Source organism: Azospirillum sp. TSO35-2 (assembly GCF_003116095.1).
GTDB lineage: Bacteria > Pseudomonadota > Alphaproteobacteria > Azospirillales > Azospirillaceae > Azospirillum.
In genome coordinates, this window is sequence record NZ_LGRA01000021.1 from 998,794 (window position 1) to 1,113,535 (window position 114,742).

The window sequence follows — 114,742 nt, forward strand, 5'->3', positions numbered from 1 at the left end:
ACGATTTGCGGCAAAAGGACATCCCCCATGAACCGCGCGACGCGCATTGCGGTGATCGTCGCCATGGCGATCGCCGTGCTGGCTCCGATCGGGCTGGTCGTGTACCAGAGCTTCCTCGACGGGCCGTTCTTCCAACCCAAGACCGCCTTCACCTGGTCGGCCTACGAGTTCGTGCTGGACGACGAGGACTTCTTCGACGCCCTCTACAACTCCTGCATCATCGCCTTCGGCATGACCGCCATCGCGGTGCCGGTCGGCGCGATGCTGGCCTTCCTGATGGCGCGCACCGACCTGCCGGGCCGCCGCTGGATCGAGCCGGTGATCCTGGTGCCGATGTTCGTCTCGTCGGTTGTGCTGGCCTTCGGCTTCGTCGTCAGCCTGGGGCCGGCCGGCTTCGTCACGCTGTGGTTCAAGGGCGTCTTCGGCTTCGTGCCGTGGAACCTCTACGGCAAGCCGATGCTGATCGTCATCGCCGGGCTGACCCACGTCCCGCACGTCTTCCTCTACACCTCCTCGGCGCTGCGCAGCCTGGGGTCGGACGTCGAGGAGGCGGCGCGGATGACCGGGGCCGGGCCGCTGCGCACCGCGCTGACCGTCAGCCTGCCGATGGTGATGCCGAACATCCTCTACGCCGCGGTGCTGGTGTTCTTCCTGGGCTTCGAGCTGTTCGGCCTGCCGCTGGTGCTGGGCGACCCCGAGGGCATCCTGGTGCTGGCGACCTACCTCTACAAGCTGACCAACAAGCTGGGCACGCCGTCCTACCAGCTGATGGCGGTGGTCGTGGTGGCGATCATCTGCATCGCCCTGCCGCTGGTCGCCATGCAGCGCTACCTGCTGCGCGCCGCCAACCGCTACGTCTCGGTCAAGGGCAAGGCGGCGGCGCAGAAGCCGGTGACCATCGGCTTCTGGCGCTGGCCGGCGGCGGCGCTGATCACCGCGTGGCTGCTGTTCACCGTCGTCGTGCCGCTGAGCGGCCTGATCCTGCGCGCCTTCGTGTCGAGCTGGGGCGAGGGCGTCAACATCCTCGACGTGCTGACGCTCGACCATTTCCGCGAGCTGATGGGCTTCCCCAACCTCGTCCGCGGCATCGTCAACACCGTGCTGATCGCGTCCGTCGGCGGGGCGCTGTCGGTCGGCGTCTACACCGTGCTCAACCTGGCGGCGCACCGCTGGCCGTCGGGCTGGACCCGACTGATGGATTACCTGGTGCTGCTGCCGCGCGCCATGCCGGGGCTGGTGGCCGGTCTGGCGATCTTCTGGGTGTTCCTGTTCACGCCCTTCCTGGCGCCGCTGCGCCAGACGATGATCGCCATCTGGGTCGCCTACACGCTGGTCTGGCTGGCCTACGGCATGCGGCTGGTCAGCGGCGCCCTGCTGCAGATCGGGCCGGAGCTGGAGGAGGCGGGCCGCATCGTCGGCGCCTCGCCGGGCCGGGTCGCCCGCGACCTGACCATCCCGCTGATCAAGGTCGGGCTGATCGCCAGCTGGCTGCTGATCTTCGTCACCTTCATGCGCGAATACTCGACCGGCGTCTATCTGCTCGCCCCCGGCACCGAGGTCATCGGCTCGCTGCTGGTGTCGCTGTGGGGCTCGGGCGCCGTCGACCTTGTGACCGCGCTGTCCACCGTCAACATCGCGATGATCGGCTGCGGCCTGCTGCTGATGTCGCTCTTCGGGAAACGCTCCCATGGCTAAGCTCATCGTCGACGACCTGCACCTGTCCTACGGCAGCAACCAGATCCTGAAGGGCATCACCGCGACCTTCGCCCAGGGCGAGATCGTGGCGCTGCTCGGCCGCTCCGGCAGCGGCAAGACCACGCTGCTGCGCTCCATCGCCGGGCTGGAGGAGCCGTCGCAGGGCGTCATCAGCATCGGCAACACCCCGATCTTCGACGCCGCCGCCGGCCTGAACGTGCCGTCGGAAAAGCGCGGGCTCGGGCTGGTCTTCCAGTCCTACGCGCTGTGGCCGCACAAGACGGTGTTCGAGAACGTCGCCTACGGCCTGCGCCTGCGCAACGTACCGAAGGCGGAGATCGGCCAGCGCGTCGCCGCCGTGCTGGACGGCGTCGGGCTCGGTCATCTCGGCGACCGTTACCCGCACCAGATGTCGGGCGGCCAGCAGCAGCGCGTCGCGCTCGCCCGCGCGCTGGTCTACAACCCGCCGGTCATCCTGCTCGACGAGCCGCTGTCCAACCTCGACGCCAAGCTGCGGGAGGAGGCGCGCATCTGGATCCGCGCGCTGATCAAGCGGATGAACCTGACCGCCGTCTTCGTCACCCACGACCAGGTGGAGGCGATGGCGATCGCCGACCGCATCATCCTGCTCGACGGCGGCCGCATCGTCCAGGCCGGCACGCCGGAACAGCTCTACACCGAGCCGGTCAGCCTGTTCGCCTCGGAGTTCATGGGCACCAACAACATGATGAAGAGCCGGGTGCAGGACAAGCGCGGCGGCTACGCCCGCATCGAGCTGGCCGGCTTCCCGCTGTGGGGCAAGGACCGCGGCGGCAAGGCGGTGTCGGAGGAAGCGACCGGCGTCATCCGCCTGGAGCAGGTCGCGGTCGCCGACGGCCCCGGCAGCGGCGACGGCGACAACCGCATCCCGGTCGAGCTGGAGACCTCGGTCTATCTCGGCAGCCAGTGGGAGCATGTCTTCCGCTGCGGCGACCAGACCCTGCGCGCCTTCGGCCGCCCGCTGGCGGCGGGCACCCACTGGCTGCACCTGCCGCCGGAACAGTTGTGGGTGTTCTGAAGGGGCTTTTGCCCCCTCCCTAACCCTCCCCCGCTCCGCGGGAGAGGGATGGGGAGGGGGCACCGCGGCCGGCGCTCAAACCTCGATCAACGCATACGGCCGCCCCGTCTCCTTCGGGATGGTCTGCGCCACGTTGTAGACCGGCGTCCCCCGCAGCGTCGTCCCCGCGTAAGTCCCGTGATGCGCATGCCCATGGGCAATCGCCCGGACGTTCGCGAAGCGGTCGATGGTCTCCGCCAGCCGCGACGAGCCCAGGAACGGGAAGATCTCCGTCGGTTCGCCCTCCACCGTCGCGGCGATCGGGGCGTAGTGCAGCACGACGAACACCCGCTCGGTCTCCAACTGGCGCAGCGCGCTTTCCAGCCGCATCGCCTCGTTCACCGCCTCGTGGACGAACTGCTTGATCGCCGGTTCGCCGAAGCTGTCCAGCATGCGGTTGCCGAACCCCCCGCCGAAGCCCTTGACCCCGGCGAACCCCACCCCGCGGATCTCCTGCGGCGCGCCGTCGAGGAAGCGGACGCCGGCCTGCTCCAGGATGTGCTGGATTTCCTCCAGATGGCCGCATTCGTAATCGTGGTTGCCGAACACGGCGACGACCGGGATGCCGATGGCGCGCAGATCCTCGGCCAGGATTTCCGCCTCGCGCGGCTTGCCGTGGTTGGTCAGGTCGCCGCACAGCGCCAGCACGTCGGCCTTGGCGGCGATCTCCTGGAACAGCTCGCGGAACGGGTGCTGCGAGGTCTCGCCGACATGGATGTCGCCGATGGCGGCGACGGTGAGGCGGCCGCCTCCGGCGGCGACGGTCAGGCTGGGCTCAGCCATGCTCGATCTCCTTTTGGCCCTCCTCGCCGACGACGTCGGCGAACCCCCAGTCGGTGACGTCGATCCGGTAATCCTCGCGCGAGAACAGCCGGCCGCGGCAAATCCGCGTCTGGGCGACCGGCAGCTTGGCGCGTTCCTGCATGCGCTCCAGCAGCTCCGCCACCAGCCAGTCGGGCACGCAGTCGCGTTCCGTCGGGTAGATGAAGCGGAAGTTCAGCAGGTGGATCAGCAGCACCTCCCAATATTGCTCCATGTGGGCGAGCAGCCGTTTCCAGTCGATCCGGTCATGCTGCTTGAGGATCAGGTGCGCGACGTCGGGGCCGTCGTATTTGTGGCGCATCTGGACGAAGGATTTGGAGAAGATCATTTCGGTCGGCGCCACCAGCCGGACGTCGGTGCCGCAGATCACCCCGCGATGCTCGTCCTTGAACCAGCGGTCGGTGACCGGGTTGATCGCCACCGCCGAGTTGAAGATGACGTCGAAGAACAGCTCGCCGTGCTTGACCTTGCCGATCCAGCGTTCGTCCTCGATCTCGGTTTCGAAGCCGTGGTCCTGGAAATGGGCCAGGATGCGCGGGAAGTCGCCGCCGCAACAGAAGACGTCGATGTCCTTGGTCGGCCGGTTGATGCCGGTGTAGGCGCTGACGGCGTAGGTCCCGCCCAGCAGGAACGGGATGCCGGACTGGGTCAGCAGCTTGAGGCTCTCGGTGTAGAAGGCCTCCGCCTCCGCGCTGACGGTGGCGCTGCCCTCGCGCAGCACGCTCATGGACCACTCCCCCTGGTGTGCCGATCACGGCACGTTGCCCCGGTACAACAGGGCAGGGTGGCAAGCGTTGCGGAGAGAGCAGAGCATTACCCTCTCCCGGGGCGGGAGAGGGATCTAGCAAAAAATCCCACAACCCAGAATTAAATCCTATATCCTGCCGACTCCCCACCCACTCAAGGAGCCGCGCCATGCCCCTCGACGCCCGCACCCTCGCCGCCGAATCGCTGAACGGCGACAGCTTCCCCTGCTGGGCCGAGGAGCCGCCCGTCCCGCCGGAGGGTTCGCTGGTCCCCGGATCGCAGTTCCATGAGGAGCAATGGATCATGGCCGCCGGCATGCTGGCGCGCGGCAACTCCTTCCTCCAGGTCGCCCGTGCCATGGGCTGCAGCCGCACCACGCTGTGGCGGGCCTATTACGGCTCGAAGGCGCTGCGGGTCCGCGTCTGGTGGGAGCGGCAGGCGCTGAACCGCGAAGCCGAGCTGCGGCTGTCCTCGCTGCGCGCCCTGGTCGCCGAGCAGATCGAGCGGCTGGTCTCGGCCGGCGATCCCTCGACGGTGCGCTGGCTGGCCGAGCGGCTCGGCCTGTTCGCCGGCCTCGACGCACCGGCCGCCTCTGATCGTCCGCAGCCGCCGGCCGGGGCAGCGCACGCCGCCCCGCCCCCTGACCTCGGCGCCGACACCCCGCTCGCCGTCACCGTGCCCGAACTCGACGACGACCGCCCCGGCGCCCTGCGCGAACGCACGCCACCCGACGCCGCCACCGTCGCCGCCATCCTCGCCCGGCCGGAGACCGACGGGCCGAAGGGCGTCTATCCCTGGACGCTCAACCCGGACGACCCCTTCCCCAACCTTGGCCCGGCGGTCGGCCGCCGCAGCGGGGCGCGCGTCTTCGCCCGCCGCCTGTAGGCCGGGCGCGGGCCGGGGAGCGGCGTGATGGAACACCGGCGGAAAAACGTTCCACACTGTTCCACCCAGCCCCGGCCAGGGCCGCCCAGCTCACCCCCCGAAGTCGGGCGTGCCGGCCAGGATGTTGCCGGTGACGGTGCGGATGTCGCGCAGGCCACACATCGCCATGGTGACGTCCATCTCCTTGCGGATGATCTCCAGGCACTGGGACACGCCGGCCTCGCCGCCGGCGCCCAGGCCGTAGAGGAAGGCGCGGCCGATGAAGGTGCCCTTGGCGCCCAGCGCCAGCGCCTTGACGACGTCCTGGCCGGAGCGGATGCCGCCGTCCATCAGCACCTCGATGCGGTCGCCCACCGCCTCGACGATCGCCGGCAACGCCGCGATGGAGGAGATGGCGCCGTCGAGCTGCCGGCCGCCGTGGTTCGACACGATCAGCGCGTCGGCGCCGGTTTCCGCCGCCATCACCGCGTCTTCCGGGTCGAGGATGCCCTTCAGGATCAGCTTGCCGCCCCAGCGGTCGCGGATGCGGCGGACGTCGTCCCAGTTCAGCGTCGGGTCGAACTGCTCCGCCGTCCAGGACGACAGCGAGGACAGGTTGCTGACCCCGGTCGCGTGGCCGACGATGTTGCGGAAGGTGCGCCGCTCGGTGCGCAGCATGTTCAGGCACCAGCGCGGCTTGGTCGCCATGTTGATGATGTTGCGCGGCGTCAGCTTCGGCGGGGTCGACAGGCCGTTCTTGATGTCCTTGTGCCGCTGGCCCAGGATCTGGAGGTCGAGCGTCAGCACCAGCGCCGAGCAGCCCGCCGCCTTCGCCCGGTCGATCAGCCGGTCGATGAAGCCGCGGTCGCGCATGACGTAGAGCTGAAACCAGAAGGGCTTGTCGGTGTTCTCCGCCACGTCCTCGATCGAGCAGATGCTCATCGTCGACAGGGTGAAGGGCACGCCGGCCTTGGCGGCGGCGCGGGCGGCCAGGATCTCGCCGTCGGCGTGCTGCATGCCGGTCAGGCCGGTCGGCGCCAGCGCCACCGGCATCGCCACCGGCAGGCCGACCATCGTGCTGGCCAGCGTCCGGTTCGTCATGTCCACCGCGACCCGCTGGCGCAGCTTGATCCGGCCGAAGTCCGACTCGTTGGCGCGGTAGGTCTGCTCGGTGTAGGAGCCGCTGTCGGCGTAATCGTAGAACATCCGCGGCACGCGCCATTCCGCCAGTTGCCGCAGATCCTCCACGCAGGTGACGGGCTGGTCGGTGAACAGGTTCGCCCAGCGCGACGGCGGCCGCGACGAGGGCATACGGACGGAAGTCATGGGATGTGTCTCAACGGTTGCGCGCGAAACGAATGGGGGTGGATTTGGCCACCATCCCCCGCGCAGCGTCAAGCGTGGCCTTGGGCAGAGCCGGCGGGCGGCGTCAGCGCGACGGCTTTTTCCGCCGCGAGGTCGCCGTGCCCTTGCCGGCGCCCCTGGTCTTCGGCGGCGTCAGCATCGCCTTCAGCGCCGCCGCCTGGTTGCGCTTGGCCGCCGTCATCGCGGCGGTGGTCCACATCGACGTCGCCTGGTTGGCCCAGGACAGCCAGACGCTCATCAAGGGGTTCTTCATCATCGGACGCCTTGCGGACGGAGGGGGATACCCCGGAGAACAGCGCCGGACGCGTTCCGTTGCTGCCGCGCTTTGGCCCAATTTTTCGGCAGTTTCGCCGAAATTCTGTGCATGTGCCGCATTCCTTTGCGGACCGCAGCGCGACTGTTCGGCCGGTCGAAGGTGATCTTTCGCTGGCATGTCAATTGCTTACTCCGGGGGCAGGGGCAAGCGGCGGTGTCGGGGGCAGGGGCGAGATGGCGGTTGAGCGTGACGTGACGGGCGTCGAGGTGAATGAGGACGCGGCGACGCGCTTCCTGCGGGCCGCCAAGCTGTGCCGCATCCGCGACGTCGAGCAGCTCCTGGCGGTCAGTGAACTGGTCAAGGACATGAGCGGGCTGATCCACGCGCTCCAGAAGGAACGCGGGGCGTCGTCGATCTATCTGGGGTCGAGCGGCAGCCGCTTCGCCGACGACCGCGCCCAGCGGGTGGCCGAGGCCCAGGCGCTGGAAGGCACTCTGCGCGGCCGGCTCGACCGGCTCGACGGGCGGCTGGAGCGCATGGGGTCGGGCGCCCAGTTCTACACCCGCGTCGCCATCGCGCTGCGCGCGCTCGACCGGCTGCCGGCGCTGCGCGAGCAGGTGGGGACACTGGCGCTGGTGCCGCAGGATTCGGTGAAGGCCTTCACCGACATCGTCAACCATCTGCTGGCCGTGGTGTTCGAGGCGGCGGACATCGCCGCCGACCCGGCGATCTCCCGCGCGCTGGTGGCGCTGTTCAACATCGTCCAGGGCAAGGAGTTCGCCGGGCAGGAGCGGGCGACCGCCGGCGCCGGCTTCACCCGTGGCCGATTCGACGCGGCGGAGCACGCCCGGCTCGCCCATCTGGTCGGCGTGCAGAACCGGGCCTTCCAGCTGTTCGCCGAGTTCGCCGACCCGGCCCAGGTCGCCCTGTTCCGCACCGCCCTGTCCTGCCCCGGGCTGGCGGAGGTCGAGCGGATGCGCGCGGTCGCGCTCAGCGACGACGGCCGCCACGGCGAGCTGGCCGGCATCACCGGCGAGGCGTGGTTCGAGCAGGCGACGCGGCGCATCGACGCGATCAAGACGGTCGAGGACCGGCTGGCCGAGGATCTGCGGCGGCTGTGCGAGGCCAAGCTGGCCGACGCGCGCGCCGACCTGGAACAGGCCGACCCGCGCGGCCCGGATGCCGTCATGCCGGTCGCCATGCTGCTGGTCGGCACCGATCCGGGCGTCGCCGGCACCGAGGATGTCGGCGCTGCTTATGGTGGCGGCGTCTACGCCCCCGACGGGCTGCGGCCGAAGCTGATGCGCTCGGTCCTCGACGTCGTGCAGGCGCAGTCGCAGCGCCTCCGCGACGTCAGCCTGGAGCTGGAGACGGCGCGGGCGGCGCTGAACGAGCGCAAGGTGATCGACCGCGCCAAGGGCCTGCTGATGTCGACCCGCAACCTGTCGGAGGACGAGGCCTACAAGCTGATCCGCAAGACGGCGATGAACCAGAACAAGCGGATCATCGAGGTCGCCGAGGCGATCCTCAGCATGTCGGACATCCTGCGCGGCCTGCCGGCCGGCGGCGCCGCCGCAACCTGAGCGGCCGGCGGCCTCCTGCCGGGCAACAAACGATCGATGGCCACGCACATTGTTGGCCGACTCAGCCATTGACCAATGAATTAGAAAAACCTAATTTAGAGAGAGGTGAAAAACAGGGCCGGCGACGACAGCCAGGGATGACCGTGGGGAATCGCGGGGGCGGCCCGGACGGGAAGAGGAAACGCACATGGCGCACATCGTCGTCCTCGGGGCGGGCATCGGCGGCATTCCGATGGCCTACGAGATGAAGGACCTGCTGGGGCCGGGCGACCGGATCACCGTGGTCTCCAACACCGACTATTTCCAGTTCGTGCCGTCGAACCCCTGGGTGGCGGTGGGCTGGCGGTCGCGCGCCGACATCACGGTGCCGCTGGCCGAACCCTTCGCCCGCAAGAACATCGCCTTCAAGCCGGTCGGCTGCCGCCGCGTCCTGCCGGAGGAGAACGCGCTGGAACTGGGGGACGGCTCCCGCCTCGACTACGACTGGCTGGTGGTCGCCACCGGGCCGGAACTGGCCTTCGACGAGATCGAGGGCTTCGGGCCGGACCGCAACACCATCTCGATCTGCCACGTCGACCACGCGCTGGAGGCCGCCGCCAAGTGGGAGGCGTTCTGCCGCGACCCCGGCCCGCTGGTGATCGGCGCGGTGCAGGGCGCCTCCTGCTACGGCCCGGCCTATGAGTTCGCGATGATCTGCGACGCCGACCTGCGCCGCCGCAAGATCCGGCACAAGGTGCCGATGACCTTCGTCACCTCCGAACCCTATGTCGGCCATCTCGGGCTGGGCGGCGTGGGCGACACCAAGGGGCTGCTGGAATCGGCGCTGCGCGAGCGGCACATCAAGTGGGTGACCAACGCCCGCACCGACCGCTTCGACCCCGACGCCGTCCACGTCACCGAGTTCGGCGAGGACGGGCAGGAAAAGGCGCAGCACCGCATCGACAGCCGGCTGACCATGATGTTGCCGGCCTTCCGCGGCATCGCGGCGCTGCGCGGGGTGGAGGGGCTGGTCAACCCGCGCGGCTTCGTGCTGACCGACAAGCACCAGCGCAACCCGACCCACCGCAACGTCTTCGGCGTCGGCGTCTGCATCGCCATCCCGCCGGTGGAAAAGACCCCCGTCCCGGTCGGCGTGCCCAAGACCGGCTACATGATCGAAACGATGGTCACCGCCACCGCGCGCAACATCCGCGCCCTGCTCGACGGCCGGGCGCCGGCCGACGAGCCGACCTGGAACGCGCTGTGCCTCGCCGATTTCGGCGACAGCGGGGTGGCCTTCGTCGCCATGCCGCAGATCCCGCCGCGCAACGTCAATTGGGCGGCGCAGGGGCGCTGGGTCCACCTCGCCAAGGTCGGATTCGAACGCTACTTCCTGCGCAAGGTCCGCAAGGGCCTGAGCGAGCCCGGGTACGAGCGCTACGTCCTCAAGCTGCTCGGCCTCAAGCGGGTGCAGGACGGCGTGCCGATGCCGGTGCCGTGACCGCCCGTCAGTGCATGGTGCGCACCGGCGAGAAGGGCAGACCGGCTTGGTCCAGCGCGCGGTCGATCACCTCGTCGGACTTCTGGTCGAACAGCTGCAGCAGCAGGTCGTCGACCATCCAGTCGTTGGTCGGGGTGCAGGCGGTGAACAGCTCGCTGATCACCTCCGCCTGGAAGTCCTCGCGTCCGGCGTCGGTACCCTCGTAATGCAGCCGCTTGACGACGCTGACCGCGACCTGGAAGGGCTGCAGCAGGCCGGGCGACACGCCGGCCTTCTTCAGCAGCGCCGCCATGCCCAGCTCGCCATCGTCCCAGGCGAGGCGGCGGGCGTTCTCCACCGGGACGGCGGCGCGGGCGGCCATGCCGGCGGCGAACAGCGCCACGTCGCCGGCGCACAGCGCGCGGAACAGCAGCGCCGGGGTCAGCCGACGGTTGGCGTGCAGCCACTGGATCACCGCGTCGACGTCCTCGGCCCCGCGCAGCACCGGGCGCAGCATCCGCATCGTCGCGGCCTCCCGCCCATGCTCGACCAGCCGTTCGACGAGGTCGCGCGACAGGCCGTGCGCCGTCATCAGCGTCGTCCGCATCGATTCGGAGACGAAGGCGATCACCCGTTCGACCATCGCCAGCGACAGGCCGGGGCGGGTCGCCGCCGCCTCGCTGACCATGCGGACGCGGCCGAAGCGGTCGAGCGCCCGGCTGACCGCGCTCTCCGGCACCACGGCGCCGTCGTTGCGCAGCAGCGCCGTCACCGCGACGACGTTGCCGCGCTCGGCGATGGCGCCCGACACCCGCGCCGACACGGTGGCGCGGCTGGCCACCGCGACATGCTTGCCGGCGTCGGGGTCGGACAGCACGTCGAGCAGCAGGTCGTCGGTCAGGCTGGCGGCGTCGCGCAGGATGGGGAAGGCCACCCGCCCGACGTCGCGCACCAGCCGTTCGGCCAGATCCTCGGTCAGCAGCGGGCTGTTGCGGAGCTGCCAGGCCACCGCCTCGCGCACCGCGGTCTGGGCGTCGCCGGCGAAGCAATGGACGACCTCGATCGCCAGCGAGCGTTCGGCCGGGCTGAGCGCGCCGGCCTCCAGATCCTGGAACAGCTTGCGCATCGTCTCGATCCGCGTTTCCGCGGTGGGGGAGGCGAGCAGCCGGTCCACATCCTGCGACGACAGCGCGCTGGGGAGAGGGGCGGGGGTGGGCAGGTCTGAGTTGGCCATCGTGTCACCCGGTTTGGGCATCAGTCGTAATCCAGGCAGGAGTAGCGGACCATGTCGCCCCACAGCCGGTCGAGCCGGCGCAGGGTGCGGTAGGCGGCCTTCAGGTCGCGGACCTCGGTGTCGTTGCGGACCAGCGCCTCGGCCTGAGCCTGCTCCATCCGGCGCAGGCCGTCCCACAGCTCCCGACCCTTGTCGGTCAGCTGCAGCCGGGCGGTGCGGCGGTCGCGCTGGTTGGCGGCGCGGTTGATGTAGCCGGCGTCGACCAGGATCTTCAGGCTGTAGGACGCGTTGGAGCCCAGGTAATAGCCGCGCTCCATCAGGTCGCGGACCGACAGCTCGTCCTCGCCGATCAGCATGACCATCAGGGCCTGGACCGGGCCGATGTCCTCGATGCCCTGCTTGGACAGCCCGACGCGCACGACGTCGAGATAGCGGCGGTGCATCCGCTCGATCAGGCGGGCCATGCCGTGGAAGTCGGCGAGATCCAGCTCCTCGCCGGCCTTGCCGCCGCTGCTCCCGGCCGCCACGCCGGTGTCCGCAGTCTCCGGCTCACTGCCGGGGGCCGTGTCATCGTCCCAGTTCAGATTGCTCATCGCCTTGCCAGTCCCGGCTGAACCATTGCCGCCATCCTCCTGCTGTTCCTCACTCCGCCGCGGCGGCCAGGCCGCGGAAACCCTGCGGGTGCGCCTGGCGCCAGGCCCAGGCGCTGCCGATGATGCTGTCCAGCCCGGGGAAGCGCGGCTGCCAACCCAGGTCGCGGCGGATGCGCTCCGACGAGGCGATCAGCGCCGGCAGGTCGCCGGGGCGGCGCGGGCCGATCTTCACCGGGATGCGGTGGCCGGTGATGCGCTCGGCCGCGTCAATCACCTCACGCACGCTGTAGCCGGTGCCGTTGCCCAGGTTGTAGCGGACCGACCGCCCGTCCAGCGCGTCGAGCACCCGCAGATGGGCGTCGGCAAGGTCGCAGACATGGATATAGTCACGCACACAGGTGCCGTCCGGCGTCTCGTAGTCGTCGCCGAAGATCTCGATGTGCGGGCGCTTGCCGGTCGCGGCGTCCAGCACCAGCGGGATCAGGTGGGTCTCCGGGCTGTGGTCCTCGCCCAGCTTGCCGTTGGGATGCGCGCCCGCCGCGTTGAAGTAGCGCAGGCAGGCGGAGCGCAGGCCGTGGCAGCGGTCGGCCCAGTGCAGCGCGCGTTCGATGATGAACTTCGATTCGCCGTAGGGGCTGCCGGGATCGACCGCCTCGTCCTCGTCGATCGGGATACGCTTGGGCGAGCCGAACAGGTTGGCGGTTGAGGAGAAGACCAGTTTGTTCACCCCGGCCTTTACCGCGGCGCGGATCAGGTTTAGTGAAGTGACGGTGTTGCCGTGCAGGTAGGCGTGCGGGTCGCGCATCGACTCTCCCACCACCGACAGGGCCGCGAAGTGGAACACCGCGTCGAAGCGCCACTGGCCGAAGACGCGGGCCAGCGCCGCCTCGTCGGCCAGATCGGCCTGGACGAAAGCCGCCTCGGGCGGAACGGCGGCGGCGTGGCCCTGGCGCAGATTGTCGAACACGACGACGCGGTGGCCGCGGTCGAGCAGTTCGGCCACGCAGTGGCTGCCGACGTAGCCGGCGCCGCCGGTGACCAGGATGGTCTTGGAATTGCTCATGGATTGGCTTCCTTGAACCGTCTCGTGGACCGCGCGCAGGCAGCGGTCGAATGGGTGGAAGGAATGGGGGCGGTTGCAGGCGCCGGTTGGGGGAACCGGGCCGCGGCAATGCATCGCGACGCAGCATGCCCGATAGTGGCGGTGTCTGACCAGATAGCCTCTATCACCACGCCGAACGGCCTAACGCCTTCGGCAAAGCGCAAAATTCCTGTTTCAGAACAACGGATTGATCAGGCTTTGACACCCCTTTCGGCGCTGCTGGAAAGGGGTAGCGGCCGAAACTTGTCACACGTACCTAAAATACCCTCGTTGTAAAGATTAGGGGCACGGAGTCCGCGGGCGTTTCCCCCAACGCCCACGTCCTGGCTTCCCATACGCGGCCTGTCCGCGCCCGGCCCTTCCCCCCAGGCCGGCTTCCTGTCCCGCGTCGCCCGTCGCCGGCAGCTTTTTCTGTTTCCCGAATCCTGCACCCCGACTCCCGAAGGCCGCCACGGCGGCTGAAGCCTCCAGCGCGAAGGATCGATGATGAGTTCCGTGGATCGGCCCCTGCTGACCCAAGCCTACCGGAAGATCGGCCGCGGCCTGCTGCTGGCCGGCGTGCTCAGCCTGTTCGTCAATGTCCTGATGCTGGTGGTGCCGCTGTTCACGATGCAGGTCTACGACCGCGTCATGAGCAGCCGCAGCCTCGAAACGCTGACGATGCTGGCGATCATCGCGGTTGGCGCGCTGGCGCTGTACGGCGCGCTGGACTTCATCCGCGCGCGCGCCTTCCTGGTGACCAGCGCCGTCGTGGCGCACCGCTTCAACGTGCCGGCGCTGGAGGCGGCGATCGTCGACGCGCTGGCCGGCGGCTCGCGCAACGCCGCCCAGACGATGCGCGACCTGAACGACCTGCGCGGCTTCATGACCAGCAGTGCGGTGACCGCGCCGTTGGAACTGGCCTGGGCGCCGATCTTCCTCGGCATCCTGTTCCTGCTGCACCCGGTCTACGGCGTGCTGGCCATCGGCGCGGCCTTCCTGCTGACGGTGATGGGCGTCCTGACCGATGCGCTGACCCGCCGCCCGATGGCGCAGGCGAACGAGGCGTCGGCCCGCGTCTTCACCGACATCGCCGGCGCCGTCCGCCACGCCGAGGCGATCGAGGCGATGGGCATGCTGCCGGCGCTGGCCCGGCGCTGGCAGGCGGCGCAGAGCGGCTCGGCGGGGATGATCGACCGCGGCGCCACCCTGTCGCGCGGCTTGGCCGCGGCCTCGCGCTCGCTGCGGCTGATGCTGCAGATCGGCGTGATCGCCGCCGGCGCCACGCTGGTGATCGACAATCTGGTGACGCCCGGCAGCATGATGGCCGCCGGTCTGATCACCGGCCGGCTGCTGCACCCGTTCGAACAGTTGGTCGACGGCTGGCGCCAATGGATCAAGGCGCTGGAGGCGCACCGCCGCATCCGCGACCTGCTGAACAACGGCACCACCGCGCGGTCGACCATGCCGCTGCCGCAGCCGCAGGGAACGCTGACCGTCGACCGCGTCAGCCATGTGCCCAACGGCCTCAACCGCCCGGTGCTGCGCAACGTCTCCTTCGCGGTGGAGGCGGGCGAGGTGCTGGGCATCATCGGTCCGTCGGGTGCCGGCAAGTCGACGCTGGCCCGCCTGCTGGTCGGCATCTGGCAACCGACCGCCGGCGGCATCTATCTGGACGGCAGCAGCACCTATCTGTGGGAGCGCGAGAGCTTCGGCAAATATGTCGGCTATGTGCCGCAATCGGTGGCGCTGCTCGACGGCACCATCGGCGAGAACATCGCGCGGATGGGCAACGCCGACCCGGCGGAGATCGTGCGGGCCGCGCGGCTGGCCGGCATCCACGAGATGATCGGCCGGCTGCCCTTCGGCTACGACACCGTCGTGGGCGAGAGCGCCTTTTCCCTGTCGGGCGGCCAGCGGCAGCGCATCGCGCTGGCCCGCGCGCTGTTCGGCCGTCCGCGCCTGCTGGTGCTGGACGAGCCGAACTCCAACCTCGACCACGAGGGCGAGCAGGCGCTGCTGGCCGCGGTCGCCAAGCTGCGGACGGAGGGCACCACCGTGGTGATGATCGCGCACCGCCCGTCCATCGTCTCGGTCGCCGACAAGCTGGTGGTGATGAAGGAGGGTGCCGTCGAGCATTTCGGCGCCCGCAGCGACGTCCTGAAACTGGTTCAGCCGGGCGCCGTGCCCGCCGGCGTCACCCGCCTCGTCCGCGCAGGAGAGCAACGATGACCAACACGCAGTCGCCGCCGGCCGTCTGGACCGCCACCATCGACGCCGTGCCGGCCGAACCGTCCTTGCGCAACACCGCGCTGGCCGGCGCGCTGGCGGTGCTGGCCGGGTTCGGCGGCTTCCTGGTCTGGGGATTCACCGCCAGTCTGGACAGCGCGGCGCTGGCCGCCGGCACGGTGATGGTGGAGAGCCACCGCAAGACCGTCTCTCACCTGGAAGGCGGCATTTTGCGCGACCTGCTGGTCAAGGACGGCGACTTGGTCCAGGCGGGTCAAGTGCTGCTGCGGATGGATTCGACGCAGAGCCGTGCCGTCGTATCGCAGTTGCAGGGGCAATATTGGACGGCGCTGGCCCGGCTGGGCCGGCTGCGCGCCGAACAGGCCGACGCGCCGAAGCCTCTGTTCGCCGCCGAGCTGCTGGCGGCGGTGCGCGACAACCCCGTCGCCGCCGAGGCGATGACGGTGGAGGAGCGGCTGTTCAACTCCCGCCGCGACAGCTACGAGGCGCAGCTCGGCATCCAGCGCAAGCAGATCTCCCAGTTGCGCAACGAGATCGTCGCGCTGGAGGCCCAGCGGGCCGCCACCGCCGACCGCCTGCGCTACACCGAGGATGAGCTGCGCGTCGTCCAGGAGCTGCTGGCCAAGGGGTACGAACGCAAGCCGCGGCTGCTGGAACTCCAGCGCAACGTCGCCGATTCGCGCGGGCGGCTCGGCGAGCTGATGGCCAACAAGTCCAAGGCTGAACAGGCCATCGCCGCCGCCGAGCTGGAGATGATCGACATCGGCAACACCCGCCGGTCGGAAGTCGGGACCGACCTCCAGACCGCGCAGGCCTCCGTTGCCGACCTGTCGGAACGACTGCGCAGCGCCGACGATGTGCTGCTGCGCCAGGGCGTCACCGCGCCGCAGGCGGGCCGGGTCACCGGCTTGCGCTTCTTCACGCCGGGCGGCGTCATTCCGGCGGGTGCCGGCATCCTCGACATCGTGCCGCAGGACGACGCCATGATCGTCGAGGCGCGGGTATCGACCAGCGACATCCAGAATGTCGAGATCGGCAGCCACGCCATGGTGAAGCTGACCGGCTACCGCCAGCGCACCGTGTTGCCGGTGCCGGGCGAGGTCGTCGCGCTGTCCGCCGACCAGCTGGTGGATGATCGCACCGGTGTGCCCTATTTCGCCGCCCGCATCGGTCTGGACGCCAAGGTTCTGGCGTCGATGGCGACGGTCGAGCTGCATCCGGGCATGCCGGCCGAGGTGATGATTCACGGCCACGCGCGGCGCGCCATCGACTATTTCCTGACGCCGCTGACCGACGGTCTTCAGAAAGCGTTCCGCGAGAAATAGAGCGCGGAAACGGTTCCGCATCGGCCCTCCCCCGTTCGGGCCGGTGCGGTTTGGGGCGTTCCGCGGCATTCGTGCCCCGCAACGCTCCACGGAAGGGCCGGCGTCCCCCACGCCGGCCCTTTTGTGTGTGAGAAGTTTTCAAATCGTTGAAATCGGCGTCCAGTTCCGTGACATTTTACGGATTAAAAGTCACGATTGTTTGGGCCCTCACCATTTTTTAAAACGGTAACTGCATAGAAATTCGTAGCAATTCAAAACAACTGTCTTTTTGAAAATAAAGACAATGCAATTCTCTGCGAGAATCTTCAGTCTAGACTCAATTTTTTCTTCCAGAGTTCCGTTTTTTATCACACTATCCAGCCGTTAGTTCTAGGTACACCGAAAGGGTAGCTCACCCTTTCGAGCAAGGCCGAAAATGACGGCCCAAAAATCCAATCACATCGCAAGGAGACACCTACGATGGCTACGGTTCCTGGGGGCAACTACGGCGACGACGTAATGGTCGGAACCCACAAATCCGATCTGCTCGACGGCGGGCATGGTGACGACCTGTTGCTGGGGGGCAATGGGAACGACACTCTGCTGGGCGGCGACGGACGCGATGCTCTGTTCGGGGGGAACGGGCATGACGAGGTCCATGGCGGCTCGGGTGCGGACATGCTGTTGGGGGGCAACGGCAGCGACATCCTGGACGGCGGCGACGGTGACGACATCATCCTGGGGGGGAATGGTGACGACATCCTGGTCGGCGGCCGCGGCCGGGACATCCTGGACGGCGGCAAGGGCGACGATCTGCTGTCCGGGGGTGACGGCGACGATGTCCTGAACGGCGGCAACGGCGACGACACCCTGTCGGGCGGCGGCCACAACGACATCCTGAACGGCGGCAAGGGCGACGACCTGCTGCATGGCGGGACCGGCGACGACGTGCTGAGCGGCGGCGACGGCGCGGACACCCTGTTCGGCGACGCCGGCAACGACCGCCTGGAAGGCGGCAAGGGCGACGACCTGCTGGTTGGCGGTGCCGGCCACGACGTCTTCATCTTCTCCGGCGGTGGCGGCCAGGACGTGGTCCTGGACTTCAAGGCCGGTGAGGACGTGTTGCAGATTGCCCGCAACATCAACGGCCTGAAGGTGACCGACGCTGCCGATCTGGCCGCCCGCGTCACCGACCAGCACGGCGACGCCGTGATCGACCTCGGCCATGGCGACAGCATCACGCTGAAGGGCGTCTCGGCCGCCGACGTTCACAACCACCCGAACGACTTCTTCGTCATTCACTGAGCGGTCCCCGCTCCGTGACCTGACGGGAAAAACCACTCCGCGGAGGAGGGGCCGGTGGTGCGAGAACCGCCGCCGGTCCCCCTTTGCCCGAATTTCCCCCGACGCTGCCGGAATCCTCAGCCCATGACCGTCATCGCCGTCCTGCCGAATTCGCTGTCGATCGCTCCCGCCCAACGTCTGGTGCTGGGCCGCCGCTTCCTGCTGGTGTCCTGGACGATGGATGGCTTTGATGCCGGGCGGGCGGAGCCGGTCGGGACGATCACGCCCAGTGTCGATGGCGAAGCGATGCGTCCGCCCTTCACTACCCTGTCGATCGGCACCGGCTGGGGCGGCCGGCGCGTGCTGGCGATCCTTCCGGCGCCGTCCGATCCGCGCACGCCCATCCATTTCGTTGCCAACAACCGCGTCATCGCGGAGTTGCGGACGGAGTCCGGCGCCGCCGACCTCGACCCGGCCGGGCTGCTCGGCAGCTTGGATGGCGCGGCGCGGCTGCGCGTGCTGCGCTTCCTCTTCGACTTCGCCTGCTCCACCCCGGCACTGCGCGGCGACGGCGCCTTCGCCGCGCTGTGCCGTCGGCTGGTGCTGGACCGTGCCGCCGAACCGGCGCCGCTGGCGGTCCGTGCTTCGGCCGGCGGCGATCTGCTGCTGTGCGCCGGGGCGTTGTCGCCGCGCTTCGGCGCCATCACCGGTCTGGTGGTCGTCTCGCCTGGCGCGGTCGTCCCGGCGCCTTTCGACGCCTGCGTCGGTAGTGACCCGGCCGGGCGTGGCCGCGTCGCCTTCGACCTGCTGATCGACCGGGCGCTGTGCGCACCGGGCAATCTGCTGGTGGTGATGGGGGCCAACGGACTGGCCTGCCGCCGTTTCCCCGAGACGCCGGCCGTCCTGCCGACGCTGACCGACCGGCTGAACGGCCGGCCGGACACCTCGGCGGATCTCCGCCACTACCTGCTGTCCTGTCTGGCCAAGCGGGGCCGGACCGACGCCTCGGCCGCTTCCGCCGTCAGCGAGCTCCAGGCGCTGGCACCGCTGCCGCGCCGGCAGGCGGCCGACGCCAAGCGCCCGATCGGCGCCTCGCTCGACCTCGCCATCCCCACGGCCGATGGTGGCCTGTTCCTGGCCGGCTGGCTGCATGACCCGCACAATCTGGCGGCCGGCCTGGTGGTGCGGACACCCTTCGGCGGCGAACGCCGGGTCGATGCCTTCGCCGACCGCTTCCCGCGCGAGGATGTCGCCAAGCTGTACGGCGCGACCGGGATCGACCGCAGCGGCTTTGTCCTGCATCTGCCGGGATCGCCCGGACCGGCGGCGGCGCTGCAGGTCAGTGCGGAGCTGCGGCTGGCATCGGGCGGCGCCCTGCGTCTGGTGCCGCCGCCACGCCCGCGCGCTGACGCCGACGCCCGCGCCGCGGTGCTGGGCAGCCTGCCGCCACGCTTCGCCACGCCGCAACTGCTGGAAACGGTGATCGCCCCGGCGGTGGCCCCGCTGCACGCTGCCCATCTGGCGACCCGCGCCGAACCGGAACTGGTCGTCTATGGCGAGCGGCCGACGCGGCCCGCCGTGTCGGTCATCATCCCGCTCTATCGGGCGCTGGAGTTCCTGCGCTTCCAGCTCGCCAGCTTCGCCACCGATCCGACGATGGCCGACGCCGAGCTGATCTTCGTGCTCGACAGCCCGGAGCAGCGCGACGAGGTCGTGCATCTGCTGCGCGGTTTCCACGCCCTGTACGGTCTGCCGATGCTGCTGCTGGTGCAGTCCGCCAACTTCGGCTATTCGGCGGCCAACAACGTCGGTGTCGCCGTCGCCCGGGCCGGCCGGCTGCTGTTCCTGAACTCCGACGTCGTGCCGGACCGGGCCGGCTGGCTGCCCGAGTTGGTCGCCGCGATGGAGGCCCGCCCCGGCATCGGCGCGGTGGGGCCGAAGCTGCTGTTCGACGACGACAGCCTTCAGCACGCTGGCCTCTATTTCGACCGCGATCTGCAGGGCGCTTGGTACAACCATCATTACTTCAAGGGACTGCCGCGCGACTTCGGACCGGCCTGCCGGCCGCGGTCGGTGCCGGGCGTCACCGGCGCCTGCCTGCTGACCACCAGCACCGCCTTCGCCACCGCCGGCGGCTTCTGTGAAGACTACATCATCGGCGACTTCGAGGATTCGGACCTCTGCCTGCGCATCCGCGACCAGGGGCTCGACATCCGCTACGTCCCGTCGGTGGAGCTGTACCACCTGGAGCGCCGGTCGATCGGCCGCCACCAGGGCTACACCCGTGGCGTCGCCTCCGAATACAACCGCTGGCTCCACGGCCGCCGCTGGGCCGGCCGCATGGACGCGCTGATGGCTCGCGACTGGAACGCCGCCGACGAGGCGACGGTGTTCCGTGCCGGCAAGACGACACAGGTGACCCGATGAACGCGATCGTGCCGACCCCGCAGCTTGCGGTCCTGCGCCGCCAGACCGACCCGCGCCTGGAATGGCTGTGCGCCCACATCGCCCGCAACCGCTTCCTGCCGGTGCCGCCGTCGGAGCTGCACTTCATCGGCGATGGCGATTTCCGCGCCATCGGGGCGGAGTTCCTGCGCCATTTCGTCCGGCTTGGCGGCCTGCGTCCCGACCACCGCGTGCTGGAGATCGGCTGTGGCGTCGGCCGCATGGCGCTGCCGCTGACCCAGTATCTCGACGGCGCCTACGACGGCATCGACATCGTGCTGGACGGCATCCGCTGGTGCGCCCAGACGATCACCCCGGCCTATCCGGAGTTCCGCTTCCATCACCTCGACGTCGCCAACGGGCTGTACAACCCGGACGGCCGGATCGCCGGCGGCGCGGCGTCGCTGCCCTTCACCGCCGGCGCCTATGACTTCGTCATCCTGACCTCGGTCATCACCCACCTGCGCACCGCCGACACCGAGCGTTACGCGGCGGAGATCGCCCGCATGTTGAAGCCGGGCGGGCGCTGCTTCCTCAGCCTGTTCCTGGCCGACACCACCGCGCGTGCCGGCATCGCTAGGGGGACCGCCCGCCCGGCCTTCCAGGAGGCGCCCGGGGGCGCCGCGGCGGTCGAACTGCTCGCCGACCCGGCCCACCCGAACGCCGCCATCGCCTATGACGAGGCGTTCCTGCTCGGCCGCTTCGCGGCGAACGGCCTGCACCCGGCCCGGCCCATCGCCTACGGCCACTGGAGCGGTCAGCGCGAGGCCGAGAATTTCCAGGATCTGCTGGTGCTGGAAAAGAGGACCGGCCGATGAGCCGCCGCCGTCTGCCCCTGGTTCCGGCCGGCCGGCCGGTCGTCAAGGCGCCGCCCAAGCCGCAAGGTGCCCGATTTGAGAAAGCCCGGCCGCCCCGCGTCCTGCTGATCGCCCACAACCACCCCAGCCTGCATCCCGGCGGCACCGAGATCTTCGCGCACGAGCTGTTCGGCGGCCTGAAGGCGGCGGGGGCGGAGTGCCTGTTCCTGGCCTGCACCAACGACACCCACCGCACGCCGCGGCCGGGGACCGGGTTCCAGACGCTGGGCCGCAGCGCCGACGAGGTGCTGCTGTGGGCCGGTCACTTCGACCATTTCCACCAGAGCCAGATCGACCTGCACGGGCTGGTGCCCGACCTGTCGAACCTGCTCCGCGCCTTCCGGCCGGACATCGTCCACATCCACCACACCCTGCTGCTGGGCGTGGAGATGCTGTTCCTGATCCGCCGCGTCTGCCCCGATGCGAAGATCGTCTACACGCTGCACGACTATTACCCGATCTGCGCCAACGATGGGCAGATGGTGACGACGGACAATCGGAAGGGGGCCGATCGGGAGGGGGGGAACCGCGCGCTCTGCGACCGCGCCACGCCGGACGCCTGCCACCGCTGTTTCCCCGACCGGCCGGCCGACCAGTTCCTGCTGCGCGAGAAGCACATCAAGGCGATGTTCGGTCTGGTCGACCGCTTCCTGTCGCCCAGCCGTTTCTTGCGCGACCGCTACGTCGCCTGGGGCCTGAACCCCGACCGGATCGAGGTGATGGCGAACAGCCGCCCGGCCGTCGCCGCAGCCCCGGTGCGGGAGATCGCCTCCGGCGGCCGGCGCGACGCCTTTGCTTATTTCGGCAACCTCAACCCGTTCAAGGGCGTCACCGTGGCGCTGGACGCGGTCGCCCGCATGGCCCGGCAGGGGCTGGACCCGGCGCTGTCCGTCCATGGCGGCAGCCTGTTCCAGTCGGCCGAGTTCCGCCAGCGGGTGTCCGAAGGCTTCGAGGCGGCACGCGGCTTCGCCACCGGCCACGGCCCCTACCGGTTTCAGGACATGCCGGCGCTGATGGCCGCCGCCGACTGGGTGCTGGTGCCGTCGGTCTGGTGGGAGAACGCGCCGCTGGTCATCCAGGAGGCCTTCCAGCATCGCCGTCCGGTGATCTGCAGCGGCATCGGCGGCATGGCGGAGGCGGTGCGCGACGGCGTCGACGGCCTGCACGTCCGCCCCGGCGACGCCGCCGACCTCGCCCGCGTGATGACCCGCGCGATGACCGAGCCCGGCCTGTGGGAGCGGCTGTCCGCCAACATCCCCGCCGTCCGCCCGACCGAGGACGCCGCCGCCCTGCACCTCGCCCTGTACGGCGAACTGCTGGCCGGTCCCACCCCCGTCCAGTCCGCATCCGCAATTTCCGCACCCGCATTTTCCATGGGGAACCGCACCCGATGAAGGACCGCAGCACCAAGGCCGACATCACCGCCGCCGTCCTGCTGGACGAGGACACGCTGATGCTGTTCGGCGCCATCGACCAGCCGGTGCCGGCCGACAGCCTGGTGCTGCTGGACGGCACCGCCGACGGGCGCTTCCGTGGCGGCTGCTGGATCGACGGCGCCGGCGAGCGCTGGTTCCTCGGGGTCATCCGGGTGGCCGGACTCGCCCACATGCGGCCGTCGCGCATCGAGATCCCCGACGAACGCGGCGCGCACCTGCTGCTGCCGCGCCTGTCCAACGTCCGCACCAATCCGGCCCATCTGGTCGCCACCCTGCGCGAGGTGCAGCCGCAATCGCTGGGCACCGCGCTGGACGTTGCCGTTGCGCTGCTGGCGGGGGAGCAGAACGCGGTTGATCCGACCGCCGAGGAGCCCGCCGCCGACCGCCGCATCCGCCTGTTGACCGGGCTGGCGCAGGAGGTCTCGCGCCCCGATGGCTTCGCCGAGGTGCTGGGCCGCTTCCGCGATGGCGCGTTGATGGTGCAGGGCTGGTCGCACGGCTTCCCCGCCGGCGAGCAGACCGTGCTGGTCGAGGCGGCGGACCTGCGCCGGCACAGCGCCGCCGCGGCCCCCTTCCACCGGCCTGACCTGCCGGCCGACGCCGCCGGCCTGCTGGCGGTGCTCACCGGCCCGGCGGCCTCGCCCGAGGGGATCCGCCGCATCCATTTCCGCGCCGCCGACGGCTGGCGCCATCTGGCGATCTTCGAACATCGTCAGATCCTGGCCGACGGCGTCGCCTCGGCCCACGCCCGTGACATGCTGGGTCCGTTGCAGGGCGACGCCGCCCGCCGCAGCGTCGCCGCCGCGCTCGCCGCCCGCTACAACGGGGTGGAAACGGTGTCGCAACTCGACGCCCCGGTGCGCATCGGGCTGGACATGGCGGTCCGCGTGCCGGGCGTCGGCCTGTTCGTCTGCGGCTGGCTGCTCGACCCCGGCCATGCCGTTCGCGGCGTGACGCTGAAGGGAGCCGGGCCGTCGGGGCCGGGGCTGTCGGCGCGGCTGGACGCCGACTGGTCGCGGCTGGCCCGCCGCGACGTCAGCGAGGCCTTCGCCCATGATGCAGCCTTCGCCGGCCGGCTGGTGCCGGGCAGCGACGCCCACGGCTTCACCGCTTTCGCGGCGGAGCCGGCCGGTCTGGCCGCTGATGCCGAGTTCCATCTGGAGCTGACGCTGGCCGACGGCGTCGCCTTCCTGCCACTGCCCTGTCAGCCGCCGGCACCCGACGCGCTGCGCCGCATGCTGGGGGCCGTCAACCCGGACAGCCCGTCGATCGACCGCATCGTCGCCACCCATCTGGGGCCGATGCTGCGCGCCGCCACCGCGGCGCGCGCGCCGTCCACCGCCGTCCTGCACCCGATGGGCCGCGCGCTGAAGAGCCCACGGGTGTCGGTGATCCTGCCGGTCTGCGACGGGCGCGAGGACGTCGACCTGAACCTCGCCCGCATGGCGATCGACCCGGATTTCGCCGACGCCGAGATCCTGGTCGCTGCCGGCGCCGGCACGCACGAGCGGTTGGCCGGCATGGTGCGGCAGGCGGCCGGCTTCTACCGGCTGGCGGTCGGCTTCGTCGCCGCGCCGGGGGCCGCCGACCCGTTCGAGGCGGTCGCCGCCGCCCTGCCGCACGCGCGGGCCGACCGGGTGCTGCTGTTGTCGCCGTCGGTGCTGCCGACCGAGCCCGGCTGGCTGTCGGCGCTGGAGCGGGCGATCCGCAAGCCCAACGCGGTCGGCTCCGCCGCGCTGGCGCCGGTGATGGCCAGCCCGACCCTGCTGTACGAGGATCACTCGATCCGCTTCGCCGGCATCGTCGCGGTCGAAGGGCCGGGCGGTGCCGTCACCTACGAACGCCGCTTCGCCGGCTACCCGCGCGACTGGCTGAAGGAGCGCGAGGCGTCGGCGGTCGACGCCGCCTCGGCCGACTGCGCGCTGCTGCCGCGCGACCTGCTGGTCCGGGCGATGGCGGAGTGCGGTCGCTATCTCGGGGCCGAACCCAAGGGGCTGGACCTCTGTCTGCGGGTGAACGCCGCCGGCGGTTCCTGCCTGTGGCTGCCGAAGGTCCGGCTGGTCGCGGTCGACGAGCAGGGCCGCGACGCCCACGACCCGCGCCTGCGCCGGATGAGCGCCCTGGTCGACCAGTGGAGCTTCACCGAGCGCTGGTCGGCCTCCATCGCCGCCTGACCGATGCCATTCCCCTCTCAACCGCCAGAACGGACCTGCGGCAGCCCCATGAGCCAGAGCAAGCGCGTGCTGATCATCAGCCATGGCCATCCCTCCTTCTCGCTGGGCGGGGGGGAGGTCGCCTCCTACAACCTCCACAACGGCATGCACGACCTGCCGGGCTGGAACAGCCACTATCTGGCCCGCGTCGCTCCGCCGATCGCCCAGCATGGCGGTTCCGCCCTGATGGCGCTGCGCCAGAAGGAGCGGGAGGTCCTGTACTACGCCAACGACTACGACCATTTCCGCCTGTCCAACCGTAACCTTCCGGGGCTCGAAAAGGACTTCGTCCGCTACGTCCGCGACCTTCAGCCCGACGTGGTGAACTTCCACCATTTCCTGGGACTGGGGATCGAGACGATCCAGGCGGTGCGGCAGGCGTTGCCACGCGTGCCGATCGTCGTGACCTTCCACGAATACCTGTCGATCTGCCACCACCACGGCCAGATGGTGAAGACCAGCCGCAACACGCTGTGCTACCGCGCCAGCCCGGCCGACTGCGCCGGCTGCTTCCCGCAGATCGGCGAGGCGGAGTTCTTCAAGCGCGAGCTGTTCCTGAAGACCTTCCTGGAGCAGGCCGACTTCTACATCAGCCCGTCCAACTTCCTGATCGACCGCTACGTCGATTGGGGGTTGCCGCGCGAGAAGTTCCGCATGATCGAGAACGGCCTGACCATCGAGGGCGTGGCGCCGCCGCGCCCCGTCGCCCGCGGCGGCAAGCGCAACCGCTTCGCCTTCTTCGGCCAGTTGACCGAGTTCAAGGGCGCCCATGTGCTGGTGGAGGCGGTGTCGCGCCTGTCCGAGAAGGTGTGGGGCGAGGACGGTGCGCTGATGATCTTCGGCGGCAACCTGGAACGCCAGCCCGAAGCCTACCAGAAGCGTTTCAACGACGCGGTCGAGAAGGCCGGCGACCGGGTGCGCTTCTACGGCAGCTACCGGTCGGCCGAGCTGCCGGGGCTGATGAAGGACGTCGACTGGATGATCATCCCGTCGATCTGGTGGGAGAACTCGCCCGTCGTCATCCAGGAGGCCTTCCTGCACGGCCGCCCGATCATCGCCAGCAACATCGGCGGCATGGCGGAGAAGGTGACGCACGGCGTCGACGGCCTGCATTTCCGCAGCGGCAGCGTCGAGGACCTCGTCGACCGGATGACCGAAGCGCTGACCAGCCCGGAGCTGTGGGACCGGCTGCGCCTGCGCATCCGCCGTCCGATCGACCGTGCCGAATGCGCCCGCCAGCACGCCGAGGTCTACGACGCGCTGCTGGCCGCCCGCAACGGCGGTGCGTCGGCGCTGCCCGACCGCGCCGTGGCGCAGCGGTCGTGAACCGGCAAACCGCCAATCCTTTATCGCCCATCCATTCAGGGAGAGCCGCCGTGGCCAACATCCTCGTCATGATTCCGTCGGGCGAAGTCTATGATCACGACTGCGTGCGCTGGTACAGCTACCAGGACATCCAGCGCAGCATCGACCACTACCACAACATCGGCGACGCCTTCGTCTTCGACTCCTCGCTGAAGCTGCTGACCTACGACAAGCTGGACGTGCTCGAAATCCGCGAGTTCCGGCAGGATGTCGTCGACCGCATCAACGCCGAGTATGATTATGTCTTCCTGCGCGGCAGCAACTACATCCACGACGCGATGGACTGGCCGGCGGCGACCGAGCAGGTGCTGGCCAAGCTGCGCATCCCCGTCATCGCCTTCGGCGTCGGCGCGCAAGCCCCGGCCACCGGCAAGCTGCAACTGTCGGAGGTGAGCAAGCGCCTGTGGCGGACCATCGCCGAGAAATCGACGACGCTGGGCGTGCGCGGCACCTACACCGCCGAGGTGCTGTGGGACCTGGGCATCAAGAACACCCGCATCGTCGGCTGCCCGACCGCCTTCCGCAACCGCGACCCGGAGCTGCGCATCGACCTGCCGGCGCTCGACCGCGTGCGCAAGGTCGGCATCACCATGCGCCGCGAGGTGTCGAAGCATTATTCGCCCGACGTCCGGAAGTATCTGGAGCGCCACCGCGACTTCGTGAAGGACATTTCGCGCCGCTTCGACACCGTCCTGATGATGCAGGGCGAGGTCGAGGAAAAGAAGCTGCTGTGGGGCACCGACGAGCAGAAGACCGAGGCCTGGAGCCAGTTGCACGACAGCGCCTGGCTGAAGCAGTGGTATTTCGACGACGAGATGGACGCGTTGTACCGCGAGCGCCTGTGGTACTCGGACGTCGTCGCCGACTACGAGAACCTGGTGCGGTCGAAGGATCTGGTGCTCGGCTACCGCCTGCACGGCAACCTGATGGCGCTGTCGAACGCCACGCCGTCGGTCTATTTCAGCTATGACAGCCGCACGGCGGAGTTCGCCGAAACCTTCGCGATCCCCTGCTACAACGTCTATTCCGACAAGCCCTTCGTCCTTGAGGAATACTGGGACCAGAGCCTGTTCGAGAAGTTCAACCGCACCTATTACCAGCGCTACCGCGACATGCGGGAGTTCCTGGACGAGAACTACGTCCCCCACCGCATGCCGAGCCACACCGCCCGCAAGGCCGTGGACCGCAAGGCGGCGTAACCCACCCCTCAACCAACCGGAGACGGAGCCATGTCCGCCACCGCCAAGATCGTCGAGCTTCGCGAGGCGATGCCGGAGCCCGAGCCGCCCGCGATTCCCGGCGCCGCGATCGAAGGCCACATCGACGCCGTGCAGGGTGGCCGAGTCTTCGGCTGGGCCTGGGACCGCAACCATCCGGGCGACCGGCTGGAGGTGACGCTGCGGCTGGAGCGTGACGGCGGTCCGGCGCTGGAACTGGCGCGGGTGTCGGCCGACCGGCCGCGCCCGGACCTCGCCGGCGGTGGCATCGGCGACGGGGCGCACGCGTTCGAGGCCGAACTGACGCTGCCCGACGGCGCCGATCCGTCGCGGGTGGTCGCCCTTGTCCGTGCCCCCACCACCGGCGAGACGGTGACCTTCGCCCAGCCGAACCCCGAGGAGCAGCGGCTCGACCGCCTGCTGGCGCCGCACCTGCACCGGATCGGCGAGCGAATCGACGCGCTGCGCCGCGACCAGCGCCAAGTCGCCGCCGCGCAACAGACGGTTGGTCGGCTGCTGCGCGACATCGGCGAGGGGGTTGCCGGGCTGCGCGCCGACGCCGCCCGCGTCGAGACGGCGCAGGCGGAGCAGCGGAACGCCCTGGGCGAGGCGGCGACCGAAAGCCTGCGCGACCTGACCGAGCGCGTCGGCGGGCTGGAGGTGTTCCTGATGCGGATGGACCAGACGCTGCGCGGCTTCGACGAGGCGATGGCGGGCAAGACCGCCAAGCCGGGTTGGCCGCCGCTGCTGACGGTGCTGGGCGCCGCGGTGGGCGCCTTCGTCGCGGTGCTGGTCGGTTTCGCCCTGTTCCGCTGAGCGCGAAGGTTCCGCTAGACTGAAGGGTAGGCAACCGGCGGGGGCCGCCGGTGTTGTTCCGGTGCGGCCCCCTCCGGCCGCGCGGCGCAAACGACCGGAGCCTGCCCATCATGCTCGACGGAGTTCCCGTCGCCGACCCGCCCGCGGAGCTTCCCGCGCCGGCGCCCCCCGCCACAACCCTGGTTGCCCGCAGCGAGGGCGAACTGGCGGTCCGGCTGACCGCCCTTGCCCGTGGCTCCGCCCATGGCGCGCTGGTGCTGGCCCGCAGCGACGGCCGCGCCACCCGGCTGGCCCGACTGGCGGCCGACCTCGCCCCCGACTTGGACGTCGTGCTGCTGCCGATCGACGAGACCGCCGCCGGCGACTGCGCGGCGCCGTCGCGCGCTGTGCTCGGCCGTCGCGCCGCTGGCCTGATGACTCTCGCCGAGCGACGGGAGATGCCGGGCGCGGATCCCGGCGGCCTGCTGGTCGTCGCCTCCGCCGACCTCGCGCTGCAACGCCTGCCCCCGCCCGAGGCGTGGCGCGACGGCCGCTTCCGCCTGACCCGCGGCATGGCCTACGACGAGGCGGCGTGGCGAGCCTATTTCGCCCGCGCCGGCTACGTGCTGGACGACCGGGTGGACGAACCCGGCGAGGTGGCGATCCGCGGTGCGGTGGTGGAGGTGTTTCCCGGCGACGGCGACCGCCCGGTCCGCTGTGACATCGCCGACGGTGTCGTCGGCGAGCTGCGCCTCTACGACCCGGTGTCCCAGCGCTCCATCGCCACCATCGACGGGATCACGCTGGGTCCGGTCACCGAAATCGTCACCGGCCCCGCCACGCTCGACCGGCTGATCGCCCGCCTGACGGCGCTCGGCTGCGCGCTGCCGCCCGACCTGCGGACGGCGCTGGAGGCGGGGCGGCGTCCCTACGGCTTCGACCTGCAACTGCCGAATGCCTTCGAGCGCTGTCCTTTGCTGCTCGACCTGCTGTCCGACGCGGCGGTGGTGTTGGACGCTGGCGCCCGCGACCGCATCGAGGCGCGGGCCGACGATCTGGCGGAGGCGAGCCAGGATCGCCGGCTGCGCCGCGCCGACGCCTCCGCCCTGCCGATCCCGGCGCTGGAACGCCGGCTGATCGACGTCGCGGCGCTGGACCGGGCGCTCGCCGCCCGCAACGTGGTGACGGTGGATATCGCCCCCGCTTCCCCGGTGGAGGTGGCGCGGACCGAACGCACCCTGCTGCGCCGCGCCGTCGCGCTGACCGAGACCGGCACCCCGATCCTGCTCGCCGCCACCGGCCGATCCGAGGCCGAACGGTTGGCCGGGCGGACGGGTGAGGCGCTGGGCCGCCCGGTGCCGCTGCTGGACCGCTGGCCTGATCCGCTGCCGTCGGCCGGTGCCTGTGCCGTGCTGCCGCTGCGGGCGGCCGACGGGTTCGTCTGTGATGGCGTCACCGTCCTGGTGGCGCCGCGCCATGCCGAGGAACACGGCGCGGCGGCCACCCGGCCGCCACTGGCGCCGTCGGAGCTGGCGACCGGCGATTTCGTCGTCCATCTCGACTATGGCATCGGCCGCCTGATCGGGCTGGAGACCATCGAACGGGACGACTCCACCGCCGATTTCCTGGTGCTGGAATACGCCCACGACGACCGGCTGCTGGTGCCGACCGCCGATTTCGACCGGCTGTGGCGCCACGGTTCGGCCGACACCGGCGCCCGGCCGGACAGCCTGAAGAACGCCCACTGGCTCGATCGCCGCGCGGTGCTGGAGGCGGAGATCGCCGAAACCGCCAAGGGGATCCTGCGCGCCGCCCGTGCCCGCGCGCGGGAGGCGGCAGCGGTCATCGACGCGCCGGCCGACCGCATGCGGCGCTTCGGCGCCCGCTTCGGCTTCGACCCGACGGAGGGGCAGAGCCGCGCCATCCACGCCGTGCTCGACGCCATGCGCCAGGGCCACCCGATGGATCATCTGGTCTGCGCCGATGTCGGCTACGGCAAGACCGAGGTGGCGTTGCGTGCCGCGGCGGCGGTGGTCTTCACCGGCCATCAGGTGGCGGTGATGGCGCCGACCTCGGTCCTCGCCCGCCAGCACCTCGACGTCTTCCGCCGCCGCTTCGCCGGCTTCGGCGTCCGGGTCGAGCCGTTGACCGGTGCGATGACCAGGGCGGAGGCGGAGCGGGTGCGGTCCGGCATGGCCGACGGGTCGGTCGACGTCGTCATCGGCACCCACGCCCTGCTGGGCAAGGACGTGAGTTTCCAGCGGCTTGGCCTGATGGTGGTCGACGAGGAGCAGCGTTTCGGCGCCGCGCAGAAGCAGGCGTTGCGCCGCCGGACCCGGGGCGTCCACAGTTTGGCGCTCAGCGCCACGCCAATCCCGCGCACCCTGCAGGGCGCGCTGGCGGGGCTGCGCGGCCTCAGCATCATCGACACGCCGCCGGCCCGCCGCCGTCCGGTGCGCACCGCGGTGACGCCGCGCGACCCGGCCACCGCCCGCGCCGCCCTGACGCGCGAGCTGGGGCGCGGCGGCCAAGCCTTCTGCGTCACCCCACGCATCGCCGATCTGAAGGACCTGGAGGACTGGGTGCGCGAGCTGGTGCCCGACGCCCGCATCGCCGTGGCGCATGGCCGGATGGCGGCGGCGGCGCTGGACGATGCGGTGATGGGCTTCGTCGACGGGCACAGCGACGTCCTGGTCGCCACGCCGATCATCGAATCCGGCATCGACATCCCGCGCGCCAACACGCTGCTGCTGCTCCGCCCCGACCTGTTCGGGCTGGGCCAACTGCACCAGCTGCGCGGCCGGGTCGGGCGCGGTGCGGTCCAGGGCTACGCCTATCTGCTGACCGACCCCAACCACCCGCTGGAGGAACGCGCCGCCCGCCGGCTCGGCTCGCTGGAGGTGATCGAGAGCCTGGGCGGCGGTTTCGTGCTGAGCATGCTCGACCTCGACCAGCGCGGCGCCGGCGATCTGCTGGGCGAGGACCAGAGCGGCCATCTGCGCGCGGTGGGGACGGAGCTGTACCAGCGCATCCTGGCCGACGCCCTGCGTCGCCTGCGCCGCCAACCCGATGAGCGCTGGGATCCGGAGGTGACGGTCGCCGTGCCGCAGTGCATTCCCAACGCCTACATCCCGGAGGAGGAACTGCGCATCGGCCTGCACCGCCGCATCGCCCGCATGCGCGACGGCGCCGAGCTGGACGCCCTGCGCGACGAGATGGAAGACCGCTTCGGCCCCCTGCCGGAGCCGGTGGAGCGGTTGCTCGCCACCGCCGCGTTGCGCTGCCGCTGCCGGGCGCTGGGCATTGCGACGCTCGGCGCCGGTCCGGCCGGCGTGGCGCTGAGTCTGCGCGGCGACCGCGCCGCCGCCCGGGCCGCGACGCTTGCCAAACGGTCATCCGGCCTGCTGCGCGCTCAGGACGACCGCCTGACCGCCACGCTGGAAGCCCCGGACGCCGATGCCCGTCTGGCCGCGGCCGCCCGCGTGCTGGATTGCATCGACGGCATCGTCCGCAAGGCGAAGCGGCGGAGGCGCGCGGTGCGGGCATCGTGACGTCGCCGAACATGGCAAATTTGAAAGCAAGCGGCGGAGTGCGGCGTCCCGTCCGCCGGTCCAGAGTGGTGTCTCGCCGTTACCGGCGAACCCTCGTATGGTTCGGAAGGAGAGAGAGCCATGGATGCCATCACGATGGACAACAGCCCCATCCCGGATGAGGCCGCGCGCTGGGACGCCCTGCGCCGCCGGGATGCCGCCGCCGATGGGCGCTTCGTCTACGCCGTCCGCAGCACCGGCGTTTATTGCCGCCCGAGTTGCGCCGCCCGTCCGGCCCGGCCCGAAAACGTCGTCTTTTACGCCACCAACGCCGAAGCGGAGCGGGCCGGCTTCCGCCCCTGCAAGCGCTGCCGCCCCGACGGCCCCAGTCAGGCCGACCGCCGCGCCGAGGCGGTTGCCCGTGCCTGCCGGCTGATCGACCAGACGGAGGAGACGCCGCCGCTCGACGATCTGGCGGCGGCGGCCGGGCTCAGCCCGCATCACTTCCACCGCGTCTTCAAGCAGGCGACCGGCGTCACGCCGCGCGCCTACGCCGAGGCCCGCCGCGCCGCCCGCGTTGCCGGCACCCTGCGCGAGGCGGCCAGCGTGACGGAGGCGATCTACGACGCCGGCTACGGTTCGGCCGGGCGCTTCTACGAGACGGCGGGCGCGCGGCTGGGGATGACGCCCGGCGCCTACCGCCGCGGCGGTGCCGGGGAGGCGATCCGCTTTGCGGTCGGTGCCTGCGCGCTGGGCTCGATCCTGGTGGCGGCGACGGACCGCGGGGTCTGCGCCATCCTGCTGGGCGACGACCCCGATGCGCTGGTCCGCGACCTGCAAGATCGCTTTCCGCATGCCGAGCTGACCGGCGGCGACCCCGCCTTCGACGCGACGGTCGCCCAGGTGGTCGGTTTCGTCGAGGCGCCGGGGACCGGGCTGTCGCTGCCGCTCGACATCGGCGGTACCGCCTTCCAGCAGCGGGTGTGGCAGGCGCTGCGGGCGATTCCCGCCGGCCGGACCGCCAGCTACGCCGAGATCGCGCGGGCCATCGGCGACCCGGCGGCGGTGCGGGCGGTGGCGCGGGCCTGCGGCGCCAACCCGCTGGCGGTGGCGATCCCCTGCCACCGGGTGGTGCGGTCGGACGGCGGCCTGTCCGGCTATCGCTGGGGCGTGGAGCGCAAGCGCGACCTGCTGGACCGCGAACGCAACGCAGACGGCAAGGGAGCGCCGCAATGACCGTGTCGCTCGCGCCATCCGCCTCCGCGGTCGAGGCGCTGGACTGGGGACGCATCGCCGCGGACCTGGACGCGGCCGGCCATGCCCTGACCGGGCCGCTGCTGGATGCGGAGGGCTGCGCGGCGCTGGCGGCGCTCTACCCGGTCGACGCACCCTTCCGCAGCCGGGTGGTGATGGAGCGGCACGGCTTCGGCAAGGGGGAGTACAAATACTTCGCCCACCCGCTGCCCGACGCCATCCGGGCTCTGCGGGCGCCGCTCTACCGCCGGCTGGCGCCGATCGCCAACCGCTGGAACGCGGCGATGGGGCTCGACGCCCGCTATCCGGCGGAGCATGACGCGTTCCTCGCCCGCTGCCACGCCGCCGGGCAGACGCGGCCGACGCCGCTGCTGCTGAAATACGGTCCCGGCGACTACAACTGCCTGCACCAGGACCTCTATGGCGAGACGGTGTTTCCGCTGCAGATCGCCATCCTGCTGTCGGCTCCGGTCGTCGACTTCACCGGCGGCGAGTTCGTGCTGACCGAACAGCGCCCGCGCATGCAGTCGCGCGCCACCGTCGTCCCGCTGATTCAAGGGGAGGGAGTGATCTTCGCCGTCGACCAGCGGCCGGTCCAGGGCAGCCGCGGCACCTACCGCGTCCGCCACCGCCACGGCGTCAGCCCGGTGCGGGCCGGCGAGCGCTTCACGCTCGGCATCATCTTCCACGACGCGGCGTGACACGCGGCAGGCTCACCCGGCGGAGGGGGCTCGCGAACCCATGCCGCGGGCGGGGGAGTAGCCACGCACCGCCAGCGCCGCGAACAGCAGCGTCGCCCCGGTCACCACAGCCAGCGCCTGTCCGTCCACTTGGCCGTAGAGCGCGAAGCGGATCAACTCCACCCCATGAGTGAAGGGGTTGAGGCTGCACAGCCACCACAGCAGTTCCCCCGCCTCCTCCATCCGGTAGAGCGGGTAGAGGGCGGAGGACAGGAAGAACAGCGGGAAGACGACGAAATTCATCACCCCGGCGAAGTTCTCCAACTGCCGGATGGTGGAAGCCAGCACCATGCCCAGCGCCCCCAGCATCAGCCCGTTCAGCAGCAGCGCCGGCAGCACGGTCAACGGCGCCCAGGCCGGCAGGTCGATGCCGTAGAGCCGGACAATCAGCAGGAAGGCCGCGACCTGCAACACCGACACCACCACCCCGCCCAGCAGCCGCGCCACCAGCAGGAAGCCGCGCGGCAGCGGGCTGGTCAGCAGCACGCGCATGCTGCCCATCTCGCGGTCGTAGACCATCGACAGCGAGCCCTGCATGCCGTTGAACAGCTGGATCATGCCGATCAACCCCGGCACGATGTAGACCTCGTAGGGGATGTAGGTTTCGTAGGGCGGGATGATGGCGATGCCCAGCGCGGCACGGAACCCCGCCGCGAAGACGAACAGCCAGACCAGCGGCCGGACCAGCGCGCCGAGGAAGCGCTCGCGCTGGTGGACGAAGCGCAGCACCTCGCGCGCGACGATGCCCTGGAAGGCCACCCACCAGCCCTTCGCTCCCAGGCCGTTCACGAGACTGTTCATGCCGCCGCCTCCACATCCGCCAGGGGTTTGGCCGTGGTCAGCCGGTCAAAGGTCTCCGCGACGGTGGCGCAGCCGGCCTGCTCGTTGACGGCGGCGACCGGGCCGCTGGCGCGCACCCGGCCGCGGTGCAGCAGGACGACATGGTCGGTGGCCGGGTCGATCTCGTCGATCAGGTGGGTCGCCCACAGCACGGCGATGCCGTCGTCGGCGCACAGCGCGTGGACGTGGCGGATCAGGGTGCGCCGGGCGGGGATGTCCAGCCCGACCGTCGGTTCGTCCAGCAGCAGCAAGGCCGGGCGGTGCAGCAGGGCGCGGGCGATCTCCACCCGGCGGCGGTGGCCGCCGTTCAGCGCCCGCACCTTCTCCGCCCGCCGTTCGAACAGCGACAGGCGGGTCAGCTCGGTCTCGATCCGCCGATCGGCCTCGCGCCGGCCGATGCCGTGCAGCGCCGCGAAGTAGCGCAGGTTCTGCGCCACCGTCAGGTCGAGGTCGAGGGTGGGCTGCTGGAACACCACGCCCATGCGGGCCAGCGCCTTGCCGGGTTCGTCGGCGATGTCGTGGCCATGGATGCGGACATGGCCGGCGGTCGGCCGCAGCAGCCCGGTGGCGAGCGCGAACAGCGTGCTCTTGCCGGCGCCGTTCGGGCCGAGCAGGCAGGTGAAGGCGCCGGGCATCACGCCGAAGCCGACATCCTCCAGCGCGAAGCGGTCGCCGCCATAGCTGTGGCGCAGCCCCTCGACCTCCAGTGCCGGCACCGTCATGGTTCAGCCCTTCCTCTTCCAGCCGCTGGCGGCTTTCAACCCTTGACGGCGACGCCCCAGGGGTAGCGGCCGACCTTGACCGACTTGGTGACCTTCAGGCTGTCGACATCGATCACCGACACGTCGCCGCTGACCCCGTTGGTGGTGTACAGCGTCTTCTGGTCCGGCGTCAGCGCCATCTGCCAGACGCGGCGACCGACCAGCAGGTAGTCCTTCACTTCGAAGCTCTTGGCGTCGACCACGGCGACGTGGTTCGCCGGCCCCAGCGCCACGAAGGCGTAGCGGCCGTCGTCGGTCAGCTTGACGCCGACCGGCTGGATGCGGTCCTTGGCGATGCCCTTGATGTGGAAGTCGACCACTTTCTGGACCTTGCGCGTCGCGCTGTCGATGACGCTGACGGTGCCGCCGATCTCCGACGACACCCACAGCTGCGAGCCGTCCTTGGTGAACTGGGCGTAGCGCGGGCGCGGGCCGACCAGGGTGTTGTCGACCACCGCGCGCTTTTCCATGTCGATCCAGTGGACCATGCTGGTGGTTTCCGAGGTGTTGACCCCCCAGCGGCCATCCGGGCTGACGTCCATCCCCTCCGGCTCCACACCGACGTCGACCTGGAAGGCGACCTTGCGCGACGGCACGTCGACCACGGTGACGATGTTGCTGTCCTCGTTGGCGATGAACAGGCTCTTGCCGTCGGGCGACAGGGCGAACTGTTCCGGATCCTCGCCGGAGGGCAGGTTGTGGACCAGCTTTTTCGTCGCCAGATCCAGCACCTGCACCGCGTGGTCGTCGCTGGCGCAGATGAACAGCTGTGTCCCGTCCTTGGACAGGGTGATGCCGCGCGGCCGCTTGCCGACCTTGATGGTGTCGGTCACCGCCATCGTCTTGCCGTCGATCACCGACAGCGTGTTGTCCTTCTCGTTGGACACGTAGATCGTCTGGGCGACGGCGCCGGAGGCGACGCAGAGCCCCATCAGGGCCGGCAGCAGGGTGGCGGCGAGGCGAATGGCAGGGGCGACATTGGCGACGTTCATGGCTTCTTTTGTCCTCGGTTCTTGCAGAGCGTTTCCGGTTGGTCGTAGCCCAGCGTGTCCAGTTCGGTCCTGGGGTGGAGGAAGCCTTCCTGCGGCGACACCGACACCAGGGAGCGGTCGGCGGCCAGCAGAACCGGCTGGCGCAACTGCCCATCCCACGACCGCAGGCTGAGCGGCGCGCCGCGGAAGGCGGACATGGAGAAGTCGGGCGACTGGATGAAGGCGATCAGCGCATCGGGATCGGCGCTGCGGCTGCGCGCCGCCGCCTCGCCCACCACGCGGATCGCGGTCCAGTCATTGTGGTCGCGCGCCGTCATCGGCCGCTTGGCCGCCGCCTTGAAACGCGACTGGAGCTGCGCGGCGCCCCATTGCTCGTGCGTGCGGTGCCAGACGGTGGGGACCAGCCCCTGGGTGCCGGCGACCGGCCGCGGGTCGGCGGTGCGGTAGGACAGATAATCGCCGAACTCCCCGACCTCGTCGGCGACGATCAGCACGTCGTAGCTCTTGGCCTGGGTGAAGACCGGGATCTCGGCCTCCGCCGTGCGGTTGACGTCGCTTTCGGCGGTCCAGGTCTTTTCCGCGACGATCTGGCCGCCGAAGCGCTTGGCGGCGCGGCGGACGGCATCGGCGAACAGCGCGTCCTCCGGCCGGCGGCCAGTGACCAGGAACCAGCGCGGCCAGCGCTTCTTCACCAGATATTGCGCCAGCGCGTCGGCCAGCATCGCCCGGCTCGGCGCGACGTGCAGCAGGTTGGCCGCGCAGGCCGCGCCGCGCAGCGAATCGTCCGGCGCGTTGGCGTTCAGCAGCAGCCGTCCGGCGGCTTCCGGCAGCTTGGTCAGCGCCGCCACCGTCGCCCCCGGCGCGTCGACGACGATGAAACGGTCGCCGCGCGCCGCCAGTTCGCGCAGGGCCGCCGCGGCGTCGCCGTCCGGCGCCACCTCCACCGGGTCGAGCACGAAGGACTGGTTGAGGAACTTGCCGGTGGTGTTGCTGTCGGCGACCGCCAGCACCGCTCCGGCCAGCCCGTCATCCGCCGCCGGCTCGTCCGGGCTGGACACCGACGGCGGCGGCTCCGGCGTCTGCGACAGGAAGCCGATGCGGATTTCCTCCGCCCCGGCGGGGGCGGCCAGCAGGGCGACGCCGAGCGCGAGGCCAAGCGGAAGGCATGACGCGGCGCGGAGCGGGGAGGGCAGGCGGGTCTTGGTCATCGTATTCGTCGGAACACCAACAGTTGGGATACCACCCTATCGGTCGCGCCGCCGGCCCGAAATGCGACTATGGGAGGATGGGGCGGTGCCGGCCGGATCGGCGCGTCCTGTACGAAAGTCCAATTATCCGTAGGGCTGAGCAAGTTTACCCTGGGCAGCCTTCCGTTCCGGCAACCGCAGCGCAGACCCCGATGCCCGATCTGACCCGCCGCCGCCTTCTCGCCGGCCTTGCCGCCGCCACCGCCATTCCGCTGGCGACGGGCGCCCGTCCGGCGTCGGCCCGCCCGCTGGATGAGGTGATGGAGCGTGGTCGGCTGCGCGTCGCGGTCTACCGTGATTTCCGCCCGTTCTCGTTCCGCCAGGACGGCGCCCTGGTCGGCATCGACGTCGATCTTGCCGGCGCGATTGCCGAAAAGCTGGGTGTCAAGCTCGATTGCTACGAGCAGCTCGCCGGCGAGACGGTGTCGGACGACCTGCGGGTCGCGGTGTGGCGCGGCAGCCTGTTCGGCGGCGAGCTGGCCGACATCATGATGCATGTGCCCTATGACAAGCGCTTCGGCATGATGAACCCGGAAGCGGTGCTGTTCGCCCCCTATCACCACGAGGTGTTCGCCCTGGCGCGCGACCCGTCGCGGGTGCGCTCCGCCATCCTGGCGACGCTGCCCGACGAGCCGATCGCGGTGGAGATCGACAGCGTGCCCGACTTCTTCCTGCTGGGCATGCAGGGCGGCCGGCTGCGCAGCCGCATCATCCACTGCCCGACGCCCGAAGCGGCCATCGACAAGCTGACCGCGGGGGAGGCGGCGGCGGTGCTGGCCCCGCTCAGCCAGATCCAGGCGGCGCTGGGGCCGCGCGTGGCGGAGTTCCCGATCACCACGCTGGCGCTGCCGGGCATGATGACGTCGGACTGGAACATCGGCATGGCGACCAAGGAAAACGCGCGCGACCTCACCTACGCCGTCGGCGACGCGGTGGCGGCGCTGACCGAGGACGGGACGATGGCGGCGATCTTTGCCCGCTACGGCGCCACCCACACCCCGCCGCCGCTGGTGGAGTGACGAGGACCGTCGGAAAAAAGAAATGCCGGAAAAAATCAAGGTCGGGGGGAGTTCGATGTCCAATTCCGTCATCCGGTTCCGGTCTGCCTTATGCCGGGGAGGCGTTCTGCTGCTCGCCACCGCAGCCCCCGCCGTCGCGGGCGACGGCCCGGCCGATCCGCTGGGGTCGGTGATGTGGGAGGCGCTGCGCGACCAGTATTTCGCCGGGGCGCCGGTGGTCTTCGACGGCCGGGTCAAGGTGATGGCGCCGACCTCGGCGGAGGACACCCGCGCGGTGCCGCTGTCGGTCGACGCGACCGCGCTCGACCGGGTGGTGGAACTGGTGGCGATCGCCGACCTCAACCCGTTTCCGCTGGTGCTGCGCTACCACCCCGGCACCGCGTCGCCCTACATCGCCACCCGCATCAAGATCCAGCAGGCCACCGCCGTGCGCGGCGCCGCCCGCACCGCCGACGGGGTCTGGCACGTCTCCGGTGTGCTGGTCGACGCGGCGGGGGGCGGCTGCAGCGCCCCGCCGGCCTCCTACGCGCAAAAGGACTGGGCCGACCATGTCGGCGAGGTGCAGGCCCGGCTGTGGCCGGCCGGGGACGAGGGCACCGCCCGGCTGCGGCTGCGCATCCGCCACCCCAACGACACCGGTCTGGTCGACGGCATCCCCGCCTATTTCATCGAGACGCTGAGCGTCAGCGCCCAGACCGCCGGCGGCTCCCCGGAGCTGGCGCGGATCGACAGCCTGGAGCCGGTGTCGGAGAACCCGGTCTTTTCGCTGGACGTCCGCCCGCCGCCGGACGCCACCGCGCTGATTCTGCGCGGCCGCGACAACCAGGGCGGCGAGATCCGCGCGACCATCCCGATGCCGCCGCCCGACGCCCGCCCGGCGATGTCGCTGAAAGCGATGGACCCGCTGCGGAGTGTCGGCCAATGAGAGCGTCGCTGCTGCGCCGGCTGGCGCTGGGCACCGCCCTGACCGTCGGCCTTCTGTCCGGCGCCGCGCTCGCCGCCGGACCGCTGACCTACGGCCTGAAGCCGACCCGGATCGCCCCAGACACCTATGTGTTCGAAGGCTCGACCAAGCATTTCACCCGGTCCAACGGCGGCAACATCCTGAACGCCGGCTTCATCGTCACCACGGACGGGGTGATCGTCATCCAGACCGGCCCGTCGCGCCGCTATGGCGAGGAGATGCGCGCCGCCATCCGCCGCGTCACCGATAAGCCGATCCGCAAGGTCTTCATCAGCAACCTGCACCCCGACTACTGGCTGGGCTCCCAGGCCTTCACCGACGTGGCGATCGCGGCGCTGCCCGGCACCATCGCCGGCATCGAGGAGGAGGGGCGCGGCATCGCCGACAACATGTACCGGCTGGTCGGCGACTGGATGCGCGGGACCGAGGTGGTGGTGCCGACCGAGCCGGTCCTGGGCTCCACCGTGAAATTCGGCGACCACACGCTGCGCCTGATCCCGCTGCATGGTCACACCGCCGCCGACCTGATGCTGCTGGACGAGACGACGGGCGTGCTGTTCACCGGCGGCGTCGTCTTCTGCGACCGCACGCCGACCACACCGCACGCCACCGTCGCCGACTGGCTGGCGGAGCTGGATGCGGTGGAGGCGCTCGACATTCGGCTGCTGGTGCCCAATCACGGCCACATCCGCCCCGACAAGGCCTGCGTCGCCCAAACGCGCGACTGGCTGACCTGGCTGGACGGCACGCTGCGCCGCGCGGTGGAGAACGGCCTCGACATGGCCGACGCGCTGGAGCTGCCGATTCCCGAACGCTTCGCCGTGCTGGACGTGCTGCGCGAGGAATACCGCCGGTCCGTCGCCCATCTCTGGCCGAAAATCGAACAGGACAGCCTGCCCCGAGTCAATTGACGTCGGTCCGAATTCGGGCTGACGCAAACGACTGCTACTATCCGACAATTTACCCCACCAACCGTCCGCCTACACTGCCGATATCTGAAGCGATGCGGCCCTCGCGGCCGCCAAAATCACAGCCGCCCCGATCCTGCCCGCCGCCGGACCCGCACATGTCCCGCGGCCACGGCCGGGTCCTGCCCGGGCGGTGCCGTCATCATCTGTCTTGGGAGGCAACCGCATCATGAAGCGTCTGGTTTCTACGCTCGCTCTCACCGCCTCGCTGGCCGCCTTCAGCGCCACCGGCGCCCTGGCCGCCGATGGGCCGACCAGCGACGACCTGCTGAAGAGCGCCACCAACACCGAAGCGGTGCTGACCTACGGCATGGGCCCGCAGGCCCAGCGCTTCAGCCCCCTGACCGACCTCAACGCCGACAGCGTGAAGAAGCTGGTGCCGGTCTGGTCCTTCTCCTTCGGCGGCGAGAAGCAGCGCGGGCAGGAAGCCCAGCCGATCGTCTATGACGGCACCATCTACGTCACCGGTTCCTACTCGCGCCTCTACGCGGTCGACGCCCGCACCGGCCACAAGAAGTGGGAGTACAACCACCGCCTGCCCGACGGCATCATGCCCTGCTGCGACGTCGTCAACCGGGGCGCGGCGATCTACAAGGACAAGATCTACTTCTCCACGCTGGACGCGCGTCTGGTCGCGCTGAACCGCGAAACCGGCAAGGTGGTCTGGAACAAGAAGCTGGCGGAATACAAGGAAGGCTATTCCAACACCGCGGCCCCGCTGATCGTCGACGGCAAGATCATCACCGGCAATTCGGGTGGCGAGTTCGGCGTTATCGGCATGGTCGAAGCCCGCGACGCCGAAACCGGCGAGCTGGTCTGGCAGCGCCCGACCATCGAAGGCAACATGGGCACGCTGAACGGCAAGGATTCGACCGTCACCGGCAAGACCAACGCCAGCTGGCCGGGCGACATGTACAAGACCGGTGGCGGCGCCACCTGGCTGGGCGGCACCTACGATCCGGAAACCAAGACGCTGTTCTTCGGCACCGGCAACCCGGCGCCGTGGAATTCGCACCTGCGCCCGGGCGACAACCTCTACACCTCCTCCACGCTCGCCATCAATCCGGACAACGGCGAGATCAAGTGGCACTACCAGACCACGCCGCACGACGGCTGGGATTTCGACGGCGTCAACGAGTTTGTCTCCTTCGACCTGAAGAAGGACGGCAAGGTGATCAAGGCCGGCGGCAAGGCCGACCGCAACGGCTTCTTCTACGTCATCGACCGCAACAACGGTAAGCTGATCAACGCCTCGCCCTTCGTCACCAAGATCACCTGGGCCAAGGGCATCGACATCGAGACCGGTCGTCCGATCTACAACGACGACAACCGCCCCGGCGCCCCGGCCACGGGCGAGGCGCACGACGCCAAGGGCAAGTCGGTCTTCTCCGCCCCGGCCTTCCTGGGTGCGAAGAACTGGATGCCGATGGCCTACAACCCGCAGACCGAGCTGTTCTACGTCCCGGCCAACGAGTGGGGCATGGACATCTGGAACGAGCCGATCACCTACAAGAAGGGTGCGGCCTATCTCGGCGCCGGCTTCACCATCAAGCCGCTGTACGACGACTACATCGGCGCGCTGCGCGCGGTCGATCCGAAGACCGGCAAGATCGTCTGGGAATACAAGAACCCGGCCCCGCTGTGGGGCGGCGTCCTGACCACCGCCGGCAATCTGGTCTTCACCGGCACGCCGGAAGGCTACCTGAAGGCGTTCGACGCCAAGAGCGGCCAGGAAGTCTGGAAGTTCCAGACCGGTTCGGGCGTGGTCGGCAGCCCGGTCACCTGGAAGATGGACGGCGAGCAGTATGTCGCGGTCGTCTCCGGCTGGGGCGGCGCGGTGCCGCTGTGGGGCGGCGACGTCGCCAAGCTGGTGAAGGACATCAACCAGGGCGGCTCGCTCTGGGTCTTCAAGCTGCCCAAGGCCTGAACGCACACACCGGGCATGAGGGACGGGTGGGCCGGAGCAATCCGGCCCGCCCATTCCCGCATCCACAGTCCGGACTATGCTGTGCTGTGCGAAAGCTTTCTGTCGACTGTCCTACCATAGTCCAATTATTCGCGGGTCCCACTGCTGATAACGTCTGCTCATGCGAAACAAACGCCGACCGGCGGTTAGAAACAGAGGGAACGTCTTACTCATGAATGCACGCATTCTTCGGCTTGCAGCCGCTGTTGGTCTGATCGGTGCCGTTGCGCTGCCCGGTCTGGTTTTCGCCCATGGTGACGTCGTCCCGCAGCCGGTCGACACGGCGGGGCTGGACAAGCTGGGCGACACGTGGCGCGACAGCAACCCCTACCGCGGCAACCCGCGCGCCATCGAGATCGGCGCCTCGGCTTTCAACCAGAACTGCGCCCGCTGCCATGGGCTGGGCGCGGTGTCGGGCGGGATCGCCCCCGACCTGCGTTACCTGGAGAAGGGCGACGCCGGCGACGAGTGGTTCAAGGAGCGCGTCGTCAACGGGTCGGTCCGCAACGGCGTGACCTACATGCCGCGATTCGGCGAGGCGCTGGGCCAGGAAGCGTTGTGGTCGATCCGCTCCTGGCTGGAGACGGTGCACGAGGAGTGACCGGCGCGTGGCCGACCCGATCCGGCCGGATGGGCTACCTCCGACGGGCTGCGACATGTTTGCGCACAAAACAATTGGTGGCATTCGCGTTGTTGCCGTCCACCGTTCCGGTCTGACACAATGATGAGGGGATCGTTTTTCATCCCGCAACATCGCGCTGAAACATTGTTGCCGCTCCGCAGGGAATCGCAGACCATGACCCGGATCCTGATCGCCGATGATCACCCGATGGTGCGCGACGCGCTGCGCAGCGCCGTGCTGTATTCCTGCCAGGCCACCGACGTGATGGAGGCCGACCGGCTCGACGCCGTCATGCAGGCGCTGGAGGAGCGCGGCGACCTCGACCTCGTCCTGCTGGACGTCAACATGCCGGGCATGAACGGTCTGGGCGGCCTGCGCACCCTGCGCCAGCGGTTTCCCGCCACGCCGGTCGTCGTCGTCTCCGCGCACGAGGAGCGGCGGATGGTGCGCGAGGCGATGGAGAGCGGCGCCGCCGGCTTCATCCCGAAATCCACCCCGCGCGACGCCATCGCCGCGGCGCTGCGGCAGGTGCTGAACGGCGAACTCTACATCCCGCCCCAGGTCGACGGCGACAGCGCGGCGGAGGAGGTCGAGGACGCCGAAACCGCGGAGATCGCGCGGCGCATCGCCACGCTGACGGCGCAACAGCTCCGCGTGCTGGAACTGTTGGGCACCGGCAAGCTGAACAAGGAAATCGCCTTCGACCTCAGCATCACCGAAACCACGGTGAAGGCCCACGTCTCGGCCATCCTGCAAAAGCTGAAGGTCTACAGCCGCACCCAGGCCGTGGTGATCGCCAACCGGGTGCTGGCGGGCGGTCGGCGGTGACCATGGTCCGGGGGTGTACCGACACGGCTGCCGGACGCAAGCCCTTCCTAACCCACCTGACCCTTGCTGTCGCCATCGCCCTGGTCGCCTCCACCCTCTCCGCCAGCGCCGCCCGGGCCTCCGGCGTGCCGCGGCCGGAGGGATTCCGGATGTCCGACTACCGCTCGCCGACGCCGGACGCGGTGAGCGGGGCGGAGACGGTGGACACCGCCGCCGTGCAGGCGCTGGTGGCGCAGGGACGGACGGTGCCCATCTTCGTGCAGCGGCTGGAGCGCAGCACCCTGCCCGGCGGCCCCTGGCTGCAATCGAAGCCCTACCGGCAGATCCCCGGCAGCGTCTGGCTGCCCAACGTCGGGGTCGGCGCGCCCGACGCGGCGACGCTGGCGTGGTTCGAGGAGCATCTGGCGCGGCTGACCCAGGGCGACCGCGGCCGGGACGTTCTGTTCTACTGCCTGTCCGATTGCTGGCTGTCGTGGAACGCCGCCAAGCGCGCGGTGTTGCTTGGCTATGCCCGGGTCCATTGGTACCCGACGGGCATCGACGGCTGGATGGAAGCCGGTCTGCCGACGGAGGAGGCACACCCCGTGCCGCCACCGGAAACCGGCTCCGCCCGCCCCGCGGCGGCGCACGCCACGCCCTGACGACCGGCACCCCCCTGCCGAAGGGGGGCGGGCCAAAGGGGTAGGGGATTGCACCATCGTAGCATGGCGGGCAGGCACCCCGGACCGGTACTCTTCTACTGGCCAACCATCATGGCCCACAACAGTCAGCAAGCAGGAGTATCACGCGATGAAGACCTGGCGCAAACCGAAGACCACCGAAATCGCCGTCGGCACCGAGATCAACGCCTACGCCTGCGCCGGCCTCTAAGCCGGTTCCACCAGCCGGACCCGGCTGTTCCGGCCGGATGCGGGCGCCGGGTGATCCCCTTCCCCGACGCCCGTTCTCCGGTTCCGCGCCATGCCCGGGCCCGCGGCCCGGAATGCGACGCCCCCACCCGCGACAGCGCGACGAGCCCAGACCATGGCCAGCATGACGATTCTCGTTCTCGGTTCGGCGGCCGGCGGTGGCTTCCCGCAGTGGAACTGCGCGTGCGAGGGCTGCCGCCGCGCCCGCTCCGGCGATCCGGCGGCGCGGCCGCGCACCCAGTCGTCGCTGGCGGTGACCGCCGACGGCGAACGCTGGCTGCTGCTGAACGCCTCGCCCGACCTGGGGGCACAGCTTCTGGCCTCCCCCGCCCTGCACCCGCGGACGGGCCCCCGCGGCAACCCGATCGCCGCCGCGCTGCTGACCAACGCCGACATCGACCATGTCGCCGGCCTGCTGACGCTGCGCGAATCCCATCCCTTCGCCGTCTACGCCACGCCGCGCGTGCATGGGGTGCTGGCGGCCAACCCGGTCTTCAACGTGCTGAACCCGGACCTCGTCGCCCGCCGCCCGGTGGCGCTGGGCACGCCGTTCCAGCCGGCCGACGCCGCCGGCCGTCCGCTGGGGCTGGAGGTCGAGGCCTTCGCGGTGCCCGGCAAGGTGGCGCTCTATCTGGAGGACGCCTCGGCCGGCCCCGGTTTCGGCTCGGTCGCGGAGGACACGGTGGCGCTGCGCATCCGGCCGACGGATGGCTCCAGCGACGGCTTCTTCTACATCCCCGGCTGCGCCGCGATGCCGGGCTGGCTGGCCGACCGGCTGTTCGGCGCCCCGCTGGTCTTCTTCGACGGCACCACCTGGACCGACGACGAGATGGTCCGCACCGGCACCGGCACCAAGACGGCGGCGCGCATGGGCCACATGGCGATGTCGGGTCCGGAGGGCAGCCTCGCCGCCTTCGCCGGGCTGGACGTCGCGCGCAAGGTCTACATCCACATCAACAACACCAACCCCGCCCTGCTGGAGGACTCGCCCGAACGGCGGGAAGCCGAGGCGGCCGGCTGGCGCATCGCCCATGACGGGATGGAGCTGACCCTATGACCGACCTGATGACCCGCGAGACCTTCCGCGACGCGCTCTACGCCATCGGTGAACGCCAGTATCACGACCTCCACCCGTTCCACCAACTGCTGCACGGCGGCGGGCTGAAGAAGGGGCAGATCCAGGCCTGGGCGCTCAACCGCTTCTATTATCAGGTGTCGATCCCGCGCAAGGATCTGACCATCATGTCCCGCATGGACGACCCGGCGCTGCGCCGCGCCTGGTTGCAGCGGGTGCTGGACCATGACGGCCTGACCCAGACCGGCGAGGTGAACGAAACCAAGGTCGGCGGCATCGAACGCTGGCTGCGGCTGACCGACGGGCTCGGCCTCGACCGCGACTATGTGAAGTCGCTGGAGGGCATCCTGCCGGCGACCCGCTTCGCCGTCGACGCCTATGTGTATTTCGTCCGCGACCATTCGCTGCTGGAAGCGGTGGCGTCGTCGCTGACCGAGCTGTTCGCGCCGTCGATCCACCGCGAGCGCATCGCCGGGTTCGAGCGCAACTACGCCTTCGCCAACGACAGCACCCTGTCCTACTTCCGCAAGCGCCTGGACGAGGCGCCGCGCGACGTCGAGTTCGGGCTGGAGTATGTGCTGACCAACGCCCGCACCGGCGAACAGCAGCAGCAATGCCTGCGCGCCCTGCGCTTCAAGACGGAGTTGCTGTGGGCGCAGCTCGACGCGCTGCACCACGCCTACGTCACCCCCAACCTGATCCCGCCCGGCGCCTTCGTGCCGGAGGACATGGAACCGACGCGGTACAGCCGGTGAACGCCGTCACGCCCGCCATCGCGCCGGATCCCGCACCCGCCATCGCGGAGACCGACCGGCTGCGGCTGGCGCCGGGGGTCATGCTGCGCAACGACCGCCGCCGCGACCAGTGGATGCTGATGGGTCCGGAACGGCTGCTGGTGCTCGACGACATGGCGCTGGCGGTGGTGCGCGCCTGCGTCGGGCCGGAGGTCGCGGACGTCGGCGCCGGCATCGACCGCCTGACGGTGGAGTACGATGCCGCGCGCGCCGAGGTCGCCGCCGATGTGCTGGAACTGCTGACCGACCTGCGCAACAAGGGGTATCTGGTGCGATGAGCTGTGCCCTGCCCGCCTTCGCCGCCGCCGACGCCGCGGAACCGGCGCCGCCCTTCGCCGTGCTGATGGAGCTGACGCACCGCTGCCCGCTGCGCTGCCCCTACTGCTCCAACCCGGTGGCGCTCGACCCCGCCAGCGCCGAGCTGGACACCGCGACCTGGAAGCGCGTGCTGGACGAGGCGGCCGACGTCGGCGCGCTGCAGGTTCATTTCTCCGGCGGCGAGCCCTGCGTCCGCAAGGACCTGGAGGAGCTGGTGGCCCACGCCACCGACGCCGGGCTCTACAGCAACCTGATCACCTCGGCCGTGCTGCTCGACCCGCCGCGGCTGGCGCGGCTGCAGGCCGCCGGGTTGCAGCATGTCCAGATCAGCCTGCAGGATTCCGAGGCGGCGGGCGCCGACCGCGTCGGCGGTTTCCGCGGCGGCCATGCGAAGAAGCTGGAGGTGGCGCGCGCGGTGGTCGCGCAGGGGCTGGCGCTGACCATCAACGCCGTCCTCCACCGCCACAACATCGAGCGGGTGAACGACGTCATCGATCTGGCGCTGGATCTCGGCGCCGGGCGGATCGAGATCGCCAACGTGCAGTATTACGGCTGGGCGCTGGCCAACCGGGCGGCGCTGATGCCGTCGCGCGAGCAGTTGCTGGCGATGGACGCCGCGGTGCGCGCCCGCCTGCCGGAACTGGCCGGGCGGATCGTGGTCGATTACGTCGTGCCGGACTATTACGCCCGCCGGCCGAAGTCCTGCATGGGCGGCTGGGCGCGGCGTTTCATGAACATCAACCCGCGCGGCCGCGTCCTGCCCTGCCACGCCGCCGAGACAATCCCCGGCCTGGAGTTCGAAACCGTCCACGACCGCAGCCTGTCGGCGATCTGGCGCGACGGCCCGGCCTTCGTCCGCTACCGCGGCACCCACTGGATGCCGGAACCCTGCCAGTCCTGCGACCACAAGGAGGAGGATTGGGGCGGCTGCCGCTGCCAGGCGCTGGCGCTGGCCGGCAGCGCCGACGACGCCGACCCGGTGTGCGAGCGGTCGCCGTTCCACGCCGAGGTCGCCGAGGTGCGCGACCGCGACGCCGCGGCGCTGGGGACCGACTGGACCTACCGGGGGCTGTGACCCCGGTGGCACCGCTCAGCCGAGATGGCGGTCCAGCACCATCAGCGTCGTGACCTCCGCCACCTCCGGCAGCGCGGCGATGGCGGCACGGACGCCCTCGATGGCCTGAATGTCCGCGCCCTCCGCCCGGATCACCATGTCGATGGCGCCCGACACCGAATGGAGCGCGACGATCCCGGGAATGCGGCGCAGCTTGGGGATGAGCGGAACGCAGGTCCGCCCCGGCTGGTGGCGCAGCAGGAAATGGGCGCAGGCCCCGGCCGGCCGGTCGCTGTCCTCGACAATGGTGAAGCCACGGATGACCCCCGCCTTCACCAGCCGGTCGAGCCGTTCCTGGGTGGCGCTGCGCGACAGGCCGATGTCGCGGGCCAGCCCCACCAGTGTCCGGCGCGCGTCCTTGCGCAGGGAGTCCAGAAGCACCCGGTCCTTATCGTCCATCCACGCCGTCCATCCCCCCTTCTCGCGCCACCGGCGAAATGCCGGCCGGTCCGGCATCATGCCGGGCTGCAACCGGCCGCCGTTTGGGGGAAGACGACCATGGACGATTTGAACGGAGCTTCCAATGAGCCTTTTTCCCCAATCGACGCTTCTGCTCGCCGTCGACATGCAGCGCGCCTTCGACGAACCGCGCTGGCCGCGCCGCTGGAATCGGGACGCCGACCGCAACGGGCTGAGGCTGCTGGACGCCTGGCGGCGCACGGCGCGACCCATCTTCCATGTGCGTCATGATTCGTCCGAGCCCACCTCCACCCTGCGCCCCGGCCAGCCGGGCAACCGCTTCCGCGAAGGCTTCGAACCGCGGGACGGCGAAGGAACGGTGGGCAAGATCGTCAACTCCGCCTTCATCGGCACCGATCTCGACATCCGCCTGCGCCGCCTCGGCATCGAGGAACTGGTGGTGTTCGGCATCTCGACCGACATGTGCGTCTCGACCACCATCCGCACCGGCGCCAACATGGGATGGAAGATCACGCTGGCCGCCGACGCCTGCGACTGCTTCGATCTGCCGGATGGACAGGGCGGCACCATCCCGGCCGAACAGCTCCACGCCGCCCATGTGGCGACGCTGGGCTTCGAGTTCTGCACGGTTGCCGGCACCGACGGGATCATCGCCCGGCTGTGAGGGGCCGGCGGTCGGGGGGGAACCGCCGCCCCCTTCCTCCGGCCGCTCAGTCGTGGCCGGAGCCGCCCTTCTTGCCGCCGCCGTCCTGCTTGTTGACGGTGGCCCAGGCGCGGCGTTCGGCCTCAGGCGCCGGCACGCCGCGCTTTTCGTAGCCTTCCTCGATGTGCTCGGCCTTGCGCTTCTGCTCGGCGGTGTATTTGGACTTGTCGCCCTGGGACATCGCGGCCTCCGTTGCTGGTTTCCCGGTCAACATCCGGTGCCGGCACCCGGTTCCTTGTCGGCAGCGACCCGGATCCGCGGCGATCCGACCGCCCGCATCAGCAAAAGGTCATAGTCCCTACCGAACAGACGGAAGGCTGCGCTTGCGGCGGCCCATCCCTTGACCCATCCTTTGCCAAAGCTCGGCCGGCGTCAGGCCGACGGCGTTCGTCTCTGGGGGAGGATCAACGGTGTTCGGATCTTTTAAAAACCGCCGGTCGGCGATCGGGGCGGCCATGCTGGCGCTGGGACTGCTGGCCGGCGCGGCCCAGGGCACGGCGCAGGCGGCGGACGCGGTGCGCGTCGGCTCCAAGCTCGATGCGGAGAGCGGGCTGCTCGGCACGATGATCCTCCAGATGCTGCAGGCCAACGGCATCGCGACGGAGAACAAGATCCAGCTCGGCCCGACCAAGATCGTGCGCGGCGCGCTGCTGTCGGGCGAGATCGACCTCTATCCGGAATACACCGGCAACGGCGCCTTCTTCTTCAACATCGACAGCGACCCGGTGTGGAAGAGCGCCGACGCCGGCTATGAGAAGGTCCGGACGCTCGACCAGGAGAAGAACAGGATCGTCTGGCTGACGCCGGCGCCGGCCAACAACACCTGGGCGCTGGCGGTCCGCCGCGACGTCGCCAACGCCAACAAGCTCGCCACCATGGACGACTTCGCCAAATGGGTCTCCGGCGGCGGCAAGGCGAAGATCGCCGCCTCGGCCGAGTTCGTGGAGAGCCCGGCGGCGCTGCCGTCCTTCCAGCAGACCTACGGCTTCTCCATGCGGCCGGACCAGCTGCTGGTGCTGGCCGGCGGCGACACCGCCGCCACCATCCGCGCCGCGGCGGAGGGCACGTCGGGCGTCAACACCGCCATGGTCTACGGCACCGACGGCGCCATCGCCGCGCTGGACCTTGTGGTGCTGAAGGACACCAAGGGCGCGCAGATGGTCTACGAGCCGGCGCCCACCGTCCGCGCCCCGGTGCTGGAGGCGAACCCGAAGATCCGCGACCTGCTGGCCCCGGTCTTCACCTCGCTGAACGCCGAGACGCTGCGGGCGCTGAACGCCAAGATCTCGGTGGAGGGCCAGGACCAGAAGCAGGTCGCCACCGACTACCTGAAGTCCAAGGGCTTCCTGAAGTAAGCCGATGACGTGACCGCCGCATCGCCCTCCACCCCGCCCGCCCTCCTGCACAACCGTGTCGCCCTGCTGATGGCGCTGGCCGCCGCGGTCGCCGCCGTGGCGCTGCCCTTCCTCGGCTTCGCGCCCAACCGGCTGCTGTCGGGCCGGCCGGTTGCGCTGTGGGCGGCGGTGCAGGGGCCGGGGGACGTGGCGGCGCTGCTGCCGGGCCTGCTGCTGCTGGCGAGCCCCGTCCTGCGGCCGCACCGCGCCGGGCTGGCCCTGACGGTGGCGGCGGGGGCGCTGTTCGCCGCCGCGCTGGTCTGGCTGGCGGGGGAGCAGGCGGGGCGGCTGGCCGCCGGTGCCTCGGCCGCGGCGCGGACCTCCTTCGCCTCGGGCTTCTGGGTGATGGCGGCGGCCGGGCTGCTGACCGCCATCGACGCCGGCCGCCGGCTCGGGCTCGGCACCGTCGGCCGGCTGGCGGTGGGCGGGGCGGTCGCCGGGCTGGTGGCGCTGCAACTGGCGTCCGGTCATCTCGACCAGCTCTCGATCCTCAAGGAATACGCCAACCGGCGCGAGGTGTTCGCCGACGCCGTGCTGCGCCACGCCACGCTGGTGGCGGCGGCGCTGGTGCCGACGCTGCTGGTCGGCGTGCCGCTGGGCATCGCGGCGCACCGGGTGGCGGCGGTCGGCCGTGCCGTGTTCCCGGTGCTGAACGTGGTGCAGACGGTGCCGTCGATCGCGCTGTTCGGGCTGCTGATGGCGCCCTTGGCCGCGCTGGGCGCCGCGCTGCCGGGAACCGGGATCAGCGGGGTCGGGCCGCTGCCGGCGGTGATCGCGCTGACCTTCTATTCGCTGCTGCCGATCGTCCGCAACATCGCGGTCGGGCTGGACGGCGTGCCCGCCCCGGTGCGCGAGGCGGCGCGCGGCATGGGGCTGACGCCGCGCCAGATCTTCCTGCGCGTCGACCTGCCGCTGGCCCTGCCGGTGTTCCTGTCGGGGCTGCGCATCACCGTGGTGCAGGCGGTCGGGCTGGCGGCGGTCGCCGCGCTGATCGGCGCCGGCGGGCTGGGCGCCATCATGTTCCAGGGGCTGTTCGCCAACGCGCTGGACCTTGTGCTGCTGGGCGCCGTTCCGGTGATCCTGCTGGCGGTGGCCGCCGACGCGCTGCTGTCGATCGGCATCGCCGCCGCCACCCGCCATCTGGGCCTGGTCCAAGGAAGGAAAGCGCCATGATCGCGTTCGAGCACGTCACCAAGCGCTTCGGTTCCTGGACGGCGGTCGAATCCGTCTCCTTCACCGTGGCGGAGGGGGAGTTCCGCGTGCTGATCGGCCCGTCGGGATCGGGCAAGTCGACGGTGCTGCGGATGATCAACCGGCTGATCCCGGCCGACGAGGGCGTCGTCCGCATCGACGGCGAGGACATCGCCTCGTTGAAGCCGGAGGAACTGCGCCGGCGCATGGGCTACGTCATCCAGTCGGTCGGGCTGTTCCCGCACTGGACGGTGGAGCGCAACATCGCCACCGTGCCCGCCCTGCTCGGCTGGCCGAAGGCGCGCATTCGCGACCGGGTGACGGAGCTGCTGGAGCTGCTGAACCTCGACCCGCGCCGCTACCGCACCGCCTACCCGCACCAGCTCTCGGGCGGCCAGCAGCAGCGCGTCGGCGTCGCCCGCGCCCTGGCGGCGGAGCCGCGCATCCTGCTGATGGACGAGCCGTTCAGCGCGCTCGACCCCATCACCCGCAGCAGCCTGCAGGCCGAGCTGTCGACGATCCATCGGCGCACCGGCACCACCGTGGTCTTCGTCACCCACGACATGGACGAGGCGCTGCGGCTGGGCGACAGCATCGCGGTGATGGACCATGGCCGGATGATCCAGTGCGCCACGCCGCTGGACATCCTGACCCGCCCGGCAAGCCCGCTGGTCCGCGACCTCGTCGGACGCGAGGAATGGGGGCTGAAGCGGCTGTCGGTCGAAACCGTCGGCGACCGTGCCCGCCCGCATGAAAACCTGACCGGCTCGCCGCTGGCCAGCGAAACGCCGCTGCACCAGGCCCTGTCGGAGATGGTGGCCCGCGGCACCGAACGGCTGCCGGTGGTCGACGGCGACGGCCGGCCGGCCGGCGTGCTGCACCTGTCCGATCTGGTGCGGCCCGGGTCGGGCGGGCACGCATGAACGGCGCGGCCGGCATGGCGCCGCGCGACCTGCTGACCGACCGGCTGATGCTGGGGCTGGCGGCGCTGGTGGCGCTGGTGCTGGGCATGCCGGCGCTGAAGCCGCTGTTCGCGACGCTCTACCCGACGCTGGACCGCCCGCTCTACGAGGCGGAAAGCTTCCTGCGGCTGACGCTGGACCATATGGCGCTGGTCGGGCTGTCCAGCCTCGCCGCCATCCTGCTGGGCGGCGGCGCCGGCATCGCCGTCACCCGGCCGTGGGGGCGGGAGTTCCGCGGCCTGCTGGAGACGCTGGCGACGATGGGCCAGACCTTCCCGCCGGTGGCGGTGCTGGCGCTGGCGGTGCCGGTGATCGGCTTCGGCGCGGAACCGGCGCTCATCGCGCTGACGCTCTACGCCCTGCTGCCGGTGGTGGAGAACACCATCGCCGGGCTGGAGGGGGTGCCGGCCGCGGTGCTGGACTCCGCCCGCGGGCTGGGCATGGGACCGCTGGAGGTCCTGTTCCGGGTGGAGCTGCCGCTCGCCGCGCCGGTGATCCTGGCCGGGGTGCGCACCGCCGTCGTCATCAACGTCGGCACCGCCGCCATCGCCTCGACCGTGGGGGCGAAGACTCTCGGCCTGCCGATCATCGTCGGGCTGAACGGCTCCAACCAGGCCTACGTCATCCAGGGCGCCCTGATCGTGGCGGCGCTGGCGGTGGTGATCGACGCCGCTTTCGACCGGCTGGCACGCTGGGCGACGCGGTGGAGCCAGAGCTGAGCGGAAGAAAGTTATCTTATCTGAGACACTTACGAAACTTTTAGCATTCCGCTAAGCAACAGTTAGTATCCGAACCATAATTAGCGTGCGTATGGTCAGCTCCGCAAACGACGTCACGGAGACGACCCGCATGACCGCCTTTCTTTCTCCGGATCCGGCCGTTCTGGACCCCGCCCCGCTCGATCCCGCCCCTCTGGATCCGGTTGCGGCCCTGGAACGCATGATGCTGATCCGGGCCTATGAGGAAACCCTGATCGACCTGCACGGCCGGGGCCGCGCCGCCGGCACCTGCACCGCCGTCGGGCAGGAGGCGCCGGCCGTCGGCGTCGTGTCGGCGCTGACCGCCGACGACCTGATCCTGACCAACCACCGCAGCGCCGGCCATCTGCTGGCCCGCGGCGCCGACCCCGGCCGCATGCTGGCGGAGGTGATGGGCAAGCGCGACGGCTATTGCGGCGGCAAGAGCGGCTCGCTGCACATCTCGGCCAAGGAGCTGGGTGTCGTGCTGACCTCCACCATCGTCGGTGGCGAGCTGGCGCTGGCGACCGGTGTCGGGCTGTCGCGGACGATGCTGAAGCAGCCCGGCATCGTCGCCTGCTTCTTCGGCGACGGCGCCGCCTGCGAGGGGCGGTTCCACGAATCCCTCAACCTTGCGGCGGTGTGGAACCTGCCGATCCTCTATGTCTGCGAAAACAACCAGTGGCAGGCCTTCGTCCACCGCCAGGAGACGATGGCGGCCGACGGCATCGCCGGACAGGCCGCGGCGCTCGGCGTCGCCAGCGCGGTGGTCGACGGCAACGACCCGCTGGCGGTCCACGACGCCGCCCGCACCGCCATCGCCGCCATCCGCCGGACGGCCAAGCCCTTCCTGCTGGAGGCGAAGACCTACCGCCTGCGCGGCCATTTCGAGCCCGACGACCAGTCCTACGTCGACAAGGCCGAGCTGGTGCACTGGCGTGGGCGCGACCCCATCCCGCGGCTGCGCGACCGGCTGGAGCGCGACGGCCGCCTGACCGCCGCCGACGCCGCCCGCATCGAGGCCCGCGTCCGCGCGACGATGGAGGCCGCCACCGCCTTCGCCGACGCCAGCCCCTATCCCGGCGCCGACGCGCTGACCACCGACGTCTACGCCTGACCTTCGGGAGACCGCTTTCATGACCACGATGACCGTCAACGACGCGATCTCCGCCGCGCTGGCCGAGGAGATGCGCCGCGATCCGACCGTGCTGATCTTCGGCGAAGGCGTCGCGACCAAGCGCCGCGACCTGCTGGAGGAATTCGGCGCGGCGCGGGTGCGCAACACCCCGCTGGCCGAGGGCATCATCGCCGGCACCGCCGCCGGGGCCGCCGCCACCGGCCTGCGCCCGGTGATCGACCTGCTGTTCGCCCCCTTCCTCTGCTACGCGATGGACGAGATCGTCAACAGCGCCGGCAAGCTGCGCTACCTGTCCGGCGGGCAGTTCCAGTTCCCGATGGTGGTGCTGGCGATGACCGGCGCCGGCTGGGGCGTCGGCGCCCAGCACAACCACAACAACGAGAGCTGGTTCGTCCACAGCCCCGGCCTGAAGATCGTCATGCCCTCCACCCCCGCCGACTTCAAGGGGCTGATGAAGACGGCGATCCGCGACGACAACCCGGTGCTGGTCTTTGCCGACATCGCGCTCGGCTACACCCCCGGCGAGGTGCCGGAGGATGCCGAGGCCATCCCGCTGGGCAAGGCGGCGCTGCGGCGCGAGGGCACCGACGTCACGCTGGTGTCCTACGCCAAGACCGTCGGCACCTGCCTGCAGGCGGCCGACGCCCTGGCGGCGGACGGCATCGACGCCGAGGTGATCGACCTGCGCAGCCTGAAGCCGCTCGACGAGGCGGCGATCCTGCGCTCCGTCGCCAAGACCGGCCGGCTGGTCGTGGTGCACGAGGCGAGCCGCCTGTGCGGCGTCGGTGCGGAGGTCGCGGCGCTGGTCGCCGAAAAGGCCTTCGCCAGCCTGCGCGCCCCCGTCCTGCGGCTGACCGGCCCCGACGCCCCCGCCCCGGCCAGCTTCCCGCTGGAACAGGCCTTCGTTCCCCAGCCCGACGCGGTGGTCGCCGCGGTCCAATCGCTGATGCTGGACGTCGTCGCCGCCTGAGTTCGCGCGGTCGTCCTGCCCCCACCCCATCATCGTCCCCGGAGCCTGCCATGATCCGCCACACCCTGTCCGCCCTGCTGCTCTCCGCCGCCGCCCTTGGCGCCCTCGCCGCCCCGGCCATGGCCGACGACGCCGTCGCCCGCGGCAAGTATCTCGTCACCGTCATCAGCTGCGGTGACTGCCACACGCCGGGTCACCTGCTCGGCAAGCCCGACATGGCCCGCATGCTGGGCGGGTCGGAGGTCGGGTTCGAGATCCCCGGGCTGGGCGTCTTCCACGGCCCCAACCTGACGCCCGACAAGGACACCGGGCTGGGCAACTGGACCGAGGACCAGATCGTCACCGCCATCCGCACCGGCAAGCGGCCGGACGGGCGCATGCTGGCGCCGGTCATGCCCTGGATGTCCTTCGCCTCGCTGAGCGACGACGACGCCCACGCCATCGCCCGCTACCTGAAGAGCCTGCCGCCGGTGCCCAACAAGGTGCCCGGCCCCTTCAGCGCCGCGGAAAAGCCGACCGCCTTCGTCCTGCGCGTCGCCGCACCGCAGTAAGGGCGGTGGAACGGGAATATGCAGACATGCCCCAAGCTGTCATCCCCGCGAAGGCGGGGATCCAGCCGTCTCAACCACTTATGCGCGGAGCCTCCTGGATTCCCGCCTTCGCGGGAATGACAGAAGGCGGGGGAAAGGGCTAAACCGCCACCATATTCCGCACAACGAAATCGAATTCCGAAAACTTGATTCGGCCGGGCCGTCTGCTAGACTGACCGTCCGCGGGCCGAAACGCCCGCAGTCCAGGTCTTTCGGAGAGGGTCGATGCAGCAGAACCAGCAGGTCCACTACGCGCGGTCCGGCCGCGTCGGCGTCATCACCGTCGATTACCCGCCGGTGAACGCGGTCGGCCACGGCGTGCGCAGCGGGCTGCTCGCCGCGCTGGAAACCGGGCTGGCCGATGCCGACGCCGACATCCTGCTGCTGACCTGCGCCGGCCGCACCTTCATGGCCGGCGCCGACATCCGGGAGTTCGGCAAGCCCGCCGCCCCGCCGACCCTGCCGGAGGTGATCGCACGCTTCGACGCCAGCGCCAAGCCGATCGTCGCCGCCATCCACGGCACGGCGCTCGGCGGCGGGCTGGAGGTGGCGCTGGCCTGCCACGTCCGCGTCGCCCTGCGCGGCGCCAAGCTCGGCCTGCCGGAGGTCAAGCTGGGGCTGCTGCCCGGCGCCGGCGGCACGCAGCGGCTGCCCCGGCTGGTCGGTCCGGCCAAGGCGCTGGACATGATCCTCTCGGGCGACCCGGTGTCCGCCGAGGAGGCGCTGGCGCTCGGCCTCGTCGACGCGGTGGAGGACGGGGGCTCGGCGCTGGAAGCCGGCCTGCGCGTCGCCGGCCGGGTCCTGGCGGAGGGCTGGTCCACCCGCCCGGTCAGCGCCCGCAACGACCGGATCGCCGGCACCGACCCCGCCCTGTTCGCCCAGCGCCGCGCCGACTTGGCCCGGCGGCTGCCGCACCTGTTCTCGCCCCACCGCATCGTCGACGCGGTCGAGGCCGCCGTCACCCTGCCCTTCGCCGAAGGGACGGCGCGCGAGCGGGCGCTGTTCCTGCAATGCATGGAATCGCCGCAGCGCGCCGGGCTGATCCACGCCTTCTTCGCCGAGCGCGAGGTCGCCAAGGTCCCCGGCCTGCCCGCCGACACCGCCACCCGCGATGTCCGGTCGGTCGGCGTGGTCGGGGCCGGCACCATGGGCGGCGGCATCGCCATGTGCTTCGCCAACGCCGGCATCCCGGTGGTCCTGCTCGACAGCGCGGCGGAGTCGCTCGACCGCGGCGTGGCGGCGATCCGCCGCAACTACGAGGCGACCGCCCGCAAGGGCCGCCTGACCGCCGCGCAGGTGGAGGAGCGGATGGCGCTGATCCGGCCGGCCGTCTCTTACGCCGACCTCGCCGACGCCGATCTGGTGGTGGAGGCGGCGTTCGAGAGCATGGAGGTCAAGCGGACGATCTTCCAGACGCTCGACCGGACCTGCAAGCCGGGCACGATCCTCGCCACCAACACCTCGACGCTGGACGTCGACGCCATCGCGGCGGCGACCGGCCGGCCGCAGGACGTGCTGGGCATGCATTTCTTCAGCCCGGCCAACGTCATGCGGCTGCTGGAGGTGGTGCGCGGCGCGAAAACCGCCGACGGCGTGCTGGCCACGGTGATGGGGCTGGCCCGCCGGATCGGCAAGGTCGGGGTGGCGGTCGGCGTCTGCTACGGCTTCGTCGGCAACCGCATCCTGCACCAGCGCGGGCGCGAGGCGATGGCGCTGGTCGAGGAGGGCGCCAGCCCGGCGCAGGTCGACCGGGTGCTGACCGAGTTCGGCTTCCCGCTCGGCCATTTCTCGATGACCGACCTCGCCGGCATCGACGTCGGCTGGCGCATCCGCGAGGAACGGCGCAAGGCCGGCGATCCGGAGGCACAGGCGCCCAACTGGCTCGATGCCCTGGCGGAGCGCGGCCGCTACGGCCAGAAGACCGGCGCCGGCGTCTACCGCTACGAGCCCGGCAGCCGCACCCCGATCCCCGACCTGGAGGTCGACGCGGTGATCGCCGAGGACCGCCGCCGCCGCGGCGTCACGCCGCGCCCGGTGAGCGACGAGGAGGTGCGCGAGCGCTGCCTCTACGTCATGGTCAACGAGGCGGCCAAGATCCTGGAGGAGGGCATCGCCGCCCGCCCGGTCGACATCGACGCCATCTGGCTGCACGGCTACGGCTTCCCCGCCCATCGCGGCGGCCTGCTGTTCTGGGCCGACCAGGAGGGGCTGGGCAAGATCGTCGCGGCGGTGGAGCGTTACGACCGCGACATCGGCGGCCCGCAATGGCGCCCCTCCGCGTTGCTCCAGCAATGTGCGGCGCACGGACGGCCGATCGCGTGCTGAAGCGGAAACGCCGGTTACCGGTTCGAAACTCGTTTCATATACTGATTGTCAAGATTCTCCCCTATACTGTTCCCCAGGGCCGCTGACGCGGCCTTGGGATTGGCCGAAGGGGGGAATGCATGAAGGACATCATCGCCGCGACCACCGGCTGGGGCGTTCACGCCGTCGCCTGCACCGGTTTGCGCGACGCCGCACCGGCCTCCTGGGTCGCCTCCCTCCGCAACGCCCTGTCCGACGCCGGGGCCGGGCGCACCCTGTTCCTCGACCTGCGCGAGGTCGGCGACGCACCGCTGCCGGCCTTCCATCTGGGCGCGCTGGCCTCGGTGCTGGTGCTGGCCGAACACAGCGCGGTGCTGGTGTCGGACCTCCGGCACGGCCACGCGCTGTGCGACGCGGTTCGCCGTGCCGGCACCGCCGCGCCGGGCCTGCGCATCCTGCCGTCGACCGGCCGCGACCGGGTGGCCATCGCCGCCGCCTACCAGTGGCTGCTGAACGGCCGCGAACCGGCCGACGCCCTCTCCGCCACCGCCAGCGCCACCGTGGTCCCCTTCCCGGTGGCCGGGCGGACATCACCGGCCAAGCTGGTTCCCCCGACCGGCTTGCGCCACGCCTCGTAACCCTCCCGTCACCGTCTCTGGCACGTCTGTCTCCTTGCCTTCAGCCCCGGCCGGAACTCCCCCAGTTCCAGCCGGGGTTTTTCTTGTCTGCACCGTCTCCCTGATTTTTTCCAAAAAACCGCGCCAGCTTTCGCCCCCCGTTCCGTGGATAGCCACAGAACGAATGGGGCGGCCCCGGCCCGACGGCCGGCACACCGCCCTTCCCTGAACGACACCGGCCTTTTTTCCCGCGAATTCCCACCCGGAGTCCGCGAACGGGCCGCGATTGGGTGGAGATGGCGATGCTGGTGGATTCGGTCACGTCCACGTCTTCGACAAGCTCGACGACCAGTTCCACGACGTCGTCGACCAGTTCGACCTCCCTGCTGGGCGACGATTCGTCGGCCTTCCTGACCCTGCTGTTGAAGCAGCTGGAGGTGCAGGACCCGACCAACCCGGTCGACGCCAGCACCTACACGTCGCAGCTCGTCCAGCTCTCCTCGCTGGACCAGCAGATGGCGATGAACGACAAGCTGGACGAGCTGACCTCCACCGTGTCCGACCTCAGCAGCACGGTCAGCAGCAGCCTGGGCTCCGGCAGCAGCGCCATCAGCTATTACGGCCAGACGGTCGAGGCCGAAGGCTCCACCACCCCGTTGCAGGACGGCGAAGCGACCTGGGAGTACGACCTCGATTCCGCGGCGTCCTCGGTCCAGCTGACGATCACCGACAGTTCGGGCAACACCGTCTACAGCGACACCAGCTCCTCGACCGCCGCCGGCACCCACGCGGTGACCTGGGACGGCATCGGCACCAACGGCCAGAGCTACAGCAGCGGCAATTACACGCTGACGATCAAGGCGCTCGACGCCAACGGCAACGCCATCGACACGACGACGCGCTTCAAGGGCACGGTGACCTCGGTCGACAGCTCGTCCGGTTCCGCGGTGCTCAGCGTCGGCGGCGTAACCCTGTCGGCGGACGACGTGCTGTCGGTCTCCTGATCCCCCCTCCCCCGGATTTCAAAAGACAGGTGCCGCCATGAGCATCACCAGCGCAATGTACAGCGCCACGTCCGGCCTGACCGCCCAGAGCAAGGCGCTCGCCAGCATCTCCAGCAACATCGCCAATTCCAGCACCACCGGCTTCAAGGGCACGGTCACCGAGTTCACGTCCTACATCAACAAGACGACGACGGTGGACGAGCAGGTCGGCGGCGTCATCGCCTCCAACACCCGCAACGTCAGCCGCCAGGGCGAGATCCAGTCGTCGGCCACCTCCACCAACCTGGCGGTGAACGGCGACGGCTTCTTCGTGGTGTCGAACGAGACCACCGACGGCGGCACCTACTTCACCCGCAACGGCTCCTTCTCCACCGATTCCAACGGCTATCTGGTCAATTCGGAAGACTACTACCTCGAAGGCTGGAAGCTGGCCGACGACGGCACCGTCAGCGCCAGCAACAAGACCTCCACCGACAGCCTGGAAGCCATCAACCTCTCCAGCATCAAGGGCACGCCCAAGGCGACCTCGACGCTGGGGCTGGAAGCCAACCTGCCGTCCGACGCCGACACCGGCGACAGCTTCACCACCGACATCGAAATGTTCGACGCGCTGGGCAACAGCCATTCGGTGACGATGACCTGGAGCAAGACCGCCGACAACACCTGGTCGGTCGATGCGTCGAACCCGGTCAGCTCCGACGACAGCACGACGACCACCGGCACCATCTCCGGCTTCCCGATCACCATCAGCTTCAACAGCGACGGCTCGCTGGCCAGCGCCACCCAGAACGGCACGACGGTCGATCCCTCGGCCATCTCCTACTCGGTCAGCGGCTGGACCACCGGCGCCAGCGACAGCACGGTGACGCTCGACCTCGGCACCGCCAACGGCACCGACGGGCTGACGCAATACGCGTCCGGCGAGGACACGCCGGCGATCGGCGACTGGACCGCGACGCAGAACGGCTACGAGCCCGGCACGCTGACCGGCACCACCATCGACAGCAGCGGCATCGTGCGCGCCACCTTCGACAACGGTGAGACGCGGGCGATCTACCAGATCCCGATCGCGACCTTCGCCAACGCCGACGGGCTGGACAGCGAGAGCGGCAGCACCTTCACCCAGACCTACGAGTCCGGCAACTACCAGCTCCGCACCGCCGGCGACGGCAAGGCCGGCGATATCGAGGCCAGCTCGCTGGAAAGCTCCACCGTCGAGATGACCGACGAGTTCAGCCGGATGATCGTCGCCCAGCAGGCCTATTCCGCCGCCTCCAAGGTGATGACGACGGCGCAGGACATGCTGGACACGCTGATCTCGATGAAGCGGTGACGCCATGCCCGCCCAAAAATCCGCCCAAAGGCCCGCCAGGACACCGATCGACGACCGCTTCGCCGAACCCGAGGCCCTGTTGCTCGAGCATCGGCGGCTGGTTGCGCAGGCGCACGCGCTGCTGGCCCGCCCCAGCAGCCGGGTGGAGCGGCTGGCGCTGGCCGACGACCTCATCACCCTGATCGACCGGCTCAACGGCGCCAAGCGGCTGCTGGCCGACCGCATCCGCATGGGCCGCGCGGTGAACACCGCCGTCAGCGCCTATGGCCGGGCCGGCGCCTATGGCCGCAACGCGCCCGGCCGCCGCTGACCCTCGTCGCCGAGGGCGCAAGAAACCGCGCCAGCTTTGCCGCCGCCCCCCGTGGAACCGTCAACACAGCCCGATAGGGGGCACTGAACCCGGAGGCACCGCCATGGCGCTCAAGCAGACCCTGCAAAAGCCGGCCCCGCCGAAAATCGCCTTGAAGAAAGCGGTCGCCCCGGCGACCGCCGACGCACCGACGGCGCCGTCGATCTTCCTGCGCGTCGACGCGGTCGAGGTGCTGGAGGGCTTCGTCACCGAACTGGACCGCGCCGCGGAACGGGCCGAGTTGGCGGTGCGCGAGGGCCGGCCGCGCGACGCGCTGCTGGCGGCGGGCGACATGCAGTCGCTGATGCGGGCGTGGAGGGACCGGCTGGCCGACGCCCTGTCGCAGACCCGCAGCAAGCGGGTGGCCCCGGCGTTGCGCGACGCCGCCCGCGAGGCCGCCCGTCAGGTTCTGCCGACGCTCGCCGCCCGCATGCGGGTGATGGAGGCGCAGATCAAGGTCCACCGCGTTCGGCAGGAAGCGATCGGCGCCGCGCTGCGCGCCGCCTCCACCGCGCCGGTCGGCGTCTACGGCGCCAGCCTGCGCTACGGCGCGCGCACCGCGGTCCATGTGCCGACGCGCACCACCGGCCACGCCTTCGCCGTCACCGTCTGACCGCGTTCGGATTGGGGAGACACCGCCATGTCGCTTCGTGTCGCGAGTTCCATCGCCACATCGGCGCTGCGCACATCCGAAGTCGGGATCGCGGTCGCCTCGTCCAACGTCGCCAACGCCGGCACCGACGGCTACACCCGCAAGACCGCGGCCACCGTCACCCGCGACACCGGCGTCAGCACCGCCAGCGTCGACGTGACATCGGTCACCAGCAACGTCGACCGCTTCCTGCTGAAGACCATCGTGTCGGCGCAATCCGACCTGGGCGCCGCCAAGACCCGCGACAGCTACCTCGACCAGTTGCAGTCCGCCATGGGCACGGTCGCCTCGGACGAGGACAGCAGCGGCAGCGACATCGGCTCGATGATCGACGCGCTGTCCGACACCCTGGCGACGCTGGCCACCGCGCCGGAGAGCGAAAGCGCCAAGGCCGCCACCATCCAGGACCTGTCCGATCTGGCGGAGACTCTGCGCTCCACCTCGTCGTCGGTGCAGTCGCTGCGCGCCCAGGCCGACGACGAGATCGCGACGACGGTCGACACCATCAACGACACGCTCGACACGCTGAACGACCTGAACGACCAGATCGTCAAGGGCAAGGCGCTGGGCCAGAACACCACCGACCTTGAGGACCAGCGCAACACCGCGCTGAAGAGCCTGGCGACCAACATCGACGTCACCTATCAGGTCGACGACAGCGGCCTGATGCGGATCTCGACCAGCTCGGGGAAGTCGCTGCTCGACAGCTCGGTACACGAGCTGTCCTACACGCCGGCCGCCTCGGTCAGCGCCAGCACGGTCTACAGCGCCAGCGGCACCAGCGGCTTCAACGGCATCATGCTGAGCGGCAGCGACGTCACCGGCTCCTCGCTCGGCGGCACGCTGGGGGCGCTGGTGACGTTGCGCGACAGCGACCTGCCGGCCCAGCAGGCCAGCCTGGACGAGTTGGCGACGACCTTGATGGACACGCTGAACGCCATCCAGAACCAGGGCACCGCCTACCCGGCACCGCAGACGCTGACCGGCACCGAAAGCGTGTCGGCTAGCGACGCCCTGAAGGTGACCAGCGGCACCCTGCGCGTCGCCGTCACCGACAGTTCGGGCACGGCGGCCGAAGTGCTGGACATCGACCTGTCCACCCTGTCGACGCTGCAGGACGTGGTCGACGCCATCAACACGATGAGCAACGCCAGCGCCTCGATCTCCAGCGACGGCAAGCTGGTGATCCAGGCCGACAGCGCTGACAACGGCATCGCGCTCGGCGGTGACGACGGCGCGTTTTCGACCGCCTACGGCATGAACGACCTGCTGACCGGCACCGGCGCCTCCGACATCAAGGTGGCGGGCCGCATCACCGCCGACAGCAGCCTGCTCGCCACCTCCGCCCTGTCGGACACCAGCGGCCTGACCGCCGGCGACACGGTGCTGACCAGCGGCGAGGGCTCGGTGGCGAGCGCGCTGAAGGCCGCCTTCTCCGCCAGCCAAAGCTTCGACGCCGCCGGCGGCCTGACCGGGCGGAGCACGACCTTCGCCAGCTACGCCGGCGCGGTGATCCAGAACGCGGCGACGCTCGCCGACACGGCATCGACCGCCTACGACAGCCAGGAAACCTACACCAGCAGCCTGGAGACGACCTTTTCGTCCCAGAGCGGCGTCAACGTCGACGAGGAGACCGCGGCGATCTCCACCCTGCAATCCGCCTACGAGGCCGCCGCGGCGGTCATGAAGACGTTGCAGGAGATGTTCGACACGGCGCTCGACATGGTCCAGTAGAGGAGACCGCGATGGAACGGGTCGCGACCTACAACCATCAGAACACGCTCGTCCAGTACATGATGAAGGCCGAGGCCAAGGTGGCGGCCGAGCAGGTCCGCTCGTCCACCGGCTTGAACTCCACCGACTACAAGGGCATCGCGTCGGACAGCGGCCGGCTGGTCAACCTCGAAAGCCACTACAAGCGGCTGGAGCAGTATGTCGACGAGGGCGAGGTCGTGAACGGCCGCATCCAGTCGATGTACGACGCGGTCGGCGGCATGACCGACCTGACCTCGCGGCTCAGCGCGCTGATCACCGGGTTGCAGGGCGACAACGCCGCCGGCGTCGACGGCGTGGTGGCGGAGGCCAGCGAGCTGATGAAGGAGTTCGCCGGCCTGATGAACACCCAGCAGGAGGGGCGCTACCTGTTCGCCGGCGGCAGCACCGACCAGCCGGCGGTCGACATCGACAGCGGCAGCTACGCGGCAGCGACCTACCCGTCCAGCGCCGACACCAGCTATTACCAGGGCGATTCGACGATCGCGCATTTCCAGGCGGCCGACGATCTGGTGCTGTCCTACGGCGTCACCGCCGACGACCCGGCCTTCGAGAAGGCGCTGCGCGCCTTCAGCCTGATCGCCAACATGTCGACCGATCCGGTGGACGACGATCTGCTGGCCGAGGCGACGCAATTGGCGTCGGACTCGACCGACGGCCTGTCGATCGTCCAGGCCAAGCTGAGCGCGAACAGCGCCTCGCTGGAACGCACGATCGACCGCCACGTCGACGAGCAGCTCGTGCTGCAAACCCAGGTCGACGACATCCGCAGCGTCGATCTGGCGGAATCCACCACCAAGCTGTCGCAGCTCCAGGCGTCGCTCGAGGCAACCATGAGCCTGATGAAGATCCTGGAAGAGAACAACCTGTCCAAGTACCTGTAAAAACGACGTTTTTCTCCCCCGCGCCGGGATGCGCAAAAAAGCGCTAATCCGAACGAAAAAGCCCGCCAGTTTCCGCCGCGTCCGCCGTGAGTCCCAGTGAGGGTCGCCGAAACGGCCCGGTTCGATCAGGAGACCACATCATGCCCGTCATCACGACCAACACGGCTTCCAATTCGGCCCTTCGCTACCTGAACATCAACTCCGCGAGCCAGTCCGACTCGGTCTCGAAGATCGCCAGCGGATCGCGCATCACCAAGGCGTCGGACGACGCGGCGGGCTTGGCCGTCGGCACTTCGCTGCAGTCGGACATCACCGTGCTGAACCAGGCGGCCACCAACGCCTCGCACGGGTCGTCGATCCTGCAGACCGCCGACGGCGGCATGTCGAGCATCTCCGACATGGTGCAGCGCATGCGGTCGCTGGCGACGCAGTCGCTGTCCGGCTCGGTCACCGACAACGAGCGCAGCTATCTGGACGCCGAGTTCCAGCAGTTGTCGGAGGAAATCGACGGTGTCGCCTCGGGCACCCGCTTCAACGACGTGTCGCTGCTCGACGGCACCGGCAACTGGGCGACGGGCGTCGATTTCCGCGTCGGCACCACCTCCACCGACAACATCAACGTCTCCATCGCCGCCACCACCACCACGTCGCTGGGCATCAGCACGCTGGACGTCTCGACCTCGGCGACCGCCGCCGCCGCGCTGACCGCGCTGGACAGCGCGGTGACCAGCCTGTCGGACGCCCGCGCCGACGTCGGCGCGCTGATCTCGCGGTTCGAATTCCGCAGCGACATGATCGACACCACGATCGAGAACACCGAGGCCGCGCAGTCCGACATCATGGACGTCGACGTCGCCGAGGAACAGTCGAAGCTGTCTTCGACCAAGGTGCTGACACAGGCCGCCATCGCGGTCCTCTCCCAAGCGAACTCGATGCCGGAGAATCTGCTCTCCCTTCTCCGCTGACGGTTCGCCGGCCGCCGGTCCGGGACGACGCCGCACAGCCTCACACTCTTGCGGTTCATCGCCGGCCGGCGGCCATCTCCACCCTCATCGTCACCCATCCATCGCCGCTTCGCACCGCCAGCCGCCGCCCCGCCGCCCGGGGTTTCCGCGGTCGGCCACGGGGGAGGTATGCCGTCATGACCACCGTCAGTTCCACCTCCTCCACGACCACCACCACGACCGCGGCCTCCACCGGCTATGCGGCGCTGTCCTCCAGCGATTCCGGCACCGGCATCGATTATGCGACGCTGATCGAGGCGAAAGTGCAGGCGCGACTGGTCAAGTCCGACCGGATCGACGCCAAGATCACCGCCAACGAAGCGAAGATCAGCGCCTACACCGACTTGCAGGATCTGCTGCAAACGGTGAACAGCTCGATCGACGGCCTGCGCAACCGCAGCACATCAACCGGCGCGTCCTCGAACCTGTTCGGCCAGCGCACCGCCTACATCGGCGACGACGACGTGTTCAGCGCCACCGTGGACGACGACACCGACGTCGGGACCTATTCGGTGGTGGTGCAGCAGCTGGCGACCAAGCACAAGATCGGCGCCGACAGCGTCACCAGCAAGACCGACGCGCTGGGCCAGTCCGGCAGCTTCACGCTGCAGGCCGCCGACGGCACCGCGGTGACCATCTCGATGGAATCCGACGACAGCCTGACCGACCTGCGCGACGCGATCAACGCGCAGAAGACCACCAGCGGCGTCACCGCCAGCATCGTGCAGGTCAGCGATTCCAGCTACCAGCTGATCCTGACCGCCAACAACACCGGCGAGGGGATCTCGCTGACCGACGGCGGCGACGGCGTGCTGGGTTCGCTCGGCCTGACCGACAGCGACGGAACGACGATCAAGAACGAACTGGTGGCGGTGCAGGACGCGATCGTCGAGATCGACGGCGTCACCATCACCCGCAGTTCCAACACGATCGACGACGCCATCGAAGGCGTGACGCTGAACCTCTACACCGCCAGCCCCGACACCGCGGTGTCGATGGAGGTGTCGACCGACCTGTCCTCGATCAAGTCGGCGATCTCCGACTTCGTCGACGCCTACAACGCCTACCGCGACTTCGTGGTGCAGCAGCAGGCGACGACCTCCGACGGCACCAAGAGCGACGACGCGACCCTGTTCGCCGACAGCCTGCTGCGGCAGATCACCTCCTCGGTCAGCAGCGCGCTGAACACCACCATCACCACCGACGACGGCACCGTGCTGTCGATGGCCTCGCTCGGCATCACCTTCGACAGCTCCAACAATCTGGAACTGGACGAAGACACGCTGAACACCATGCTGACCGACAACCTCGACGGCGTCAAGCAGTTGCTCGGCCTCAACATGACCGCGTCGTCGAGCCAGTTGTCGTTGCTGCGCTACAACAGCAACCAGTCGTCGCTGTCCTTCACGCTCGACATCGTCAGGGGCGACGACGGAACGCTCAGTTCCGCGTCGGTCGATGGCGACGACAGCCTGTTCACGGTCAGCGGCAACCGCATCGTCGGCGCCACCGGCACCGCCTACGAAGGCATCGTTCTGGTCTACAGCGGCAGCAGCGGCAGCGTCGACGTCGATTTCTCGCAGGGGCTGGCCGACAAGCTCTACAGCGCCATCTCCTCCGCCGCCGACGATTACGACAGCGACCTGACGTCGGCGATCGACGACCTGGAAACCACCGACACCGAGCTGGAAAGCCGCTCCAGCGACATCAAGACCAAGGCGGAAGCCTACCGCACCACGCTGACCGCCTATTACGCCCGGCTGGAGGCGGCGGCGGAGACGGCGGCGCTGCTGCTGCAGCAGTTGACCTACACCGACAGCAGCGACAGCAGCAGTTGACCGCCCTCACCGACGAAAACGCCCCGGACGGCAAGGCCTCCCTCCAGACTAAGGATTTGGCGCCATGCGCAATGCCGCTTACTCCAAGGCCCTCTCCGCCTATGCGACCGCCAACAGCGCGGTGCCGCCGCTGGTCGCGGTGGTGCGGCTGTACGAGCGGGCGATGACCCATCTGCACGCCGCGCGCGACGCCGCCGCCGCCCGCCGGTTCGAGGCCCATCATGCGGCGATCGAACGCGCGGTCATGGTGTTCGCGGGCCTTGATTCCATTCTGGTTTTCGATAAAAATGAAGATATCGCCTGGACGCTTCGACGGTTCTACCACCGCCTGATCGTCCAGGCCGGCGCTGCCGCCAGCCGGAAGGATCCGGTGGCGGCGTGCGAATCGGTTATCCGCCAGACGGCCTTCATGCTGAAGGCTTGGCAGGCCATCGCCGCAGAACGCGGCGGGCCGTCCACTGTCGTCGGTGCCACGGCCAAAGGGCCGCATGCGTCCGTCGTCGGGAGAACGATGGATCATGCTCATGGCGGAATCTCGGCTTGACGAGCGCGGGCGCCTGCTCAACCGCGGGCCGGTGACGGCGGGCGTCGACATCCCCAGCGACGAGGAACCGGACGAGGCGCTGATGGCGCAGATCCGGTCCGGCAGCCAGACGGCCTACCGCCGTCTGGTGCATCGTCATCTGAAGCGCACCTACGCGCTGGCCCGCCGCCTGACCGGCAACGAGGCGGAGGCGGAGGACGTCGTCCAGGACGCCTTCCTCCAGGTCTGGCAGCGCCGCGCCCAATGGACCGACGACGGCGGCGCCCGCTTCACCACCTGGCTCTACCGGGTGGTGGTCAACCGCTGCATCGACCACAAGCGCCGGCCGGTCGGCCAGGAGCTGGACGCGGTCGCCGAGCCGTCGGACGGCGCGCCGGACGCGGTCAGCACCATCCACCGCCAGCAGGTCGCCGCCCGGCTGGTCGACGCCCAGTCGAAGCTGACGCCGCAGCAGCGCGCCGCGGTAACCCTGTTTTATTACGAGAATTTAAGCAACGCGGACATCGCGACCGTTATGCAAATCAGCACCGGTGCGGTAGAGTCGCTGTTGAAACGCGCGCGCCAGCAGCTTCGCCTGCTGCTGCGCGCCAGCGCGCAGGCGGCCAGGGATTCGTTCGATGACGGATGAGGAGTTTCGCGATCAGCTCGATCGCCATGGAGGCGACCTCGCCCTGTGGCCACCCGCGGTGGCGCGGGACGCGCGGCGCCTTTTGCTGCGTTCGGTCACGGCGCAGGCGATGCTGGACGAGATGGTCACGCTGGAACTGGCGCTGGGCCGGTCGGACGACCGTCCGCCCGCCGGCCTCGCCGACCGCATCTTCGACGCCGCCTTCCGGCTGGCCCCGTCGGACCGCGGCTTCGACGAGGACGCCGATCAGCCGCCCCGGCTGATGTAACGGTTACGTGCCACGCGGCAGCCGCGTCAGTTCGCCGGCAATCCGCCCCAGCGTGTGCTCGAGACCCTGGCCCGGCAGCGGCTGGAACGTGCGCATCGACGGGTACCAGGGCCGGCCGGCGGTGCCCAGATGGGTCCAGTCGCGGCGGCCGAAGCGCCAGACCGGCACGCCGAGCGCGCCGGCCAGTTCCGCAACCGAGTTCGCCGGCGCGATCACGAGGTCGAGGGCGGAGACCAGCGCCGCCGTCTCCTCGAAGTCGTTGCGCAGGTCCACCCCGTTCCAGCCATAGATGGGAACGCCGAAGCGGCGTTCCGCATCCAGGATCTCGGCCCGGCAATCGTCGTATTGCAGGTTGACGAAGGTGACGCCGGGCACCGCGAACAACGGCCCCCAGGCGTCCAGCGGCAGATAGGCGGAGCGGCGGTCGGCGGTCATCAGTTGGCTGCGCCAGCTGATGCCGACGCGCAGGTCGTCGCCGGCGGCGTCCAGCCGCTCGCGCCAGTCGGACACGCGGCCGGGGTCGGCGTAGAGCCAGCAGGACCGCTCGGGGAAGGCCGACAGCCGCTCGCGCAGCAGGCGCGGCACCGACCCGGCCGGGATGTGGTAGTCGCCGTCGACGGCTTCGGCCTCCATCAGGCCGCAGGGCGGCTGTTCGGCGCGGACGATGGCCTTGGGAAAGGACTGGGCGAACAGCGGCACCAGCCGGCGCTCGCACTCGATCACCACCGTTCCCGCCAGCTTGATCAGGTCGGGATAGCAGGAGGCGAACAGGAACTCGTCCCCCACCCCCTGCTCGCGCCAGACGAACAGCCGTTTGCCGGCCAGCGGCTCGCCCCGCCATTCCGGGATGGTGAAGCGGCGTTCCGGCCGCACCCGCCCGGCTTTGAAGCGGTAGGCGTAGTCGGCCCAGCCGGCGGTCAGCGCCCCGCGCTCCAGCGACAGCAGACCGCGGTTGAAACGGGCCAGCGCGTGGCTCGGCGCCGCGGCGACGGCACGGTCGAACCAGCGGCCGGCGGCGGGGTTGCCCTGAAGCTGCTCCGCCAGACCCAGCGTGCACAGCGGGTCGGCCAGCGCCGGTGCCAGCGCCAGCGCACGGCGGCAGGCGGCGGCGGCTTCGGTCGGCCGCTGCGCCCCGTTCATCGCGTAGGCCAGCACGGCGTGCAGCGGCGCGTGCCCCGGCATCAGCCGGATCGCCCGCCGCACCTGCACCGCCGCCGCCGCGAACGCCTCATGGTCAGCCAAGTCGGCACCCCGGTTGCCGAGCGCGTCGGCGAAGGCGGGGTTGAGCGCCAGCGCCCGCCGCCAGCAGACATCCGCCTCGGCGGAGCGGCCCTGCGCCTTGCGGACGTTGCCCAGATTGTTCCAGGCCTCGGCCTGCCGGCCGTCATGGGCGATGGCGCGGCGCTGCCACGCCTCCGCTTGGCCGGGGTGGCCGAGCGCCGCCTCCGCCAGCCCCAGATTGACCAGCGCCGGCACATGGGCCGGGTCGATCGCCAGGGCACTGCGGAACCGGTCGCGCGCCGGGCCGTGGTGGCCGAGGGCGTGCAGCAGCAGGCCGAGATTGTTGCGGGTTTCGGTGTGGTCGGGCTGGCGGCGCAGCGCCTGCCGGTACGCCTCCTCCGCCGCGGCGGCATCGCCCAGCGTCTGGACGGTGGCGCCCAGATTGGCCCAGACCGACGCGTTGTCGACGCCAAGCCGGATCGCCTCCCGATAGGCCACCGCCGCCTCGGCCCCGCGGCTCCAGCGGCGCAGCGCGTTGGCCAGCGTGATGCGGATCGCCGCGTCCTTGGGGCACATCCGCGCCGCCAGCCGGTAGCAGCCCAGCGCGGCGTCGACCTGCCGCAGATCCTCCAGCGCGCGGCCCAGCCCGAGCCGCGGCTCCGCCGCACCCGGCACCAGACGCACCGCGGCACGGTAGCAGCGCAGCGCGACCACCGGCCGTCCCAGCCGTCCGGCCAGGGCGCCCAGCAGGCACAGCGCGTCGGCGTCGTCGGGGTTGAGCGCCAGCGAGCGGCGGGCGGCGGCCAGCGCCTCGCCCGCCCGCCCCTGGTCGAGCAGGGCCTGCCCCAACGCAAGGTGGTAGGACCCGACCAGGGCGTTGCCGCGGGCGGCGGTGTCGAACAGGGCGGTCGCGTCGCGGCGGCGCCCGTCCTGGTAGGCGATGTGGCCGAGAAGATGGGCGGCGTCGCTGTGGCTGGGGTCGATCCGCAGGATTTCACGGTAGAACCGCTCCGCCCGCTCGGTCTGTCCGGCGTTGTGGTGCTGAACCGCCAGACGCAGCAAGCTGTCGGTCCGCCGTGTCGCGTTCCCGTCCATGTTCGGTGCCGTTCCGTCTGTGAACTTGTCCGCGGCGTCATGCCCGCGTCTGTTCACTGGTACGGCGGCGGCGATGGAGTCCTGCGTGCGATCGTAACTTTTCTTGAGCGGGGCCGTTTTGATTCGTGCGTGGCTTCAACGAACCTATGCGGGAAGCTTCGGCTTTGCATCATCGCCATGGTAGCGGAGATAGGCGCGCGGGTCGCACGGTTCCCCCAGCGCCATGGCGCGGGCGCGGTGGATGTGCTGCATCAGGACGTCGCGGAATTCCTGGGCGGTCAGGTCGCTCCACTCCGGCGTCTCGTTGGCGAAGGTCATCTGGGCGGCCGTCGCCTCGAACAGGCGCAGCCACTCGTCCGCCTTGCCGGCCGGATCCTCGGCGTTGCGGAACTGCTCCGCCATCATCTTGGTCATCAGGGTGCCAAGGGCCAGCAGGTTCACATGCAGCAGCATGTTGCCCAGCATGACGTCGGGCTTTTCGTCGAGCATGGGATGTCACTCCGGACGGTGTCGTGACCCTGCACACGGCGGAGCGGGCGAAAGCTGGCGCGGTTTTTTCGAAAAAAGAAAACCCCCTCTCCGCCGGGGCGGACAGGGGGCAAGGCCGGGAGGAAACGGTGGAGCCGGTCAGGCGTGCGCCCCGGCCCCTTGGGTGGCCGGCGGCGGCACCGCCACCACGGCGACCGGCTTCTTCAGGACGCGCAGGGCAACGGCGGTCACCACGGTGCCGACGACCAGCGCCAGGATGTAGCCCAGCAGGTGCGTCACCGCGTTGGGGATCGGCAGCACGAAGACGCCGCCGTGCGGAACCTTCAGCTCGGCGCCGATGGCCATGGAGATGGCGCCGGTCAGCGCGCCGCCGATCATCAGCGCCGGGATGACGCGCAGCGGGTCGCGGGCGGCGAAGGGGATGGCGCCCTCGGTGATGAAGGCGATGCCCAGCACCGCGGCGGCGTTGCCGGCCTCGCGCTCCTCATGGGTGAAGCGGTCGGCGAACAGCTTGGTCGCCAGCGCCAGCCCCAGCGGCGGCACCATGCCGGCGGCCATCGCCGCGGCCATCGGGGTGTAGACCTGGCTGGCGATCAGGCCGGTGGAGAAGGCGTAGGCCGCCTTGTTGACCGGGCCGCCCATGTCGAAGGCCATCATCGCCCCGATCAGCAGGCCCAGCAGCACGGCGCTGCTGCCCTGCATGCCCTTCAGCCAGGCGCTCATCCAGGCCAGCGCCTCGGCGACCGGGGTGCCGACGACGTAGATCATCATCAGGCCGGTCAGCAGCGAACCCAGCAGCGGCAGGATCAGCACCGGCTTCAGCCCTTCCAGGTTGCGGTGCAGCTTGATGTGGCGGTTGAGGAAGGCGGTGCCGTAGCCGGCGATGAAGCCGGCGACGATGCCGCCGAGGAAACCGGCGCCGATGCTGCCGGCCAGCATGCCGCCCACCATGCCCGGCGCGATGCCGGGGCGGTCGGCGATGGAGAAGGCGATGTAGCCGGCCAGCGCCGGCACCATCAGCGCGAAGGCCGACTTGGCGCCGATCTGGAACAGGGCGTAGCCCAGCGTCCCGGCGTTGGACTCCTCATAGACGTAGATGCCGCCCAGCGCGAAGGCCAGCGCGATCAGCAGGCCGCCGGTCACCACGAAGGGCAGCATGAAGGACACGCCGGTCATCAGGTGCTTGTAGGGACCGGTGCGCTGCGCCGCCCGCTCGGTCTTGCCGGCGGCGACCGCGTCGGCCAGCGGGGCGGCGCCATGGGGCTTCGCCTCGGCCAGCGCGCGGGTGACCAGCGCCTTGCCGTCGTTGATGGCGGGCTTGGTGCCGCTCAGGAAGACGCGCTTGCCGGCGAAGCGCGACAGGTCGACCTGGGTGTCGGCGGCGATCAGCACGATGTCGGCGTCGCGGATCTCGGCGTCGGTCAGCGTGTCGCGGGCACCGACGGAGCCCTGCGTCTCCACCCGCGCCTTGTGGCCGAGCGCGGTCGCCGCCTGCTGGATGCCCTCGGCCGCCATGAAGGTGTGGGCGATGCCGGTCGGGCAGGAGGTGATGGCGACGATGCGGCGCGGCGCGGCGGCGGCGGCGGCGGCGGCCGGAACGGCTTTCGCCGCCGGCGCGTTCGCCGCACCCAGCGCCCGCTCCAGCACCGCGCGCGCATCGGTCAGCACGCTGTCGAGCGACACGCTGGTGCGCGCCAGACCGCCGAAGCGCCCCTCGTCGAGGTCGCCGCCGCCGACCAGCACGACGCCCTCGGCCGACGGCAGCGCGGCGGCGTCGAGCGGTGACTGGATGCCGAGGCTGGTGCGGATCTCCACATCGATGTGGTGACCCAGCGTGCCGGCGGCCTTGCGCAGCGCTTCGGCCGCCAGCACGGCCTGGGTGGTGAGATCGCCCGCCGCGATCACGGCCAGCAGGTTCGCCATGATTTCCTCCTTGCGGGCCGTTGCCCGCCCTGTCGTCGTTGCTTGTCGCTTGAAGTGGGGTCGTGTCGCGCGTCAGGACATTGCGGTCAGCTCTACCTTGGCCGCCAGGGCCCGCACCGTCGCCGGGTCGGGCAGGTTCGGGCCGAACCGGCGGAGCTTGGCGGCGGCGAAGGCCACCGACAGCCGCGCCAGGGTTTCCGGATCGCCATCCTCCTGGAAGGCGGCGATCAGCCCGGCCACCATCGCATCGCCGGCCCCGACGGTGCTCAGCGCGGTGACCGGCGGCAGCCGGCCCCGCAGCGCGGTGTCGCCGGTGACGAACAGCGCGCCGTCGGCGCCCAGCGACACCACCACCACCGCCACGCCGCGGCGGTGCAGGTCGCGCGCCGCCGCCAGCAGGTCGGCGGTGGTCGGCAGCGGCCGGCCGGCCCAATCCTCCAACTCGTGGCGGTTCGGCTTGATGCAGTGGGGCAGCGCGCCGGTCGTCGCCAGCGCCGCCGCCAGCGGCGCCCCGCTGCTGTCCAGCACGACACGCCCGCCCAGCTCCGTCAGGTCGGCGGTCAGCGTGGCGTAGGCGTCGACCGGCAGCCCGTCCGGCAGGCTGCCGGCCAGCAGCACCGTGGTGCCCGGCTCCATCAGGTCGTGCAGCGTGTGGCGCACCCGCTGCAACGCGCCGTCATCGGCGGTCAGGCCGGGCAGGTTGATGTCGGTGGTGTCGTTGGCGGCGAGGTCGGCGATCTTGATGTTGACCCGCGTCTCGCCGGCCAGCCGCAGGAAGGCGTCGGCGATGCCCTTGGCCGCGAACAGCGTCTCGAACGGCGCGGCGTTGCCGGCGCCGAGCAGGCCGGTGGCGACCACCGGCGTGCCCCAGTCGGCGAGGCAACTGGCGACGTTGACGCCCTTGCCGCCGGCGTTGTGGCGCACCGCCCGGGCCCGGTGGACGCTGCCCGGCGTCAGCGCGTCGACCGTGATGGTCTGGTCGATCGCCGGGTTCAGCGTGACGGTGACGACCGGCTTGCCGCCGTTCACGATGTCCCCGCTCATGGCGCACCGTCCAGCGCGCGCACCTCGTCGGAGGATTCGCAGTCCACCGCGCGCTGCGCCAGCGCCTTCAGGCTCGCCAGATCGCTGCCGCGCAGGCGGTCCTTGACGCCGGGGATGTCGCGCGGGGTCATCGACAGCTCGCGCACGCCGAGGCCGGCCAGCAGCGCCGCGCCGAACGGGTCGCCGGCGATGCCGCCGCAGACGCCGACCCAGCGACCGTGGCGGTCCGCCCCCTCCACCGTCATGCGGATCAGGCGCAGCACCGACGGGTGCAGGCTGTCGGCCTCCGCCGCCAGTTCGGGGTGCTGGCGGTCGACCGCCAGCGCGTACTGGGTCAGGTCGTTGGTGCCGATGGAGAAGAAATCGACGTGGCGGGCCAGCACGTCGGCCTGGATGGCGGCGGCCGGCACCTCCACCATGATGCCGAGCGGCACCGCCGGCGCGTCCAGTTCGCCGCGGATGCGGTCGCAGACCGCGCGCAGCGTCTCGATCTCGCGCAGCGTGGTGATCATCGGGAACATGATCGACAGCGCCCCCGGCGTCGCCGCCTTGGCGGCGCGGTAGAGCGCGCGGACCTGCGGTTCCAGCAGCTCCGGATGGCGCAGCAGCAGCCGGGCACCGCGCACGCCGAGGAAGGGATTCTCCTCGTGCGGCAGATGCAGGTGCGGCACCTGCTTGTCGCCGCCGATGTCGAGCGCGCGGACGATCAGCGGACGGCCGTCGAGCGCCTCCAGCATGGCGCGGTAGGTCTCGTACTGCTCGTCCTCGGTCGGGGCGTCGCCGCGTTCCAGGAACAGGAACTCGGTGCGCATCAGGCCGACGCCCTCGGCGCCCTGCGACAGGGCGACCGGCACCTGGTCCGGGCGGTTGACGTTGGCGCCGATCTCCACCGCATGGCCGTCGCGGGTGCGGGCGGGCAGGCCGCGCCGCTCCTCCTGCTGGGCCTTCTTGACGCGCTGCTCCTCGATCCAGTCCTGGGCGGAGGCGAGGTCGGCCTCCGCCGGGTCGAGATGGAGCCGGCCGGACTGGCCGTCGAGGATGGCGGTCGTGCCGTCGGTCAGCTCCATCAGGGCGCCGCCGCCGGCCACCATCGCCGGCAGCCCCAGCGTGCGCGCCAGGATCGCGGTGTGGGAGGTCGGGCCGCCCTGCGCCGTCGCCAGACCGATCACCCGGCCCATGTCGAGCGCCGCGGTGTCGGACGGCGACAGGTCGTCGGCGACCAGGATGCAGGGGGTGTCCGGCAGGTCGCGGATCGAGCCGCCGCGCAGGTCGGGGTCGATGCGGGTCAGCACCCGGCGGCCGACGTCGCGCAGGTCGGCGGCGCGGGCGGCCAGCACCGGGTTGGGGTTGGCCGCCAGCCGCGACGCGCTGCGCTCCACCGCCTCGTGCCAGGACCAGCCCGGCCCGTGGCCCTCCACCATCAGCTGGCAGGCCAGCGTGATGACGTCGGTGTCGTTCAGCAGTTCGGACTGGGCGGCGAAGATCCCCGCCTCCGCCGGGCCCAGCCGGCGGGCGGTGTCGTCGGCCAGCGCCTTCAACTGCTGGCGGGTCAGGTTCAGCGCCTCGTGCAGGCGGTTGCCTCCGTCCAACAGCGGGGCCGGACGGTCGGGAACCGTCAGGTCGGTCTTGGGCAGCACATGCACCGGACCGATGGCGAGGCCGGGGCTGGCGCCGAGGCCGGCGACCACCGGCATGGCACGGCCTTCTGCCGCGGCCGGCGGGGTCCAGCCCTGCACCGGCGCCTTGGCCTTGCGCGCCGCAGCCGCGGCGTCGGCCTTCTCGCGCGCGCTCAAACCGGTGATGGTGGCGCGCAGGCGGCTCAGCGTCGCGGCGGCGTCGGGGCCGTCGGCGGAGACGGTGATGCGGTCGCCGGGGCGCAGCCCGAGCTGCAGCAGCGCCACCAGCGTCTTGGCGTCGGCGACCTCGCCGTCGTGGCGGATGCGGACGCGGCCGGCGGCGGGGCGGGCGGCCTCGACCCAGGCGGCGGCCGGGCGGGCGTGCAGGCCGGTCGGGTAGTCGACCACCCAGTCGAACCGCTCCGCCAGATCGCCGGCGTCGGACGCCGAAGCGGCGGGGGGGGCGCCCTCCTCCGTCAGGGCCGTCACCAGATCGGCGGGGTCGCGGGTGGCGAACAGGACGTTCAGCCGCTCCTCGTCCTGCATCAGGCGGGTCAGCCGGCGCAGCACGGCGATGTGCGCATCGGACTGGGCGGCGATGGCGACGACCAGCCGGGCGGTCTGCCCGTCGTTCCACACCACGCCGTCCGGCACCTGGAGGATGGCGATGCCGTTGCGGCGCACCAGGTTGCGGTCGTCGACCATGCCGTGCGGGATGGCCACGCCATGGCCGAGGAAGGTGTTCGCCACCGTTTCCCGCTTGATCATGCTGTCGGCATAGGCGGGATCGATGCAGCCCGCGGCGATCAGCAGCTGCGCCGCCTCGCGGATCGCCGCCTCCTTGCCGGCGGGGCTGGCGCCCAGGCGGATCAGATCGGGGGGCAGACTAAGGGTGTGCGTCTCGGGGGCCATGACGACCGTCTCCTCCGCAGGTTCTTGTGCGTCCTCTTGCCACTCAGTGAAAACGATTACAGAGTCCCTGTCAACGCTTGTTGCGTTGCAGCATAAAGGGTTTTCTGGAAGAACGGCTTGTGTGCGGACGAAAAATGGGGGATGTTTTCGGCAAGTCGATGGAAACGTTTTCAGAAAACGGCGGTCCCTGGTCAAGCCGGGGCGGCCGTCGGTAAGATCGCCCTCCCCATTCGGGGCGCCCCCTCACGATCGGTTTCGACATGAGCGTCACCGCCAAAGCCCCCACCCAGGCCAAAGCCACGGCCAAGACCGCGAACGCCAAGGCCGGCATCAAGGACGTGGCCCAGGCCGCCGGGGTGTCGGTCGCCACCGTGTCGCGCGTGCTGGGCAACGGCCCGGTCAGCGAAGCGCTGCGCAAGCGGGTGGAGGACGCGGTGCGGGCCACCGGCTACCGCCCGAACCTGTCGGCGCGGCGGCTGCGCTCGCAGCATTCGCAGACCATCGGGCTGATCGTGTCGGACATCCGCAACCCCTTCTTCACCGCGGTCAGCCGGGCGGTGGAGGATGCGGCCTACCGCGCCGGGATGCGCGTCATCCTGTGCAACAGCGACGAGAACCCGGAACGCGAGGAGCTGTACCTGCGCCTGATGCAGGAGGAGCGGATCACCGGCCTGATCTTCGCCCCCACCAGCGCGACGCTGGGCCGGCTCGACACGCTGGACCTCGATTTCCCCGTCGTGCTGATCGACCGCAACGCCCCCACCGGCCGGCACGACGCCGTGGTGCTGGACAACGCGCGCGCCGCCGCCATGCTGGTGGAGCATCTGCACGACCGCGGCTATCGCCGCATCGCCGGCCTGTTCGGCAACACCAGCACCACCGGAGCCGAACGGCACGAGGGCTACCGCGCCGCCATGGCCGCGCGCGGCCTGACGCCGGATGCCCGCTTCCTCGCCCCCTACGCCGATGCGGCGGAGGAGGCGGTGGTGCGCTGGATGGCGGAGCCCGACCGGCCGGAGGCCTTCGTCGTCAGCAACAGCCTGTTCCTGATGGGGGTCGTCAAGGCGGCGCACCGGCTCGGCCTCGCCATCCCGGACGGGCTGGCGGTCGCCGGCTTCGACAACGAACCCTGGACCGAGCTGGTCGGCCCCGGCCTGACGGTGATCGAGCAGCCGGTGCAGGACATCGGCCATTCGGCGATGGCGCTGCTGTTCGAACGGCTGGAGTCCCCGGACCGCCCCAGCCGCAAGCTGGTGCTGGGCGGCACCTGCGTGGTGCGCGGATCGACCGGCGCGCGCACGGTCCACGCCCGCTGACGGCCCCGCCGACGCTGGCGCCCCGCCCGCCTGACCGGCACCCGGCACCCGTGAAACGGGCGCAGCCGCGCACACGGCTCACCGCCCGTGCGGCGCCCGACCGGCGGGGGAGTACCCCGTCCGCTGGTGGATTGGCCCCAGCCATACGTCTGACCCGAACGATACGCTAGCACGCCGGAATTGCGTCATCGGGCGGTCGGAAAAAAATACCCCTGCAGTGTTTTGGAAGAAGAGTTCCGAAAGCGGCGTTGACCGTTGCCGCGGTTCCCTACTACCGTTCGGTGTGCAGTTGCGAAGGAACAGGAACCAACGGTCACAGTAACGACATTAAACTTTTGCCAGTTTTCTTGTTGTGGCGGCGTCTCTCGGCCCAGAACTTCTGTTGGACACCCCAACAAGTTCGCAAGAAATAACCGGGCAGTTCGGTTACCGAGCAGAAATGTTCTTTTAAAACCGCAAATCCTCCACCGACCATCGGTGTCCCCGATGGGGAAACCCGCATCCAGTCCCAGACAACGACCCGGCGCCACCACAGGGAATGATTGCGCGATGCCAAGCCGTTCCACGGATCAGCCAGCCCGGACAACGACACCCCGCAGCTTCGTTCGGGATGGGGCCGCCACGATCCTCGTCACCGCCGCGACCATGGGGCTCGGCCTGCTGACCGGCGTGCTGGTCGCCCGGACGCTGGGTCCCGATGGCCGGGGGGCGCTGACCGCGGTCCTGACCACGACGCAGCTGCTGGGCTGGCTGTTCGGCATGGGCTGCGGCAAGGCGGTGACCTACGCCCTGTCGCGCGACCCGTCGGTGGCCGGCCGGCTGATGTCGAGCTGGGCCTTGATGCTGATGCCGGTCGCCGCCGCGGCGATCGCCGCCGGGCTGTTCCTGCTGCCGACCCTGCTGGCGGCCCAGCCGGCGGAGACGCTGGCGCTGGCCCGCCTCTACCTGCCGATGATCGCGCTGGCGCTCCTGTCGGAACTGATGCTGGGCCTGCTGCTGGGTGACCAGGATTTCCGCACCTTCAACACCCTGAACTTCGTCCAGCCGGCCGGCGTCGCCGCCGCCTATCTGGCGCTGTGGGCGGCCGGCCGCTTCACCGTCGAGACCGCGGTGGCCGCCCAGGCGGCGATGAGCACGCTGGTGCTGGTCGCGGCGACCGCGCGCATCCTGTCGCGCCACGGCCTCGCCCGGCCGGACTGGGCGCTGGGCCGCCGCACCTTCTGGTACGCGCTGCGCACCCACGGCGACGTGGTGGGCGGGGTCGTCACCCAGCGGCTGGACCTGCTGATCATCCCCGCCTACCTGCCGGCGGCGCAGGTCGGGCTGTACGCGCTGGCCACCAGCCTGTCCTGGCTGATCGTCAGCCTGTCGAGCGCGCTCGCCACCGTGGTGATGCCGGCGGCGGCCCGCCGCGGCCGGTCGGGACGCGATCTGGTGCTGAACAGCCTGCAGGCGACCTTCGCGGTCGGCGGGGTGCTGGGCGGCGGGCTGTTCGTCTTCGCCGACCTCGCCATCCGCCTCGTCTACGGCCCGGCCTTCGCCGACAGCGCGCTGCCGCTGCGCCTGATGCTGCCGGGGGCCGTGCTCTACGCCGCGGCGGCGATCCTGCTGAACGGGCTCTACGCCGAGAACCGGCCCTTCACCGCGACCCTGGCGCATCTGCTGGGCATGGTGGTGACGATGGGCGGGCTGCTTCTCTTCCTGCGCGACGGCGGGATCCTGGCCGCCGCCCTGGTGTCCACCGTCGCCTACGCCCTGGTCTTCGCCACCGCCGCCATCCTTTACCGCCGCGCCACCGGCCTGCCCTGGCGGGTCTTCCTGCCCGACCCGGCGGTTCTGGCGGCGCTGCCCCGACGCCTTCTCGTGAAACCGACGCCCGCCACCTCCGCCATGGGCGAGTGACCCGAACTCCACAGGAACCGAGGAAACCACGATGCGCCTGTCGCTCTTGACGCCCGAATACCCACCCGGCGAAAAGCTCGGCGGTATCGCCACCCACACCCACACCATGGCGCGCGCCCTGGTGCGCGCCGGCCACGAGGTGCAGGTGGTGACGCCGTGGAAGGGCGGCGGGATCGCGCCTGGGATCGCCCCAGGGATTGCCGTCGAGGATGGGGTGACGGTGCAGCGCGTCGACCTCGGCGGGCGGGTCCACCCGGTCGTCGACCGCTTCCGCGTCAACCGCCGCCTCGCCGACGCCGTGCGCGCCTTCCGGCCCGACGTCGTCCACGCGGCGGAGTTCGACGCCGACGCCTGGTGGCTGACCCGCTTCAGCAACCTGCCGGTGGTGACGCGGCTGGCGACGCCGACCGCCCTGGTGATGGACACCAACAACCAGCCCTGGGTCCCGCACACCCATCTGCTGAACGCGCTGGAGCGTGACCAGACCCGGCGCAGCGCCGCCATCTACGCCTCCACCCGCGCCATCGCCCTGCGGGTCGCCCAGTACTGGCGGATCGCGCCGGAGCTGATCCAGGTGATCCCCAACAGCATCGACCTCGCCGCGGTGCGGGCCGCCGGAGCCGGCGATCCGCCGGTGCCGCTGCCCGAGCGCTACATCGTCTTCTTCGGCCGGCTGGAGGGGCGCAAGGGCATCGGGCCGCTGGGCCGCGCCATCCCCGACGTGCTGGCGGCCAACCCGGGCCTGCATCTGGTCATAGTCGGCGGCGAGGATCCGGCGAGCGCCGGGGCGATCGCCCAGTTCCGCCGCGACGTGGCGCCGGTGGCCGACCGCGTCCATCTGCTGGGCGCGCTGCCGCGCAACGACGCGCTGGCGGTGGTGGCGCGGGCGGAGCTGGCCGTGGTGCCGTCGCTGTGGGAGAGCTTCGGCTTCGTCGTGGTGGAGGCGATGGCGCTGGGCGTGCCGGTGGTCGCCAGCGACTGCGGCGGCCTGCCGGAGATCGTCGAGGAGGGCCGCTCCGGCTGGCTGGTCCCGCCGGGCGAGGCGGTGCCGCTGCGCGACACCCTGATCGCCCGCCTGGCCGACCGCGACGGGCTGGCCGCCGCCGCCGACGCCGCCCGCCGGCGGGCCGCCGACTTCGACGTCGACACCGTCACCGCCGGCGTCGTGGCCCTGCTGGAGCACGCCAGGGCGGAGCGCGGCCGGGCCGCCACCTCCACCATCTACAACAACGGCTACCGCCGCCATTTCCGCCCCGACCACCCGACCACGCCCTTCTACCGCATCTATGACGAGAAGCGGCGCGCGGTGGCGGCCGAGCTGGAGCGGTCGCCGCGCCTGCGCATCCTCGATGTCGGCGGCGGCTATGGCCGCATCACCGGGCCCTTCGCCGAACGGCACGACGTGACGCTGGTCGACATCTCCGAACAGATGCTGTGCGAAGCGAAGGAGCGCTTCCCGGCCCTGACCGTGCAGCAGGCCGACGCCCGCAAGCTGCCCTTCCCCGACGACAGCTTCGACCTCGTCATCGCGATGGACCTGCTGTGCCACCTGCCCGACCTGGAGGCCGGCATCCGCGAGCTGCGGCGGGTGACCAGGCCGGGCGGGCGGATCGCCTGCGACACCACCAACGCCAACCCGCTGTGGGTGGTCGCCTATCCCAGCTATTACCGCTGGCGGCCCGACCGGCTGCTGGCGACCATGCGCTGCCACGGCGTCCTGCCGGAATGGAAGACCATCGTCCGCCATCACTGGGCGCAGGAGATGCGCAAGGCGCTGGCCGCCACCGGGCTGACCCTGCAGAAGACCGACCATTTCGGCCCGCCGGGCGTGGCCAAATGGCATTTGTGGTGGTGCCAGCGCGGCGGCAACGGCCCGAAGGGAACGACGCCGTGAAGCCCGCCCTCCTGCTCTACCTCGCCCATGGCGGCGACCCGCACCGGGTCGCGGTCGCCCCGGCTCTCGCCGCCGCCGCCGCCCGCGCCGGCTGGGCCTTCGACCTCTATTACGACGGGCGGCGCAGCGGCCGGCATTTCGGCGGCTGGGAGGATGGCGGCCGGACCGAGGCCACCGGCACCGGCAGCCTGGTCGCCGGCGGCCGCCACCTCGACCACGCGCTGTGGCTGACCACCCATTACCGCGTCGTCGCGCTCGGCGACCCCGGCTCGCCGCTGTGGTCGGTGGTGGAAGCCGGGGGCGAGGCGGCGTTGCGCAGCACCGACCCGGCCGCGCTCTACGAGGCCGCCTTCCGCCTGCTGGGCCAGCCGATCCCGGAGGAGGTGGTGGTGCTGGACGCCGCGCCGCAGACCCCGCTCGGCATCGTCGCCGCCCCCTTCCTCTACCCGCGCCTGCTGGCGGAGCCCTGCCTGGGCGTCGACGCCAGCGCCGACGCCGGGCTGCGCGCCCGGCTGGAGGCGCTGGGCGCCCGGCGCTTCGTCGGCGCCTGCGTCGACCCGGTACGGGCCGGCCGCTTCCCCGGCGGGCTCGACGCCGCCGAAGGCAGGGTGGCGGGGGAGAGCTACGCCAGCTTCAGCGCCGGTCTGGCCCACCGCTTCGCCGGCTGGGGCCGCGGCACGCTGCTGGGCGACCCCGACCTGATCGCGGCGCAACTGCCGCTGGCGGCGGCCAAGCGGCTGCTGCCGCTCTATGGCCGGCCGCAGACCGACGTGATCGAGCGGGCGGCCGACATCATCCGCGCCGGCGCCGACCCGGTCTATGGCCGGCAGTTCGACGACCACGACTTCTTCGCGCTGGGCCGGCTCGGCCGCGGCTTGCAGATCGTCGACCCCGACCCGCCCTTCGCCAGCGCCGTCGCGGTGCCGCTGCGCCTGCCCGAGCCGCCGCGCCCGGTCGCCGACTTCGAGCCCGATGACGCCACCTTGCGCCGCTGGGCCGGCGAGGGCCGGGTGCTGAGCACGCTGGTGCTGTGGTCGGGCATGATCCGCGAGCTGCACTGCATCCCGCGCATCCTCGATCTGGTGGCGGCGACCGGCCTGCGCTGCGGGCTGGTCGTCACCGTCGACAGCCTGACCCAGGCCAGCCCGGCCGACCTCGCCCTGCTGGCGGTGCCGGAGGACCGCGGCGGCGTGCTGGGCCGGGTCGAGCTGATGCTGGGCAGCACCGGCCGCGGCGTCTGCGCCGAGGGCGAGATGCCCCCCGACGAATTGGCCCGCCTGCTGACCGACGCGCGGGCGGAGGTGGCGGGCATCCTGCCGCCCGGCCTGATGCCGCGCGGCTGGTGGCCGCTGGTCGACGCCCCGCTGGTTCCCGCCACCACCCCGCGCCTGCGTTGGGACGAGGGCCGTCCGGTCCTGCGCATCACACCCCGCCCGCGCCCGTCGGAGACGCCGGCCGCCGATGCCGGGGCCGCCGGCCCCACCCCCGCCCCCGCGCCGTCATCGCCGGCGACCGACGCCCGGCGCCTGATCGGCAATGCGCTGCGGCGCTACCGGCTCGACCGCTTCTACGAGGCGTGGCGCCCCTACGACAGCGCCCGGCCCGGCCCGGTCAGCCCCGCCGTCGCCGCCGCGGTGCGGTCCGCCGGCTTCGAGTACATGTGGACCAAGGCCGCCTTCGGGCAGGCCGGGCCGGCGCTGGTCGATGGCGATTTCGTGGCGCTGCCCTTCACCGCCGGCGACTGGGACGGCTGGTCGCCCTTCTACACGGTGCGCAACACCGGGCAGGTGCGCGCCGCCGAGCGGCGCCTGCTGCGGCCGGGCCGGCCGGGCTGGCTGGCGTCCAACATCGATTCCATCCTGTGGATGCTGCCGGGCGAGGTCCTGGAGAAGGGCCGGGCGCTGTTCCAGGTGGCGCAGCTCGTCGCCGGCGGCGGCGGGTCGGGCCGGCTGGTCAACGTCACCCCCAACACCGTCGCCCGCTACGCCCGCATCCTGGCGGAGACAGCGACCAGGGTCACCGACGCGGGCACGGCCGCCCCAGGCACGACCGAAGCGCCGTCCACCGCTCCACCCCCCACCACGCCGCCGGCACACAAACGCACCCGCGACCCGGCCGAGGTCGGCTGAGCACCCCCGGAAGGCCGGGCCCCTGGACATCGGGTCCTTGGAAAACCGGGACGGTGCCGTCACGCCGAAACACACGCTTGTGAAAGAGGAGTCAGCCCATGGAAGCACCGGAACACCGCTTGCCACCCAGCGTGTCCGGTATGGTGGCACCGCCGGTCGGATCGGGCGCCGACAAGGTCGACGTGAAACGGCTGATCCAGACGCTGTGGCGCCAGAAGCTGCTGATCCTGGCCGTCACGGCGGTGCTGTGGCTTCCGGCGGTGCTGCTGATCAACGCCATGACCCCGATCTACAGCGCCAGCGCGGTCGTGGTCATCGACCCCCACCCCAACCGCGTCATCAACATCCCGTCGGTGTCCGAGCCGATGGGGATCCTGCTCGACACCGTCAACACCGAGGTCGAGATCCTGCGCTCGCGCGATCTCGCCCGCCGCGTGGTCGAGACGCTGTCGCTGGGCCGCGAGCCGGAATACGCGGCGACCACCACCAAGCCGACCTGGCTGACCCCCTGGCTGGAGGATGGCCGGGCTTGGCTGACCGAGGTCGCTTCCGCCCTGCCGGAGCCGCTGTCGGGCCTGCTGACGCCGCCCGCCCGCCGGCCCGCCGTCACCGGCAACCCGGAAGAGGTGGAAACCGCCCGGCTGATCGACGCCTTCCAGAAGAACCTGCGCATCAGCCCCGGCGTTCAGTCGCGCGCCATCCGCGTCGGCGTCGAGGCCAAGGATCCCCAGCTCGCCGCCCGCGCCGCCAACGCGACCGTCCAGGCCTACATCGCCACCCAGATCGAGGCCAAGCGCAATGCCACGCTGGAGGCCAGCAACTGGCTGCAAAGCCGGCTGGAGGAGCTGCGCCAGGACATGACCACCACCGGCAAGGCGACGGTGGACGCGATGCGGTCGGAAACCGGCCTGATGAAGGGCCGCGACGCCCCGCTGCTGAACGAGGCGATGTCGGCGCTGAACACCCAGTTGACCGAGGCGCGCACCGCCCACGTCAACGCCCAGGCCCGGCTGCGCCAGTTGATGTCGGTGAAGCCGGGCAACCCGGAATCGCTGGCCGGGGCCGACATCGGCGGCGACCCGCTGATCACCGCGCTGCGCCAGCGGCAGGCCGGGCTGAGCGCCCAGATCGCCGAACTGCGCTCCCAGTACGGCGATCTCCACCCGGCGCTGAACCGCCCGAAGGCCGAGCTGCGCGACCTGAACGCCACGCTGGCGACCGAGATCGACCGCATGGTGCGCAGCCTGCGCGGCGAGGTGGAGCAGCAGTTCGCCAAGATCCAGGACCTGGGCAAGCGGCTGGAGGCGCTGCGGACCGAGTCCTACGACTCGCTCCAGGCCGAGGTCCAGCTGCGCGAGCTGCAGCGGCAGGCCGACGCGTCGGACGACAACTACCGCCGCGCCGTCACCCGCCTGAAGGAAACCCAGGTGCTCCAGGCGCTGGAGATGACCCCCGACGTGCGCGTGGTGTCCACCGCCGCGGCGCCGGCCGGGCCGGTCGGTCCCGGCAAGACGGTGCTGGCCGGGCTGGCCGCCGTTGTCTGCGGCGCGCTGGCGACCGGCGTGGCGCTGGTGCGGACGATGGGCCAGCGCGGCGTCTACAGCTCCCATCAGGTGGAGGCGCTGCTCGGCCTGCCGGCGGTCGGCATCGTGCCGCTGCTCGGCCGCCGCGGCCGTCCGGGCGATTCCGGATCGGCGGCCGGCAGCGACCGCGGCAGCGACTTCGCCGAAGCGGTCTGGCGGCTCTGCGCCCGGCTGCACCTGGTCCGCACCACCGAGCCGGTGACCGCCAAGAACGGCGAGGTCATCATGCTGACCTCCTCGGTCGCCGGGGAAGGCAAGACGACGCTGGTGGTCGCGCTGGCCGCTTTCCTGGCCGACGCCGGCCGCCGGGTGGTGGTGGTCGATTGCGACACCCGGCGCCCGACCGTCCACCGCCTGCTGGGCGACGAGCGCCCGCCGAAGGGGCTGAGCGACCTGCTGGACGGCGACGCCACGCTGGACCAGGTGCTGACGCTCGACGACCGCCGCCGGGTGGCGGTGATCGCCGCCGGGCGGCCGACCGACCGGCCGCAGACCATGCTGGGCTCCCAGGCCATGCTGTCGCTGCTGGTCGAGCTGTCGGAACGCTACGACGTGGTGATCCTCGACACGCCGCCGGTCCTGTCGGTGTCCGACGCGCTGATCCTGGCGCCGCTGGCCGACCGCGTCCTCTACGTCGTGCGCTGGGCGCGCACCGCCTCCAGCCTCGCCGGCGCCGGCATCAAGCAGGTGCGGCAGGTCGGCGGGCGGATCAGCGGGGCGGTGCTGTCGATGGTCAACGCCCGCGACCACGCCAGCTTCGAATACGGCGCCCGCCCGCCCAGCGGCCGCTCCTACCGCCTGCGGCGCATCGCCTAGCCGCGCCCCTGTTGCGACGCCTGTCCCTTATGGGAGAACCCACCATGAAAGTCGCGATCGTCCACTATTGGCTCGTCGGGATGCGCGGGGGCGAGAAGGTGATTGAGGCCCTGTGCGAGATGTATCCGGAGGCCGACATCTTCACCCACGTCTACCGGCCGGAACGCATCTCGCCGATCATCCGCCGGCACCGGGTCACCACGACCTTCATCGACCGGCTGCCGATGGCCCACCGCATGTACCAGAAGTACCTGCCACTGATGCCGCTGGCGCTGGAACAGCTCGACCTCAGCGCCTACGACCTCGTCATCAGCAGCGAATCCGGCCCGGCCAAGGGGGTGCTGACCCGCCCCGACGCGCTGCACGTCTGCTATTGCCACACGCCGATGCGCTATGTGTGGAGCGGCTACCATGACTATCTGGCGTCGGCCGGGCCGCTGGTGCGGCCGTTGATGCCCTACGCCATCCACCGGCTGCGGCAGTGGGATCTGGCGACCGCCGCGCGCGTCGACCGCTTCATCGCCAATTCGGCGACGGTGGCCCAGCGCATCTGGCGGGTCTACCGCCGCGACGCCACCGTCATCCACCCGCCGGTGGAGACCGGCCGCTTCGCCGCCACGACGGCGTTGGATGGCGAGACCCGGGGCGACCATTACCTGTTTCTCAGCCAGCTCGTCGCCTACAAGCGGGCCGACATCGCCATCGAGGCGTTCAACCGCATGGGCCGCAAGCTGCTGGTCGTCGGCGAGGGCGAGGAGTACCGCCGGCTGAAGCAGATGGCCGGCCCGACGGTGGAACTGCTCGGCCACTGCTCCGCCGAGGAGCTGGACCGGCATTACGCCGCCTGCCGCGCCCTGATCTTCACCGCCAACGAGGATTTCGGCATCGTCCCGGTGGAGGCGATGGCCGCCGGCCGGCCGGTGCTGGCCCTGCGCCGCGGCGGCGCCACCGAGACGGTGCGGGACGGCGTCACCGGCCTGTTCTTCGACCAGCAGACGCCCGAGGCGCTGATCGACGCGGTCGAGCGGTTCGAGGCGCAGGAGCACCGCTTCGACCCGGCCGCGATCCGCGCCCACGCCGCCCGCTTCGACCAGGAGCTGTTCAAGGAGCGGCTGCGCGACACCGTCGACCGCTGGCTGGCCGGCCGCGAGGCCGCCGACGCGCTGGCGCCGATGACGACCCGCAAGGACGCCCGCGGGCGGGAGCTGGCCCCGGCATGACCTCCCCCACCCCCCTTCCCTTGCGCGTGACGGTGATCGTGCCGACCTACCGGCGGCCCGACCGGCTGGCCGATTGCCTGGACGGGCTGGCCCGGCAGACGCAGGCGCCGGCCCAGGTGATCGTCACCGTGCGCGACATCGACCCCGGCTCCGCCGACGTCGCCCGCCGCTTCACCGGACGGCTTGCGTTGCAGATCGTCGGCATCGACGTGCCCGGTCAGGTCGCCGCCATCAACCGCGGCATCGACCACGCCCGGGGCGACGTCGTCGCCATCACCGACGACGACGCGGTGCCGCACCCGGACTGGGTCGAGCGGATCGAGGCGTGGTACCAGACCGACCCGCGGATCGGCGGCGTCGGCGGCCGTGACCACGTCTATCACGACGGCGTGCCGGAGGACGGCGCCGCCCGCGTCGTCGGCCGCCTGCAATGGTTCGGCCGGGTCATCGGCAACCATCATCTCGGCGTCGGCCCGCCGCAGGACGTCGACGTGCTGAAGGGCGCCAACTGGAGCTTCCGCCGCAGCGCCATCGGCGACCAGCGGCTGAACACCCGGCTGCGCGGCAGCGGCGCCCAGGTCCGCAACGAGGTCGACTTCTCGCTGCGGCTGCGCCGGCAGGGCTGGCGGCTGGTCTACGACCCGCTGGTGGCGGTCGACCATTTCCCCGCCGTGCGCCACGACATCGACCAGCGCGGCGCCGACCAGTTCCACCCGCTGGCGCAGGAGAACGCCACCTTCAACGACACGCTGGCGCTGATGGGCCATTTCGGCCCGCTGAACCGCGTCGTCTTCGCCGCCTGGGCGTTGCTGGTCGGCACCTGCGAGTTCCCGGGGCTGGCCCAGTGGGGGCGGCTGGCTCTGCGCGGCGACCGGCACGCCGGGGCGAAGCTGCGCGCCACGCTCCGCGGCCGGCTGGCCGGCATGCGGGCGTGGCGGGAGTTTCCGGCATGAGCCTCGCCTCCGCCTCCACCGACCTGCCCCACGCCGGTCATCACGCTGGCGATCACGCCGGTCATCACGCCGGCGGCCTGCCGTCGCTGGCCCGGCTGGCGCCGGTGGTCTTCTGGCTCCTGGTGGCGATGCCGGTGCTGATCGGCAAGGCCGGGCTGCTGGAGATCATCTTTCCCGTCGGCGCGCTGGCGACCGGCGCGCTGCTGGTGACGCGCGACCCGGCCCGCTTCGCCGCCTTCACCTGGTGGCTGTGGTTCCTGACGCCGGAGGTGCGCCGGCTGGTCGACTACCAGTCGGGCTGGAGCGTCATCAGCCCGGTGATGGTGACGCCCTTCGCCGTCGGCGCCATGACCTGGGTGGTCGTCGCGCAATACCTGCCGATGCTGCGCTACCGCGCCTATTTCGGCTTCGTCCCGGTGATGATCGGGCTGGCCTACGCCTACGCCAACGGCATCTCGCAGGCCGGGATGGCCGCCGCCACCTTCGCGCTGCTGAACTGGCTGGTGCCGGTGACGCTGGGGCTCTACGTCGCGCTGCACTGGCCGATCTACCCGGAGATCCGCGACGCGGTGCTGCGCGCCTTCGTGCTGGGGCTGACGCTGGTCGGCGGCTATGGGCTGGTCCAGTATTTCGTGATGCCGCCCTGGGACGCGCGCTGGCTGATCAACGTCGGCATGACCAACCAGGGCCTGCCGCTGCCGATGCAGGTCCGGGTGTTCAGCACGCTGAACTCCTCCGGTCCGCTGGCCTTCCTGCTGGTGACCGGGCTGGCGGTCCTGCCGGCGGCGCGCGGCGTGCTGGTGCCGATCGCCGGGGCGCTGGCGCTGGGCTCCCTGCTGCTCAGCCTGGTGCGCGCGGCGTGGCTGGCCGGGCTGTTCGTCTTCGTCTGGCTGCTGCTGACCATGCCCGGCCGCCACCGGCTGCGGCTGCTGGCGGTGGGCGTCGGGCTGGTGCTGTGCTCGCTGCCGCTGCTCAGCGTGCCGCGGGTCAGCGAGGCCATCGTCTCGCGCTTCGACACGCTGAACTCGATGGAGAACGACCGCAGCTACCAGGAGCGGCAGGAGTTCTACGGCCGCTTCCTGATCCAGGCGCTGACCGAGGTGCGTGGCGCCGGGCTCGGCACCGTCGACACCGCGACCAAGCTGACCAACGACGACAACCAGTTGGGCGCCATGGCCTATTTCGACAGCGGCCTGCTGCGCGTGCCCTACGAGCTGGGCTGGCCCGGAACGCTGGGCTACGTCGCCGGCATCATCACGCTGACCATCGGGCTGCTGCGCCGCGGCGGCGCCCCGCCCGACCCCTTCGCCCGCTGCGCCGAGACGGCGGCCCTGACCATCCTGGGCTGCATGGTGTTCGAGCACACGCTGGTGAAGGTCACCGGGGTGGGGTTCTGGTTCTTCCTCGGCATGGGCATCGCGGCGAAATCCTACGGGCTGGCGACCATGGCCGCACCGGCCGCCGCCACGGCAGTGCCGGCCGACGAAGGGAGGGAGTCATGGACGGGGGCCTGACCCTGCCGGGCACGATGCCCGGCGGCATGACCGACGCCAGCGTGCTGCAGCTTGGGCTGGGCTGGTTCCCGGAAACCCACGGCGGGGCGGAGAACATGTTCTACCACCTCGCCCGCCACCTGCCGCAGCAGGGCTTCGCCGTCGCCGGGCTGGTGCTGGGCAACACCGCGACGACGCTCGACGGCGGGGCGCGGATCGACAGCTTCGCCCCGGCCGGCGCCTCGCTGCCGCGGCGGCTGGCGGCGGCGCGCAGCGCGGTGGGCGAGGCGCTGCGGCGGCGGCCGCCCGATCTGGTCGCCTCGCACTTCGCGCTGAACACGGTGGGCGCCCTGCCCGCCCTGCGCAACCGGCCGCTGGTCGTCCATTTCCACGGCCCCTGGGCGCTGGAAAGCGCGGCGGAGGGCGCCGGCGCGCTGTCGGTCAGGCTGAAATTCCTGGTGGAGCGGCTGGTCTACCGCCAAGCCGCCCGCTTCATCGTGCTGTCGGACGCCTTCGCCACCATCCTGACCGAGCGTTACGGCGTCGCGCCGGAGCGCATCCACCGGGTGCCCGGCGGCGTCGAGGCCGACCGCTTCGACCTGCCCGACAGCCGCCGCGACGCCCGCGCCCGGCTCGGCTGGCCGCAGGGGCGGCCGGTCATCCTGACGGTGCGCCGGCTGGTGAAGCGGATGGGGCTGGCGGCGCTGATCGACGCCATGGTGGAGCTGCGCCGCCGCGCCCCCGACGCGCTGCTGGTCGTCGCCGGCCGCGGGCCGGAGGCGGCGGCCCTGCAGGACCGCATCGGCGCGCTGGGGCTGGAGGAGCATGTCCGGCTGCTGGGCTTCGTGCCCGACGCCATGCTGCCGCTGGCCTACCGCGCCGCCGACCTGTGCGTGATGCCGTCGCAGGCGCTGGAGGGCTTCGGCCTGACCGCGCTGGAATCGCTGGCGGCCGGCACGCCGGTGCTGGTCACCCCGGTCGGCGGCCTGCCGGAGGTGGTCGAGGGGCTGGACGGCGACCTCGTCCTGGCCGGGACCGACGCCCGCGCCGTCGGCATCGGGCTGGCGGAGGCGCTGACCGGCGTCCGCCGCCTGCCCGGCGCCGACGCCTGCCGGGCGCTGGTCCGCAGCCGCTTCGACTGGCCGGTGATCGCCGCCCGCACCGCCGCCGTCTACCGCAGTGTTCTCTTATGAGCACGGTCGTCATTCTGTGCGACCATGCCCACGCCAGCGGCGGTCTGGCCAAGGTCGCCATCGCCGGGGCGACGGGGCTGGCGCGGCGCGGCCACCACGTCCATTTCTTCGCCGCGGTCCCGCCGGTCGAGCCGGCCCTGCAGGTCGCGGGCATCACCGTCCATTGCCTGGGGCAGAGCGACCTGAAGGGCAACACCGACCGCGTGCAGGCGGCGCTGCGCGGCCTGTGGAACCGCAAGGCGGCCCACGCGCTGGAGGCGCTGCTGGCCAACTGCCCGGCCAACGACACGGTGATCCACATCCATGGCTGGGCCAAGGCGCTGTCGCCCAGCGTCTTTCCGGTCTGCCGGCGGTCCGGCCTGCCGGTGTTCCTGACCCTGCACGACTATTTCCCGCTCTGTCCCAACGGCGCCCTCTTCGTCTTTCCCGAAGGCACCAACTGCCCGCACCGCGCCCTGTCGGCGGGCTGCCTGACGACCGACTGCGACGCCCGCGCCCGGCATCACAAATGGTGGCGCGCCGCGCGCCACGCCGCCGGGACGATGGCCGGCGGCTTCATCGAGGGCATGGCGCTGGTCACGCTCAGCGACCACCAGCGCGCGGTCATCGCCCCGCACCTGCCGCCGGGCACCATCACCCTGCCCGTCCCCAACCCGGTCGAGGTCGGCGACGAGGTCCGGCGCCAGGGGCCGGCTCCGGTCGCCGACAACAGCAACGCCCTGTTCGTCGGCCGCCTGTCGCGCGAGAAGGGCGCCACCCTGCTGGCCGAGGCGGCGGTGCAGGCCGACTGTCCGGTCCGCTTCGTCGGCAACGGCGACGAGATCGCGGCGGTGCGCCGCCGCAATCCCGACGCCGAGCTGGCCGGCTGGCTGCCGCCCGACGCGGTGCAGCGGGAAATCCGGCGGGCGCGGGCGCTGGTGGTGCCGTCGCTGTGGTACGAGACCTTCGGGCTCGCCGCCTACGAGGCGCTGGCCAACGGCGTTCCCATCATCGTCAGCGACAATTGCGCCGCGGCCGAGGCGGTCCGCCCGGGCGAAAACGGCCTGCTGTTCCGCAGCGGCGACGCCGCCGACCTCGCGCGCTGCCTGCGCCTGCTGTCCCACGGCGTGGAGGCGGCGCGCATGGGCCAGAACGCCTTCCAGGGCTATTGGCGCGCGCCCTTCACCCTCGACCGCCATCTCGACCGGTTGGAGGAGATCTACCGGGCGGCGTTGCGCGGCGGGATGCGGTCGCTGTCCGTTCTGGCCGGGATGCCGCGCGCATGCCGGCCCTGACCCGCCGGTCGCTGCTGGCCGCCACCCTGCTGCTGCCCGCCGCGGCGCGCGCGGCCGGGCCCACCCCGCCCGCCGCCGTCCCCCGGTCCTCCGGCGCCGTCCTGTCGATCCGCGACCGCGGCGCCGTCGGCGACGGCCGCAGCCACCCGCTGTCCGAACGCCACAAGACCCTGGAGGCGGCGCGGCGGGTCCACCCGCACGCGCGGTCGCTCGACCAGGAATGCGACTGGGCGGCGTTGCAGGGGGCGATCCTGGAGCTGTCGCGCTCGGGCCATGGCGGCACCGTGCTGGTGCCCCCCGGCCATTACCGGCTGAACGCCGAAGTGACGCTGCCCAACCTCGACCGCCAGGACGACGCCTTCAACGAGGTGGAGATCCTTGGCGCCGGAATGCGGTCCTCGCTGCTGTCCTGGCCGGACGACCTCGGGCCGGGCCGCTTCGCGCTGAAGGCCGGCAGCCGGTCCACCGGGCAGGAAAGCGGCCGCGGCGACGACGGTTACCAGCGCAGCCGCCTCGCCCATCTCAGCCTGCGTGGGCCAAAGTCCGGCAACAAGCCGGGCGATCCGCCGCCGGGGATGGGCGGGGTGGCGCTGACCTCCCGCTTCGTGCTGGAGCGGGTCGGGGTGTTCGGCTTCCGCACCGGAGTCGATGTGTGGCGCGACCATTCCTCGCTGATCTCGTGCCAGCTCACCAAGAACCACATCGGCGCCTATTGGTCGGCGGGGACGGACAGCTTCGGCGACCATCTGTTCCTCGACACCGACTTGGCCGGCAACACGTTGGCCTCCATCGCCGTCGCGCCGGAGAACGGCATCGACCATTCCAGCTTCCTGTCCTGCCATTTCGGCTTCTCGCCCTACGGCCTGCTGGCGGAGGACGGCACGCCGAAGCGCAGCTTCCTGTCCAACAACAAGTTCCTGGATTGCGCCTTCGAAGCCTGCGGCAACGGCTGGATCCACGGGCCGATGGCGGAGATGTTCGGCAACAGCCTGATCGGCTGCAGCGGCTCGCTGCTGCCCGCCTACCGGCTGGCGAAGCGTCCGGTCACCGGCCTGATCGTGGTGCGCACGCTGGAGCGCAACCTGTTCGCCGGCGGCACCGCCAGCTTCGGCGACGGCACCAACGACCGCGCCGCCGACATCGAGACCGCCGCCGTCGTCGCCGGCAGCGCCGTCGGCAACCGGTTCGAGGACGGCGAGCGGCTGATCCGCCTGGGCCGCGACGGCCTGGCGCCGGCGCTGGCGGTGACCGGCGCCTGCCGCGCCAACCGGTTCGAGGCGGTGGACTGCTCCGGCGAGTTCCGCAAGGTCGGCGCCGGCGGCGTCGACGCCGGCGAGCTGGTGCAGCGCGACTACGACCGCGTCCGCCGCGCCGAAGCCGACCACGCGGTCGACGGCGTCGCCCTCACCGCCGCCCCGGCGGGCGGCGTCGCCCCGATCGCCACCGCCGGAACCGCCCTGGTCGCCAAGACCCGCCCCGCCATCCGCATGGGCGCGGCCGTCCGCCCCAGCGGCGCCCTGGCCCATCGGGTGGAGGCCGGCAACGGTCCCACCCCCACCCCGGGCCCCGCCCCGGTGGGCATCGCCGCGACCGACGCCCCGATGGGCAGCGACAGCGTCCCGGTGGAGCTGCGCCTGGGCCTGCGCTGACCGGCCTACGCTGACGCCGCGAGGCGGGACGCCTCTCCATCCGGCGAGAGCGCGGCTTGCGATTCCAGCAGGTCGGCGTACTGCCCGGCGGTGACCGCCCAGTCATGGCGTTCGGCAATGCGGCGGGCGGCGGCGCCCATGCGGCGGCGCTCCCCGGCGTCGCCGGCCAGACGACGCAGGGCTGCGGTCAGGGTGTCGACCGCCTCTGGGTCATCCAGCACCACGGCGGCGCCGTCCTCCAGCAGCCAGCTGGCGCCGGCCAGACGGGTGGTGACCACCGGCAGACCGCTCGCCGCCGCTTCGAGCAGGACGAGGCCGAAAGGCTCGTAGCGCGTCGGAAAGACGAACAGGTCGGCCGCCCGCATCAGCTCCGCGACGTCGCGCCGGTGGCCGAGGAAGCGCACCCGCTCCGCCACCCCCAGCGCACCGGCCAGCGCCGGGAAGGGGCCGCCCTCCGCGTCGCCCACCACCGCCAGCGACAACTCCGGCACCGCCGCCAGCGCGCGCAGCACGCCGTCCAGATTCTTGCGGTCGCTGCGGGCGTCGCCGACGAACAGCGCCACCGGACGGCCGGGCGGCAGGCCGAACCGGGCCGGGTCGGACGGGCCCGGCCGGAATTCCTCGACGTCCACGCCATTGTCGATGACCCGCAGCCGGCCGGGGTCGATGCCGTCGGCGACCAGCTCGTCGCGCACGGTGCGTGACACCGCGACCAGCCGGCCGGCGCGGCGGAAGCTCCAGCGCTCGAACCCGACATTCAGCAGGGTGTAGAGCGCCCGGTAGAGCGACAGCGGCGTGATGCCCTTGCGGACCGGATGGGTCGGCGAGCGCATCCAGGCGGAATGGACGAAATGCACCGCGTTGACGTCCGACCGCGCCCAGCAGACGAAGCCGTTGATCACCACCCGGTCGATGCCGCCGCCGCGCCGCGCCGCCGCCAGCGCGCGTCCCGCCCGCCAGGCGAACATCTGGTCGCGGGCGAGTTGGGTCGGCACGCCGCCGGCCGCCACCGGCAGCCAGCGCAGGCGGGGGTGCCCCTTCAAGTCGTCGGCCAGTTCGGACGCGATGGCGACCACCTCGTGCCCGCGGCGCAGCAGTTCCGCGACGACGACGGCGTTCACCCGCCCCTGCCCGTCATGGCGGACGATCTTCTGCGTGACGACGGCGATGCGCATCCCGGCCCCTCGTTTCCCGGCGGTTCAGCCCCGGCTTTGCCCTGCCCTTTGCCTTGCAAGGCGCAGTGGACCACGGCGGCGGCGGCACGCCAAACAAACGAAAGCGTCCGGCCGCGCTCAACAGGCTTAAGACCGCCGTTGTTATCGCTAGTCTTTCAGTTTTCAAAAGACTCACAGAATCAAGATCGATATTTTTGGAAGAGTCAAAGATGAGTCAGAGTCATGTCGCAACAATGTCATGCGTTAGAACATCAACAACATGTCAAGACTCCCGAACGGATAGGGGATTACCCCCTTCCGGGTAACCCATCCTAAGGATTACCTAATCTTTCGTTAACGGGAGTCGCGCTGATGGCGAGCACCACCTCCAACCTGATCGATGTGACCTTTGCGGTCGACGCCTGGGGACAGGCCGCCGGCGGCGTGTGGCCGCACCTGTCGCTGATGCTGGACGGCACCGCCATCGGGCAAGCCACGGTCAACAGCACCAGCGTCGGCCGCTACAGCTTCACCGCCAAGGTGGCGGCGGACAGCGCGCACGCGCTGCGGATCGTCTACGACAATGACGGGTTGGCCGGTGGGCAGGACCGCAACCTCTTCGTCCGCGCCGTCGCCGTCAACGGCACCTCCATCGCCACCACCGACCCGTCGGTGACCTACGACAAGGGCATCGTCGACGGAAAGGACGTGGTGGCGGGGCAGGAAGGGCTCTATTGGGGCGGCGCGCTGAACGTGCCGCTGCCGTCCACGCTGTTCCACGCCGCGACCACCGCCACCGACACCACCACGACGGCCGGCGCCACGACGGCCACCGCCGCCGCGACCAAGGCGTTCGACGTCGTCGTCAACGCCTGGGGCACGAGCGCCGGCGGCGTGCCGCCGCACTTCAAGCTGCTGGTCGACGGCAAGGCGGTGGGCGAGGCCAAGGTCGCCGCCACGTCGCAGACCGCCTACAAATTCTCGGTCGCCCTCGACCCGGCCGTGGCGCACAAGGTCCAGGTCCAGTACGACAACGACGCGGTCGTCAACGGCCAGGACCGCAGCCTTTATGTCGGCTCGGTCGTCGTCAACGGGCACAGCGTCGCCTCGACCGCCGCCGGGGTCACCTACGACCGCGGCGCGCTGGACGGCAAGGACGTGATCGCCGGCCAGCAGGGCCTGTGGTGGAACGGCACGCTGAGCGTCCCGGTCACCAAGGACATGCTGACCACCACCACCACGACGACGCCGGTCACCACGACGCCGCCGCCGACGACGCCCCCGGCCACCACCACTCCCGTCACCACCCTGCCGAAGGTCGACCACAGCGCCACCGCCGCGGTCAGCAGCGACCGGCCGCCGCTGGCGTCGGACGTCTCCACCATCTCCTGGGGGGCCGACAGCGGGCTGGCGCCGCAGCACCTGTTCTGGGAATCGGTGTCGGACTACGCCAACACCACCCGCATGCAGGAGGTGCGCGGAGTCTCCGCCGGCCATCTCGCCGACGGCGTGATGCCGGTGATCGGGATGCAATTGTGGGAGGACACCTTCGAATCGTCCCAGAACGGCGGCGAGTTCGCCAATCTCGGCGGTCACAAGGCCTGGGTCGCCTGGGTCAAGGCGCATCCGCAGTATCTCGGCGTCGATGCCGACGGCTATGTCCTCAACTCCGACAGCAGCAACCCCTACGGCTGGGGCTATGTCAGCCCGCTGACGCCGCTGGACGCCAAGGACGCGCCGGCCGGCTGGACCGGCGGCACCGCCCATTACGCCGACTGGATGGCCGACAAGCTGGGCCGCCTGTCGGCCTTCACCGGCACCCGCGGCTATGAACTGGCCGACTTCTACGACGGCAACCCGCATTCCGGCGTGATGGAGTACTTCAACTCCCGCATGATCGCCGAGTTCAGCACCAAGACCGGCATCAAGGTCGCCGGCTCCACCGTCGCGCAGCAGGCCGCCGACATCCAGAACAACCACCCGACCGAATGGCTCGACTATTTCGTCAAGGGCTGGACCTACGGCTGGAAGGCGCTGGACGAGGCCATCGTCAAGAACACCGGCCATGCGGCGTGGCTGACCACCCAGGTGTCCTTCACCCCGGCGGCGATGCGCGAATTCGCCGGCGTCGACGCCCGCGTGATCGTCGACATGATGAACGAGAAGGACATCCTGCTGAACGTCCAGACGCTCGAACGGTTCGAGATGCAGCACAAGCAGGCGCCGGCCTCCTACGAGCAGGCGATGCTGGGCATCCACGCCGCCCGCGCGCCGGAGGCCCATTACGGCCACATGCTGTCGTCGTCGGAGGATGATTACTGGGGCGCGGTGAACAGCCTCTACACCGGCGTCACCGGCACGGTGCGCGACGAGCTGGGCTGGGGCCGGCTGGAGCAGACCTGGCTGCAGAGCGGCTGGACCATGATCGCCGACGACCATGGCGGCGTGCGCCGCGCGGCGGAGCAGTGGTCGCGCAGCTATCACGACTGGGGCGAGGTCAAGCAGCCCTGGCTGGACATGCTGCGCGACATCGTGCCGACCCGCGCCTTCGGCCCGGCGCTCTATTACAGCGTCAACGCCGAAAAGGCGATGAACGCGCTGGAACCGACCGGCAACGACATCGGCAACGCCTATCTCGGCGAGCTGCTGACGCCGATCACCAAGCTGCACGACGCCGGCGTGCCCTTCGGCTACTACGTCAGCGACGAGGCGCTGCCGTCGATCACCGCCGCCAACGCGCCCAGCGCCTGGATCATCCCGCAGGCGACCTACAACGGGCACAACCTGTTCAGCGACGCCGAGATCGCCGCGCTGAAGGCCAAGGCGCCGGTGCTGATCGGCGACGAGGCTCTGAACTACCACCACCCGCTGACCTTCACCGACAAGGACGCGGACGCGCAGATCACCGGCTACGGCTTCTACGACCAGAAGGACCGGCTGATCGTCGTCGCCTCCGACCGGGTGGATTTCAACGACACCGCCGCCCGCAAGGCGGTCGCCACCCACGTCGAACTGCAGCTCGCCAGCGGCCATTACAAGGTCGAGGACCTGATGCACCACACCACCCAGAGCTTCGACGTGGTGAACGGAACCGGGGGCTTCGACACCACCATCGCCCGCTGGGACACCGGCGTCTACGCCATCACCCACGATCTGGCGGCGTAAAAGGCGGCCCTGGCGGCAGCGGGCGAAGCGGCGTTCTGTCCTTGGCGGAACAACGCTTCGCCCGCCCGCTTCAGAATCCGCTGGCATGTTCTGTTTAAGAGTCTATATTATCGTCCAGGCAAGAGCGGAGCGGTCGCCTTGCGAAGTCGATTTTTCTAATACAGATTGTCTTTCCTGCCTTGTTGCTTTATCAAAATTAGAATACCCTTCGGATGGTTTCTCTTGGAAACCCACCCGTTCGGCGTCGTCCTCCAGAGTCCTCCTGTCCTTATCCGGGTTATCTCTTCCCATAACGCCGGGCAGGACGCCGTATTACTGGCGTCCGTCTGTCGAAGGACTCTGCCTGAACGATACGGGTTCACCCCCCTCTGAACCTGGAAGCTTTCCAAAAGTGCAGCAGACAACGCCGTGTGTGCCGGATCATAGTTTCGCTTAAATTCGATCGGACGGCGCCGCAGCATCCGGTACAGCGTGCAACGTCCGCCGATTTTGGTCATCGCGCCGATCCAGCGCGGCGGCACGACATGGGGTTGGATCGACGGCCCGAACGGGGGGCGGCCGATCAAACGTCGGGCATCCGCCCGCCTGCCCCGAAACCGCCAACGCACATCGCAGTGTCCGGTCAGGGCCTTGCGGAACGGCCGCGCGATGACGCGCGCCGAACGTCCATTCTTGGGGGAGACGGACATGCCCAATCGCATTCGTGTGATTGTCCACAATCAAAGCCGATTGCTGCGTGAATCCATTCTCAACATCCTCGACGACTGTTTCGAAGTGGTCGACCCGCAAAGACGGCTGGCAACCGGACTGGCGCCGAAGCCGGCCTGGAGCGGGAACGGGAACGGACGGTCGAACGGGGCCTCCGCCAACCGCTTCGACGGCTATGGCGGCGGCGTCTACGGCGTCGGCCTGCCGGCCGCGGGCGGCGTCGCCACCCTGGAACCGGACAGCGCCGAACTGTCGCCCGACATCGTGCTGTTCGACCTTCCCTCGCTGAAGACGGACGCCTGGAACTTCCGCAGCTGGTACGGCGAGCAGGCGCAGTTGGCGATGATCGCCGACGAGTTTTCCGCCCACCACATGCGCATGGCGCTGCGGTTCGGCGTGCGCGGCTATCTGCTGAACCGCATGGCGCCGAGCGCCTTCGTCCTCGCCCTGCGGCTGATCCACGCCGGCGAGCCGGTGGTGCCGGAGGAGTGCTTCGAATATTTCTCGCCGACGGCGCTCCGCCGCGGCGGCGAGGACGGCGCCCTGCCCCAGCACGAAACCGAACTGCTGGGCTATCCCGGCCTCTACCCGCGCCACGCCCGCATCCTGAAGCTGATCATGGATGGCTGCAGCAACAAGGAGATCGCGCGCGAGATGCTGATGACCGAGGATCTGGTCAAGCTGCATGTCCGCCACATCATGCAGACCATCAACGTCCGCAACCGCACCCAGGCGGCGCTGTGGGCGGCCCAGAGCGGCATCATCCAGGAGATGGAGTATTTCCTGGAGCGCAGCGCCCCGTAACCAGACCGTACCGGACGGGGCGAGGCCGGGACGATCCGTCACGGCCTCTCCTGTTGCGGACCACCGGCGCCTCGGCTATGCAGCCGGCATGAGCGCCGATGCCCTTCCCACCCCCGTCCCGCCCCTGTCCTCCCTCGCCGGCACCGCCACCACCGCACCGGAGGTGCGCCGCGCCACCGGAATCGGGGCCGTCGCCATCCTGCTGTGGTCGACGGCGGCCCTGCTGACCTCGCTGTCCAGCGCGATGCCGCCGCTGCAACTGGTGGCCGTGACCTTCGGGCTGGCCTTCCTGTCGGGAACCGCCGTCAGCGGCTTGCGCGGCCGCAGCGTGTGGACCGCCATGCGGCAGCCCTGGCCGGTGTGGCTGGTCGGGGTCGGCGGGCTGTTCGGCTACCACGCCTGCCTGTTCCTGGCCTTCCACCTGGCGCCGGCCGCCGCGGTGGAGGTCAACCTGCTGAACTACCTGTGGCCGCTGTGCATCGTGCTGTTCTCCGCCCTGCTGCCGGGGGAGCGGCTGAAGGCCGGCCATGTGGCCGGCGCGCTGTGCGGGCTGGCCGGGACGGCGCTGATCGTGTCGGGGCGCGGCGGCGGGCTGCATCTGGCGGGCGGCGACCTGCCGGCCTACGCCGCCGCCTTGGCCGCCGCGGTGATCTGGGGCGCCTATTCGGTGCTGTCGCGCCGCTTCGGCAGCGTGCCGACCGAAGCGGTCAGCGGCTTCTGCCTCGCCACCGCCCTGCTCGGGCTGACCGGCCACCTGCTGTTCGAGGGCACCACCGTCTGGCCGCAACAGGGGCTGGGCTGGCTGGCGCTGCTGGCGCTCGGCGTCGGGCCGGACGGGCTGGCCTTCTTCGTCTGGGACCACGGGATGAAGCGCGGCGACATCCGGGCGCTGGGCGTGCTGTCCTACGCGGTGCCGCCGGCCTCGACCCTGCTGCTGATCCTGTCCGGGCAGGCCGAGGGCGGCTGGACGGTGTGGGCGGCCTGCGCGCTGATCGCCGGCGGTGCGCTGATGGCCAGCTGGGACATGATCCGGGGCAGGTAACAGCGAATTCATCGCCGCCGGCCGGCAAAGGGTGGTAATCGGCAGGGATCGTCCTGTCCGCTTGCCGAGTGACCACATGCCCGACCGTTCGATCGATCCCACTGGCGATCCCGCCGCCCGACCCGCCACCGGACGCCTGTCCGCCGCCCGCGCCTTCCTGGCCGACGTCTGGCGGCTGACCAAGCCCTATTGGTTCTCCGACGAGAAATGGGCGGCGCGCGGCTTGCTGGCGGCCATCATCGGGCTGAACCTGGGCGCGGTGTTCATGGAGGTCTGGTTCACCCAGATCAACGCCGACATCTTCAACGCGCTGCAGGACAAGGACGAGGGCGCCTTCGTTCATGCGCTGCTGATGTTCGGCGGGCTGGCGCTGGTCTTCATCGCGGTGGCGGTCTACCGGCTCTACCTGAACCAGATGCTGCAAATCCGTTGGCGCCGCTGGCTGACCGAGCGCTATCTCGGCGACTGGCTGGAGAACCAGACCTATTACCGCCTGAACTTCGCCAACACCGGGACCGACAACCCCGACCAGCGCATCGCCGAGGATCTGCGCAGCTTCGTCCAGTTGACGCTCAGCCTGTCGCTGGGCTTCCTGACCAACATCGTCTCGCTGGTCTCCTTCCTGGCCATCCTGTGGAGCCTGTCGGGGTCGGTGACCATCCCCGGCCTGGGCATCGACCTGCCCGGCTACATGGTGTGGGTGGCGCTGGTCTACGCCGTCGCCGGCACCTGGATCACCCACAGGATCGGCAAGCCGCTGGCCCGGCTCAGCTTCGACCAGCAGCGCTACGAGGCCGACTTCCGCTTCGCCCTGGTCCGCCTGCGCGAGAACGCCGAGAGCGTGGCGCTCCAGCAGGGCGAGGCGCAGGAGGCCCGCGGCTTCAACGACCGCTTCGCCCGCGTCGTCGCCAACTGGTGGGCGCTGATGCGCACGCAGAAGCGGCTGGTGTGGTTCACCTCCGGCTACGGCCAGGTCGCCGTCATCTTCCCGCTGCTGGTCGCCGCGCCGCGCTATTTCAGCGGCGCCCTGCCGCTGGGCTCGCTGATGCAGACCTCGCAGGCCTTCGGGCAGGTGCAGAGCGCGCTGTCCTGGTTCATCGACGCGTACGTCAACCTCGCCGACTGGCACGCCACCACCAGCCGTCTCACCGGCTTCCACCACGCGGTCGCCGCGGTGCGCGCCGCCAACCGCGCCCACGCCGGGGTGGAGCGGACGGAGGCGGCCGACGGCGCCCTGACGCTCGACGGGCTGGCGCTGACCCTGCCGAACGGCGGCACGCCGCTGGTCCGCGCCGACCTGACGGTCGGGGCCGGGGAACGGGTGCTGATCACCGGCCCGTCGGGATCGGGCAAGAGCACGCTGCTGCGCGCCATCGCCGGCATCTGGCCGTTCGGCCGGGGCCGGGTCCGGCTGCCGGCCGGCGGGACCAACGGCCCGGGCGCCATGGTGCTGCCGCAGAAGCCCTACCTGCCGATCGGCAGCCTGCACGCCGCCGTGACCTACCCGGCCGCCCCCCAGGCGTTCGACGCGGACACGGTGCGCGCCGTGCTGGACGCCGTCGGCATGGCCGGCTTCGCCGACCGCCTGCACGAGGAGGACCACTGGACGCAGCGTCTGTCCGGCGGCGAGCAGCAACGCGTCGCCATCGCCCGCGCCCTGCTGCACAAGCCCGACTGGCTCTATCTCGACGAGGCGACCTCGGCCTGTGACCCGGAGACGGAGGAGCGGCTCTACGGCCTGCTGCGCGACCGCCTGCCCGGCACCACCCTGGTCAGCGTCGGCCACCGCAGCAGCCTCGCCGCCTTCCACGACCGCAAGCTGACGGTGCGGCGCAACGGCGACGGCATCGGCGAGCTGGTGGGCGTGGTGTAGGGCGCCTACGCTCCGCCCGTCTCCCCCCGGGCCTCGGCCAGCAGCCATTGGCGGAAGGCGGCAAAGGGCGGGTGGTCGGCCTTGCCGCGGGGGTGGACCAGGTAATAGGCCCGCGCGCTGCGGTGCGGCCGGTCGATGGCCGGGACCAGCGCGCCCTCCTCCAACTCGCCGCGCACCAGCAGGGTCGGCAGCAGCGCCACGCCCAACCCGGCCTCGGCCGCCTGGGCGGTGGTGGCGAACTGTTCGAACACCATGCCGGCGCCGGTCCGCGGCGCCAGACCCTGCGCCGCGAACCAGTCGGTCCAGGCATCGGCGCGCGTGCTGGTGTGCAGCAGCGGCAGGGCCAGCAGGTCGGCGGGCTCGGCCACCGGATGCGCCGTCCGGAAGGCGGGGGAGCAGACCGGCAGCACCTCCTCGTCCAGCAGATGGTCGCAGACGGCGTCGGGCCAGTCGCCCAGCCCGTAATGGATGGCGGCGTCCAGGTCGTGGGTGCGGAAGTCGAAGGGCGCCAGCTTGGTGGTGAAGTGGATCACCACATGCGGGTGCGCCGCCTGGAAGGCCGGCAGCCGCGGCACCAGCCAGCGCGTGCCGAAGGTCGGCAGGATGGCGAGGTTCAGCACGCCGCCCTTGGGCGCCGCGATGGTCCGCACCGTCGCCGCCGCGATCTGGCGCAGCGCGTCGCGGACCGGTTCGGCGTACAGCGCGCCGGTCGGGGTCAGGGTCACGCGCTGGCCCTTGCGGGTGAACAGCGGCGTGCCGATCTGCTCCTCCAGCGCCTTGACCTGACGGCTGACCGCGCCTTGCGTCAGCGACAGCTCGGCCGCGGCGGCGGTGAAGCTGCCGGTGCGGGCCGCCGCCTCGAAGGCGGTCAGCGCGCTCATCGACGGAAGAAGGCGGCGTTGCAGATCCATGGCAAGGTCATTACCAAAGCTCATGACCTGTGGAAAGAAAGTCGTTTGCGGGATGGCGCCGGCGGGTGCACCGTCGGCAGGGTCGAGAGTTGCGAAACGCGGGCGGGGACCGAGATGAAGACCGGTGGTCAGTTGATCGTCGAGGCGCTGGAGGCGCAGGGCGTGCGGCGGGTGTTCGGCGTGCCGGGCGAGAGCTACCTCGCCGTGCTGGACGCGCTGCACGACAGCCCGATCGAGATGGTCGTCTGCCGCCACGAGGGCGGCGCCTCGATGATGGCGGAGGCGCAGGCCAAGCTGACCGGCCGCCCCGGCGTCTGCCTCGTCACCCGCGGCCCCGGCGCCACCAACGCCGCGTCGGGCATCCACGTCGCCCAGCAGGACGAAACCCCGCTGGTGGTGCTGGTCGGCCAGATCGAGCGCGGCATGCGCGGCCGCGACGCCTTCCAGGAGGTCGATTACGGCAAGCTGTTCGGCGGCATGTGCAAGTGGGTCGCCGAGATCGACAGCGCCGACCGCGTGCCGGAGATGATCTCCCGCGCCTTCCACACCGCGATGGCCGGCCGCCCCGGCCCGGTGGTGCTGGCCCTGCCCGAGGACACGCTGACCGAGACCGCCGACGTGTCCGCCGCCCCGCGGGCGGAGCCGGTGGACAGCGCCCCCACCCCGGCCCAGGTCGCCGCCTTCGGCGCGCTGCTGGCCAAGGCGGAGCGGCCGCTGCTGGTCGCCGGCGGCTCGCGCTGGACCGCGGAGTCGGTGGCAGCGCTGCGGGACTTCGCCGAGCGGCTGTCGCTGCCGGTGGCGGTCACCTTCCGCCGCCAGATGCTGTTCGACCACAGCCACCCGCTCTACGCCGGCGACATCGGGCTGGGCATCAACCCGAAGCTGACCGCGCTGGTGAAGGACAGCGACCTGCTGATCCTGCTGGGCGACCGCTTCTCCGAAGTGCCGTCGCAGAGCTACGACCTGCTCGGCATCCCCGATCCGGCCAAGGCGGTGGTCCACATCCATCCCGGCGCCGAGGAGATCGGCCGCGTCTTCCGCCCGACGCTGGGCATGGTCGCCACGCCGGGCGCCGCCCTGGAGGCGCTGTCGACGCTGGCCGTGACGCCGAACCCCGCCTGGGCCGCCCGCGCCGAGGCCGCCCACGCGGTCTACGACGCCTGGAGCACCCCGCCCGAGGCCGGCCCCGGCGACGTGCAGATGGGCCGCATCATGGCGTGGCTGGACGAGCGCCTGTCGCCCGACGCCATCTTCACCAACGGCGCCGGCAACTACGCCACCTGGATCCACCGCTTTCACCGCTTCCGCCAGTTCGGCACCCAGGTGGCACCGGTCTGCGGCTCGATGGGCTACGGCCTGCCGGCCGCCATCGCCGCCAAGCTGCAGCACCGCACGCGCGACGTCCTGTGCTTCGCCGGCGACGGCTGCTTCCAGATGACCGGGCTGGAGTTCGGCACCGCGGTGCAGGAAGGCGCGGCGGTGATCGTGCTGGTCGTCGACAACGGCATGTACGGCACCATCCGCATGCACCAGGAGCGCGAGTATCCCGGCCGGGTTTCCGGCACCGAACTGCGCAACCCAGACTTCGCCGCCTTTGCCCGCGTCTATGGCGGCCATGGCGAGACGGTGGAGACCACCGACCAGTTCGCCGCGGCCTTCGAACGCGCCCGCGCGTCCGGCCTGCCGGCGATCATCCACATCAAGCTCGACCCCGAAGCCCTGACCCCGACCCGGACCCTCTCGGAGATCCGCGCGGCCGGGAAGGGGAAGTGATCTAAGGAAACTTTCCCTCTCCCGGGGCGGGAGAGGGAGATCCGCACGCCTCGCTTTGACCCAAGGAGCCACCCCGGTGCAGCACAGCGACATCCTCTCCCGTTTCGGCCTGACCTCAAGCGGGGCCGGGCTCACCGCGCGGTCGCCGATCGACGGCGCCACGCTCGCCACCGTGGCGGAAACCGCGCCGTCGCAGGTGTCGGACATCGTCGCCAACGCCGCCCGCGCCTTCGAGGCGTGGCGCACGGTGCCGGCGCCGCGCCGGGGCGAGCTGGTCCGCCTGCTGGGCGAGGAACTGCGCGCCGCCAAGGACGACCTCGGCCGCCTGGTCTCGCTGGAAGCCGGCAAGATCCACCAGGAAGGCCTGGGCGAAGTGCAGGAGATGATCGACATCTGCGACTTCGCCGTCGGCCTGTCGCGCCAGCTCTACGGCCTGACCATCGCCTCGGAGCGTCCGGGCCACGCCATGCGCGAGACCTGGCACCCGGCCGGCCCCTGCCTCGTCATTTCCGCCTTCAACTTCCCGGTCGCGGTGTGGTCGTGGAACGCGGCGCTGGCGCTGGTCTGCGGCGATCCCGTGGTGTGGAAGCCGTCGGAAAAGACCCCGCTGACCGCCGCCGCCTGCCAGGTGATCTTCGAGCGCGCCGCCGCCCGCTTCGGCGACGCCCCGGCCAACCTGTGCCAGCTGGTCCAGGGCGGCCGTGCGGTCGGCGAGGCGCTGGTGGCGCATCCGGGCCTGCCGATCGTCTCGGCCACCGGCTCCACCCGCATGGGCCGCGAGGTCGCCAAGCTGGTGGCGGAGCGCTTCGGCCGCTCCATCCTGGAGCTGGGCGGCAACAACGCCATGATCGTGGCGCCGTCGGCCGACCTCGACATGGCGCTGCGCGCCATCCTGTTCTCGGCGGTCGGCACCTGCGGCCAGCGCTGCACCACGCTGCGCCGGCTGATCGTCCACCGCTCGGTCAAGGACCAGCTGCTGCCGCGCCTGAAGGCGGCCTACGCGTCGGTGTCGATCGGCAACCCGCTGGACAGCGGCGTGCTGATGGGCCCGCTGGTCGACGCCGACGCCTTCGCGGCGATGCAGCGCGCACTGGCGGCGGCGAAGGCCGAGGGCGGCACCGTCACCGGCGGCGAGCGCACGCTGGCCGACCGCTTCCCCAACGCCCACTACGTCACCCCCGCCATCGTCGAGATGCCGGCCCAGACCGAGGTGGTGCGGCACGAGACCTTCGCGCCGATCCTCTACGTCCTGACCTACGACACGCTGGACGAGGCCATCGCGCTGCAGAACGCGGTGCCGCAGGGCCTGTCCTCCTGCATCTTCTCCACCGACCTGCGCGAGACGGAGCGGTTCCTGTCGGCCTCGGGCTCCGACTGCGGCATCGCCAACGTCAACATCGGGCCGAGCGGTGCGGAGATCGGCGGCGCCTTCGGCGGCGAGAAGGAAACCGGCGGCGGCCGCGAGTCGGGCTCCGACGCCTGGAAGGCCTACATGCGGCGCCAGACCGCGACCGTGAACTACTCGTCGGCCCTGCCGCTCGCCCAGGGCATCAAGTTCGAGATCGGCTGACCGGCCGGCGGACGTCAGGCGCCCCCCGCGGCGTCATCGCCCCTTGCACCCGCCGCGTCCGGACGCGACACTCCGGGCGTGAACGGGTCTTGAGAGGGTGCGATGGCGGACGCGGCGGGGCACACGCTTCTGGCACGCCTGCAGGCGTTGCGGGCGGCGCCGGAACCGCTGGCGGCGCTGCTGGCCGACCTGCGCGGGATCGAGCATGGCGGCGACCCGCGCTTCGCCATGACGCTCGACCATTATCTGGAAAGCTGGCTGGGCAACCGCCCGCGCGAGGTGTTCCGGCTGGCCGGGCCGCGCCTGGTGGTCCTGGCCCCGGCCGAGGCGGGCGACCTGCTCGACGCCGGGGCGAAGGCGCTGGCCCGCACCCTGCACAGCCACGGCTTCGGTGATCTCCGCACCACCCGCTACGACGTCGCCGCCGACGTCGAGCGGATGATCGCCGACCTATACCCCGGCGACGACCGGGCCGCCGCCCTGCGCGAGGCGGCGGAGCGGGCGCCCACCGCGGCGCTGGCCCACCTGCTGGAGGTGGAGCGGGTGCTGCACGGCGCCGACCTCGACAGCCTCGTCCGCGAACAGCCGATCTGGTCCTTCGCCGGGGCGGTCCCGACGGTGCCGGCCACCGAACTGGCGGTGTCGCTGACCGAACTGGAATCGCGCCTGTCCCTGCCGCTGCGGCGCGACGCCTGGCTGCGGCACGAGGTTGCGGTGCGGCTCGACCGCGGGCTGTTGCGCCATATCGCCCGCGACCGCGCCCAGGACCCCCGCCCCTTCACCGTCGACCTGCACACCACCACCGTGCTGGACGACGGCTTCGACGAACTGGCCCGCGCCATCCCGGCGGAGGCGCGCCGCCGCGTCACCGCCGAACTCGCCTGCTGGGAGCTGAGTCTCGCCCCCGACCGCGTCGCCGCGGCGGCGGCACGGCTGGCCGACGCCGGTTTCGGCGTGGCGCTGGACCATGTGCCGCTGGCGACCCTCGCCACGCTGGATCCGGCGGGGATCGAGCCGGTCTTCATCAAGGCGCACTGGATCCGCGGCGCCGCCGACGCCGCATCCCACCTGACCGCCGCCGTCGCCCGCTTCGGCGCCGGACGGCTGGTGCTGTGGCGCTGCGACGAGCCGGCGGCGCTGGAAACCGGGCGGGCCGCCGGGGTGACGCTGCTCCAGGGCCGCGCCGCCGACGCCGCGGCGGCGGCCCCTCACACCGCGCCGCTCGACAGCGAACGCCCCCGGCGGGAGGAGGACGCGGCGGCGGACGAACCGACCACCGCCGCGGACACCGACCAGGACGCCACCACCACCCCCGCCCGCCCCGGCCTGTTCGGGCGGCTGTTCGGGCGCGGCTGAACACCGCAGCGCCAAAGACACGCCCCTGCCCCGCGTTACCCCTGATTGACAGCGGGTTGTTACGAACGCCTAATAGATAAAAAGCTGATGAATCACGAGGCGCCGGATGGCCACCCCAATGCCCTCCCCGCCGCTCGCCCGACCGGCGCGCAAGCCCACCCATCTCCTGAACGCCACCGTCTTCGGCCTCGCCGGCGGTGTGGGGCTGATGTCCTACATCGGCGTCGGCCATGGGATGGAGGCGCTGTGGAACCCCACCGGCGCCGTCATCATCAGCGGCGGCATCACCGTCGCCGCCCTGCTGGCCTTCCGGGCGAGCGAGCTGCGGGCGGCGCTGGCCTCCCTGCGCGCGATCTTCCGCGACGAGGATTCCATCGCCGACGACATCACGGAGCTGGTGACCTTCGCCCGCCTCTACCAGCGCGGCCAGATCCAGCGGGCGGAGGAGCAGGGCACCCGGGCCGCCAGCCCGTTCCTGCGACTGGGCCTGCAGTTGATCGCCGACGGCACGCCGGTCAACGACATCCTGCACGTGATGAACTGGCGCATCCAGAAGCTGATCGAGCGCGAATCGGTGCAGTCACGCCTGTTCCGCACGCTGGCCGGCCTCGCCCCGGCCTTCGGGCTGCTGGCGACGCTGGTCGGGCTGATCGGCATGATGGCGCAGCTCGGCACCGCGACCATCGCGCAGGTGGGCGAACACATGTCGGTGGCGCTGGTGGCGACGCTGTACGGCGTGGTGCTGGCCAACCTCGTCTTCAAGCCGATCGCCATCAAGCTGGAACAGCGCACCGCGCGCCGGGTGGCGATGCTGAACGTGCTGCTGGAGGGCATTCTCCTGGTGCGGCTCGGCCGCTCGCCGACGGTGATCGCCGACGCGCTCGCCGAATTCGTGCGTGAGCGCGGGGACGAACTCCATGGCCAGTCCTGACGAGCGTCCCGACACCGGCGCCGGCCCGATCCCCGGCCGCATCACCGCGGACGACGCGCAGGACCTCGCCTCGCCGCCCTGGGCCGCCAACGCCACCCTGCCCGCCGCCGGGGGCGAGGACGACCAGGAAATCTGGCTGCTCAGCTACTCCGATCTGGTGACGCTGCTGCTGTCGGTGTTCGTCATGCTGCTGGCGATCACCACGCTGAAGGACCAGCTCCCCACCACGCCGCAGCCCGAGTTGCCGGTCGCGGCGTCGAACACGGCGTCGAACACGGCGGCGGTCCACACGGCGCCGGAGTCGGCACCGCCGCCGCCCTTGTTCGACGAACCCCCGCCGCCGAAACCCAATCCGCCCCCCGATCCGCGCCCGCGCCTGGACGACGGGAAGGTGGCGGTGACGGCGCCGGAGCGGGTGGCGGCGCATTGGCGCGAGACGCTGGCGACGCTCGGCGTGCCGCGCAGCGTCGCGGTCGACGTGCGGCAGAACCGGGTGAACATCGTCATCGGCGACGGCATCCTGTTCGCCTCCGGCCGGGCGGAGCTGACGCCGGGCGGCGACGGGCTGCTGCGCCGGCTGGCCCCGACGCTGACCGCGACCCGCGGCGACATCGTGGTGGAGGGGCACACCGACCGCACCCCGATCAGCAACAGCCGCTTCCCCTCCAACTGGGAGCTGTCGGGCGCCCGCGCCTCCAGCGTCGTCCGCCGCCTGATCGAGCTCGGCCTGCCGCCGGACCGGCTGTCGGCGGTCGGCTTCGCCGACACCCGCCCGCTGACCGGCGGGACCGACCCGGTCGCACAGGCGCGCAACCGCCGGGTGGCGATCACCCTCCAGGCCGACGATGAGCCGGGGACACAGCCAGGCGGGCCGCCGGCAGCCGCCCCAAGTCCCACCGATTTCCCCGACCGGGCATTTCCATAGGGGCAGGGTTTGATTTGACGCAATGCGGCAGGCGCCGCCGCGGGTCTATGCTGGGGTCTGGTGGTCGATCTGGTTGACGTTTTGCCCTCCACCCCTGCGGCGCTGCCAAGCGCCCCTTCCCCCGCCCGCCGGGGGAAGGCTGGGGTGGCCGGTCGGGTGGGGCCCGCCCCGGGTCTCATAGCCGCACCACCGCCCCCGGTTCCCGTCCACGCCTCCCGGCCGGAGTGACCATGCCCACCGACACACCCGTCAACGCCCCGGCCTCCCCCGCAGACCCCAGCGAATCGTCGTTGGGGCGGGTGGTCGCCGTCCGCGGCTCGGTCATCGACCTCGTCTTTCCGGACGGCGCTCTGCCGCCGCTGCGCGAGGCGGTGGAGATCCTGTGGGACGGCCCGGAGCGGCTGGTGGCGGAGGTGCAGGCCCATCTGGACGCCGGCACCGCCCGCGCCATCGCGCTCCAGGGCACCTCGGGCCTGCGGCGCGGCACCATGGCGCGCGCCACCGGCGGGCCGCTGACCACCCCGGTGGGGGCGGCGGTGCTGGGCCGGCTGCTCGACGTCATGGGGTTGCCGCGCGACGATGGGCCGGCGCTGCCGGCCGACACCCCGCGCTCCCCCATCCACCGCGCCCCGCCGCCGCTGTCCCGCCGCAACCCGCAGCGCGAGCTGATGGAGACCGGCATCAAGGTGATCGACCTGCTGGCGCCGATGGCGCGCGGCGGCAAGGCGGCGATGTTCGGTGGCGCCGGCGTCGGCAAGACCGTGCTGGTGATGGAGCTGATCCGCAAGATGGGGGAGCGCTACACCGGCATCTCCGTCTTCGCCGGCATTGGCGAACGCTCCCGCGAGGGGCAGGAGCTGTGGGAGGAGATGCGGCGTTCCGGCGTGCTCGACCGCACCGCGCTGGTCTTCGGCCAGATGAACGAGCCGCCGGGGGCGCGCTGGCGCGTCGGCCTGACCGCGCTGACCATCGCCGAGCATTTCCGCGACGAGGAACGACGCGACGTGCTGCTGCTGATGGACAACGTCTTCCGCTTCGTCCAGGCCGGGGCGGAGGTGTCGGGGCTGCTCGGCCGCCTGCCGTCGCGGGTCGGCTACCAGCCGACGCTGGCCAGCGAGATCGCCGAGCTGGAGGAGCGGGTGGCCTCCACCCCCGGCGCGGTGGTGACGGCAATCCAGGCGGTCTATGTCCCGGCCGACGACTTCACCGATCCGGCGGTGGCGGAGCTGTTCAGCCACCTCGACAGCTCCATCGTGCTGTCGCGCGCCATGGCGGCGGAGGGGCTGTACCCGGCGGTCGACCCGCTGACCTCGACCTCCAGCCTGCTCGACCCGCTGGTGGTGGGGGAGACGCATTACCGGCTGGCGGAGGAGGTGCGGCGGACCATCGCCCATTACCGCGAGCTTCAGGACGTCATCGCCCTGCTGGGCATGGAGGAGCTGAGCGCCGCCGACCGCCTGGCGGTGCGCCGCGCCCGCCGGCTGCAGCGGTTCCTGACCCAGCCCTTCGTGGTGACGGAGGTCTTCACCGGCCATGGCGGCGTCAGCGTGCCGCTGGAGGACACGCTGAAGGGCTGCCGCGCCATCCTGGACGGCGAGGGCGACGGCTGGGCCGAAAGCGCCTTCTTCATGACCGGCACGCTGGATCAGGTCCGCGAGCGCGACCGCGCCGGGAGGACGCCATGACGGATGGCGGCCTTTCCCTCATCATCACCACGCCCACGTCGGTCGCCGCCCAGCTCGCCGGCCTCCGCCATCTGCGCGCCGAGGACGCCAGCGGCGCCTTCGGCGTCCTGCCCGGCCACGCCGACCTGCTGACCGCGCTCGCCGTCTCGGTGGTCAGCTGGCGCGGCGCCGACGGGCGCGAGGGGCATTGCGCGGTGCGCGGCGGGGTGCTGACCGTGACCGACGGCGCCCGCGTCGCGGTGGCGACGCGCGAGGCGGTGGTCGGCGACGACCTGCACGCGCTGGAACAGGACGTGCTGGCCCGCTTCCGCCGCAACGCCGAGGACGAGGGGCAGGCCCGCACCGGCGCCCGCCGCATGCATCTGGCGGCGGTCCGCCACATCCTAGCCTACCTGCGGCCCGAACGCCGCGCCGCCAGCCCGTTCGCCCCGACCGGCGATGGAACGGAGGACGCGTCATGACCGACTCCAGCCCGCCAGAACCGCCGGAGCCACAAGACCCGCTGTCCGGCAACGTCCGCCGCCGCCGCGAACGGCGCGAGCGCTGGCTGCGCGAGGGCGAACGGCCGATGGGCCGCAATCTGGCGCTGATCGGCGCGCTGGGCTGGCTGGTGGTGGTGCCGACGCTGGCCGGGCTGTTCGCCGGACGCTGGCTCGACCAGCGGGCGGGCAGCGGCATCTTCTGGACCGCGGCGCTGCTGTTCGCCGGGGTGCTGCTCGGCGGCTGGCTCGCCTGGAACCGCATCGAGCAGGAGCGTGGACCGTCATGACCGCCCCCATCCTCCTGTCCATCCTCTGCGGCGCGCTGGCCGGCCTGGCGCTGGGCACGCTGTTCTTCCGCGGGCTGGCCGCCACCGCGCGGCTCTACGCCAACGGCGGTGCGCGCCGGGCGGTGCCGCTGCACCTGCTGCGGCTGGGCGGAGCGGTGGCGGGCTTCACCGCGGCGGCGGTCTGGGGCGGTGCGGCGGCGCTGCTCGCCATGCTCGCCGGCTTCCAGGCGGCCCGCGTGGCGGTGATGCGGCGGGAACGGGCGGCGGACGGGGGAACGCCATGACCGACTCCCCGCTGACCGCACCGGTCGTCGTCGCGCTCGGCCCGCTGCCGATCACCCTGCCGGTGGTCGTCACCTGGGGGCTGATGGCCGCGATGACGCTGGGGGCGGCGCTGGCAACGCGCCGGCTGCGGGTGGAGCGGCCCGGCCGGGTCCAGACCGTGCTGGAGCTGGTGGTCGAAACCCTGCGCCGCGAGATCGGCGAGACGATGCAGGCCGACGCCACGCCCTTCCTGCCGCTGCTGGGCACGCTGTTCCTCTATCTGGCGGTCGCCAACCTGTCCGGCCTGCTGCCGGGGCTGAAGGCGCCGACCGCCTTCCTGGAAACCGCGGCGGCGCTGGCGCTGGTCGTGCTGCTGTCGGCCCAGGCGCTGGGCATCGCCAAGCGCGGGCTGTGGGGCTACCTGAAGGGCTTCGCCCACCCCACCCCGCTGCTGCTGCCGCTGAACCTGCTGTCGGAGCTGACCCGCGCCTTCTCGCTGTCGATCCGCCTGTTCGGCAACGTCATGAGCGGCGAGTTCGTCATCGGCATCGTGCTGGCGCTGGCCGGGCTGTTCGTGCCGGTGCCGCTGATGGCGCTGGAACTGCTGCTCGGGCTGGTCCAGGCGTACATCTTCACCATCCTCGCCACCGTCTTCATCGGCGGCGCGGTCGGAACCATCGAAAAGGGGTGAGACACATGGACATCCACGCCATCAGCATCCTGGGCGCGGTGATCGCCGTCTCGGTCGGCGCCATCGGGCCGGCGCTGGCGGAAGGGCGCGCGGTCGCCGCGGCGATGGAGGCCATCGCCCGCCAGCCGGAGGCCGCCAACACCCTGTCGCGCACTTTGTTCGTCGGCCTCGCGATGATCGAGACCATGGCGATCT

Annotated in this window: 98 protein-coding genes (1 of these 98 cut by a window edge); 77 read left to right on the top strand and 21 right to left on the bottom strand. The window is 70.9% G+C overall.

All coding sequences use genetic code 11. The features are described 5' to 3' along the window. Positions 1–27: 27 nt before the first annotated feature. Both TSO352_RS20635 and TSO352_RS20640 read left to right on the top strand, forming a co-directional pair. Positions 28–1,695: an iron ABC transporter permease gene (locus tag TSO352_RS20635; RefSeq protein ID WP_109109126.1), complete on the top strand. Its 1,668-nt coding sequence runs from the start codon at positions 28–30 to the stop codon at positions 1,693–1,695. Then, a complete protein-coding gene (locus TSO352_RS20640) occupies positions 1,688–2,752 on the top strand; it encodes an ABC transporter ATP-binding protein (RefSeq protein WP_109109127.1) in 1,065 nt (354 codons plus the stop codon). Before TSO352_RS20635 ends, TSO352_RS20640 begins: the two co-directional genes overlap by 8 nt. A gap of 75 nt (positions 2,753–2,827) precedes the next feature. On the opposite strand, the gene TSO352_RS20645 is transcribed toward TSO352_RS20640, so the two are convergent. Then, on the bottom strand, positions 2,828–3,574 hold the full coding sequence (locus TSO352_RS20645) for a metallophosphoesterase (RefSeq protein WP_109109128.1): 747 nt from the start codon (positions 3,572–3,574) through the stop codon (positions 2,828–2,830). Beyond that, a complete protein-coding gene (locus TSO352_RS20650) occupies positions 3,567–4,340 on the bottom strand; it encodes a nucleotidyltransferase (protein ID WP_109109129.1) in 774 nt (257 codons plus the stop codon). Before TSO352_RS20650 ends, TSO352_RS20645 begins: the two co-directional genes overlap by 8 nt. Before the next feature lie 188 nt (positions 4,341–4,528). On the opposite strand from TSO352_RS20650, the gene TSO352_RS20655 reads away from it, so the two are divergent. Next, on the top strand, positions 4,529–5,245 hold the full coding sequence (locus TSO352_RS20655) for a hypothetical protein (RefSeq protein ID WP_109109130.1): 717 nt from the start codon (positions 4,529–4,531) through the stop codon (positions 5,243–5,245). Between the two features lie 90 nt (positions 5,246–5,335). Here the strand turns inward: TSO352_RS20655 and TSO352_RS20660 are convergent, their stop codons facing one another. Continuing rightward, entirely contained in the window at positions 5,336–6,550 is a 1,215-nt protein-coding gene (locus tag TSO352_RS20660; RefSeq protein WP_282183893.1) for an alpha-hydroxy acid oxidase, read from the bottom strand. 103 nt (positions 6,551–6,653) lie between these two features. Continuing rightward, positions 6,654–6,827 carry a hypothetical protein gene (locus tag TSO352_RS33295; RefSeq protein ID WP_199231682.1) on the bottom strand — a complete coding sequence of 58 codons (174 nt, stop codon included), beginning with the start codon at positions 6,825–6,827 and terminating at the stop codon, positions 6,654–6,656. A 251-nt stretch (positions 6,828–7,078) separates the two neighbouring features. Between TSO352_RS33295 and TSO352_RS20670 the strand changes: the two genes are divergently transcribed. Beyond that, the gene (locus TSO352_RS20670; RefSeq protein WP_109109133.1) at positions 7,079–8,428 is read left to right on the top strand and encodes a nitrate regulatory protein; all 1,350 of its coding nucleotides are present in this window, start codon (positions 7,079–7,081) and stop codon (positions 8,426–8,428) included. Between the two features lie 187 nt (positions 8,429–8,615). After that, positions 8,616–9,908, top strand: coding sequence for an FAD-dependent oxidoreductase (locus TSO352_RS20675; protein WP_109109134.1), 1,293 nt, complete (start codon positions 8,616–8,618; stop codon positions 9,906–9,908). Positions 9,909–9,915: 7 nt separating this feature from the next. Here the strand turns inward: TSO352_RS20675 and TSO352_RS20680 are convergent, their stop codons facing one another. Genes TSO352_RS20680 through galE form a run of 3 tightly spaced genes read right to left on the bottom strand, consistent with a single transcriptional unit; the run spans position 9,916 to position 12,777 of the window. Next, positions 9,916–11,142 carry a DUF2336 domain-containing protein gene (locus TSO352_RS20680; protein WP_247872279.1) on the bottom strand — a complete coding sequence of 409 codons (1,227 nt, stop codon included), beginning with the start codon at positions 11,140–11,142 and terminating at the stop codon, positions 9,916–9,918. Beyond that, on the bottom strand, positions 11,142–11,714 hold the full coding sequence (locus tag TSO352_RS20685) for a winged helix DNA-binding protein (RefSeq protein ID WP_109109135.1): 573 nt from the start codon (positions 11,712–11,714) through the stop codon (positions 11,142–11,144). Before TSO352_RS20685 ends, TSO352_RS20680 begins: the two co-directional genes overlap by 1 nt. A gap of 49 nt (positions 11,715–11,763) precedes the next feature. Then, a complete protein-coding gene (galE, locus tag TSO352_RS20690; RefSeq protein WP_109109136.1) occupies positions 11,764–12,777 on the bottom strand; it encodes a UDP-glucose 4-epimerase GalE in 1,014 nt (337 codons plus the stop codon). A gap of 525 nt (positions 12,778–13,302) precedes the next feature. Here galE and TSO352_RS20695 point away from each other — a divergent pair. From TSO352_RS20695 to TSO352_RS20755, 13 genes are all read left to right on the top strand, one after another. Continuing rightward, positions 13,303–15,027: a type I secretion system permease/ATPase gene (locus tag TSO352_RS20695; RefSeq protein WP_109109137.1), complete on the top strand. Its 1,725-nt coding sequence runs from the start codon at positions 13,303–13,305 to the stop codon at positions 15,025–15,027. After that, positions 15,024–16,370 (top strand): HlyD family type I secretion periplasmic adaptor subunit, encoded by a 1,347-nt coding sequence (locus TSO352_RS20700; protein ID WP_109109138.1) that lies wholly within the window; start codon positions 15,024–15,026, stop codon positions 16,368–16,370. Before TSO352_RS20695 ends, TSO352_RS20700 begins: the two co-directional genes overlap by 4 nt. Positions 16,371–16,829: 459 nt before the next feature. After that, on the top strand, positions 16,830–17,654 hold the full coding sequence (locus TSO352_RS20705; RefSeq protein WP_109109139.1) for a calcium-binding protein: 825 nt from the start codon (positions 16,830–16,832) through the stop codon (positions 17,652–17,654). A gap of 123 nt (positions 17,655–17,777) precedes the next feature. Beyond that, positions 17,778–20,060: a glycosyltransferase gene (locus tag TSO352_RS20710; protein WP_109109140.1), complete on the top strand. Its 2,283-nt coding sequence runs from the start codon at positions 17,778–17,780 to the stop codon at positions 20,058–20,060. Next, entirely contained in the window at positions 20,057–20,896 is an 840-nt protein-coding gene (locus TSO352_RS20715; protein ID WP_109109141.1) for a class I SAM-dependent methyltransferase, read from the top strand. Before TSO352_RS20710 ends, TSO352_RS20715 begins: the two co-directional genes overlap by 4 nt. Then, positions 20,893–22,329 carry a glycosyltransferase family 4 protein gene (locus TSO352_RS20720; protein WP_109109142.1) on the top strand — a complete coding sequence of 479 codons (1,437 nt, stop codon included), beginning with the start codon at positions 20,893–20,895 and terminating at the stop codon, positions 22,327–22,329. The genes TSO352_RS20715 and TSO352_RS20720 overlap by 4 nt, the downstream gene beginning before the upstream one ends. Then, a complete protein-coding gene (locus tag TSO352_RS20725; RefSeq protein ID WP_109109143.1) occupies positions 22,326–24,545 on the top strand; it encodes a hypothetical protein in 2,220 nt (739 codons plus the stop codon). Before TSO352_RS20720 ends, TSO352_RS20725 begins: the two co-directional genes overlap by 4 nt. 48 nt (positions 24,546–24,593) lie before the next feature. Then, positions 24,594–25,910 (top strand): glycosyltransferase family 4 protein, encoded by a 1,317-nt coding sequence (locus tag TSO352_RS20730; protein ID WP_109109144.1) that lies wholly within the window; start codon positions 24,594–24,596, stop codon positions 25,908–25,910. A gap of 50 nt (positions 25,911–25,960) precedes the next feature. Next, complete coding sequence (locus TSO352_RS20735) at positions 25,961–27,148, top strand: polysaccharide pyruvyl transferase family protein (RefSeq protein WP_109109145.1); 1,188 nt, start codon at positions 25,961–25,963, stop codon at positions 27,146–27,148. Between the two features lie 30 nt (positions 27,149–27,178). Beyond that, positions 27,179–27,982, top strand: coding sequence for a hypothetical protein (locus tag TSO352_RS20740; protein ID WP_109109146.1), 804 nt, complete (start codon positions 27,179–27,181; stop codon positions 27,980–27,982). A 110-nt stretch (positions 27,983–28,092) separates the two neighbouring features. Beyond that, positions 28,093–31,512 (top strand): DEAD/DEAH box helicase, encoded by a 3,420-nt coding sequence (locus TSO352_RS20745; protein ID WP_109109147.1) that lies wholly within the window; start codon positions 28,093–28,095, stop codon positions 31,510–31,512. 120 nt (positions 31,513–31,632) lie between these two features. Then, on the top strand, positions 31,633–32,727 hold the full coding sequence (ada, locus tag TSO352_RS20750) for a bifunctional DNA-binding transcriptional regulator/O6-methylguanine-DNA methyltransferase Ada (protein WP_109109148.1): 1,095 nt from the start codon (positions 31,633–31,635) through the stop codon (positions 32,725–32,727). Continuing rightward, positions 32,724–33,446, top strand: coding sequence for a 2OG-Fe(II) oxygenase (locus tag TSO352_RS20755; RefSeq protein WP_109109149.1), 723 nt, complete (start codon positions 32,724–32,726; stop codon positions 33,444–33,446). The genes ada and TSO352_RS20755 overlap by 4 nt, the downstream gene beginning before the upstream one ends. A gap of 12 nt (positions 33,447–33,458) precedes the next feature. Here TSO352_RS20755 and TSO352_RS20760 read toward each other — a convergent pair whose 3' ends face one another. The 4 genes from TSO352_RS20760 to TSO352_RS20775 are packed head-to-tail and all read right to left on the bottom strand — an operon-like array spanning position 33,459 to position 37,286. After that, positions 33,459–34,286 (bottom strand): ABC transporter permease, encoded by an 828-nt coding sequence (locus tag TSO352_RS20760; RefSeq protein ID WP_109109150.1) that lies wholly within the window; start codon positions 34,284–34,286, stop codon positions 33,459–33,461. Then, entirely contained in the window at positions 34,283–35,047 is a 765-nt protein-coding gene (locus TSO352_RS20765) for an ABC transporter ATP-binding protein (RefSeq protein ID WP_109109151.1), read from the bottom strand. The genes TSO352_RS20760 and TSO352_RS20765 overlap by 4 nt, the downstream gene beginning before the upstream one ends. Positions 35,048–35,082: 35 nt before the next feature. Continuing rightward, positions 35,083–36,078: a YVTN family beta-propeller repeat protein gene (locus TSO352_RS20770; RefSeq protein ID WP_247872280.1), complete on the bottom strand. Its 996-nt coding sequence runs from the start codon at positions 36,076–36,078 to the stop codon at positions 35,083–35,085. Then, complete coding sequence (locus TSO352_RS20775; RefSeq protein ID WP_109109152.1) at positions 36,075–37,286, bottom strand: ABC transporter substrate-binding protein; 1,212 nt, start codon at positions 37,284–37,286, stop codon at positions 36,075–36,077. The genes TSO352_RS20770 and TSO352_RS20775 overlap by 4 nt, the downstream gene beginning before the upstream one ends. A 191-nt stretch (positions 37,287–37,477) precedes the next feature. Between TSO352_RS20775 and TSO352_RS20780 the strand changes: the two genes are divergently transcribed. The 12 genes from TSO352_RS20780 (at position 37,478) to pqqE (ending at position 47,862) form a co-directional block, all read left to right on the top strand. Continuing rightward, positions 37,478–38,344, top strand: coding sequence for a transporter substrate-binding domain-containing protein (locus TSO352_RS20780; protein WP_109109153.1), 867 nt, complete (start codon positions 37,478–37,480; stop codon positions 38,342–38,344). A 55-nt stretch (positions 38,345–38,399) separates the two neighbouring features. Further along, a complete protein-coding gene (locus tag TSO352_RS20785) occupies positions 38,400–39,269 on the top strand; it encodes a quinoprotein dehydrogenase-associated SoxYZ-like carrier (RefSeq protein WP_109110767.1) in 870 nt (289 codons plus the stop codon). Further along, entirely contained in the window at positions 39,266–40,219 is a 954-nt protein-coding gene (locus TSO352_RS20790) for a quinoprotein relay system zinc metallohydrolase 1 (RefSeq protein ID WP_109109154.1), read from the top strand. Before TSO352_RS20785 ends, TSO352_RS20790 begins: the two co-directional genes overlap by 4 nt. Before the next feature lie 226 nt (positions 40,220–40,445). After that, complete coding sequence (locus tag TSO352_RS20795; protein WP_109109155.1) at positions 40,446–42,203, top strand: methanol/ethanol family PQQ-dependent dehydrogenase; 1,758 nt, start codon at positions 40,446–40,448, stop codon at positions 42,201–42,203. Between the two features lie 211 nt (positions 42,204–42,414). Further along, positions 42,415–42,843 (top strand): cytochrome c-550 PedF, encoded by a 429-nt coding sequence (gene pedF, locus TSO352_RS20800; protein WP_199231683.1) that lies wholly within the window; start codon positions 42,415–42,417, stop codon positions 42,841–42,843. Between the two features lie 195 nt (positions 42,844–43,038). After that, entirely contained in the window at positions 43,039–43,692 is a 654-nt protein-coding gene (locus TSO352_RS20805; RefSeq protein WP_109109156.1) for a response regulator transcription factor, read from the top strand. Positions 43,693–43,694: 2 nt separating this feature from the next. Then, on the top strand, positions 43,695–44,333 hold the full coding sequence (locus tag TSO352_RS20810) for a rhodanese-like domain-containing protein (protein ID WP_109110769.1): 639 nt from the start codon (positions 43,695–43,697) through the stop codon (positions 44,331–44,333). A 148-nt stretch (positions 44,334–44,481) separates the two neighbouring features. Next, a complete protein-coding gene (pqqA, locus tag TSO352_RS20815) occupies positions 44,482–44,562 on the top strand; it encodes a pyrroloquinoline quinone precursor peptide PqqA (protein ID WP_014249839.1) in 81 nt (26 codons plus the stop codon). A gap of 162 nt (positions 44,563–44,724) precedes the next feature. Continuing rightward, positions 44,725–45,657, top strand: a complete 933-nt coding sequence (pqqB, locus tag TSO352_RS20820; RefSeq protein ID WP_109110770.1) for a pyrroloquinoline quinone biosynthesis protein PqqB — start codon at positions 44,725–44,727, stop codon at positions 45,655–45,657. Next, a complete protein-coding gene (pqqC, locus tag TSO352_RS20825) occupies positions 45,654–46,430 on the top strand; it encodes a pyrroloquinoline-quinone synthase PqqC (RefSeq protein ID WP_109109157.1) in 777 nt (258 codons plus the stop codon). Before pqqB ends, pqqC begins: the two co-directional genes overlap by 4 nt. After that, the gene (pqqD, locus tag TSO352_RS20830; protein WP_109109158.1) at positions 46,427–46,747 is read left to right on the top strand and encodes a pyrroloquinoline quinone biosynthesis peptide chaperone PqqD; all 321 of its coding nucleotides are present in this window, start codon (positions 46,427–46,429) and stop codon (positions 46,745–46,747) included. Before pqqC ends, pqqD begins: the two co-directional genes overlap by 4 nt. Beyond that, on the top strand, positions 46,744–47,862 hold the full coding sequence (gene pqqE, locus TSO352_RS20835) for a pyrroloquinoline quinone biosynthesis protein PqqE (protein WP_109109159.1): 1,119 nt from the start codon (positions 46,744–46,746) through the stop codon (positions 47,860–47,862). The genes pqqD and pqqE overlap by 4 nt, the downstream gene beginning before the upstream one ends. Positions 47,863–47,877: 15 nt before the next feature. Here pqqE and TSO352_RS20840 read toward each other — a convergent pair whose 3' ends face one another. Then, positions 47,878–48,300: an Lrp/AsnC family transcriptional regulator gene (locus TSO352_RS20840; protein WP_109109160.1), complete on the bottom strand. Its 423-nt coding sequence runs from the start codon at positions 48,298–48,300 to the stop codon at positions 47,878–47,880. A gap of 124 nt (positions 48,301–48,424) precedes the next feature. Between TSO352_RS20840 and TSO352_RS20845 the strand changes: the two genes are divergently transcribed. Then, positions 48,425–48,985: a cysteine hydrolase family protein gene (locus TSO352_RS20845; RefSeq protein WP_109109161.1), complete on the top strand. Its 561-nt coding sequence runs from the start codon at positions 48,425–48,427 to the stop codon at positions 48,983–48,985. Between the two features lie 46 nt (positions 48,986–49,031). On the opposite strand, the gene TSO352_RS33595 is transcribed toward TSO352_RS20845, so the two are convergent. Continuing rightward, positions 49,032–49,205 carry a hypothetical protein gene (locus TSO352_RS33595; RefSeq protein WP_199231684.1) on the bottom strand — a complete coding sequence of 58 codons (174 nt, stop codon included), beginning with the start codon at positions 49,203–49,205 and terminating at the stop codon, positions 49,032–49,034. A gap of 274 nt (positions 49,206–49,479) precedes the next feature. On the opposite strand from TSO352_RS33595, the gene TSO352_RS20850 reads away from it, so the two are divergent. The 20 genes from TSO352_RS20850 to TSO352_RS20950 all read left to right on the top strand — a co-directional run bounded on the left by TSO352_RS20850 (position 49,480) and on the right by TSO352_RS20950 (position 69,204). Further along, on the top strand, positions 49,480–50,379 hold the full coding sequence (locus tag TSO352_RS20850) for an ABC transporter substrate-binding protein (protein ID WP_109109162.1): 900 nt from the start codon (positions 49,480–49,482) through the stop codon (positions 50,377–50,379). Between the two features lie 9 nt (positions 50,380–50,388). Beyond that, on the top strand, positions 50,389–51,591 hold the full coding sequence (locus TSO352_RS20855) for an ABC transporter permease (RefSeq protein WP_282183894.1): 1,203 nt from the start codon (positions 50,389–50,391) through the stop codon (positions 51,589–51,591). Beyond that, a complete protein-coding gene (locus TSO352_RS20860; RefSeq protein WP_109109163.1) occupies positions 51,588–52,532 on the top strand; it encodes an ABC transporter ATP-binding protein in 945 nt (314 codons plus the stop codon). Before TSO352_RS20855 ends, TSO352_RS20860 begins: the two co-directional genes overlap by 4 nt. Next, positions 52,529–53,290 carry an ABC transporter permease gene (locus TSO352_RS20865; RefSeq protein WP_247872281.1) on the top strand — a complete coding sequence of 254 codons (762 nt, stop codon included), beginning with the start codon at positions 52,529–52,531 and terminating at the stop codon, positions 53,288–53,290. Before TSO352_RS20860 ends, TSO352_RS20865 begins: the two co-directional genes overlap by 4 nt. 130 nt (positions 53,291–53,420) lie before the next feature. After that, the gene (locus tag TSO352_RS20870; protein ID WP_109110773.1) at positions 53,421–54,425 is read left to right on the top strand and encodes a thiamine pyrophosphate-dependent dehydrogenase E1 component subunit alpha; all 1,005 of its coding nucleotides are present in this window, start codon (positions 53,421–53,423) and stop codon (positions 54,423–54,425) included. 19 nt (positions 54,426–54,444) lie between these two features. Then, the gene (locus TSO352_RS20875) at positions 54,445–55,416 is read left to right on the top strand and encodes a pyruvate dehydrogenase complex E1 component subunit beta (protein ID WP_109109164.1); all 972 of its coding nucleotides are present in this window, start codon (positions 54,445–54,447) and stop codon (positions 55,414–55,416) included. A 50-nt stretch (positions 55,417–55,466) separates the two neighbouring features. Beyond that, on the top strand, positions 55,467–55,967 hold the full coding sequence (locus TSO352_RS20880) for a cytochrome c (RefSeq protein WP_109109165.1): 501 nt from the start codon (positions 55,467–55,469) through the stop codon (positions 55,965–55,967). A 264-nt stretch (positions 55,968–56,231) separates the two neighbouring features. Then, positions 56,232–58,331 carry a 3-hydroxyacyl-CoA dehydrogenase NAD-binding domain-containing protein gene (locus TSO352_RS20885; RefSeq protein WP_109109166.1) on the top strand — a complete coding sequence of 700 codons (2,100 nt, stop codon included), beginning with the start codon at positions 56,232–56,234 and terminating at the stop codon, positions 58,329–58,331. Between the two features lie 119 nt (positions 58,332–58,450). Next, positions 58,451–58,948, top strand: a complete 498-nt coding sequence (locus TSO352_RS20890) for a hypothetical protein (protein WP_109109167.1) — start codon at positions 58,451–58,453, stop codon at positions 58,946–58,948. 281 nt (positions 58,949–59,229) lie between these two features. Next, complete coding sequence (locus TSO352_RS20900; RefSeq protein ID WP_247872282.1) at positions 59,230–59,931, top strand: flagellar hook capping FlgD N-terminal domain-containing protein; 702 nt, start codon at positions 59,230–59,232, stop codon at positions 59,929–59,931. A 37-nt stretch (positions 59,932–59,968) separates the two neighbouring features. Further along, a complete protein-coding gene (flgE, locus tag TSO352_RS20905; protein ID WP_109109169.1) occupies positions 59,969–61,264 on the top strand; it encodes a flagellar hook protein FlgE in 1,296 nt (431 codons plus the stop codon). A gap of 4 nt (positions 61,265–61,268) precedes the next feature. Beyond that, positions 61,269–61,574, top strand: a complete 306-nt coding sequence (locus TSO352_RS20910; protein WP_247872283.1) for a hypothetical protein — start codon at positions 61,269–61,271, stop codon at positions 61,572–61,574. A gap of 103 nt (positions 61,575–61,677) precedes the next feature. Then, positions 61,678–62,226, top strand: coding sequence for a hypothetical protein (locus TSO352_RS20915; protein WP_109109170.1), 549 nt, complete (start codon positions 61,678–61,680; stop codon positions 62,224–62,226). A gap of 27 nt (positions 62,227–62,253) precedes the next feature. After that, on the top strand, positions 62,254–63,999 hold the full coding sequence (flgK, locus tag TSO352_RS20920) for a flagellar hook-associated protein FlgK (RefSeq protein WP_109109171.1): 1,746 nt from the start codon (positions 62,254–62,256) through the stop codon (positions 63,997–63,999). Between the two features lie 11 nt (positions 64,000–64,010). Beyond that, positions 64,011–64,922, top strand: coding sequence for a flagellin (locus TSO352_RS20925; RefSeq protein WP_109109172.1), 912 nt, complete (start codon positions 64,011–64,013; stop codon positions 64,920–64,922). A gap of 140 nt (positions 64,923–65,062) precedes the next feature. Next, positions 65,063–65,887: a flagellin gene (locus TSO352_RS20930; protein ID WP_109109173.1), complete on the top strand. Its 825-nt coding sequence runs from the start codon at positions 65,063–65,065 to the stop codon at positions 65,885–65,887. 176 nt (positions 65,888–66,063) lie between these two features. Continuing rightward, complete coding sequence (gene fliD, locus TSO352_RS20935) at positions 66,064–67,764, top strand: flagellar filament capping protein FliD (protein ID WP_109109174.1); 1,701 nt, start codon at positions 66,064–66,066, stop codon at positions 67,762–67,764. Positions 67,765–67,828: 64 nt separating this feature from the next. Next, positions 67,829–68,308, top strand: a complete 480-nt coding sequence (locus TSO352_RS20940) for a flagellar export chaperone FliS (protein WP_109109175.1) — start codon at positions 67,829–67,831, stop codon at positions 68,306–68,308. Continuing rightward, on the top strand, positions 68,289–68,936 hold the full coding sequence (locus TSO352_RS20945) for an RNA polymerase sigma factor (protein WP_247872284.1): 648 nt from the start codon (positions 68,289–68,291) through the stop codon (positions 68,934–68,936). The genes TSO352_RS20940 and TSO352_RS20945 overlap by 20 nt, the downstream gene beginning before the upstream one ends. Next, complete coding sequence (locus TSO352_RS20950; RefSeq protein ID WP_109109177.1) at positions 68,926–69,204, top strand: hypothetical protein; 279 nt, start codon at positions 68,926–68,928, stop codon at positions 69,202–69,204. The genes TSO352_RS20945 and TSO352_RS20950 overlap by 11 nt, the downstream gene beginning before the upstream one ends. 3 nt (positions 69,205–69,207) lie before the next feature. Here the strand turns inward: TSO352_RS20950 and TSO352_RS20955 are convergent, their stop codons facing one another. The 5 genes from TSO352_RS20955 to ptsP all read right to left on the bottom strand — a co-directional run bounded on the left by TSO352_RS20955 (position 69,208) and on the right by ptsP (position 77,504). Then, positions 69,208–71,520, bottom strand: a complete 2,313-nt coding sequence (locus TSO352_RS20955; RefSeq protein ID WP_109109178.1) for a tetratricopeptide repeat protein — start codon at positions 71,518–71,520, stop codon at positions 69,208–69,210. 144 nt (positions 71,521–71,664) lie between these two features. Next, complete coding sequence (locus TSO352_RS20960; RefSeq protein ID WP_109109179.1) at positions 71,665–72,009, bottom strand: hypothetical protein; 345 nt, start codon at positions 72,007–72,009, stop codon at positions 71,665–71,667. A 138-nt stretch (positions 72,010–72,147) separates the two neighbouring features. Then, positions 72,148–73,932 carry a PTS fructose transporter subunit EIIBC gene (locus TSO352_RS20965; RefSeq protein ID WP_109109180.1) on the bottom strand — a complete coding sequence of 595 codons (1,785 nt, stop codon included), beginning with the start codon at positions 73,930–73,932 and terminating at the stop codon, positions 72,148–72,150. 72 nt (positions 73,933–74,004) lie between these two features. After that, entirely contained in the window at positions 74,005–74,976 is a 972-nt protein-coding gene (pfkB, locus tag TSO352_RS20970) for a 1-phosphofructokinase (protein WP_109109181.1), read from the bottom strand. Beyond that, positions 74,973–77,504: a phosphoenolpyruvate--protein phosphotransferase gene (gene ptsP, locus TSO352_RS20975; protein ID WP_109109182.1), complete on the bottom strand. Its 2,532-nt coding sequence runs from the start codon at positions 77,502–77,504 to the stop codon at positions 74,973–74,975. The genes pfkB and ptsP overlap by 4 nt, the downstream gene beginning before the upstream one ends. 260 nt (positions 77,505–77,764) lie before the next feature. On the opposite strand from ptsP, the gene TSO352_RS20980 reads away from it, so the two are divergent. From TSO352_RS20980 to TSO352_RS34285, 11 genes are all read left to right on the top strand, one after another. After that, positions 77,765–78,820 (top strand): LacI family DNA-binding transcriptional regulator, encoded by a 1,056-nt coding sequence (locus TSO352_RS20980; RefSeq protein WP_247872285.1) that lies wholly within the window; start codon positions 77,765–77,767, stop codon positions 78,818–78,820. Between the two features lie 549 nt (positions 78,821–79,369). Continuing rightward, positions 79,370–80,722 carry an oligosaccharide flippase family protein gene (locus tag TSO352_RS20990; protein WP_109109184.1) on the top strand — a complete coding sequence of 451 codons (1,353 nt, stop codon included), beginning with the start codon at positions 79,370–79,372 and terminating at the stop codon, positions 80,720–80,722. A 31-nt stretch (positions 80,723–80,753) separates the two neighbouring features. After that, positions 80,754–82,616 (top strand): glycosyltransferase, encoded by a 1,863-nt coding sequence (locus tag TSO352_RS20995; protein ID WP_109109185.1) that lies wholly within the window; start codon positions 80,754–80,756, stop codon positions 82,614–82,616. Beyond that, positions 82,613–84,745 (top strand): hypothetical protein, encoded by a 2,133-nt coding sequence (locus TSO352_RS21000; RefSeq protein ID WP_199231685.1) that lies wholly within the window; start codon positions 82,613–82,615, stop codon positions 84,743–84,745. The genes TSO352_RS20995 and TSO352_RS21000 overlap by 4 nt, the downstream gene beginning before the upstream one ends. Before the next feature lie 98 nt (positions 84,746–84,843). Further along, positions 84,844–87,144, top strand: coding sequence for a polysaccharide biosynthesis tyrosine autokinase (locus TSO352_RS21005; RefSeq protein WP_109109186.1), 2,301 nt, complete (start codon positions 84,844–84,846; stop codon positions 87,142–87,144). A 44-nt stretch (positions 87,145–87,188) separates the two neighbouring features. After that, a complete protein-coding gene (locus TSO352_RS21010; protein ID WP_109109187.1) occupies positions 87,189–88,364 on the top strand; it encodes a glycosyltransferase in 1,176 nt (391 codons plus the stop codon). Beyond that, positions 88,361–89,317: a glycosyltransferase family 2 protein gene (locus TSO352_RS21015; RefSeq protein WP_109109188.1), complete on the top strand. Its 957-nt coding sequence runs from the start codon at positions 88,361–88,363 to the stop codon at positions 89,315–89,317. The genes TSO352_RS21010 and TSO352_RS21015 overlap by 4 nt, the downstream gene beginning before the upstream one ends. Further along, positions 89,314–90,831 (top strand): O-antigen ligase family protein, encoded by a 1,518-nt coding sequence (locus TSO352_RS21020; RefSeq protein WP_247872286.1) that lies wholly within the window; start codon positions 89,314–89,316, stop codon positions 90,829–90,831. Before TSO352_RS21015 ends, TSO352_RS21020 begins: the two co-directional genes overlap by 4 nt. Continuing rightward, the gene (locus TSO352_RS21025; RefSeq protein ID WP_247872287.1) at positions 90,816–92,003 is read left to right on the top strand and encodes a glycosyltransferase family 4 protein; all 1,188 of its coding nucleotides are present in this window, start codon (positions 90,816–90,818) and stop codon (positions 92,001–92,003) included. Before TSO352_RS21020 ends, TSO352_RS21025 begins: the two co-directional genes overlap by 16 nt. Beyond that, the gene (locus tag TSO352_RS21030) at positions 92,000–93,277 is read left to right on the top strand and encodes a glycosyltransferase family 4 protein (RefSeq protein WP_109109189.1); all 1,278 of its coding nucleotides are present in this window, start codon (positions 92,000–92,002) and stop codon (positions 93,275–93,277) included. Before TSO352_RS21025 ends, TSO352_RS21030 begins: the two co-directional genes overlap by 4 nt. Next, positions 93,265–94,926, top strand: a complete 1,662-nt coding sequence (locus TSO352_RS34285; protein WP_109109190.1) for a DUF2190 family protein — start codon at positions 93,265–93,267, stop codon at positions 94,924–94,926. The genes TSO352_RS21030 and TSO352_RS34285 overlap by 13 nt, the downstream gene beginning before the upstream one ends. Before the next feature lie 5 nt (positions 94,927–94,931). Here the strand turns inward: TSO352_RS34285 and TSO352_RS21040 are convergent, their stop codons facing one another. Beyond that, positions 94,932–96,101 carry a glycosyltransferase family 4 protein gene (locus TSO352_RS21040; protein WP_109109191.1) on the bottom strand — a complete coding sequence of 390 codons (1,170 nt, stop codon included), beginning with the start codon at positions 96,099–96,101 and terminating at the stop codon, positions 94,932–94,934. 351 nt (positions 96,102–96,452) lie between these two features. Between TSO352_RS21040 and TSO352_RS21045 the strand changes: the two genes are divergently transcribed. Then, on the top strand, positions 96,453–99,245 hold the full coding sequence (locus TSO352_RS21045; RefSeq protein WP_109109192.1) for a carbohydrate-binding domain-containing protein: 2,793 nt from the start codon (positions 96,453–96,455) through the stop codon (positions 99,243–99,245). A gap of 155 nt (positions 99,246–99,400) precedes the next feature. Here TSO352_RS21045 and TSO352_RS32980 read toward each other — a convergent pair whose 3' ends face one another. Further along, entirely contained in the window at positions 99,401–99,934 is a 534-nt protein-coding gene (locus TSO352_RS32980) for a hypothetical protein (RefSeq protein ID WP_146210776.1), read from the bottom strand. Between TSO352_RS32980 and TSO352_RS21050 the strand changes: the two genes are divergently transcribed. The 3 genes from TSO352_RS21050 to TSO352_RS21060 all read left to right on the top strand — a co-directional run bounded on the left by TSO352_RS21050 (position 99,933) and on the right by TSO352_RS21060 (position 103,672). Next, positions 99,933–100,757, top strand: coding sequence for a response regulator transcription factor (locus TSO352_RS21050; RefSeq protein WP_109110777.1), 825 nt, complete (start codon positions 99,933–99,935; stop codon positions 100,755–100,757). The two genes, TSO352_RS32980 and TSO352_RS21050, sit on opposite strands and share 2 nt — an antisense overlap. An 88-nt stretch (positions 100,758–100,845) precedes the next feature. Further along, a complete protein-coding gene (locus tag TSO352_RS21055; protein ID WP_109109193.1) occupies positions 100,846–101,799 on the top strand; it encodes an EamA family transporter in 954 nt (317 codons plus the stop codon). A gap of 76 nt (positions 101,800–101,875) precedes the next feature. Then, a complete protein-coding gene (locus tag TSO352_RS21060) occupies positions 101,876–103,672 on the top strand; it encodes an ABC transporter ATP-binding protein/permease (protein ID WP_109109194.1) in 1,797 nt (598 codons plus the stop codon). Positions 103,673–103,677: 5 nt separating this feature from the next. On the opposite strand, the gene gcvA is transcribed toward TSO352_RS21060, so the two are convergent. Continuing rightward, the gene (gene gcvA, locus TSO352_RS21065) at positions 103,678–104,583 is read right to left on the bottom strand and encodes a transcriptional regulator GcvA (RefSeq protein ID WP_109109195.1); all 906 of its coding nucleotides are present in this window, start codon (positions 104,581–104,583) and stop codon (positions 103,678–103,680) included. Positions 104,584–104,697: 114 nt separating this feature from the next. Here gcvA and TSO352_RS21070 point away from each other — a divergent pair, with 114 nt between their 5' ends. From TSO352_RS21070 to TSO352_RS21120, 11 genes are all read left to right on the top strand, one after another. Further along, entirely contained in the window at positions 104,698–106,356 is a 1,659-nt protein-coding gene (locus TSO352_RS21070) for a thiamine pyrophosphate-binding protein (protein WP_109109196.1), read from the top strand. Positions 106,357–106,432: 76 nt separating this feature from the next. Beyond that, positions 106,433–107,926, top strand: coding sequence for an aldehyde dehydrogenase family protein (locus tag TSO352_RS21075; protein WP_109109197.1), 1,494 nt, complete (start codon positions 106,433–106,435; stop codon positions 107,924–107,926). A gap of 102 nt (positions 107,927–108,028) precedes the next feature. After that, the gene (locus TSO352_RS21080) at positions 108,029–109,282 is read left to right on the top strand and encodes a hypothetical protein (protein ID WP_146210777.1); all 1,254 of its coding nucleotides are present in this window, start codon (positions 108,029–108,031) and stop codon (positions 109,280–109,282) included. A gap of 106 nt (positions 109,283–109,388) precedes the next feature. Then, the gene (locus tag TSO352_RS21085; RefSeq protein WP_109109199.1) at positions 109,389–110,213 is read left to right on the top strand and encodes a MotA/TolQ/ExbB proton channel family protein; all 825 of its coding nucleotides are present in this window, start codon (positions 109,389–109,391) and stop codon (positions 110,211–110,213) included. Further along, positions 110,200–111,138: a flagellar motor protein MotB gene (locus tag TSO352_RS21090; protein ID WP_109109200.1), complete on the top strand. Its 939-nt coding sequence runs from the start codon at positions 110,200–110,202 to the stop codon at positions 111,136–111,138. The genes TSO352_RS21085 and TSO352_RS21090 overlap by 14 nt, the downstream gene beginning before the upstream one ends. A 230-nt stretch (positions 111,139–111,368) precedes the next feature. After that, positions 111,369–112,823: a F0F1 ATP synthase subunit beta gene (gene atpD / locus TSO352_RS21095; RefSeq protein WP_109109201.1), complete on the top strand. Its 1,455-nt coding sequence runs from the start codon at positions 111,369–111,371 to the stop codon at positions 112,821–112,823. Further along, a complete protein-coding gene (locus TSO352_RS21100; RefSeq protein WP_109109202.1) occupies positions 112,820–113,284 on the top strand; it encodes a F0F1 ATP synthase subunit epsilon in 465 nt (154 codons plus the stop codon). Before atpD ends, TSO352_RS21100 begins: the two co-directional genes overlap by 4 nt. Continuing rightward, the gene (locus tag TSO352_RS21105; RefSeq protein ID WP_109109203.1) at positions 113,281–113,592 is read left to right on the top strand and encodes an AtpZ/AtpI family protein; all 312 of its coding nucleotides are present in this window, start codon (positions 113,281–113,283) and stop codon (positions 113,590–113,592) included. Before TSO352_RS21100 ends, TSO352_RS21105 begins: the two co-directional genes overlap by 4 nt. Continuing rightward, positions 113,589–113,876 carry an ATP synthase subunit I gene (locus TSO352_RS21110; protein ID WP_109109204.1) on the top strand — a complete coding sequence of 96 codons (288 nt, stop codon included), beginning with the start codon at positions 113,589–113,591 and terminating at the stop codon, positions 113,874–113,876. The genes TSO352_RS21105 and TSO352_RS21110 overlap by 4 nt, the downstream gene beginning before the upstream one ends. Next, positions 113,873–114,547 (top strand): F0F1 ATP synthase subunit A, encoded by a 675-nt coding sequence (locus TSO352_RS21115; protein WP_109109205.1) that lies wholly within the window; start codon positions 113,873–113,875, stop codon positions 114,545–114,547. The genes TSO352_RS21110 and TSO352_RS21115 overlap by 4 nt, the downstream gene beginning before the upstream one ends. A 5-nt stretch (positions 114,548–114,552) precedes the next feature. After that, a protein-coding gene (locus TSO352_RS21120) for a F0F1 ATP synthase subunit C (protein WP_109109206.1) crosses the window boundary here: on the top strand, positions 114,553–114,742 show its 5' portion. The gene runs 50 nt beyond the window's last position; only the first 190 of its 240 coding nucleotides appear in the window; it begins with the start codon at positions 114,553–114,555; its stop codon lies beyond the right edge, outside the window.

Coding starts and splice junctions, on each gene's coding strand:
- pfkB (WP_109109181.1), bottom strand. CDS start 74,976: ATGAGCGGGGACATCGTGAACGGCGGCAAGCCGGTCGTCACCGTCACG.
- TSO352_RS20695 (WP_109109137.1), top strand. CDS start 13,303: ATGAGTTCCGTGGATCGGCCCCTGCTGACCCAAGCCTACCGGAAGATC.
- TSO352_RS21010 (WP_109109187.1), top strand. CDS start 87,189: ATGAAAGTCGCGATCGTCCACTATTGGCTCGTCGGGATGCGCGGGGGC.
- TSO352_RS20650 (WP_109109129.1), bottom strand. CDS start 4,340: ATGAGCGTGCTGCGCGAGGGCAGCGCCACCGTCAGCGCGGAGGCGGAG.
- flgK (WP_109109171.1), top strand. CDS start 62,254: ATGTCGCTTCGTGTCGCGAGTTCCATCGCCACATCGGCGCTGCGCACA.
- TSO352_RS21060 (WP_109109194.1), top strand. CDS start 101,876: ATGCCCGACCGTTCGATCGATCCCACTGGCGATCCCGCCGCCCGACCC.
- TSO352_RS21115 (WP_109109205.1), top strand. CDS start 113,873: ATGACCGACTCCCCGCTGACCGCACCGGTCGTCGTCGCGCTCGGCCCG.
- pedF (WP_199231683.1), top strand. CDS start 42,415: ATGAATGCACGCATTCTTCGGCTTGCAGCCGCTGTTGGTCTGATCGGT.
- TSO352_RS20785 (WP_109110767.1), top strand. CDS start 38,400: ATGTCCAATTCCGTCATCCGGTTCCGGTCTGCCTTATGCCGGGGAGGC.
- TSO352_RS21025 (WP_247872287.1), top strand. CDS start 90,816: ATGGACGGGGGCCTGACCCTGCCGGGCACGATGCCCGGCGGCATGACC.
- TSO352_RS20765 (WP_109109151.1), bottom strand. CDS start 35,047: ATGACGGTGCCGGCACTGGAGGTCGAGGGGCTGCGCCACAGCTATGGC.
- TSO352_RS21045 (WP_109109192.1), top strand. CDS start 96,453: ATGGCGAGCACCACCTCCAACCTGATCGATGTGACCTTTGCGGTCGAC.
- TSO352_RS21070 (WP_109109196.1), top strand. CDS start 104,698: ATGAAGACCGGTGGTCAGTTGATCGTCGAGGCGCTGGAGGCGCAGGGC.
- TSO352_RS20940 (WP_109109175.1), top strand. CDS start 67,829: ATGCGCAATGCCGCTTACTCCAAGGCCCTCTCCGCCTATGCGACCGCC.
- TSO352_RS20760 (WP_109109150.1), bottom strand. CDS start 34,286: ATGAACAGTCTCGTGAACGGCCTGGGAGCGAAGGGCTGGTGGGTGGCC.
- TSO352_RS20900 (WP_247872282.1), top strand. CDS start 59,230: ATGCTGGTGGATTCGGTCACGTCCACGTCTTCGACAAGCTCGACGACC.
- TSO352_RS20670 (WP_109109133.1), top strand. CDS start 7,079: ATGGCGGTTGAGCGTGACGTGACGGGCGTCGAGGTGAATGAGGACGCG.
- TSO352_RS20840 (WP_109109160.1), bottom strand. CDS start 48,300: ATGGACGATAAGGACCGGGTGCTTCTGGACTCCCTGCGCAAGGACGCG.
- pqqE (WP_109109159.1), top strand. CDS start 46,744: ATGAGCTGTGCCCTGCCCGCCTTCGCCGCCGCCGACGCCGCGGAACCG.
- TSO352_RS21105 (WP_109109203.1), top strand. CDS start 113,281: ATGACCGACTCCAGCCCGCCAGAACCGCCGGAGCCACAAGACCCGCTG.
- TSO352_RS20965 (WP_109109180.1), bottom strand. CDS start 73,932: ATGGCGAACCTGCTGGCCGTGATCGCGGCGGGCGATCTCACCACCCAG.
- TSO352_RS21080 (WP_146210777.1), top strand. CDS start 108,029: ATGGCGGACGCGGCGGGGCACACGCTTCTGGCACGCCTGCAGGCGTTG.
- TSO352_RS21050 (WP_109110777.1), top strand. CDS start 99,933: ATGCCCAATCGCATTCGTGTGATTGTCCACAATCAAAGCCGATTGCTG.
- TSO352_RS20865 (WP_247872281.1), top strand. CDS start 52,529: ATGAACGGCGCGGCCGGCATGGCGCCGCGCGACCTGCTGACCGACCGG.
- flgE (WP_109109169.1), top strand. CDS start 59,969: ATGAGCATCACCAGCGCAATGTACAGCGCCACGTCCGGCCTGACCGCC.
- TSO352_RS20655 (WP_109109130.1), top strand. CDS start 4,529: ATGCCCCTCGACGCCCGCACCCTCGCCGCCGAATCGCTGAACGGCGAC.
- TSO352_RS21085 (WP_109109199.1), top strand. CDS start 109,389: ATGGCCACCCCAATGCCCTCCCCGCCGCTCGCCCGACCGGCGCGCAAG.
- TSO352_RS21110 (WP_109109204.1), top strand. CDS start 113,589: ATGACCGCCCCCATCCTCCTGTCCATCCTCTGCGGCGCGCTGGCCGGC.
- TSO352_RS20795 (WP_109109155.1), top strand. CDS start 40,446: ATGAAGCGTCTGGTTTCTACGCTCGCTCTCACCGCCTCGCTGGCCGCC.
- pqqB (WP_109110770.1), top strand. CDS start 44,725: ATGACGATTCTCGTTCTCGGTTCGGCGGCCGGCGGTGGCTTCCCGCAG.
- TSO352_RS20790 (WP_109109154.1), top strand. CDS start 39,266: ATGAGAGCGTCGCTGCTGCGCCGGCTGGCGCTGGGCACCGCCCTGACC.
- TSO352_RS20645 (WP_109109128.1), bottom strand. CDS start 3,574: ATGGCTGAGCCCAGCCTGACCGTCGCCGCCGGAGGCGGCCGCCTCACC.
- TSO352_RS20925 (WP_109109172.1), top strand. CDS start 64,011: ATGGAACGGGTCGCGACCTACAACCATCAGAACACGCTCGTCCAGTAC.
- TSO352_RS20730 (WP_109109144.1), top strand. CDS start 24,594: ATGAGCCAGAGCAAGCGCGTGCTGATCATCAGCCATGGCCATCCCTCC.
- TSO352_RS21030 (WP_109109189.1), top strand. CDS start 92,000: ATGAGCACGGTCGTCATTCTGTGCGACCATGCCCACGCCAGCGGCGGT.
- TSO352_RS20875 (WP_109109164.1), top strand. CDS start 54,445: ATGACCACGATGACCGTCAACGACGCGATCTCCGCCGCGCTGGCCGAG.
- TSO352_RS21055 (WP_109109193.1), top strand. CDS start 100,846: ATGAGCGCCGATGCCCTTCCCACCCCCGTCCCGCCCCTGTCCTCCCTC.
- TSO352_RS20890 (WP_109109167.1), top strand. CDS start 58,451: ATGAAGGACATCATCGCCGCGACCACCGGCTGGGGCGTTCACGCCGTC.
- TSO352_RS20880 (WP_109109165.1), top strand. CDS start 55,467: ATGATCCGCCACACCCTGTCCGCCCTGCTGCTCTCCGCCGCCGCCCTT.
- TSO352_RS20910 (WP_247872283.1), top strand. CDS start 61,269: ATGCCCGCCCAAAAATCCGCCCAAAGGCCCGCCAGGACACCGATCGAC.
- TSO352_RS21005 (WP_109109186.1), top strand. CDS start 84,844: ATGGAAGCACCGGAACACCGCTTGCCACCCAGCGTGTCCGGTATGGTG.
- TSO352_RS20960 (WP_109109179.1), bottom strand. CDS start 72,009: ATGCTCGACGAAAAGCCCGACGTCATGCTGGGCAACATGCTGCTGCAT.
- TSO352_RS20955 (WP_109109178.1), bottom strand. CDS start 71,520: ATGGACGGGAACGCGACACGGCGGACCGACAGCTTGCTGCGTCTGGCG.
- TSO352_RS20635 (WP_109109126.1), top strand. CDS start 28: ATGAACCGCGCGACGCGCATTGCGGTGATCGTCGCCATGGCGATCGCC.
- TSO352_RS20700 (WP_109109138.1), top strand. CDS start 15,024: ATGACCAACACGCAGTCGCCGCCGGCCGTCTGGACCGCCACCATCGAC.
- TSO352_RS20740 (WP_109109146.1), top strand. CDS start 27,179: ATGTCCGCCACCGCCAAGATCGTCGAGCTTCGCGAGGCGATGCCGGAG.
- TSO352_RS20950 (WP_109109177.1), top strand. CDS start 68,926: ATGACGGATGAGGAGTTTCGCGATCAGCTCGATCGCCATGGAGGCGAC.
- TSO352_RS21090 (WP_109109200.1), top strand. CDS start 110,200: ATGGCCAGTCCTGACGAGCGTCCCGACACCGGCGCCGGCCCGATCCCC.
- ptsP (WP_109109182.1), bottom strand. CDS start 77,504: ATGGCCCCCGAGACGCACACCCTTAGTCTGCCCCCCGATCTGATCCGC.
- TSO352_RS20990 (WP_109109184.1), top strand. CDS start 79,370: ATGCCAAGCCGTTCCACGGATCAGCCAGCCCGGACAACGACACCCCGC.
- TSO352_RS20805 (WP_109109156.1), top strand. CDS start 43,039: ATGACCCGGATCCTGATCGCCGATGATCACCCGATGGTGCGCGACGCG.
- TSO352_RS20995 (WP_109109185.1), top strand. CDS start 80,754: ATGCGCCTGTCGCTCTTGACGCCCGAATACCCACCCGGCGAAAAGCTC.
- TSO352_RS21100 (WP_109109202.1), top strand. CDS start 112,820: ATGACGGATGGCGGCCTTTCCCTCATCATCACCACGCCCACGTCGGTC.
- TSO352_RS20885 (WP_109109166.1), top strand. CDS start 56,232: ATGCAGCAGAACCAGCAGGTCCACTACGCGCGGTCCGGCCGCGTCGGC.
- TSO352_RS20720 (WP_109109142.1), top strand. CDS start 20,893: ATGAGCCGCCGCCGTCTGCCCCTGGTTCCGGCCGGCCGGCCGGTCGTC.
- TSO352_RS20810 (WP_109110769.1), top strand. CDS start 43,695: ATGGTCCGGGGGTGTACCGACACGGCTGCCGGACGCAAGCCCTTCCTA.
- TSO352_RS20770 (WP_247872280.1), bottom strand. CDS start 36,078: ATGAACGTCGCCAATGTCGCCCCTGCCATTCGCCTCGCCGCCACCCTG.
- TSO352_RS32980 (WP_146210776.1), bottom strand. CDS start 99,934: ATGTCCGTCTCCCCCAAGAATGGACGTTCGGCGCGCGTCATCGCGCGG.
- TSO352_RS20685 (WP_109109135.1), bottom strand. CDS start 11,714: ATGAGCAATCTGAACTGGGACGATGACACGGCCCCCGGCAGTGAGCCG.
- TSO352_RS20640 (WP_109109127.1), top strand. CDS start 1,688: ATGGCTAAGCTCATCGTCGACGACCTGCACCTGTCCTACGGCAGCAAC.
- TSO352_RS20680 (WP_247872279.1), bottom strand. CDS start 11,142: ATGCCCAAACCGGGTGACACGATGGCCAACTCAGACCTGCCCACCCCC.
- fliD (WP_109109174.1), top strand. CDS start 66,064: ATGACCACCGTCAGTTCCACCTCCTCCACGACCACCACCACGACCGCG.
- TSO352_RS20870 (WP_109110773.1), top strand. CDS start 53,421: ATGACCGCCTTTCTTTCTCCGGATCCGGCCGTTCTGGACCCCGCCCCG.
- gcvA (WP_109109195.1), bottom strand. CDS start 104,583: ATGGATCTGCAACGCCGCCTTCTTCCGTCGATGAGCGCGCTGACCGCC.
- TSO352_RS20705 (WP_109109139.1), top strand. CDS start 16,830: ATGGCTACGGTTCCTGGGGGCAACTACGGCGACGACGTAATGGTCGGA.
- TSO352_RS20915 (WP_109109170.1), top strand. CDS start 61,678: ATGGCGCTCAAGCAGACCCTGCAAAAGCCGGCCCCGCCGAAAATCGCC.
- atpD (WP_109109201.1), top strand. CDS start 111,369: ATGCCCACCGACACACCCGTCAACGCCCCGGCCTCCCCCGCAGACCCC.
- TSO352_RS20725 (WP_109109143.1), top strand. CDS start 22,326: ATGAAGGACCGCAGCACCAAGGCCGACATCACCGCCGCCGTCCTGCTG.
- TSO352_RS21015 (WP_109109188.1), top strand. CDS start 88,361: ATGACCTCCCCCACCCCCCTTCCCTTGCGCGTGACGGTGATCGTGCCG.
- ada (WP_109109148.1), top strand. CDS start 31,633: ATGGATGCCATCACGATGGACAACAGCCCCATCCCGGATGAGGCCGCG.
- TSO352_RS20945 (WP_247872284.1), top strand. CDS start 68,289: ATGGCGGAATCTCGGCTTGACGAGCGCGGGCGCCTGCTCAACCGCGGG.
- TSO352_RS20930 (WP_109109173.1), top strand. CDS start 65,063: ATGCCCGTCATCACGACCAACACGGCTTCCAATTCGGCCCTTCGCTAC.
- TSO352_RS21020 (WP_247872286.1), top strand. CDS start 89,314: ATGAGCCTCGCCTCCGCCTCCACCGACCTGCCCCACGCCGGTCATCAC.
- TSO352_RS20980 (WP_247872285.1), top strand. CDS start 77,765: ATGAGCGTCACCGCCAAAGCCCCCACCCAGGCCAAAGCCACGGCCAAG.
- TSO352_RS20780 (WP_109109153.1), top strand. CDS start 37,478: ATGCCCGATCTGACCCGCCGCCGCCTTCTCGCCGGCCTTGCCGCCGCC.
- pqqA (WP_014249839.1), top strand. CDS start 44,482: ATGAAGACCTGGCGCAAACCGAAGACCACCGAAATCGCCGTCGGCACC.
- TSO352_RS20860 (WP_109109163.1), top strand. CDS start 51,588: ATGATCGCGTTCGAGCACGTCACCAAGCGCTTCGGTTCCTGGACGGCG.
- TSO352_RS20775 (WP_109109152.1), bottom strand. CDS start 37,286: ATGACCAAGACCCGCCTGCCCTCCCCGCTCCGCGCCGCGTCATGCCTT.
- TSO352_RS20755 (WP_109109149.1), top strand. CDS start 32,724: ATGACCGTGTCGCTCGCGCCATCCGCCTCCGCGGTCGAGGCGCTGGAC.
- TSO352_RS20850 (WP_109109162.1), top strand. CDS start 49,480: ATGCTGGCGCTGGGACTGCTGGCCGGCGCGGCCCAGGGCACGGCGCAG.
- pqqC (WP_109109157.1), top strand. CDS start 45,654: ATGACCGACCTGATGACCCGCGAGACCTTCCGCGACGCGCTCTACGCC.
- TSO352_RS20660 (WP_282183893.1), bottom strand. CDS start 6,550: ATGACTTCCGTCCGTATGCCCTCGTCGCGGCCGCCGTCGCGCTGGGCG.
- TSO352_RS34285 (WP_109109190.1), top strand. CDS start 93,265: ATGCCGGCCCTGACCCGCCGGTCGCTGCTGGCCGCCACCCTGCTGCTG.
- galE (WP_109109136.1), bottom strand. CDS start 12,777: ATGAGCAATTCCAAGACCATCCTGGTCACCGGCGGCGCCGGCTACGTC.
- TSO352_RS20845 (WP_109109161.1), top strand. CDS start 48,425: ATGAGCCTTTTTCCCCAATCGACGCTTCTGCTCGCCGTCGACATGCAG.
- TSO352_RS20715 (WP_109109141.1), top strand. CDS start 20,057: ATGAACGCGATCGTGCCGACCCCGCAGCTTGCGGTCCTGCGCCGCCAG.
- TSO352_RS33295 (WP_199231682.1), bottom strand. CDS start 6,827: ATGAGCGTCTGGCTGTCCTGGGCCAACCAGGCGACGTCGATGTGGACC.
- TSO352_RS33595 (WP_199231684.1), bottom strand. CDS start 49,205: ATGTCCCAGGGCGACAAGTCCAAATACACCGCCGAGCAGAAGCGCAAG.
- TSO352_RS21040 (WP_109109191.1), bottom strand. CDS start 96,101: ATGCGCATCGCCGTCGTCACGCAGAAGATCGTCCGCCATGACGGGCAG.
- TSO352_RS20710 (WP_109109140.1), top strand. CDS start 17,778: ATGACCGTCATCGCCGTCCTGCCGAATTCGCTGTCGATCGCTCCCGCC.
- TSO352_RS20675 (WP_109109134.1), top strand. CDS start 8,616: ATGGCGCACATCGTCGTCCTCGGGGCGGGCATCGGCGGCATTCCGATG.
- TSO352_RS20745 (WP_109109147.1), top strand. CDS start 28,093: ATGCTCGACGGAGTTCCCGTCGCCGACCCGCCCGCGGAGCTTCCCGCG.